This is a genomic window from Terriglobia bacterium (genome assembly GCA_020072845.1).
GTDB lineage: Bacteria > Acidobacteriota > Terriglobia > Terriglobales > Acidobacteriaceae > JAIQGF01.
Genome location: JAIQGF010000002.1, coordinates 1 through 115,343, shown reverse-complemented (window position 1 = coordinate 115,343; position 115,343 = coordinate 1). Strand labels below are relative to the sequence as shown.

At 62.5% G+C, this 115,343-nt stretch carries 98 protein-coding genes and 2 tRNA genes (1 of these 100 running past the window's edge); 51 read left to right on the top strand and 49 right to left on the bottom strand.

Annotated features, from left to right (window positions below):
* The 10 genes from LAN70_01880 to LAN70_01835 all read right to left on the bottom strand — a co-directional run.
* On the bottom strand, positions 1-978 hold the 5' portion of the coding sequence (locus tag LAN70_01880; protein MBZ5509896.1) for a N(4)-(beta-N-acetylglucosaminyl)-L-asparaginase. The gene continues 285 nt to the left of window position 1, outside the view; only the first 978 of its 1,263 coding nucleotides appear in the window; the start codon lies at positions 976-978; its stop codon lies off the left edge, out of view.
* A 158-nt stretch (positions 979-1,136) separates the two neighbouring features.
* Entirely contained in the window at positions 1,137-1,436 is a 300-nt protein-coding gene (locus LAN70_01875) for a type II toxin-antitoxin system RelE/ParE family toxin (GenBank protein MBZ5509895.1), read from the bottom strand.
* Positions 1,426-1,659 carry an addiction module protein gene (locus tag LAN70_01870; protein ID MBZ5509894.1) on the bottom strand — a complete coding sequence of 78 codons (234 nt, stop codon included), beginning with the start codon at positions 1,657-1,659 and terminating at the stop codon, positions 1,426-1,428. The genes LAN70_01875 and LAN70_01870 overlap by 11 nt, the downstream gene beginning before the upstream one ends.
* A gap of 173 nt (positions 1,660-1,832) precedes the next feature.
* Positions 1,833-2,996: a hypothetical protein gene (locus LAN70_01865; protein ID MBZ5509893.1), complete on the bottom strand. Its 1,164-nt coding sequence runs from the start codon at positions 2,994-2,996 to the stop codon at positions 1,833-1,835.
* A gap of 32 nt (positions 2,997-3,028) precedes the next feature.
* On the bottom strand, positions 3,029-4,075 hold the full coding sequence (locus LAN70_01860; GenBank protein MBZ5509892.1) for a hypothetical protein: 1,047 nt from the start codon (positions 4,073-4,075) through the stop codon (positions 3,029-3,031).
* Positions 4,076-4,443: 368 nt separating this feature from the next.
* Positions 4,444-5,574, bottom strand: coding sequence for an aminofutalosine synthase MqnE (mqnE, locus tag LAN70_01855; protein MBZ5509891.1), 1,131 nt, complete (start codon positions 5,572-5,574; stop codon positions 4,444-4,446).
* A 139-nt stretch (positions 5,575-5,713) separates the two neighbouring features.
* Positions 5,714-6,568 (bottom strand): putative 4-hydroxybenzoate polyprenyltransferase, encoded by an 855-nt coding sequence (gene ubiA / locus LAN70_01850; protein ID MBZ5509890.1) that lies wholly within the window; start codon positions 6,566-6,568, stop codon positions 5,714-5,716.
* Between the two features lie 20 nt (positions 6,569-6,588).
* Positions 6,589-10,608 (bottom strand): translocation/assembly module TamB domain-containing protein, encoded by a 4,020-nt coding sequence (locus tag LAN70_01845; GenBank protein MBZ5509889.1) that lies wholly within the window; start codon positions 10,606-10,608, stop codon positions 6,589-6,591.
* Positions 10,605-11,339, bottom strand: a complete 735-nt coding sequence (locus LAN70_01840; GenBank protein ID MBZ5509888.1) for a SurA N-terminal domain-containing protein — start codon at positions 11,337-11,339, stop codon at positions 10,605-10,607. Before LAN70_01840 ends, LAN70_01845 begins: the two co-directional genes overlap by 4 nt.
* Complete coding sequence (locus tag LAN70_01835; protein MBZ5509887.1) at positions 11,339-14,443, bottom strand: BamA/TamA family outer membrane protein; 3,105 nt, start codon at positions 14,441-14,443, stop codon at positions 11,339-11,341. Before LAN70_01835 ends, LAN70_01840 begins: the two co-directional genes overlap by 1 nt.
* A 148-nt stretch (positions 14,444-14,591) precedes the next feature.
* Here LAN70_01835 and LAN70_01830 point away from each other — a divergent pair, with 148 nt between their 5' ends.
* Together LAN70_01830 and LAN70_01825 are read left to right on the top strand one after the other, a co-directional pair.
* On the top strand, positions 14,592-15,614 hold the full coding sequence (locus LAN70_01830; GenBank protein MBZ5509886.1) for a ThiF family adenylyltransferase: 1,023 nt from the start codon (positions 14,592-14,594) through the stop codon (positions 15,612-15,614).
* A gap of 108 nt (positions 15,615-15,722) precedes the next feature.
* Positions 15,723-17,180: an MFS transporter gene (locus LAN70_01825; GenBank protein MBZ5509885.1), complete on the top strand. Its 1,458-nt coding sequence runs from the start codon at positions 15,723-15,725 to the stop codon at positions 17,178-17,180.
* Here LAN70_01825 and LAN70_01820 read toward each other — a convergent pair.
* Positions 17,161-17,679, bottom strand: coding sequence for a class IV adenylate cyclase (locus LAN70_01820; GenBank protein MBZ5509884.1), 519 nt, complete (start codon positions 17,677-17,679; stop codon positions 17,161-17,163). The two genes, LAN70_01825 and LAN70_01820, sit on opposite strands and share 20 nt — an antisense overlap.
* Positions 17,680-17,936: 257 nt before the next feature.
* On the opposite strand from LAN70_01820, the gene LAN70_01815 reads away from it, so the two are divergent.
* The 5 genes from LAN70_01815 to LAN70_01795 all read left to right on the top strand — a co-directional run bounded on the left by LAN70_01815 (position 17,937) and on the right by LAN70_01795 (position 21,495).
* Positions 17,937-18,542, top strand: coding sequence for a sigma-70 family RNA polymerase sigma factor (locus LAN70_01815; GenBank protein ID MBZ5509883.1), 606 nt, complete (start codon positions 17,937-17,939; stop codon positions 18,540-18,542).
* Positions 18,543-18,588: 46 nt separating this feature from the next.
* Positions 18,589-19,215 (top strand): anti-sigma factor, encoded by a 627-nt coding sequence (locus LAN70_01810; protein ID MBZ5509882.1) that lies wholly within the window; start codon positions 18,589-18,591, stop codon positions 19,213-19,215.
* Between the two features lie 41 nt (positions 19,216-19,256).
* Entirely contained in the window at positions 19,257-20,102 is an 846-nt protein-coding gene (locus tag LAN70_01805) for a DUF4097 family beta strand repeat-containing protein (protein MBZ5509881.1), read from the top strand.
* A 108-nt stretch (positions 20,103-20,210) separates the two neighbouring features.
* Positions 20,211-20,723 (top strand): shikimate kinase, encoded by a 513-nt coding sequence (locus tag LAN70_01800; protein MBZ5509880.1) that lies wholly within the window; start codon positions 20,211-20,213, stop codon positions 20,721-20,723.
* A gap of 37 nt (positions 20,724-20,760) precedes the next feature.
* Positions 20,761-21,495, top strand: coding sequence for a hypothetical protein (locus LAN70_01795; GenBank protein MBZ5509879.1), 735 nt, complete (start codon positions 20,761-20,763; stop codon positions 21,493-21,495).
* Positions 21,496-21,555: 60 nt separating this feature from the next.
* Here the strand turns inward: LAN70_01795 and galT are convergent, their stop codons facing one another.
* Positions 21,556-22,572 carry a galactose-1-phosphate uridylyltransferase gene (gene galT, locus LAN70_01790; protein ID MBZ5509878.1) on the bottom strand — a complete coding sequence of 339 codons (1,017 nt, stop codon included), beginning with the start codon at positions 22,570-22,572 and terminating at the stop codon, positions 21,556-21,558.
* A gap of 156 nt (positions 22,573-22,728) precedes the next feature.
* Between galT and asd the strand changes: the two genes are divergently transcribed.
* The 3 genes from asd (at position 22,729) to dapB (ending at position 26,068) form a co-directional block, all read left to right on the top strand.
* Positions 22,729-23,784, top strand: coding sequence for an aspartate-semialdehyde dehydrogenase (gene asd / locus LAN70_01785; protein MBZ5509877.1), 1,056 nt, complete (start codon positions 22,729-22,731; stop codon positions 23,782-23,784).
* 153 nt (positions 23,785-23,937) lie between these two features.
* The gene (gene lysC, locus LAN70_01780) at positions 23,938-25,317 is read left to right on the top strand and encodes a lysine-sensitive aspartokinase 3 (GenBank protein ID MBZ5509876.1); all 1,380 of its coding nucleotides are present in this window, start codon (positions 23,938-23,940) and stop codon (positions 25,315-25,317) included.
* Positions 25,318-25,384: 67 nt separating this feature from the next.
* Entirely contained in the window at positions 25,385-26,068 is a 684-nt protein-coding gene (dapB, locus tag LAN70_01775) for a 4-hydroxy-tetrahydrodipicolinate reductase (protein ID MBZ5509875.1), read from the top strand.
* Between the two features lie 41 nt (positions 26,069-26,109).
* Here the strand turns inward: dapB and LAN70_01770 are convergent, their stop codons facing one another.
* On the bottom strand, positions 26,110-26,586 hold the full coding sequence (locus tag LAN70_01770) for a type II toxin-antitoxin system VapC family toxin (protein ID MBZ5509874.1): 477 nt from the start codon (positions 26,584-26,586) through the stop codon (positions 26,110-26,112).
* A gap of 275 nt (positions 26,587-26,861) precedes the next feature.
* Here LAN70_01770 and dapA point away from each other — a divergent pair, with 275 nt between their 5' ends.
* The 3 genes from dapA (at position 26,862) to LAN70_01755 (ending at position 30,397) form a co-directional block, all read left to right on the top strand.
* Positions 26,862-27,767 (top strand): 4-hydroxy-tetrahydrodipicolinate synthase, encoded by a 906-nt coding sequence (gene dapA, locus LAN70_01765; GenBank protein MBZ5509873.1) that lies wholly within the window; start codon positions 26,862-26,864, stop codon positions 27,765-27,767.
* Between the two features lie 205 nt (positions 27,768-27,972).
* Complete coding sequence (locus LAN70_01760) at positions 27,973-28,806, top strand: 2,3,4,5-tetrahydropyridine-2,6-dicarboxylate N-succinyltransferase (GenBank protein MBZ5509872.1); 834 nt, start codon at positions 27,973-27,975, stop codon at positions 28,804-28,806.
* A gap of 205 nt (positions 28,807-29,011) precedes the next feature.
* The gene (locus tag LAN70_01755) at positions 29,012-30,397 is read left to right on the top strand and encodes a cation:dicarboxylase symporter family transporter (GenBank protein ID MBZ5509871.1); all 1,386 of its coding nucleotides are present in this window, start codon (positions 29,012-29,014) and stop codon (positions 30,395-30,397) included.
* A gap of 27 nt (positions 30,398-30,424) precedes the next feature.
* On the opposite strand, the gene LAN70_01750 is transcribed toward LAN70_01755, so the two are convergent.
* The 3 genes from LAN70_01750 to ric are packed head-to-tail and all read right to left on the bottom strand — an operon-like array spanning position 30,425 to position 31,659.
* Positions 30,425-30,658, bottom strand: coding sequence for a hypothetical protein (locus tag LAN70_01750; protein ID MBZ5509870.1), 234 nt, complete (start codon positions 30,656-30,658; stop codon positions 30,425-30,427).
* The gene (locus LAN70_01745; protein MBZ5509869.1) at positions 30,655-30,897 is read right to left on the bottom strand and encodes a hypothetical protein; all 243 of its coding nucleotides are present in this window, start codon (positions 30,895-30,897) and stop codon (positions 30,655-30,657) included. Before LAN70_01745 ends, LAN70_01750 begins: the two co-directional genes overlap by 4 nt.
* Before the next feature lie 42 nt (positions 30,898-30,939).
* Positions 30,940-31,659 (bottom strand): iron-sulfur cluster repair di-iron protein, encoded by a 720-nt coding sequence (gene ric / locus LAN70_01740; protein MBZ5509868.1) that lies wholly within the window; start codon positions 31,657-31,659, stop codon positions 30,940-30,942.
* Between the two features lie 153 nt (positions 31,660-31,812).
* On the opposite strand from ric, the gene LAN70_01735 reads away from it, so the two are divergent.
* On the top strand, positions 31,813-32,925 hold the full coding sequence (locus LAN70_01735; protein MBZ5509867.1) for a hypothetical protein: 1,113 nt from the start codon (positions 31,813-31,815) through the stop codon (positions 32,923-32,925).
* Between the two features lie 73 nt (positions 32,926-32,998).
* Here the strand turns inward: LAN70_01735 and LAN70_01730 are convergent, their stop codons facing one another.
* The gene (locus LAN70_01730; protein MBZ5509866.1) at positions 32,999-33,703 is read right to left on the bottom strand and encodes a Crp/Fnr family transcriptional regulator; all 705 of its coding nucleotides are present in this window, start codon (positions 33,701-33,703) and stop codon (positions 32,999-33,001) included.
* An 86-nt stretch (positions 33,704-33,789) separates the two neighbouring features.
* Positions 33,790-34,455, bottom strand: coding sequence for a hypothetical protein (locus tag LAN70_01725; protein ID MBZ5509865.1), 666 nt, complete (start codon positions 34,453-34,455; stop codon positions 33,790-33,792).
* Between the two features lie 518 nt (positions 34,456-34,973).
* Here LAN70_01725 and LAN70_01720 point away from each other — a divergent pair.
* The 5 genes from LAN70_01720 (at position 34,974) to LAN70_01700 (ending at position 37,687) form a co-directional block, all read left to right on the top strand.
* A complete protein-coding gene (locus tag LAN70_01720) occupies positions 34,974-35,558 on the top strand; it encodes a sigma-70 family RNA polymerase sigma factor (GenBank protein ID MBZ5509864.1) in 585 nt (194 codons plus the stop codon).
* The gene (locus tag LAN70_01715) at positions 35,555-36,031 is read left to right on the top strand and encodes a hypothetical protein (GenBank protein MBZ5509863.1); all 477 of its coding nucleotides are present in this window, start codon (positions 35,555-35,557) and stop codon (positions 36,029-36,031) included. Before LAN70_01720 ends, LAN70_01715 begins: the two co-directional genes overlap by 4 nt.
* A 53-nt stretch (positions 36,032-36,084) precedes the next feature.
* The gene (locus LAN70_01710; GenBank protein ID MBZ5509862.1) at positions 36,085-36,621 is read left to right on the top strand and encodes a Spy/CpxP family protein refolding chaperone; all 537 of its coding nucleotides are present in this window, start codon (positions 36,085-36,087) and stop codon (positions 36,619-36,621) included.
* A 291-nt stretch (positions 36,622-36,912) separates the two neighbouring features.
* Positions 36,913-36,987: transfer RNA gene (locus LAN70_01705), tRNA-Val, on the top strand.
* A gap of 316 nt (positions 36,988-37,303) precedes the next feature.
* Positions 37,304-37,687, top strand: coding sequence for a hypothetical protein (locus tag LAN70_01700; protein ID MBZ5509861.1), 384 nt, complete (start codon positions 37,304-37,306; stop codon positions 37,685-37,687).
* A gap of 268 nt (positions 37,688-37,955) precedes the next feature.
* Here the strand turns inward: LAN70_01700 and LAN70_01695 are convergent, their stop codons facing one another.
* The 4 genes from LAN70_01695 to LAN70_01680 form a co-directional block, all read right to left on the bottom strand.
* Positions 37,956-38,612 (bottom strand): hypothetical protein, encoded by a 657-nt coding sequence (locus LAN70_01695; protein MBZ5509860.1) that lies wholly within the window; start codon positions 38,610-38,612, stop codon positions 37,956-37,958.
* A gap of 289 nt (positions 38,613-38,901) precedes the next feature.
* Positions 38,902-39,117, bottom strand: a complete 216-nt coding sequence (locus tag LAN70_01690) for a hypothetical protein (protein MBZ5509859.1) — start codon at positions 39,115-39,117, stop codon at positions 38,902-38,904.
* A 69-nt stretch (positions 39,118-39,186) separates the two neighbouring features.
* Entirely contained in the window at positions 39,187-40,503 is a 1,317-nt protein-coding gene (locus LAN70_01685) for a hypothetical protein (protein ID MBZ5509858.1), read from the bottom strand.
* A gap of 230 nt (positions 40,504-40,733) precedes the next feature.
* On the bottom strand, positions 40,734-41,039 hold the full coding sequence (locus tag LAN70_01680; protein MBZ5509857.1) for a PilZ domain-containing protein: 306 nt from the start codon (positions 41,037-41,039) through the stop codon (positions 40,734-40,736).
* 285 nt (positions 41,040-41,324) lie between these two features.
* Here LAN70_01680 and LAN70_01675 point away from each other — a divergent pair, with 285 nt between their 5' ends.
* The 4 genes from LAN70_01675 to LAN70_01660 all read left to right on the top strand — a co-directional run bounded on the left by LAN70_01675 (position 41,325) and on the right by LAN70_01660 (position 45,639).
* On the top strand, positions 41,325-42,815 hold the full coding sequence (locus tag LAN70_01675) for an anion permease (GenBank protein MBZ5509856.1): 1,491 nt from the start codon (positions 41,325-41,327) through the stop codon (positions 42,813-42,815).
* A 926-nt stretch (positions 42,816-43,741) separates the two neighbouring features.
* Positions 43,742-44,512, top strand: coding sequence for a sigma-70 family RNA polymerase sigma factor (locus LAN70_01670; GenBank protein MBZ5509855.1), 771 nt, complete (start codon positions 43,742-43,744; stop codon positions 44,510-44,512).
* Positions 44,513-44,524: 12 nt separating this feature from the next.
* On the top strand, positions 44,525-44,998 hold the full coding sequence (locus LAN70_01665; GenBank protein MBZ5509854.1) for a hypothetical protein: 474 nt from the start codon (positions 44,525-44,527) through the stop codon (positions 44,996-44,998).
* 14 nt (positions 44,999-45,012) lie between these two features.
* On the top strand, positions 45,013-45,639 hold the full coding sequence (locus tag LAN70_01660; protein ID MBZ5509853.1) for a DUF3106 domain-containing protein: 627 nt from the start codon (positions 45,013-45,015) through the stop codon (positions 45,637-45,639).
* 150 nt (positions 45,640-45,789) lie between these two features.
* On the opposite strand, the gene LAN70_01655 is transcribed toward LAN70_01660, so the two are convergent.
* From LAN70_01655 to LAN70_01645, 3 genes are all read right to left on the bottom strand, one after another.
* The gene (locus LAN70_01655) at positions 45,790-46,401 is read right to left on the bottom strand and encodes a hypothetical protein (GenBank protein MBZ5509852.1); all 612 of its coding nucleotides are present in this window, start codon (positions 46,399-46,401) and stop codon (positions 45,790-45,792) included.
* Between the two features lie 71 nt (positions 46,402-46,472).
* The gene (locus tag LAN70_01650; protein ID MBZ5509851.1) at positions 46,473-47,330 is read right to left on the bottom strand and encodes a transglutaminase-like domain-containing protein; all 858 of its coding nucleotides are present in this window, start codon (positions 47,328-47,330) and stop codon (positions 46,473-46,475) included.
* Positions 47,331-47,396: 66 nt separating this feature from the next.
* Complete coding sequence (locus LAN70_01645; protein ID MBZ5509850.1) at positions 47,397-49,943, bottom strand: protein kinase; 2,547 nt, start codon at positions 49,941-49,943, stop codon at positions 47,397-47,399.
* Positions 49,944-50,151: 208 nt separating this feature from the next.
* Between LAN70_01645 and LAN70_01640 the strand changes: the two genes are divergently transcribed.
* On the top strand, positions 50,152-51,603 hold the full coding sequence (locus LAN70_01640; protein MBZ5509849.1) for an NCS1 family nucleobase:cation symporter-1: 1,452 nt from the start codon (positions 50,152-50,154) through the stop codon (positions 51,601-51,603).
* A 100-nt stretch (positions 51,604-51,703) separates the two neighbouring features.
* Positions 51,704-53,257 (top strand): glycosyltransferase family 39 protein, encoded by a 1,554-nt coding sequence (locus LAN70_01635; protein MBZ5509848.1) that lies wholly within the window; start codon positions 51,704-51,706, stop codon positions 53,255-53,257.
* Between the two features lie 115 nt (positions 53,258-53,372).
* On the opposite strand, the gene LAN70_01630 is transcribed toward LAN70_01635, so the two are convergent.
* The 4 genes from LAN70_01630 to LAN70_01615 all read right to left on the bottom strand — a co-directional run bounded on the left by LAN70_01630 (position 53,373) and on the right by LAN70_01615 (position 56,499).
* On the bottom strand, positions 53,373-53,594 hold the full coding sequence (locus LAN70_01630) for a ribbon-helix-helix domain-containing protein (protein MBZ5509847.1): 222 nt from the start codon (positions 53,592-53,594) through the stop codon (positions 53,373-53,375).
* A gap of 38 nt (positions 53,595-53,632) precedes the next feature.
* A complete protein-coding gene (locus tag LAN70_01625; GenBank protein MBZ5509846.1) occupies positions 53,633-54,547 on the bottom strand; it encodes a proline dehydrogenase family protein in 915 nt (304 codons plus the stop codon).
* A gap of 308 nt (positions 54,548-54,855) precedes the next feature.
* Entirely contained in the window at positions 54,856-55,788 is a 933-nt protein-coding gene (trxB, locus tag LAN70_01620) for a thioredoxin-disulfide reductase (protein ID MBZ5509845.1), read from the bottom strand.
* An 18-nt stretch (positions 55,789-55,806) separates the two neighbouring features.
* Positions 55,807-56,499, bottom strand: coding sequence for a hypothetical protein (locus LAN70_01615; GenBank protein MBZ5509844.1), 693 nt, complete (start codon positions 56,497-56,499; stop codon positions 55,807-55,809).
* A gap of 138 nt (positions 56,500-56,637) precedes the next feature.
* Between LAN70_01615 and LAN70_01610 the strand changes: the two genes are divergently transcribed.
* Complete coding sequence (locus LAN70_01610; protein MBZ5509843.1) at positions 56,638-56,838, top strand: allantoinase; 201 nt, start codon at positions 56,638-56,640, stop codon at positions 56,836-56,838.
* Positions 56,839-56,843: 5 nt separating this feature from the next.
* Here LAN70_01610 and LAN70_01605 read toward each other — a convergent pair whose 3' ends face one another.
* Positions 56,844-57,254 carry a response regulator gene (locus tag LAN70_01605; protein ID MBZ5509842.1) on the bottom strand — a complete coding sequence of 137 codons (411 nt, stop codon included), beginning with the start codon at positions 57,252-57,254 and terminating at the stop codon, positions 56,844-56,846.
* A gap of 183 nt (positions 57,255-57,437) precedes the next feature.
* Here LAN70_01605 and LAN70_01600 point away from each other — a divergent pair, with 183 nt between their 5' ends.
* The gene (locus tag LAN70_01600) at positions 57,438-59,606 is read left to right on the top strand and encodes a PP2C family protein-serine/threonine phosphatase (GenBank protein ID MBZ5509841.1); all 2,169 of its coding nucleotides are present in this window, start codon (positions 57,438-57,440) and stop codon (positions 59,604-59,606) included.
* 124 nt (positions 59,607-59,730) lie between these two features.
* On the opposite strand, the gene LAN70_01595 is transcribed toward LAN70_01600, so the two are convergent.
* The 5 genes from LAN70_01595 to LAN70_01575 all read right to left on the bottom strand — a co-directional run bounded on the left by LAN70_01595 (position 59,731) and on the right by LAN70_01575 (position 64,878).
* Positions 59,731-60,198, bottom strand: coding sequence for a cyclic nucleotide-binding domain-containing protein (locus tag LAN70_01595; GenBank protein ID MBZ5509840.1), 468 nt, complete (start codon positions 60,196-60,198; stop codon positions 59,731-59,733).
* A 219-nt stretch (positions 60,199-60,417) separates the two neighbouring features.
* On the bottom strand, positions 60,418-61,872 hold the full coding sequence (locus LAN70_01590; GenBank protein ID MBZ5509839.1) for a carboxypeptidase-like regulatory domain-containing protein: 1,455 nt from the start codon (positions 61,870-61,872) through the stop codon (positions 60,418-60,420).
* Positions 61,873-62,027: 155 nt separating this feature from the next.
* Entirely contained in the window at positions 62,028-62,318 is a 291-nt protein-coding gene (locus LAN70_01585) for a hypothetical protein (GenBank protein MBZ5509838.1), read from the bottom strand.
* The gene (locus LAN70_01580) at positions 62,315-62,833 is read right to left on the bottom strand and encodes a cytochrome c-type biogenesis protein CcmH (GenBank protein MBZ5509837.1); all 519 of its coding nucleotides are present in this window, start codon (positions 62,831-62,833) and stop codon (positions 62,315-62,317) included. The genes LAN70_01585 and LAN70_01580 overlap by 4 nt, the downstream gene beginning before the upstream one ends.
* Complete coding sequence (locus LAN70_01575; protein MBZ5509836.1) at positions 62,830-64,878, bottom strand: heme lyase CcmF/NrfE family subunit; 2,049 nt, start codon at positions 64,876-64,878, stop codon at positions 62,830-62,832. The genes LAN70_01580 and LAN70_01575 overlap by 4 nt, the downstream gene beginning before the upstream one ends.
* A 248-nt stretch (positions 64,879-65,126) precedes the next feature.
* Between LAN70_01575 and LAN70_01570 the strand changes: the two genes are divergently transcribed.
* On the top strand, positions 65,127-65,555 hold the full coding sequence (locus tag LAN70_01570) for a response regulator (protein ID MBZ5509835.1): 429 nt from the start codon (positions 65,127-65,129) through the stop codon (positions 65,553-65,555).
* A gap of 45 nt (positions 65,556-65,600) precedes the next feature.
* Here the strand turns inward: LAN70_01570 and LAN70_01565 are convergent, their stop codons facing one another.
* The 5 genes from LAN70_01565 to LAN70_01545 all read right to left on the bottom strand — a co-directional run bounded on the left by LAN70_01565 (position 65,601) and on the right by LAN70_01545 (position 73,274).
* Complete coding sequence (locus tag LAN70_01565) at positions 65,601-65,969, bottom strand: response regulator (protein ID MBZ5509834.1); 369 nt, start codon at positions 65,967-65,969, stop codon at positions 65,601-65,603.
* 55 nt (positions 65,970-66,024) lie between these two features.
* Complete coding sequence (locus tag LAN70_01560) at positions 66,025-66,237, bottom strand: DUF2934 domain-containing protein (protein MBZ5509833.1); 213 nt, start codon at positions 66,235-66,237, stop codon at positions 66,025-66,027.
* A 441-nt stretch (positions 66,238-66,678) separates the two neighbouring features.
* Positions 66,679-70,077 (bottom strand): error-prone DNA polymerase, encoded by a 3,399-nt coding sequence (locus tag LAN70_01555; protein ID MBZ5509832.1) that lies wholly within the window; start codon positions 70,075-70,077, stop codon positions 66,679-66,681.
* 103 nt (positions 70,078-70,180) lie between these two features.
* The gene (locus LAN70_01550; GenBank protein ID MBZ5509831.1) at positions 70,181-72,205 is read right to left on the bottom strand and encodes a DNA polymerase Y family protein; all 2,025 of its coding nucleotides are present in this window, start codon (positions 72,203-72,205) and stop codon (positions 70,181-70,183) included.
* A 136-nt stretch (positions 72,206-72,341) separates the two neighbouring features.
* Positions 72,342-73,274 (bottom strand): DNA recombination/repair protein RecA, encoded by a 933-nt coding sequence (locus LAN70_01545; GenBank protein MBZ5509830.1) that lies wholly within the window; start codon positions 73,272-73,274, stop codon positions 72,342-72,344.
* Between the two features lie 452 nt (positions 73,275-73,726).
* On the opposite strand from LAN70_01545, the gene LAN70_01540 reads away from it, so the two are divergent.
* Positions 73,727-73,801: transfer RNA gene (locus LAN70_01540), tRNA-Glu, on the top strand.
* Positions 73,802-74,069: 268 nt separating this feature from the next.
* On the top strand, positions 74,070-76,469 hold the full coding sequence (locus tag LAN70_01535; protein MBZ5509829.1) for a TonB-dependent receptor: 2,400 nt from the start codon (positions 74,070-74,072) through the stop codon (positions 76,467-76,469).
* 38 nt (positions 76,470-76,507) lie between these two features.
* Here LAN70_01535 and LAN70_01530 read toward each other — a convergent pair whose 3' ends face one another.
* Positions 76,508-77,533 (bottom strand): galactose-1-phosphate uridylyltransferase, encoded by a 1,026-nt coding sequence (locus tag LAN70_01530; GenBank protein ID MBZ5509828.1) that lies wholly within the window; start codon positions 77,531-77,533, stop codon positions 76,508-76,510.
* Positions 77,534-78,065: 532 nt separating this feature from the next.
* Between LAN70_01530 and LAN70_01525 the strand changes: the two genes are divergently transcribed.
* Together LAN70_01525 and LAN70_01520 are read left to right on the top strand one after the other, a co-directional pair.
* On the top strand, positions 78,066-78,692 hold the full coding sequence (locus LAN70_01525) for a hemolysin III family protein (GenBank protein ID MBZ5509827.1): 627 nt from the start codon (positions 78,066-78,068) through the stop codon (positions 78,690-78,692).
* Positions 78,693-79,077: 385 nt separating this feature from the next.
* On the top strand, positions 79,078-79,380 hold the full coding sequence (locus LAN70_01520; protein MBZ5509826.1) for a PilZ domain-containing protein: 303 nt from the start codon (positions 79,078-79,080) through the stop codon (positions 79,378-79,380).
* A gap of 91 nt (positions 79,381-79,471) precedes the next feature.
* Here the strand turns inward: LAN70_01520 and ligD are convergent, their stop codons facing one another.
* Positions 79,472-81,934: a DNA ligase D gene (ligD, locus tag LAN70_01515; protein ID MBZ5509825.1), complete on the bottom strand. Its 2,463-nt coding sequence runs from the start codon at positions 81,932-81,934 to the stop codon at positions 79,472-79,474.
* Between the two features lie 75 nt (positions 81,935-82,009).
* On the opposite strand from ligD, the gene LAN70_01510 reads away from it, so the two are divergent.
* From LAN70_01510 to LAN70_01500, 3 genes are read left to right on the top strand one after another with little or no spacing between them, the layout of a single operon-like run.
* Positions 82,010-82,876, top strand: a complete 867-nt coding sequence (locus LAN70_01510) for a Ku protein (GenBank protein MBZ5509824.1) — start codon at positions 82,010-82,012, stop codon at positions 82,874-82,876.
* Between the two features lie 26 nt (positions 82,877-82,902).
* On the top strand, positions 82,903-83,115 hold the full coding sequence (locus LAN70_01505) for a hypothetical protein (protein MBZ5509823.1): 213 nt from the start codon (positions 82,903-82,905) through the stop codon (positions 83,113-83,115).
* A 46-nt stretch (positions 83,116-83,161) separates the two neighbouring features.
* Complete coding sequence (locus LAN70_01500; protein MBZ5509822.1) at positions 83,162-83,542, top strand: EVE domain-containing protein; 381 nt, start codon at positions 83,162-83,164, stop codon at positions 83,540-83,542.
* Between the two features lie 17 nt (positions 83,543-83,559).
* On the opposite strand, the gene LAN70_01495 is transcribed toward LAN70_01500, so the two are convergent.
* Positions 83,560-84,210 (bottom strand): YceH family protein, encoded by a 651-nt coding sequence (locus LAN70_01495; GenBank protein MBZ5509821.1) that lies wholly within the window; start codon positions 84,208-84,210, stop codon positions 83,560-83,562.
* Between the two features lie 177 nt (positions 84,211-84,387).
* Between LAN70_01495 and LAN70_01490 the strand changes: the two genes are divergently transcribed.
* From LAN70_01490 to LAN70_01475, 4 genes are all read left to right on the top strand, one after another.
* Entirely contained in the window at positions 84,388-84,717 is a 330-nt protein-coding gene (locus LAN70_01490; GenBank protein MBZ5509820.1) for a type II toxin-antitoxin system RelE/ParE family toxin, read from the top strand.
* Positions 84,714-85,019 carry a putative addiction module antidote protein gene (locus tag LAN70_01485; GenBank protein MBZ5509819.1) on the top strand — a complete coding sequence of 102 codons (306 nt, stop codon included), beginning with the start codon at positions 84,714-84,716 and terminating at the stop codon, positions 85,017-85,019. Before LAN70_01490 ends, LAN70_01485 begins: the two co-directional genes overlap by 4 nt.
* 202 nt (positions 85,020-85,221) lie before the next feature.
* Complete coding sequence (gene gltB / locus LAN70_01480; protein ID MBZ5509818.1) at positions 85,222-89,805, top strand: glutamate synthase large subunit; 4,584 nt, start codon at positions 85,222-85,224, stop codon at positions 89,803-89,805.
* The gene (locus LAN70_01475) at positions 89,798-91,219 is read left to right on the top strand and encodes a glutamate synthase subunit beta (protein ID MBZ5509817.1); all 1,422 of its coding nucleotides are present in this window, start codon (positions 89,798-89,800) and stop codon (positions 91,217-91,219) included. Before gltB ends, LAN70_01475 begins: the two co-directional genes overlap by 8 nt.
* A 79-nt stretch (positions 91,220-91,298) precedes the next feature.
* Here the strand turns inward: LAN70_01475 and LAN70_01470 are convergent, their stop codons facing one another.
* Complete coding sequence (locus LAN70_01470) at positions 91,299-91,739, bottom strand: hypothetical protein (GenBank protein MBZ5509816.1); 441 nt, start codon at positions 91,737-91,739, stop codon at positions 91,299-91,301.
* Between LAN70_01470 and LAN70_01465 the strand changes: the two genes are divergently transcribed.
* The 8 genes from LAN70_01465 to LAN70_01430 all read left to right on the top strand — a co-directional run bounded on the left by LAN70_01465 (position 91,725) and on the right by LAN70_01430 (position 100,774).
* A complete protein-coding gene (locus LAN70_01465) occupies positions 91,725-92,639 on the top strand; it encodes a LysR family transcriptional regulator (protein MBZ5509815.1) in 915 nt (304 codons plus the stop codon). The two genes, LAN70_01470 and LAN70_01465, sit on opposite strands and share 15 nt — an antisense overlap.
* Positions 92,640-93,189: 550 nt before the next feature.
* Positions 93,190-94,878 (top strand): dihydroxy-acid dehydratase, encoded by a 1,689-nt coding sequence (ilvD, locus tag LAN70_01460; GenBank protein MBZ5509814.1) that lies wholly within the window; start codon positions 93,190-93,192, stop codon positions 94,876-94,878.
* A gap of 213 nt (positions 94,879-95,091) precedes the next feature.
* Positions 95,092-96,855 (top strand): biosynthetic-type acetolactate synthase large subunit, encoded by a 1,764-nt coding sequence (ilvB, locus tag LAN70_01455; GenBank protein ID MBZ5509813.1) that lies wholly within the window; start codon positions 95,092-95,094, stop codon positions 96,853-96,855.
* A 104-nt stretch (positions 96,856-96,959) separates the two neighbouring features.
* Positions 96,960-97,532 carry an acetolactate synthase small subunit gene (gene ilvN / locus LAN70_01450; GenBank protein MBZ5509812.1) on the top strand — a complete coding sequence of 191 codons (573 nt, stop codon included), beginning with the start codon at positions 96,960-96,962 and terminating at the stop codon, positions 97,530-97,532.
* Positions 97,533-97,777: 245 nt separating this feature from the next.
* Positions 97,778-98,845: a ketol-acid reductoisomerase gene (gene ilvC / locus LAN70_01445; protein ID MBZ5509811.1), complete on the top strand. Its 1,068-nt coding sequence runs from the start codon at positions 97,778-97,780 to the stop codon at positions 98,843-98,845.
* A 12-nt stretch (positions 98,846-98,857) separates the two neighbouring features.
* The gene (locus LAN70_01440; GenBank protein ID MBZ5509810.1) at positions 98,858-99,232 is read left to right on the top strand and encodes a cupin domain-containing protein; all 375 of its coding nucleotides are present in this window, start codon (positions 98,858-98,860) and stop codon (positions 99,230-99,232) included.
* A gap of 19 nt (positions 99,233-99,251) precedes the next feature.
* A complete protein-coding gene (locus tag LAN70_01435; protein MBZ5509809.1) occupies positions 99,252-99,698 on the top strand; it encodes a DUF2007 domain-containing protein in 447 nt (148 codons plus the stop codon).
* A 374-nt stretch (positions 99,699-100,072) separates the two neighbouring features.
* The gene (locus LAN70_01430) at positions 100,073-100,774 is read left to right on the top strand and encodes a hypothetical protein (GenBank protein MBZ5509808.1); all 702 of its coding nucleotides are present in this window, start codon (positions 100,073-100,075) and stop codon (positions 100,772-100,774) included.
* Between the two features lie 207 nt (positions 100,775-100,981).
* Here LAN70_01430 and LAN70_01425 read toward each other — a convergent pair whose 3' ends face one another.
* The 4 genes from LAN70_01425 to LAN70_01410 form a co-directional block, all read right to left on the bottom strand.
* Entirely contained in the window at positions 100,982-101,395 is a 414-nt protein-coding gene (locus LAN70_01425) for a very short patch repair endonuclease (GenBank protein ID MBZ5509807.1), read from the bottom strand.
* 2 nt (positions 101,396-101,397) lie between these two features.
* Positions 101,398-102,816: a hypothetical protein gene (locus LAN70_01420; protein MBZ5509806.1), complete on the bottom strand. Its 1,419-nt coding sequence runs from the start codon at positions 102,814-102,816 to the stop codon at positions 101,398-101,400.
* 62 nt (positions 102,817-102,878) lie between these two features.
* On the bottom strand, positions 102,879-104,027 hold the full coding sequence (locus tag LAN70_01415) for a DNA cytosine methyltransferase (GenBank protein ID MBZ5509805.1): 1,149 nt from the start codon (positions 104,025-104,027) through the stop codon (positions 102,879-102,881).
* A 124-nt stretch (positions 104,028-104,151) separates the two neighbouring features.
* The gene (locus LAN70_01410) at positions 104,152-107,208 is read right to left on the bottom strand and encodes a vitamin B12-dependent ribonucleotide reductase (GenBank protein MBZ5509804.1); all 3,057 of its coding nucleotides are present in this window, start codon (positions 107,206-107,208) and stop codon (positions 104,152-104,154) included.
* 649 nt (positions 107,209-107,857) lie between these two features.
* Between LAN70_01410 and LAN70_01405 the strand changes: the two genes are divergently transcribed.
* Both LAN70_01405 and LAN70_01400 read left to right on the top strand, forming a co-directional pair.
* Positions 107,858-109,234, top strand: coding sequence for an amidohydrolase family protein (locus LAN70_01405; GenBank protein ID MBZ5509803.1), 1,377 nt, complete (start codon positions 107,858-107,860; stop codon positions 109,232-109,234).
* Between the two features lie 401 nt (positions 109,235-109,635).
* The gene (locus LAN70_01400) at positions 109,636-112,515 is read left to right on the top strand and encodes an insulinase family protein (GenBank protein ID MBZ5509802.1); all 2,880 of its coding nucleotides are present in this window, start codon (positions 109,636-109,638) and stop codon (positions 112,513-112,515) included.
* 323 nt (positions 112,516-112,838) lie between these two features.
* On the opposite strand, the gene LAN70_01395 is transcribed toward LAN70_01400, so the two are convergent.
* Positions 112,839-113,486, bottom strand: coding sequence for a superoxide dismutase (locus tag LAN70_01395; GenBank protein ID MBZ5509801.1), 648 nt, complete (start codon positions 113,484-113,486; stop codon positions 112,839-112,841).
* A gap of 412 nt (positions 113,487-113,898) precedes the next feature.
* Between LAN70_01395 and LAN70_01390 the strand changes: the two genes are divergently transcribed.
* Positions 113,899-114,690, top strand: coding sequence for a carboxypeptidase-like regulatory domain-containing protein (locus tag LAN70_01390; GenBank protein ID MBZ5509800.1), 792 nt, complete (start codon positions 113,899-113,901; stop codon positions 114,688-114,690).
* Positions 114,687-115,343 (top strand): glycosyltransferase family 9 protein (locus LAN70_01385; GenBank protein MBZ5509799.1); only part of this gene is annotated, 657 nt, incomplete at its 3' end. The genes LAN70_01390 and LAN70_01385, both read left to right, overlap by 4 nt.

Sequence of the window (115,343 nt, the reverse complement as noted above, 5' to 3'; positions counted from 1 at the left end):
CTCGCGCGGCGACATCCCGTGCCGCATGTTCTCGATCACCGTATGCGCGCCGGCCACGCGGATATTCTCCTCGCCGCTGCCGGTCGCCCCGGCCGAGCCCACATCCTGGTCGGTGTAGGCTCCGGCGCCAATGATGGGCGAGTCTCCGCAGCGGCCGGGAATTTTCCATGACAGGCCGCACGTCGTGGTCATGCCCGACATCTCCCCCTTGGGCGTGACTGCCGAACAATGACACGTGCCGTGTGCCGGGAACAGCACACGATCAATACAGGTCGCCCGCCACGCCGGCGGGATTGCCAGGTCCGCGGCCAGTTCCTCCAGTTCCCTTCTTCGCTTCTCCCACCACGCGGCGCCCGGCGCTGGCGGCGCTGGCACGTCGGGCGGGACTTTGTAACTCGGATCGGACAGGCCCGGCCCCCACCAACTGTCGCGATGACTCTCTTTCCACAGCAGCCAGGCTTTCCGCGAGCGCTCGGTGAGAAGCTCGTCTTTCGGGAAGCCCATGGCCTTGGCGAACCGGTCGGCGCCTTCCCCCACCAGCATGACATGTCCGGTGTGCTGCATCACCGCCTGCGCCAGCAAGGATGGGTTCTTCGTCCAGCGCACTCCGCCCACCGCGCCGGCCCGCCGCGTCGGCCCGTGCATGCAGCAAGAATCCAGTTCGACCACGCCTTCCTCGTTGGGCAGCCCGCCCAGCCCGACCGAGTCGTCGTTGGGGTCGTCTTCCTGCGTCTTGCCGACCGCAATCACCGCATCCAGCGTGTCGCCGCCGTCGAGCAGCATCTGGTAGCCCTTTTCGATCCCGTTCCAACCGTTGCGGCTGGAGATCATCACCGGCTTGCTGGGCGGGCCTCCGACGGCGGACGCCTCGTGCTTTCCTGCGGCGGCGTGGCCGTCTTGCTTCTTGACTTCTTGCGCCTCGAGCGTCAGGCCGAGCGAGGCGAGGGTTGCGGCAGCAAGAAAATTCCGGCGGTCCATGGCGGGCTCCAGTGATGAATTCGAAACGGAACAGGATAGCAAAGCTGTCAGCTATCACCTATTAGGCGTCAACCAGAAGTTTTTCGCACGATTGATCGGTGGTGTTCCGCAGAAAGCTAATTCAACACTGCGGCGCAGAGACACAGAGGGCAAGGCGATTAGAGGCGATCCCGCCAGTACTCCGGTCGTCTGCTGCTGTGGGCAACGGCCCAGATTGTGACTACGGACTGTTGTTCGGAATAGATGATGACAAATGGGAATCGCCAGAGCAGAAACCGCCTGGTGTTGTTCTTTCCGGCCGGCCAGCGTTCCGGGGCTTCACCGATTGTGTCGGCGGCTCGATGCAGTTCCTCGATGAAGTCCAAGGCCGCCTTAGGGCTGCGCTTCTGATACCAAGCCACTGCGCTTTTAACATCGGCGATTGCACCCTGGTGGAACTCAACCCGCTTAGCGCTCATTCACCATGGCCAAGAGCTCGCGATGTAATTGCTCCCAAGGGACGGTCACCGCTGTGCCCGCTTTCAGGTCTTCGATTCTACGAGCAACTTCGTCATCCCAAGCCTCTTGCACAGACTCATCCGTGCCCTCAAGACTGTCGAGCAGGGTATGGGCTAATGCAGCGCGCTCGTCAACAGAGAGAGCGAGCGCCCGTTTCAGGAGATCGGAAATTTCTGGACTCATAGCATTATTCTACCCCGAGCCAAGTGTGCCATAAATGCGCCTTACGGGTAGTGGGTCAGTGTACTCATCGCCTCTGTGGTCTCCCTGGTGAAGCCGGCACGATAGGGTCAAACACAAACCTCGGACAGCGACTGCTGCCCGAGGGCTGAAAGCTGAGAGCTGACAGCTGAGAGCTATCCCGCTTTCTTCCCTTCCGTATTCTGATCTGAACGGAAGCGCAGCACGGCGGCGACTCCGCCCACCACAGCGAGCTCGGGATTATCTGGAATGTGGATGATTTCGATCCCCCTCCGCAGCGCCACGCGCAGCAGCGCGTCGGCAACATCGTCCAGGTGCTCCGTCTTCTGCCCGCAAACCGCGCAGTTTTCCGGCATGTGGCAGTCGAGATGTCCGCAGTTGCGGCACTGGGCGGCGGGGGCGGCAAAATTCCGCGCCAGCAGCAGGGTCTGGATCTCGCCCTTCTCCAGCGACCCCAGCACGCGCCGCAGGCCGGTGGCGCCGCGTCCGTTGCTTTGTGCTCCCCCGATCGCTTCGCGCACCAGGCCGGCGCGGCGCCGCGAGCGGAACTCGTTGTACAAGGCCTCGGCGCTTTCCCGCATCTGGCCGATGCTTGCCGTCGCCGGGTCAATCGCGAAATGCCCCACGAACCGCTGCCGGACATAGGGGTGCAAACAGGGTTCGATTTCCGGCCAGTTCTCCTCACGGCATCCGACCAGGAACCGCTCGTAGCCGCAATCCTGCAATTCGCGCATGCGTTCCGCCAGGCGCTTGTACCAGTGCAGCGCCTCGTTTTCCACGTGACGCTTGGCGTGCCCGGCATCGTAGCCCGCGAATCCGTCGCTGCGGCCGTGGCGCGGCAACTCGTTGGCGAATTTTTCCCGCTCGGTGATTTCGTCCATCCACAGCTCGAAGAAGCGCGCCTTGGTTTTGTCGGCCGCCACGATCAGCAGACGCGGCAGCACGTCGGCGATGGCGGTCAACGGCCGCAGGTGGAAACGCCGGTTGACGAACAGGCGCGAACCCGCCAGCCGGGCCGGCAAATCGTACTCGCGCCAGAAATGCTCTTTGCTGGAGGCGAAGACCGCCTTCGCCCGCCCGCCGTTGCCGTGCAGGCGCTCCGCCATGTCGAGGATCTTTTGCAGGTCCTCGCGCGTGCTGCCGTTCTTGCCGTTCCTTTCCGATTCGCGGAGAGCGTTGCGCACCAGGTCCTTCACCAGGATCAGCTCTTCCCGGTGCGATTTGTCTTTGGGAGTGGACGGTTGATAGTAAAAACTCAGGGCGCCACCTTCCGGGGACTCAAATCCGGCTAGTTCACGAATGTTTTCACGCGTGATCATGCACTACTCCTGAGTGCCAAGGTCTGGCGAATTTAAGCGCTCTTGGAATGCTGCAGAAACCTGTCCTTGAATTGGGCCGGGGCGACCAGGCTTTTGCGCAGGTGCTCGCGCGCGCCCGCAATCGCGGTGCGCACCTCATCCACCGGCCGGCTGGTAATCACGGCAATTTCATCGGGAGTAAATCCCTCAACCGCATAGAGAAGGAAGGCTTCGCGGTCCTCGGGTTTGGCGCCGAGCAGGGCGTACTCCACCAGGGTGATCATTTCGTCGCTGGCGGCCGAAGCCTCCGGCGTGCTGACTCGGACATCGGCAATCAGGTCTTCATTGTTGACCGCTTCGTCCGGCTGATGGAACTGCATCTGGAGTTCGTCCGCGTCGTGCACGTCGGTCTGGCGATAGGCGTGATCGAGCGGCACCTGCGTCACCGGCTCGCCGTTGCGGCTGGCCACCTGGTCGATGGCGCGCCGGGCCAGACGGTACAGCCACGGTTCCAGGCTGACCAGTTCGGGTTTGTCCTCTCCATTGTCGAGCGCGTTGGCGACGGCTTCGTCCACCACCTCTTCCGGCAAGACCTGGTCGCGGCGGATCAGCCCCAGGTTCTCGCGATATCGCAGCTCCCGTTCCACGAAGCGGAACAGCAGCGTGAAATTCGCGTTGATGAACGAGCGCACGTCCTCGCCCGTAATGGTGGGCGGCTGCACCGCCGCCAGCGTCTCCTCGAACGGCACTTGCGGCTGCGGGCGCGTGCTCCCCACCCGCCTGCGGCGCGGCCACTGGTGCGCGTTGCGCAGCATGTCCTTGTGTTTGGTGAGCTGCTCGACCAGTTGCTCGAACGCTGCCTTGATGGCCGCGGTCGGCGTGTGCCCGTTTCCTTTCGCCGCCATCTGGCCCGACGGCAGCCGCAGGTTCAGCGCCACCGAGGGCCCCTCGCGCGCGCTTCTTTCCTCAATGATGGCATGCAGATGCACCAGTTCAGGGCGGAAGAACTGGAGCCGCTTCCTCATTTTTTCGATGTGCTGGTTGAATTCTTTATCGAGGTCGGAAGATTTAGAAACCTTGTAGCTGATGTGGACATTCATGCGGAGCCTCGTACACAGGCTTGAGCACCTGTGAACCCACCGCTATTACCAAAGCAATTTTACACCTGACGCACAAGACGCAAGCAGAGAGTTATTTTTGTCGGCACGAAATGCGGCATAAAACGTGCTGACCGGGAATGGTGCAGTCCCGGAATGAATCGCGAGCAGGGAACTTTTTTCCTTGGCGGCCCTTTCGTCCAATCCAAGACGAAGGCTCCGGCGGCGTTCGCTGATCTCACGATCAAGCGCGGCGCGGAGCTTCTTCGGCTTAAGCTGTTCCCTACCAAAAACATTCTCAAGCGAAAACTGGGATCGCTGTCACAAAAATGCGCCAACTTCGGCCACTCGCAAGTCGCAACTCGCCACAGCTACACCGCCACCGTCACCGATGTCTCCGTCCGCGTCACCGCCCGGTACAAGGTGTCCCGCTCCACCGGCTCGCGGCCCGCTTCCTTGATCAGCCGGATCAACTCCTGCCGGCGCAGGCCCTGCGGAGTGGTGGCCCCGGCATCGTGGTAGATCTTTTCTTCAATCACCGTCCCGTCCAGGTCGTCGGCCCCGAAGCGCTGCGCGATCTGCGCGATCTTTGGCGTCATCATCTGCCAGTACGCCTTGATGTGCGGAAAATTGTCCAGCACCAGCCGCGACACCGCGATGCTCTTGATATCGGCAAAGCCGGTCGTGGTCATCAGGTGCTGCAGCGGCGTGTTGGCCGGGTGGAACGCCAGCGGAATGAAGGTCTGGAATCCGCCGGTCTCCTGCTGCAGCGCGCGCAACCTCAGCAGGTGGTCAACCCGGTCTTCATCGTTTTCGATGTGCCCGTAGAGCATGGTGGCGTTCGATTTCAGGCCGATCTGGTGCGCCAGCCTCGCCGTGTCAATCCACTGCTGGCCGTCGATCTTGTGGTCGCAGATGATGTGCCGCACCCGGTCGGTGAAAATTTCCGCCCCTCCCCCGGGCAGCGAATCCACCCCCGCCGCCTTCAACCTCAGCAGCGTGTCCCGGATGCTCAGCTTGGCGATTTTCGCCAGGAACGCGACCTCCACCATGGTGAACGCCTTCAAGTGCACCGCCGGGAAGCGCTGCTTGAGGCCGGAGATCAGGTCGAGAAAGTACTGGAACGGCAAGTCGGGATGCAGTCCGCCGACAATGTGGAACTCGGTCACGGCATCGCTGTAGCCGGCGCCAGCGGTCTGAAACGCCTCCTCCAGCGCCATGGTGTACGCGCCGGGCGCGTCTTTCTTCCGCCCGAAAGCGCACAGCCGGCACGCGGCCACGCACACGTTGGTCGGATTGATGTGCCGGTTGACGTTGAAATAGGTTTTGTCGCCGTGCATCCGCTCGCGCACGTGATTGGCCAGCCAGCCGACGGCAAGTATGTCGCTGGAGGCGTACAGCGCGAGCGCATCGGCGGCCTCCAGCCGCTGCTGGGCGAGCACTTTTTCGGCAACCGGCCTGAGCCGCGCATCGTCGGTCTGGAATTCGTGCTTGGCAGACATAGAAGATTTCGATGATACAGCAGACCCGCCTGACCTCACACCAGCCGCGGAGCGGCGTCATTCGTTAGCCCACCGCGGCAGCGGTGGGAAAGCTGCAAGAACAAAACTGCGAGCGCCAGCGGCGCGACACTCACCTAAATCACCGCACCAGAAAATTCGCCGTCACGAACCCCAGGAACACCATCGAGATCACGCCGTTCATCGTAAAGAACGCCGCGTTCAGGCGCGACAGGTCGTTGGCCGACACCAGGGAATGTTCGTACGCCAGCAGCAGCCCGACCACGACCACGCCGGCAATCGCGATCGCCCCCAGGCCGAAGACATACACCAGCACCCCAAGCAGCGCCAGGGTCAAGATGTGGAACACGCGCGCAATCCACAGCGAGCGCGCAATCCCGAAGAACCGGGGCACGGAGTGCAGCTCCGACTGGCAGTCGAAGTCATAATCCTGGCAGGCATAGAGCACGTCGAAGCCTCCGCCCCAGAATGTCACCGCCGCGGTGAGGATCAGGATTCGCGGGTCCAGGGATCCGCGCACCGCCACCCAACCCGCCGCCGGCGCCAATCCCATGGCAAATCCCAGCACCACGTGCGACCAGCGCGTGAAGCGCTTGGTGTACGAGTACAGCAGGATTACTCCCAGCGCGACCGGCGACAGAACCAGCGCCATCCGGTTCAATTCCGCCGCCGCCAGCACCAGCAGCAAACTGGACAGCACGACGAACGCGGCCACAAATTGCCGCGATAGCGCGCCCACGGGCAGTGCACGCGTGCGGGTGCGCGGGTTGGCGGCATCGAGGGAATGGTCCGCCAGGCGGTTAAAGCTCATCGCAGCGGCGCGGGCGGAGACCAGCCCGACGGCGATCCACAGCAACTGCCGCCCGCTGGGAATGCCGCGCGCCGCCAGCACCGCGCCGGTCAAGCCGAAGGGGAGGGTGAGGACGGAGTGCTCCCACTTGATCATCTCCAGCGTCGTTCCCAGGCTGCGCAGCATGGCCACGGAGAAATTCTAAACTACCTCCTGCGCCGTTTAATCCTTACATCGAACGACAGCACGCCGTACTGGTCGCGCGTGGCCAAAATCGAGATCTGACGGCTGTAGTTGTATTCCACCTGGATGATCTGCTGTCCCGAGTGCGTCAGGTCGGTCACGTAGGTTACGGTGAACTCTTTGGAAACCTGCTGCTCGATGGTGACGCGCGCATTGGGATCCACTGCCTGGCTGGCGGCCACTTCCGGCGAAATCTTGATGCGGCTTACCCCGAACAGCCGCTGCATCCTCGTGCTCGATGCCGAACTCAGCGCCTGCCCCAGGATCGCCTGCGACGCCGACTCGGTAAAACTCGGGTTGGCCTCCGTCGCCATCACCGCCTCCTCGCGCGTGCGCCCGAAGGCCAGCAGCGCGATGATGTCCGAGGTCGGCAGCGGCGGGTCGGAGCGGTAGGTCGTGCTCAGCCGCTCCAGCGGTCCGTGGAAGCCCAGCGTAATGTCGTAATCGCGCACCCGCGTCGTGGCCTCCACGTCCAGCACGGGCTCGATCCGCACCGGGTTGCGGAAGGACACATCGCCGCGCTCCAGTAGATAATTCGTGCCGTTGAGCGTTACCTGGCCCTCGGTGACGTTCACCCTGCCCAGCAGAACGGGCCGCGTCACCGTGCCCCGGATGTTGAGGTCCACATCGCCGGTCAGGCGCGCCAGCGACGACTGCACCTGCAACTCCGGCGTGGACACCACGTGGACCGCCAGCCGCATGTTGTTGAAGGGCGATTTCGGGTTCGGCGTCTCGGGCGCCTGCCGCGCGCGCGCGATGGCCAGCCCCAGGTCGAATTGCGGCGTCATGCCGAACTTGGTGACCGTCGCCGTGCCCGACAGCGTGGAATTGCTGGTTGTCCCGCTCAGCCGCAGATCGGCATCCAGCACCGTGCTCAATCCCTGCGGGTAGCGCAGCCGGATGTCCTTGCCTTGGGCCGTCAGGTTGAAGGCCGGCGTACCCGAGTAGGTCACAAACCCGCCCAAGGTCAGCGTTCCTCCGCCGCTGGCCGCCGTCAGCGACTGGATCTGCATGCGGTCCTGGTTGAAGACGATGACGCCGTTGATATCGCTGAGCCCGTTCGGAAAATTGATGTTCGCCACCGCGCCGTGGTCGATCCGGGCGCGGCCGAACAGCACCGGCCGGTCCATGTTTCCACGGGCGTTGATGTTGAACTCCACCATGCCGCCGGCACGCAGGTCCGGGTTCCAGACCTGCAACATCTTCATGTGGACGTTGCCCTCGGCGCGCAGGTCGAGTGCCTTGGCGCCCGCCAGTGACACCGTGCCGGTCGCCGACAACCGCGTGTTTTCCTCCCCGGCGAGATGGAACTGCTCCAGCGTCAGCACCTGGTCGGCCACCTTGAAGCGCAGCGGGCCGTCGTTGTGCACCTTGACGTTCTCCATGTCGGCGGAAAACTGACTGATGTCGCCGTTCACCGTGAGCAGCTGCGGCCGCCGCAAAGGTCCCGCCAGCGTGACGGATCCGCTGACCGAGGAATGTCCCGTGATGCGTCCTTGCAGGAACTCGTGCAGCAGCGCGTCCACGTCCAGGCGGGTGAATTTCAGCGCCAGCTCCGCGGGGAAATCGCCTTGCATGCCGACCGTGCCGTCCAACCCAAACTCGGCCGCGGGAAAGTCGCTCCGCGCGGTGATTCGCATCACCCCGGCGCTGGTCACCGCCTTCACGTCCAGGTTCCCCAGCCGCTCGCGGTTCAGCACCACGTCGCGCACGTGGAGATCGGCGTCCACCACCGGCGCTGACGTCGTGCCCGACCCCCGCGCGTCGAAGTTCAGCGTGCCGCCGACGGAAATGCGCGGCCACTGCAGTTGCGGGAACTGCGCCAGGCTGAAATTGCTGCCCTTCAGGTTAAAGCGGAACGCCGTCGTCTTCAGGTTGTAGGCAGCGGTCCCGGTCACGCGTGCCCCGTTGTGCGCGATCAGCACGTTGGCAAGCTGCGCTTCCTGGTTGGCAAATACCACATCGGCGCTGATGTCCTGGTATGGTTCGCCATCCACCATCGCCTTGGCAATGCGCAGGTGCCCCGTACCGAGGGGATCGTCGGCCGTGCCGCTCACCGCGAGCGTTGCCGTGGTCTGCCCGGTGATCGGGTAATCGAACCCGAGGATCGCCTGCAGATCGTGGATCTCGAAATTGTGAATGTCCGCCCGCAACCTGAGCGGCAGCGTGCCGCGGGCCGCGCCTTGATCGAGCCCCAGACTCAGCGTGAAGGAAGCATCCTCGGGGCCGCGGCGCAGGCGAGCGTTGATGAGCGCGAGCTGGCTTGGCGAATACTGCACCTGGGCGGTGAAGGAATCGAATCGCGCCAGCCGCGCCGGTGTGGACGCCCGCTGGCGCGCCGCCGCCGTCAGCGGGATCGGCAAGGTGAAATCCCCGAGCGTCACTTCTCCCGCCAGTTGCGCTGCGGCCAGCGTACCGGTCAAATTGCCGGTAAAGGTCGCGCGGCCGGTGACGCCGTCGGGCAGCCGGTGGGAGGGGCTCAGCGCCGCCAGCAGCGAATTCAGGTCGCGCAGGTCGCCGACCGTCAGCGCCACACGCAGGTTGTTGCTGCGCGCCATGGTGCCGGAGGTTTCCAGCTTCAGCGAACGCGCCGTCGCGCTCAACTGCGTCAGTTCCAGCGCCAGCGTGTCAATCGCGTACGCGCCGCGGATGGTGGCGCTCACCGGAAGCTGCTGCGGGGCCGCCTCCACCGGCGTGACATTCACGTCGACGCGCGCGTGCGCGTGCGCCGGCGAGCCGCGGAAGGTCACCTCCATGGCGCCGCTCGCTGAGCCCACCGGGTTCAGCTTGTCCGCCGGCAACGCGCGGGTCGAGATGGCCGCGGCAATGCGGCCCACCGAAAGCTGCTGCAGCCGCAGGTGCGCCACCGCATCCGCCGCCGGCGACACCAGGCCCGCGCGTGCTCCCGGCTTCAGCATCGACGTCCAGTTTCGAATCTCCGCGCCCCCGGTGACCGTCCCTCCCAGCGCGTGCGCGAACAGGTGCGGAATCGTGAGCGTGTTGTGTTCCGACTTGAATTCCGCGCCGCCGTCGAGGTCGGGAATGCGGATGGCCGGATCGCGGTATTCCAGGTTCTGCACTCGCACCGAGCCCGACGTGGCGAAATCCTCTGCGGTAAAGTTGCCGCTGCCGTTCACCTCCAGCACGCCGCCGCGCATCTGCGCCAGCCGCGTGATGTCGGCAACCTGCGCCAGGTCGAACCGCGATCGGTAATTCAAGGTCAGCCGCGGGTGGCTGAAATCCACCAACTGCCCCGCAACCTCTACCCATGACTTGCCCGTGGTCAGCTTCGCCGATTTCATGACCACCTGGTTTTGCGCCACGCTGAAGCTGGCGGCGACTGCCGAATCAAACGGCTTGTAATCGCCATACGCAAGGTGAATCCCACCCGCACTGAACGTGCCGTCATAGCTCTGCGCGTTGGCCGCGTACGCCAACTCCGCCTGCACGTTGTTGGCGGCCAGATCGAGCGGCACGCGCCGGTCGTTCACCATCAGCACGCCATCGCGCACCTCGACGTGGTCCGCCTGCAAATCGAGTACCGGCTGCATGCCCCGCCCGCTGCTCGCCTGTGCTTTCGGCCTCGGCTGGTTGGTGCTGCCGTCGGCGCCGACCATCAGGTGAATGACCGGCCGGTCGACTTCGAAACTCCGCAGCCCGATTTTTCGCCCGGCGAGTGACAAAATCTTCAACCGGATCGCGACGCGATCGGCATGCACGTAGGGCGCTTCATTCGGCCCTTCCAGCCCGTGAATCGTGACACCGTGAGCGACCAGCGAGAGCTTGCCGAGATTCCAATCAACCTTGCCCATCTCGACGCGTCCGCCGGTCACGCTTTCCAGCCGTTCCACCAGACGCGCGCGCACGAAATCTTGAAACCGCGGGCTGGTGAGATACCACGCCGTTCCGATGACGATCGCCACCACTACCACCCCGGCGATCGCCAGTAACACTCTGCGGCGCGGCTGGACTTGCTCGCTCATCGCGCCTCCATCGGGGTCCCCGTCAAGCGCTGCGGTTGCGCTTGCTGGGGTGGTTGCGTGTTCGGGTCAGCGGCCGGCGGCAGCGCCGATCCGTCAATGCGGATCTCGCCCTGCTGCCGCAAATCGCGCAGCAAGTCCGCCAGCAGCGAATCCAGGATTTGTTGCGAAAGGATTTCCTCGATTTTGGCCGAGACCTCCGCCAGCGGCGCCTGCTTAACGCCTTTTTCCTTCAACTGCGGCAGCAGCGTGTCGTAGTAGTAGGCCTCGATGCTCCGCCGGTCCACGTGCACCGTGGGACGCAGGCGGATTTCCATGAAGCGCAAGATCTCCATCTGGTCGGCAATGCGCTCCTCGATTTCGCTCTGCGTCAATCCGTAGCGGTGCAGCGCCGCCTGCCAGCCCGCATCGCTCGCCGCGCCGGGAATCTGATGGCGAATTTCCTCCAACCGGCTGCGCAACTTGTCTTCCCCGGCCGGCGGCAACTGGATGCTGCGGATCTGCTGCCGCAGCAACTCCTGGTCCACCAGACGGTCCAGCGACGCGCGCGCCGCCTCCGGCGTGAACTGCAGCGGACGCTGGTCGAGAAACGCCTCGCAACGCATCGCGATGTCCCAATCACTCTGCAAAATCGGCTGCCCGTTTACGGTGGCGACGATGCGGTCGACGATCTCGCCCCGCAGCAGCCCGGCGCAGGCCACGCACACCACCGCGATTTGCAGGGCGCGCCGCATCAGAAAGTCTGCCCCACGCTGAAGATGAAATTAAAGTGTCGAAGCTGCTGCCAGTGGAACGGCGCATTGTTGTTCGACTTGTCGGGATACACCGGGAAGGTCGGCGGGTTGAAGTTGTAGCCAAAATCCAGCCGCACCGGCCCGATCGGCGTGCGATAGCGTATTCCCCCGCCGACCGCGTGCGAAATGTAGCTGAAATCGCACTGCTTGGCTGTGCTCTCCTGCTTGCACAGGTCGGGGTGGGGCTGCGACCAGCGCAGCAGGCTGTGCGCCATGTCGTTCGTCGTGGCGAAGACATTGCCCGCGTCGTGGAAAATGACGAACCCCATGTTATTCCCGATCCACGGCAGCGCCACCGTCGGCGTGCGCAGCTCGAAGCTGTTCACCACCATCGCGTTCCCGCCCAGCGGCTCACCCGTCGTCAGGTCGCGCGGTCCCGCCTGGTTGATGGCAAAGCCGCGCACCGAGTTTCCCCCGCCGGCGAAGAACCGCTCCGGCAGCGGCAAGGCGGTGGTATCGCCAAACGGTTCCGCCACTCCCACCCGCAGGTTGCGGGCGAAAACCCACCGCCGCCGGTGAAAAGGATGATACGTCGAGTTCTGACCCAGGAACCGCCCGAATGTAGCTTCCGAGCCGAAGATGCCCGACGCCACCCCGGTATCGAAGGTGTTGTAGTTCCCGTTGTGCGTGTCGATGGGATCGTCCCGGCGGTCGCGGATATAGGTCAGGCTCGGCATGCCCACCCGCACCGGCTGCGAAAATAGCGGTATCAGGCTCGGCGAGATCACCAGGTCGGTCGCGCGTACCCGGCGGTAGGTGAAGCGGTACAGCAAGCTCGTCACCTTGCTGACGATCTGCTCCAGTTGCGTCGAGCCCTCTATGCGCTGCGAGGTGAATGTCCGCACGTCCAGCGAGTTGTCGTAAAACGCGCTCACCGTCAGCCGCAGGTTCTCCGTCGCCATGAACCCGGGCGCGTCGTAGCTCAGCAGCCCGCGCTGTTCCAAGCTGCCGACGTGCGAACTGAAGCTCAGCGTGTGCGCTCGTCCCCCGACGTTGTTCCGCGTCACGTCGAAGATCACGCGCGGGCTCACCCCGGTGGTCCCTTGCGGAAGGTTTCGGGTGCCGAACGCCCCGCTCTGCACCTCGATGCCGAAGCCGTAAGTGAAATTCCACCGCCGGGCTTCTTCGAACTGCAGAAAAATGTCCTTGTACCGCGCCTGCCCATCCGGGTTCTGCACCGCCAGGTTGACCGAGTTGAACACGCCAAGGTCGTAGAGCCGCCGCTGCGTGTCCAGCATTTGCAGCTGGCTCAACGGCTGCATCGGCGCAAGCCGGTATTGCCGCTTCACAATCCCCGGCCTGGTGTAGCGCAGGCCCGAGGCCAGAATGCGGTCCACGAAAACCTGTGACCCTTCCTGGATGGTGTATTCCACCACCTCGCGCGTCGGATCGCCCGGCGCCGGTTTTGCCGACGCGGTAAACACCGCGTCCAGAAAACCGTGATTGAAGTAATGATTCAACACACTGTCCCGGTCCTGCGCCACGTTGGTTTCAGAATAGGGCTGGCCCTCCACCGTGGTGAGTAACGGACGCAGTTGGTCTTCCGTAATCACGCTGTTGCCGCGGATGGTCAGCGACGACACCAGCGTCTGCGGTCCCTCCTCGATCTTGATGAACACGGCCATCCGCCCTTGGCGTCCCTCGTAGTCGTCCCGGAAACCTCCCGTGACTTTGGGCGACTCGAATCCGTTGGTCAGGTACAGATCGCGGATGTTGTCCAGGTCGCGGTTCAGCAACTCCTGGCTGAAGCGTCCGTGGCGCATCAGCACGCTGGCAGGCTGGATCGCCATGCGTTCGCGGATCAGGCCCTCCGAGAAATATTTGTTGCCCTCGATCAAGATGTGCGCCAGTTCGTGCTTCGGGCCTTTCTCGACGGCATAGGCGATGTCGACTTCCTGCGGCTGCTGCGGGTCGCGGCGCTGGCTGACATTCACCTCGGCGTCGAAGTAGCCCTGGGTCTGAAGATAATCGCGCAGATTGCGGCGCCCCTCGTTCAGCAGGTCGTCGTCCACGGCGTGTTCTTCATAGACCGGAACGTAGCGCCGCAGCTTGCGCTTGCTGATCTCGCCGCCGGAGACGCTGATATTGACCACCGGGCCGCGCACGATGCGGAACACGTAATCCAGCGTGTTGTTCTCCTCGTGATAGCGGCGCTCCACCACCGCGATTTGGGCTTCCAGGCGCTCGTTCTTGGAATACTGCTTGCGCAGCCGGGTGAGCGCGCGTGTCACATGCTCCGCGCTCACCGTTGCCCCGGGTCGCAGTTTGGAGATCCGCAGGATCTCGGCATCGCTCAGGCCCGGGCTCCCGGTCACGATCACCTGCCCGATTTTCGCCGCCGGTCCCGGCGTCACGCTGAAATGCAGGTTGATCTGCTGCGACTCCGGGTGGCGCTCCTCGTTCACCGTGACCGCCGACTGGTGATAGCCGTTGTCCACCAACAGGCTCTTGATCCGCTGCATTCCCTGCTCCACCGCGGCCGGCGAGTACAGTTTGCCAAGTTCGAGTTTGGTGGCGTCGCGCAGTTGCGCCGCGCTCGGCCGGCGCGGCGCGCCGGCCACGGTGATCGAGCCGATGAACAGGTTTTCCGTCGCGATGAAGACCAGCGAAAGTTCGTTGCGTGGATTGCGTTGCGCATCCACCTGCACATCGGCGAATCGCCCGGTGGCATACAGGGCGCGCACCGTGCGTCCCAGTTTTTGCCGGTCCAGCGGCTGGTCCAGATTCGGCGCCACCAGTCGCCTCAGGTTTTCCATCACCGGGGGATTGGCCTCGACGCCGCGGAATTCCACCTGCACCACGGGCAATCCCTGCAAGTCGTTCGCCCGGCTCAGCGCCCCCACCGCCGAGGGCGCCGGCGCCTGCGGCGCGGAAGGATTGGCGACCGCCGGCGCGCGCTCCTGCGCTGCCGCGGGAGCCAGGGCCAGAGCCCCGGCCAATACGGCAACGGCCCCGCGCACACAGGGTCCCCAGAACGCGCCGGTTTTGCGCGTTCTGGGGTGCAGGCGCAGCACGAGTTCCCGCGCTTCTCGGATGAATGCCATGCTTGTCGGCAAGCGGCGCCAGCCGGCGCCGCACCTGTCTGGATGCCTTCTTCGATGAGCTTCGGCAACAGCCCCGTTGCACTGCTTTGGCCGGGAGCTCAGCAGTCTCGCCACTTATAATACTTTGTGAACCCCTTCAGGACTGCGAATGTCGTTGACTCCCGAGGAACGCTACTCGCGCCAGGTGCTCTTCCACGGCATCGGCGCCGAAGGACAGCAACGCCTGCGCGCCGCGCACATCGCCATCGTCGGCTGCGGCGCCACCGGATCGGCCGCCGCCGGATTGCTGGCGCGCGCCGGCGTCGGCGCCATCCGCATCATCGACCGCGATTACGTCGAGCCCAGCAATCTCCAGCGCCAGTCGCTGTTCGATGAATCCGACGCCGCCGAATCCTTGCCCAAGGCCATTGCCGCCGCCCGCAAGATTGCCGCTTTCAATACCGAAATCACCGTCGAGCCGCACGTCGCCGACCTTACGCCCGGCAACATCGAGGAGCTTCTCGCCGGCGCGCAACTCATCCTCGACGGCACCGATAATTTCGAGACCCGTTATCTCATCAACGACTACGCCGTGCGCGAGCGCGTGCCCTGGATTTATTCCGCCGCCGTCGGCAGCTACGGCGTCTCCATGAACGTGCTGCCGGGCGAGACCGCCTGCCTGGCGTGCGTTTTTCCCGAATCGCCGCGCGGCAGCTTCGAGACCTGCGACACCGCCGGGATCCTGAATTCGGCAGCGGCCGCCGTCGCCGCCATCGCCGCCACCGAAGCGCTGAAGTTCCTGGTCGGCGCGCGCCCGGCCATGCGCCCCACGCTGCTGTCGTTCGATCTGTGGCGCAACGACCGCTCGGAAATCTCCGTCCAGCGGGCGCGTGAAGATTGCCGCACCTGCGCCGAGCGCGATTTCGTCCACCTCGCCGGCAAGGGTCGGCCGCACATCACCCTCTGCGGCCGCAATTCCGTGCAGATCCACGAGCGCCAGCGCCCCATCGATTTCCACGAAATCGCCCAGCGCCTCGAAGCGCACGGCACCGTGCGCCACAACGAGTTCGTGCTCAAGTTCTGGCACGCGCCCTACGAACTGACTCTCTTCCCCGACGGCCGCGCCATCATCAAGGGCACCACCGACACCGCCATCGCCCGCAGCTTGTACGCGCGTTTCATCGGCTCCTGATTACGCGATCACCCGATGTCCTGGCCTTTTGCCTGACGACTGACGACTGAAGACTGGCGACTCTCTTCTGATATCCTCACGTTTCCCGCGCGAGTTGCAAAACTTCACATGAGCGATTCCGATTCCACAACCGAGCTGACGGCCGCGCAACCGGCGAAACCGCAGCCTTCGCGCTTCTACCGCTGGGCGGTGCTGGCCATCATCAGCCTGGCGATGTTCGGCAACTACTACGTTTACGACTGCATCGCTCCCATCGCCGATCTGCTGGCCAAGCAACTGCACTTCTCCGATTCCAACATCGGCCTGCTGCAGGCCATCTACAGCATTCCCAACGTGTTCATGGTGCTGGTGGGCGGAATCCTGGTCGACCGCCTCGGCCTGCGCAAGTCCACGCTCATCTTCGGCGCGTTGTGCACGCTGGGGGCGGCGGTCACGGTCATGTCGCCGCAATTGCAGGTCATGGCCGCAGGCCGGCTGATTTTTGGGTTGGGCGCGGAATCGCTGATCGTGGCGGTGACCACCGCGGTCGCCAAGTGGTTTCGCGGCAAAGAGCTGAGCTTCGCCTTCGGCATCAACCTGATGATCGCGCGCTTCGGCTCGTGGCTGGCGCAGAATTCGCCCACCTGGGCCAAGGGCGCGTACGTGAGCTGGCGCTCGCCGCTGCTGATCGCGGTCGGCTTCGGAGCGCTGTGCATCATCGCGCCCATCGTTTACTGGGTGATGGAAGTCTATGCCGAGAAGCACTATTCGTTAGGACAGGCGGGCGAGCCCGACAAGGTAGACCTGAAAGAATTTTCCAGAGACTGGAAGCTGCGCGATCCGGTGTGGATCGTGCTCGCCATCGCGCTGATCGCCGTCGCGCTCTATCCCGGGCACGACTGGACTTACTTTTTCTGGGCAGTGGTGAGCGTGGTCGGCGTCCGGCTCTTGATCACCAGCCGCCGGATGTTCGGCATCTCCTATCTGTATATCGTGCTTCTCTGCATCACTTTTTATTCCGCGATTTTTCCCTTCGAGACCTTCGCGATCAAATTTTTCATTGAAGCGCACGGCACCTCGCGCGAACTCGGCGGATTCCTGGTCAGCATCCTGACGCTGTTCACCATGTTCGGCACGCCGGCATTCGGGCTGGTGGCCGACAAGATCGGACGGCGCACGCTGCTGATGATGGCGGGCTCGTTCCTGCTGATTCCCGTGTACCTGATCATGGCCTACACCCACGTCTCGCTCTACGTGCCCATGGCGATGATGGGCGTGGCGTTCTCGCTTGTCCCGGCGATCCTGTGGCCGTCGGTGGCCTACATCGTGCCGCAGGCGAAGCTCGGCACTGCGTACGGCTTGATGACCATGATCCAGAACATCGGGCTGGCGGGTTTTAATCTTTTGATCGGCTGGGCCAACGACCACGCGGGTGCGAGCGCCCAGCATCCTCACGGCTACGCCTTGGGCATGTGGATCTTCTCCGCCCTGGGCGTCTTCGCCGTCTTCTTCTCCTGGCTGCTGCGGCGCAACGAGATGGGCCCCAACTCGCACGGGCTGGAGACGATTACCGCGAAAAGCTCGTAATCATGTCGCTGTACGACTCGGCAACCAGGTCGCTTTCCCGGATGGCGAACTGCTTGACGTAGTCCCTGCATTGTCCGAGTAGCATTCCGCGATCGGAGTGCTCATCGCCCGCCGCTTCGATCTCGACAAAACTTCCCAGTCCCTGCACCGTGTCGATATGAAATTTGACATTCGCGACGTAGTAGATCTCGCGCTGCTTGTCCACCACCGCCATCACGCCCAAGACCTTTGTCAAAATTTCCTTCAGCCCCGAATTCGCTGAGATTGCGTGCAGCAGCACGTCACTCTGCTTGGGCCCGCTCTCATTCTGCCGGTCATAGTAGATGAGCGCGTTTTCGATGTTGCCTTCGCGGAGCTTGAGCCGGCCTGCCGGCACGCGAAAATACGTGTCCACCTGGTGATCGGTGCCGGCAAACCGCGCCGGGTGCGACCGCAATACGTTCCGCACCCGTTCCGGATCGCCACAGCGAGCCTTGATTTCGACATTGATGATGTGCACGAAAATCGCTTCGATCCAATGCCGCACCGCTGAGAAACTTCCGTCGGTTCATGGGCGGTCAGCATACCAACATTTTTCAGGCAACCAAAGTCGCCGTCCTGCTCTCTCTACTTCAGCCGTTTCGCGGCGGCCGCTCAGCGAACGGCACGAGGGGCCGAAGACATTCACCAACCGGCAGCCGAGTGCACTTTTAATCTGGAAGTGATACAACGAACAGCTACTTAGCCGCATCACAAATACGCGGCCTGACAACGGCATTGACACCGCAAAAGAAAACCATTGCGTCCGGGCTCTCCGAGGCAGAGGCGATCGACAGAGCCAGGCAGGGCGACGCGGAAGCGTTTGAAGGGCTGTACGGCCTGCACAAGCGGCGTGTCTATTCGCTGTGCTTGCGCATGACCGGGAATACGGCCGAGGCCGAGGACTTGACCCAGGAGGCATTCCTGCAGCTGTACCGCAAGATCGCCACCTTCCGCGGTGAAAGCGCCTTTTCCACCTGGCTGCACCGGCTGGCGGTCAACGTGGTGCTGATGCGCCTGCGCAAGAAGGGCTTGCCGGAGGTCTCGCTCGAGGAGACCTTGGAGCCGCAGCAGGAGGACGGGCCGAGGAGGGACATCGGGACACGGGACAACGTGCTGACGGGATCGATTGACCGTATCAACCTGGAACGGGCGATTGAACGTTTGCCGCCGGGGTATCGCATTATTTTCGTGCTGCATGATATTGAAGGCTACGAACACAACGAAATTGCCGGGATGTTGGGATGCTCGATCGGCAACAGCAAGTCACAGCTCCACAAGGCGCGCATGAAATTGCGCGACCTCCTCAAGACCAGCAGAGCCGAAAAGGCCGTCAAGCGCTGAGGAGGATCACTGGCAACAGGGGCAGGCGTACGGGGAGGGGATCAACATGACGTGCGCAGAATTTCAAAAGGTTCTGCCTTACATCATCGAAACCGGGGGCAAGGCGGAGGAGGAACGGCACCTGCGCGAATGCCCGATCTGTTCCGACCTGGTGCAGGACCTGAGGTACATTGTCGAGCAAGCCAAGCTGCTGGTGCCGATGGAGGATCCCTCGCCCCGGGTGTGGGAAGGAATCAAGGGATCGCTGGAGCGCGAGGGAATGATCAAGCCGGCCCGCGCGAGGGGGCGCCTTCTAGGACCCATCCCGTGGATGGCCGCATTAGGGGCGATGATTCTGGTTTCATTCGGAACATTTCTGGTGGAGCGCGCACGCCAGCAGCAACTCGGGGCGCAGTTGGAGGAGCCGCCGCCGGCGGTGGGCATGCAGAGCGTTTCCCTGAACACGATCGCGACCGAGCAGGACGATGAACAGTTGCTGCAACATGTGGCGGCAGCGCGTCCGGCGAGCAGCCGGGCCTACGAAAGTAATCTCAAGCAAGTGAACGCTTCCATTGCCGAGGCGAAGAAGACGCTGCAGCACGACCCGGACGATGGCGACGCGCGACAGTTGCTGCACCGGGCTTACCAGCAGAAGGCAATGATGTACGAGATGGCGACGCGTTCGCTGCCATGATCGGAAGGGAACGCCCGCGCTGAGTTGCGGGCGCAATGAGGATGCAGAACACCATACACACAGCGCTGGGTCTGGCAGCGGTGGTGGCGCTCGCGATCCCCGCGGCTGCCGCCGACAAAAAAGAATTTCGCTACAACGTGGCGCCCGGCGCGAGCGTCACCGTGATCAACGACTACGGGCCGGTGCGCGTGCGCGCCTCCCAGGCTCGACAGGTGGTGATGACCGCCACTCCAAGCTCCTCCAAGGTTGAGGTGGTCAGCGCGCAAAACGCCAACCGGGTGGAAGTGCGCACTCATTTTCTGCTGAAGGCCGGCGAAAGCGACGGCCGGGTGGAGTACGACATCCAGGTCCCCGCCGATGCCAACGTGATGGTCCGCACCACCACCGGCCCAGTGCAGGTCCAGGGCGTCAATGGCGATGTCTCGGTGGACGCCGACACCGGGAAGGTGGAGGTCCGCGACAGCAACGGGCACGTGCACGCACGCACCGTCAGCGGGCCGATCACGCTCGCCAACCTGAAAGACAGCTTCGTAGAGGCGACTTCCGTGGGCGGGCAGGTGATGTTGAGCAATGTTGCGGGCAAGAACGTCGCGGTGAACACGACGGGCGGTCCCATCGCCTTTGCGGGCGACTTTGCCGGCGGCGGGCAGTATTCCCTCAGCAGCCATTCCGGAACCATTGACGTGACGTTGCCGGCCAGCGCCTCGGTTGACGTGACCGCGCGCTCGGTGACGGGCAGCGTGGAAAACGATTTTCCGCTCAATCCGCCGGCGCATCCCACCATGGCGCTGGCGCAGGGAAAATCGCTGGCCGGCACTTCGCACTCCGGCGCGTCCGCGGTCCACCTGCGAACTTTCAGTGGTAGAATCCGCGTGAAAAAACAGTAATCGGCAATTAGCTGGTAGCTATCGTCTAGCGGGTGCGTGCGTATGGTCGGAGTGCGGGAACAACGGACGAAATCGAGATCGGGCGGACGCATTGTGCTCGTAGGATTCATGGGCGCGGGAAAAACGACTGTCGGGAAGTTGCTCGCAAAAAAACTGCACTGCATCTTTGTCGATCTGGACGATGAAATTGTCGACGCCGACGGGCGCACAATTCCTGAAATCTTCGAGGAATCCGGCGAAGTTGGCTTCCGCGAGCTCGAACGTTCGACCTTGCATTCATTGATAACGTCGCTCGACGGTCCGGAACCCGAGCGCGTGCTGTCCTGGCGTGGAAAGGCCGGAGCCGTCCTTGCCATCGGCGGAGGTGCGTTCGTTCAACCTGACAACGCCGCGATATTGCGCCAATATGGCTGGACCTCTGTCTTTCTCGACGCGCCCGTGGAAGAACTTTATCGGCGTTGCAGCCCAACGGACGGCCGCCCTCTGGCCTGCGACGAGAACCTATTTCGCCAATTGTACGAAGCGCGGCGCAGCGCTTACATGGCAGCAGAGATGCGTGTCGATACCGGCGGAAAAACCCCGGAGCAGGTTGTGGAAGAGGTTCTAGGTTTTACGCGCTAGGCATTGAGCGGGGGAGCGGATGAGGTTGGCACGAAGGTTGGCACGAAGGTTGGCGCTGCTGTTCATCATGGCGGTCGCTGTGCCTGGTTTTGCGGCGGACAAGAAGCCAGCCGCGCCGGTGGGAAAAATGGTGGACTCGGGTTCGTTCGGCGTGTTTGTCAGCGGCAAGCGCGTCGCCACCGAAACCTTCCAGATTGAGCAGATGCCGGACTCGAGCGTCGTCAAATCGGAGTTCAAGACGGTTGGCGACGCCAGCCATGCGGTACAGACCGCGGAGTTGGTGATCGCCGCCAATGGCGACCTGCGGCGCTACACCTGGAACGAGTCGAGCCCGGGGAAGGCGTCGTCGGTGGTCGAGCCGCAGGACCAGTTCCTGATTCAGCACATCAACACCGGGCCGTCGGACAAGCCGGTCGACCAGCCCTACATCCTGCCGCCGTCCACCGTGATCCTGGACGATTACTTCTTCTCGCAACGCGAAGTGCTGGCGTGGCGTTACCTGGCGGGAAACTGCCGGCCCGATCCGGGCACCGGCGGCTGCAAGCTGCCGCGCGCACAATTCGGCGCGCTGGTCCCGCGGCAGCGCACCTCCATGCTGGTGCACATCGAGTACGTCGGGCGCGAGACGGTCAACGTCCATGGGCAGAAGCGCGAACTCAGCCGCTTCAACCTGCAGAGCGACGGCCTGGATTGGGGCTTGTGGTTGGACGAGGAGTACAAGCTGATCCGCGTGTACATCGCAGCCGATGCGATTGAAGTCGTCAGGGACTAGGCTGCAGCCTTTTGGCCTTGGGCTTTAGGCTTCCGGCTTCAACCTTCAGGCATTGTGCCGTCAGCCGGCCGCGGCGACGGTATCCACCTTGACATTGCGCAGGAACTCGGCGGCGGCCTCCGGCAGCACGGTGTTGATGAACATGCCGGAGCCGAGCTCGAATCCGGCAATCCGCGTCAGGCGGGGAATGACGCTGATGTACCAGTGATAGTAGATGACGCCGGCATTCTCGTGGGGTGCGGTGCGGATGGCGTAATTGAAATCGGGGTTTTGCAGTCCCACGTACAATTTCGCGAGTAGGGACTTCAGCACGGCTGCCAGATCAATGATTTCGGCGGGATTGATGTCGCCGAAACTGGCCATGTGCCGCCGCGGGTAGATGTAGGTGGCAAACGGCGAGTTCGAGGCGAATGGCTCGACCGCGACAAACAATTCGCTGGCCACAACGACGCGCGCCGGCTCTTCCAGGTCCTCCTTCAGAGCTTCACAGAAAATACATTCGCCGAACTCGTCGTAGTGGCGCAGCGCTTCATAGACGCGGCTGCGCACCTGCGAGGAGATGACCGGAGTGCCGATGAGCTGCGCGTGCGGATGCTCCAGGCTGGTGCCGGCGGCAACGCCGTGGTTCTTGAAAATGGTGATGTGGGCAATGCGCGGGTCGGCGCTGACCTCGGTGAAGCGCTGCCGGTAGCAGCGCAGGACTTCCGCGACCTGCTCCACCGGCAAAAGCGCCGTGGTGAGAGCGTGGTCGGGAGTTTCGACGATCACGTCGTGAATGCCGATGCCGTTGAGGCTGCGGCGGGAGCGCTCGATGGTGCGCGTCAGCGGGCCTTCGCGGGAGAGGGCGGCAAACTTGTTGGGGACGACGCGCACTTGCCAGTTTTCATTCGACGGAAACGCCATCACCGCGGGCGGCGCCAGGCGCTCGTTGCCGGGACAGAACGGGCACGTTTCCGAGTAGTGGGGCAGCGGCGGCCGGGGTTCGCGCTGCACACGGAGTTCCTCCGGACGCTTGGCGCGCTCCGTCGCCATGATGACCCACTCCTTGGTGAAGCGGTTCTGGCGTAGCTCGGGCATGTCGTCCTCCTGCCGCGGAACAGCGGAGCATACCACCGCGCGGCGGGAAACGAGCCGCAAGTGCAATTCGTGTAAAATCCGGAATATCCGTTCCGGAAGTTGAGCGCTGGTGTGGGCCGTCCCCGGCCCGCGATGACCGGAAGAGGGCTGCGAACCATGCCATCGAAAATCCCGGTTGGAATTCTGGGCGCGACGGGAGTGGTCGGACAGCGGTTTCTGCAACTGCTGGAGCACCACCCCTGGTTCGAGCCGGCGTGGCTGGCGGCGTCGGACCGGTCCTCGGGACTGCCCTACGAAGAAGCCGTGCGCTGGCGGCTGCGTACACCGATTCCGGCGCGCGTGGCGAAGATGCAGGTCTCGCCGGCGGTGCCCGAAGGAGCGCCGCGCGTGATTTTTGCCGCGCTGGACGCCGACATCGCGCGCGACTTGGAGCCGCGCTTTGCCGCCAACGGCTGCGCGGTGATTACCAATTCCAGCGCGTTGCGCATGCAGGAAGACGTCCCGCTGGTGGTGCCGGAAGTCAACGCGGAGCACGTCAAGCTGGTGCACGCGCAGCGCTGGCGGCAGGACAGCGGTGGCTTTGTCGTGACCAACCCGAATTGCTCCGCCATCGGCCTGGTGATGGCGCTGGCGCCGCTGGAACAGCGCTTTGGCCTGGAGAAGGTGATGGTCGTCACCATGCAGGCGGTCAGCGGCGCAGGCTATCCCGGCGTGGCCTCGCTCGATATTCTCGGCAACGTCATCCCCTACATCGCCAAGGAAGAAGAAAAGATGGTGGAGGAGACGCGCAAACTGCTGGGGCGCGCCCAGGCCACGCGCATCCTTCCCGCCGAGTTCGCCATGAGCGCGCAGTGCAACCGGGTGGCGGTGGAGGACGGGCATATCGAATCGGTGTCGGTGAAATTGAAAAAGGCGGCGCGGGCGGAACAGATGATCGAAGCGTGGCGCAGTTTCCGCGCCGTCCCGCAGGAATTGCGGCTGCCGAACGCGCCCGAGCAGCCGGTGATTTACGACCCCGCGCCCGACCATCCCCAGCCCCGCTTCGACGTGGACCGAGGCGCGGGCATGTCGGTGAGCGTCGGACGCCTGCGCCCCTGCGGCGTGCTCGACTGGAAGTTCACCGTGCTGTCGCACAATACGATCCGCGGCGCGGCTGGCGCGGCCCTGCTCAATGCCGAACTGCTGAAGGCGCAGGGATACCTCGGAAATTAGCTGCCAAGGGCTTTTCACCACAGAGGACACAGAGAACGCTGAGGAAATTGGAGTGAAGCAGTTCGACAAAGGACGCCAACGCATGCAATGGAATCATGCTGCCGTTCCTTTGTGTCCTCTGTGTCCTCTGTGGCTAACCCGCGGGGGCCGCCGATGATCGTGATGAAATTCGGCGGCACCTCGGTGGAGGACGCGGCCGCGATCGATCGCGCGGCGCAGATCGTCTGCCACCGCCTGACCCGCGACCCGGTGGTGGTGGTCAGCGCCATGGCGAAGGTCACCGACCAGTTGGTGGCCATGGGGCGGGCGGCGGGATCGGGCGACCGCGATAGCGCCTTGCAGCTTTCGCGCGCGGTGCGCGAGCGCCACTACAACGCGGCCTCGGAGTTGCTGGGAACCGCGGTCTTTGGAGAACTCCACGGCGAACTCGAGGCCGACTTCGATGCCCTCGACGAGCTGCTGCGCGGCATTGCTGCCGTCGGCGAACTCACGCCGCGCACCACTGACAACGTTCTCTCCTTCGGCGAGCGGCTCTCCAGCAAGCTGGTGACGGCGGCGTTTCGCGCGCGCGGGCTCAGCGCGGTGCTAGTGGACTCGCGCGAGTGCATCGTCACCGACACCAACTACACCCGGGCCGCTCCCCACATGGACGACACGCACGACAACCTGCGCGCCCGGCTGCGTCCGCTGCTGGAAAAGAAACGCGTGCCCGTGATGGGCGGGTTCATCGCCGCCACGCGCGAGGGAGTGACGACGACCATCGGCCGCGGCGGGTCGGATTTTTCCGCGGCGATTGTGGGCGCGGCGCTGGATGCCGAGCGCATCGAAATCTGGACCGATGTGGACGGCATGATGACCACCGACCCGAACCTCTGTCCGGAGGCGCTGCGCATCAAGTCCATCGGCTTTGAAGAGGCGGCGGAGCTGGCGTACTTCGGCGCCAAAGTACTGCATCCGGCCACGCTGCTGCCGGCCATCCAGAAGAACATCCCGGTGCTGGTGTTGAATTCGCGCAACCCGCAAAACGAAGGCACCACCATCACGGCGCGCGCGCCGCATTGCCGCAACGCGTTCAAGGCGATCGCCGCCAAGAAACGGATCACCATCGTGGACGTGGTGGCTGCGCGCATGCTGGGCGCGCACGGATTTCTCAAATCCATCTTCGACGTCTTTGACCGTCACCGCTGCGCCGTGGACGTGGTGGCGACCTCGGAAGTCAGCGTCTCTCTCACGGTGGATTCCAACGAGGCGATTCCGGCGATTGCGGCCGATCTGGAGACGCTGGCGGACGTGAAATATTCCGGGCGCAACGCCATCGTCTGCCTGGTGGGCGAGGCCATTCGCGAGACCGCGGGAGTGGCGGCCAAGGTTTTCAGCGCGCTGGGCGACATCAACGTGCGCATGATTTCGCAGGGCGCGTCGGAGATCAACATCACCTTCGTGATCGACGAAAGCGACGTGCCCGAGGCGGTGCGGCGCCTGCACGGCGTTTTCTTCGCCGACCCGGACCCGGAAGTTTTCGCGCGCGATTAAGAACACGCGTGGCACACGCGCCCTCGCGTGTGCAAACCGCAATGCGATAGTCGCACAGGACGCACACATGAACTTGCTTGTACTAGGACGCGGAAAGACCGGCTCTCTCGTCGCGGAAGTGGCGCGGGAGCGCAAGCACACCGTGCTGGCCTTCGGCAGCATGGAGAATTCCAACGCGCGCCGGCTGACTCCGGCGAACCTGGCCGACATTGACGTCGTGGTGGACTTCACCACGCCGCAAGCCGTGGTGCAGAACATCGCCGCCTGCATTGAGGCACGCGTCAACATGGTGGTTGGCACTACCGGGTGGTACGGCGAAATCCCCCACTTCAAGCTCCTGGTGGAGCACAGCGGCATCGCATTCGTGTATGCCGCAAATTTCTCCATCGGCGTCAACCTGTTTTTCGACATCGCGCAGGCCGCCTCACCGGCCTTGCGCTACGGCTACCAGGGCCGCATACTCGAGAAGCATCACGTGCACAAGAGGGACGCGCCCTCGGGAACCGCGGTGGCCATCCGCAACGTCATTCGTGACGCCGCACGCGCCGAGCTGCCCATCGAATCGGTACGCGAGGGCGAGGTAGTCGGCATGCACCAGGTGACGTTCGAATCGGCGGGCGACACCATCACCCTGGCGCACGATGCCAAGTCGCGCCGCGGTTTTGCCGAGGGTGCGGTGCGCGCCGCCGAGTGGCTGCCGGGCAAACACGGCTTCTACGATTTCAAGGACATTTTCCGCGAATTAGGCTGAGGAAGCTAGGCGCGCGCGAGCCTAACCGAAGGCAACGCAGGTTACTGAATGTTTTTAGGATGGAGCACGGTAAGACCCGGGATTTGTTTGAAGTCATCTTTCTCATCGAACGTCAAAATCTGGGTAATACCGTTGTTTTTCATGATCACGCTGTGAATTATGTCCCCGACTCCAGGGTGATACATGAGAATGCCTTGTTTCACGTGATAAAAAAATTCCGCAAAATCATAGTCTTTTTGTGGACTCACCTCGAGCAATCGAATCTTGATGTTTTGCAATCGCTTCTCGCTAACCAGCTGACTCTCGATTTGCGCGACCTCGCCGCGATCGATGTTCTTTCTTGAAACCAGAATGTTTACCATCTCGGTTATCGCCCACATGGACGTACAAAGCTGAACATCCTTGAGCTCGGCGAAGACGGCGAGGGCGCTCTCGACCATCTTCTTCTTGTTTTCTTCCGCCTTATCCACCGCGTAGTACGCTATTAAAATGTTGCTGTCTAGATAAATACTTTTCATTATTTCTTCTTGGCGCGGAAGCGAACAACTTGCTTTTTGGGGAACGTCTTGATCGCCTTGAAAGAGACTACCTCACCTGACTTGGTCTTGAACTTTACAGTCGCGGGCTTCTTCACGGTCTGCACAGCAACAAATCTGACGTTCCTCTTTGCCATACTTCTATCGTAGCACTGTTGCGTTGCCGGTTTTCAAGGACATTTTCCGCGAATTGCGCTAAAGTTCCCCGTTTACCGGCCCAACATTTAGACTGTGGCGAGCGTTTCACAGGAGCTGTTATGAAGCCTATTTACGGCTGCGGCACCGCGATCGTTACTCCTTTCCAATCCGACGGTTCCATTGACGAGCCCGCCCTGCGCGGCCTGGTCGAGTGGCAGGTCGAAAATGGGATCGACTTCCTCGTCCCCTGCGGCACCACCGGCGAAACGCCCACGCTCTCGCGCGAGGAGTGGCTGCGCGTGATTGAGGTGACCATTGCGGTGGCGCACGGGCGCGTGCCCATCGTCGCCGGCGCCACCTCCAACTGCACCAGCGACGCGGTGGAGAAAGCGAAAACCGTCGCCGCCTTGCCGGGCGTGGACGCGATCCTGACCGCGTCGCCCTACTACAACAAGCCGACGCAGGAGGGCCAGTACCAGCATTTTCACGCCATCGCCGAAGCGGTGGACAAGCCGCTGATCCTGTACAACGTGCCCGGGCGAACCGGCGCGAACCTCGAGCCTGCCACGCTGGCGCGCCTGGCGCAGATTCCGAACATCATCGGCGTGAAGGAAGCCAGCGGAAACATTTCGCAGATTGCCGAGGTGTGCAACGCCGTGCCGGAAGAATTCCTGGTCTTCTCGGGCGACGACGCGGTCACGCTGCCGGTGATTTCCCTGGGTGGCGTGGGCATCATTTCGGTGGCATCGAATGAGATCCCCCGCAAGATGTCGGAGATGACGCGCGCCGCCCTCGGCAACGACTGGAAGAAGGCGCGCGCGCTGCATCGCCGCTACCTGCCGCTGATGCAGGCCAACTTTATCGAGTCGAATCCCATCCCGGTGAAGGCGGTGCTGGCGATGATGGGCAAGATCGAGGAGAACTACCGGTTGCCGCTGACGCGCATGAAGCCGGAAAACCGCGCCAAGCTGGAGAAAATCGTGCAGCATCTCGACCTGCAGAAGATGGCCAGCGTGGCGTCGTAGGAGTCAGCGGTAGAGTTGGAGCGCGCTCGCTCGAGCGTGAAGATCGAAGCGCCCGGGAAATCCCGGGCGTTTTTTTGTGGCCGGTCAAGCGCTGCGAAGCAACATCCTGGGTAATCGCGCCAAAACACCCGATCACCGACGGCCGATAGCCGACAGCCTTCTTACTTCTGCCTTCTTACTTCTGACTTGGTTATACTGCCTCGCCATGGACTCCTTGCAATCCTCGATCGAGCGGCTGTTTTCCCTCGGCGCCGCCGTGGACAAGCAAGACGCCCGCCGCGTCTTTGGCGAGTTTCTGGCGGAGCTGAGCGCCGGACGAATCCGCGCCGCCGAGAAGCGCGACGGCGAGTGGCGGGTCAACGTCTGGGTGAAACAGGGCATCCTGCTGGGGTTCCGGCTGGGCGAGATCGCGGACATGAGCGGCGGCGGCGCCCTGTCGTTCGTGGACAAGGACACCTTTCCGGTGCGGCGGTTCACGCCTGCCGACCGGGTTCGCGTGGTGCCCGGCGGATCCTCGGTGCGCAGCGGCGCCTATGTCGCGCCGGGCGTGATCTGTATGCCGCCGATGTACATCAACGCCGGCGCCTACGTGGACGAAGGCTCGCTGGTGGATTCGCACGCGCTGGTGGGATCGTGCGCACAGGTCGGCAAGCGCGTCCACCTGAGCGCGGCGGCGCAGGTCGGCGGCGTGCTTGAGCCGGTGAATGCCGCGCCGGTGATCATCGAGGACGACGTGCTCGTGGGCGGCAATTGCGGCGTCTACGAAGGCACGCAGGTGCGGCGGCGCGCCGTGCTGGGCGCCGGCACAATCCTGACGCGCTCGACCCCGCTCTACGACGTGGTGCGCGGCGAGGTCTATCGCGCCTCCGGCGCTCAGCCGCTGGTGGTGCCGGAAAATGCCGTCGTCGTGCCGGGCTCGCGCTCGTTGAACCGCGGCAAGGCGATCGAGTGGGGCTTATCCGTTTACGCGCCGGTGATTATCAAGTACCGCGACGAGAAGACCGACGCCAGCGCGGCGCTGGAAGACGCACTGCGATAGCGCAGTTTTCAGTTTCGAGCTTCGAATGTGTCCTTGAGGAGTCTGTGTCGGAGCCTAAGGTGACGAACAAAGTCGTCCGAAACACGCGAATCCAGCCCGCGAAGCGGGCGGAATTCGTTAGCCCACCGCGGCAGCGGTGGGAAGGGGCAAACAAAACTCACGAGCGCCGGCGGCGCGGCACTACTACGGTGGCTTAGACTCATCCATGAAGGCCCGCTCTCTTATTACCGCACTCGCGCTGTTCTTCCTTGCCGCCGTACTTTTTCTCGGCGAGCGCTATGGCGTCTTCCGCGCGCCTGCCAACGCCGCCGCCCTGGTGCGCTGGGCCGCCATTCTCGCGCTGTTCGTCTATGCCATCGCCAAGCGCTCCCTCACCACCTGGATCCTGGTCAGCATGGTGGTGGGCGCCGAAATCGGGCATGACTTCCCTCTCTTCGCAGTGAATCTGAGGATCCTAAGCCTGATTTTCCTGCGCATGATCAAGACCATCATCGCGCCCCTGCTGTTCGCCACGCTGGTGGTGGGCATTGCCGGACATCACGACCTCAAGCAGGTGGGGCGCATGGGGATCAAGGCGCTCATCTATTTCGAAGTCGTGACCACGATTGCTCTCTTCATCGGGCTGGGCGCGATCAACCTGAGCAAGGCCGGCGTGGGCGTGAACGCGCCGCCCGCGCTGCACGCCGAACTACCGCCGGCGGCAAAGCAGTCCGCCACCGACATCATCCTGCACGCCTTTCCGGAGAACATCGCAAAATCCATCGCCGAAGGCCAGGTCCTGCAGATCGTGGTTTTCAGCATCATCTTCGGCATCGCCCTGGCGCTGCTCAACGAGCAGAAGCGGCGCCCGATGCTGACCTTCTGCGAGAGCCTGTCGGAGACGATGTTCAAGTTCACCAACATCGTCATGCTGTTTGCGCCCATCGGCGTGGGGGCGGCGATCGCCAACACCGTCGGCCACATGGGGCTGGGCATCCTGGTGAACCTGTTCAAGCTGCTGGCTACGTTGTATGTGGCGCTGATTATCTTCCTCGTCGGCGTCCTCCTGCCGGTAGCGCTGCTGGCGCGCGTGCCGCTGCGGCGGTTCATCAAAGCGATTGCCGAGCCGGCTTCGATCGCCTTCGCGACCACGTCATCGGAGGCGGCGCTGCCGCGCGCCATGGAAGCCATGGAGGCCATCGGCGTCCCGCGGCAGATCGTCGCCTTCGTCATTCCCACCGGCTACAGCTTCAACCTCGACGGCAGCACGCTCTATCTCTCGCTCGCTTCGGTGTTCGTGGCGCAGGCGGCGGGAATCCACCTCACCTTCGTGCAGCAACTGGTGATGGTGTTCACGCTGATGCTAACCAGCAAAGGAGTCGCCGGTGTGCCACGGGCGTCGCTGGTGATCCTGCTGGGCACGGCGGCCTCGTTTCACCTGCCGGAATGGCCTATTTTTGTGATCCTCGGCATTGACGAGCTGATGGACATGGCGCGCACCTCGGTGAACGTGATCGGCAACTGCCTGGCGACGGTGGTCATCGCGCGCTGGGAGGGCGAATTCGGCAAAGAGCAGCCGTCGGAAACAGTGCAGGCGGCATTGGCGCAATAGTGCAGGCTTCAGGCTTCAGGCTTCGGCTTATTTCGCTTCAGGCTTGGCGAGTTCGATGGAGTGCACGTGCGAGATCCACCCGGTTTCCGGGTTCATCTCGGCGGCGATGCGGTAGCTTTCGCGGCGCGCGACGTAGCCCTGCTTCTCCAGTTCCATGACGCGGGCATGAAACTGGTCGGCATCCCACTCGCGCACGATGACGAGATTGTCCACGCCGCGATTATAGACCGCGGGGCCGCCAGCCGCGCCCTTCATGCTCAATGGGCGTAGCAGAAGTCTCCGGAACCGGCGCAGCCAAAATCATCGCCGAAGCGCGCCGCCACCGTGCCAGCCAGCGCCTTGAGCTCCTTGCGGTAGCGGCGCTGATAGCAGCAATGGCAGTCGTAGACGTAGGGCGAAGCGCAGTTCGCTTCGCCGCGCGGGCAGCCGTAGGATTGGCCACAGGTCGGGCAGGAATGCTCTTGCACGCGAATTACTCCTTGCGATCGCGTCAGCCTCACGCACACCTCCCACTGACGGGCAGATGTGGGGCTGCCAGAATTTCAGTTTGTGCCGGCCTCGGTGGCAATCGCCCGCGGGAACAGGATGTTGTTCTCCAGGTGGATGTGCTGGTGCAGGTCGGCTTCGAATTCCTGCAACGCGCTGTAAAGCGTGCGATAGCTGATGCAGGCATCTTCCGGCGCGGTGAAGCCGTTGCTGGCTTCGCGAATCGAGCGCAACGCGCCGCCGGCGGAGTCGTGTTCCATCATCATCATCTGCACCGGGTTTTTCACCGTGCCGAATGCCGGCCGCCGCGCCGGTTGCCGCGAAGCTACAGTTTTCTCCATCGCGATGATGTACGGGAACAGGATGTTCTCCTCCTTCATCAGGTGCATCGAGAGTTCCTGTCCCAGGCCGGCGAAGGTCTCGCGGATGACGTTCAGCTCAGGATGGTTCTGTCCGTGCACCGAGCAGACTTTGGCCAGGAGCTGTTCCAGGCGCGGCGTCTCTGACTTTACGTAAGCATGGTGCTGGGTGACGATGTGCCCGATCAGCTCCGCCATCGAACCCTTCTGCCAGTCCGCCGTAAGCGAGGTGTTCTCCGCTGGCGATGCCAGCGCGGCCAGCACATCGTCGACGCCCAGGTTGCGCGCGGCGCAGGCCTCTTCCAGCGACTTGCCGCCGCCACAGCAGTAATCAATTCCGAGTTTCTCGAAAACGCGCGTGGCCTGCGGGAATTCAATGGCCAGTTCGCGCACCGTCTTTGCCGTTTCAACGTTCATGCTCTTCTCCGATCCTGTGTGATCTCGATCATGAGAATAGCGACACACAGCGCCGAGGACGATGACTTTTGTCACAGGGACGAAAAGTGAGAGTCTCCTGAATAGAAGCGTGACCTGTAGGGCGGATATCATGGAGCAATGCCAAGGCTATCTTTGGACGAATATGTGCGCCAGCGACAGATCGAGTTGGCCGTGGACCTGGAATTTAAGAAAGCTGTTTATCTAGATGTTAAGTTTTGGATTATCTTGCGTGACGTTGCGGTGGGACGGCGGGCTGGAAGCAATGAAATTCAGTTGCTCCATTCCCTGCGCGAGTGCGTATCAAAGGGGAAAGTGTTTTGCCCCGTGAGCGACAGCACTTTCGCAGAGCTTCTAAAGCAAAATGATCCAATCACGCGTAAGGCAACGGCTAACCTCATTGATGAGTTAAGCCTAGGTGTCACGATTATTCCGTTTGAAATGAGGGTTGGCACAGAATTGGCGCACTTCCTCTACGCAGCAGTGAGTAGTCCCAATGACCTGCACCCGCTTAAACACTTGGTGTGGTCAAAGCAGAGCTATGTATTGGGATATGTCCATCCAACCCTAACTGGGTTGGACGAGGAAGCGCAGGTCGCACTGCAAAAAGAGTTCTTCAACCACATGTGGACGATTCCCATGTCAGAAATAATGCATCGCATCGGCGATGCAACCCCACCAGACTTCTTCACAAGCTTTGGAAAACTCGCCGATGATTTGAATGTGCAGAACACCAAACACGCGAGTGAGGTTCGTAGTTTTGAGCAGGCTTATTTGGTTGAAATTCAGGGTGCTATCGACGTATTCGCGGGAACTGCTGTCGACATCATTCGAAAAATGTTCGAGAAGAGGAGCGGTTACCTGGTGGAACTGAGTACCACCGAGAGATCGGTTCACGAACGCGAAGTGAGAAATCTATTATTCGCAGCATTCAAGCAGAGCAGTACGAAGGATGCCTTACGGACGCTGCATATCCTGGCGTGCATACATGCATTTGTTCGATGGAACAAACCGCAACAACTCAAGGATAACGATTTCTTTGATTTTCGGCATGCCACTGCAGCCCTCGGGTATTGCGATGCATTTTTCACAGAGCGTTCAATGCGAGCGATGATCTCGGCAAATCATATGTCTCTTGATAGACAATATGGATGCTGCGTGGTAGCCGATGTCAACGATGCGATTGACTACCTGGCAAGAGTCGCAAATGAAAGCCCTTCTAGTGGCACTGCGAAAACGAGTTTGTGATACTAAACTCAGGGTTGTCGGCTAACCGGAAGCAATGTGCGCGGGTCCACAAACGGGTGGGACTCGCCCCGCACTACTCGACGGCTCCGAGCTGCTCCTGGAGCGCCGCCAGCTTCGGAATCGTCACCGTGCGGCCGTCCACCTTGATGAGCCCCTCCGCCTGCAGGCGGCTGAGGTTGCGCGACACCAGTTCGCGCACCGTGCCGATGTGCGCTGCCAGTTCCTGGTTGGTGGCCGGCAATGTGACCTGCACTCCCGTGCTCACGCCCCGAGCCTGCTCGCCCGCCAGGCGCACCAGCAGCGAGATCAGACGCGAGCGGACGGTGGTAAAAGACAGCTCTTCAATGATGCCGACCAGCCGGCGCAGGCGGTTGCCGACCACGCGCAGCACCTTCAGCGCGACCTTGGGATGGACCAGGCAGAGGGAATGGAAATCCTGTTTGCTGACGAACAGCAACTGCGCGTTTTCGACGGCCGCGGCGCTGGCAGGATACTTGCCGCCATCGAATACCGGCAGTTCGGCGATGGAGTTGCCAGCCTTCTCGATGGTGAGCACCTGTTCCCGGCCGCCGGTGGAGATCTTGAACAGGCGGACATTGCCGCTCTCGATCACAAACAGCCCCGGGCAGGCGTCGCCCTCGGCGAACACCAGCTCACCGGGAGCGTAGCGGCGCGGGACGGCGCGCTCGGCCAGGAACTTGAGCTCGGTTTCGGAAAGGTCGGCAAACAGCGGCACGTGCCGCAGGACTTCGGCTGCACTCGGATGCATGGTGGGCATTGCCGGGTATTCTACTCGCGTCTGCCGGGACTGCATGGTCGCCGATCGCGCTCCGGCAAACCCAACCCCGGACCGCGGTCGCGCGATTATTGGCCTTCCAATTCGTCCATTGTGTCCGGCGCCCCGTGGCGTCGCAGCAGCGACGGCAGGTTCTGCGAAAACGCGGAGCGCGGGATCACCATGTCGCAACCGGCTTCCATCGCCTTCACCTTGAGGTCGCCCTGCACATGCGAAAGGAACCCGATGATGGTGGTTCCCTTCTTCAGTTCCTTCTTGAGCCGCGGAATGGTGGCCAGCGGCTTGGCGCCCAGGTTGTTGAGGTCGAAGATGATCAGCGACGGCTTGCCGTTCCCGTTCTGCTCCATCCGCTCCAGGATGTCCTTCTCCGTCTTGACGAACTCAACCTTGACGTTGAGCTTGCGCGAGGTCTCCTGGATTTTCGCCAGGAAGAACAGGTCGTCAATAAAGGCGAAGATGCGCGTTGCGGCGTCCTCGTGCTGTTGCGGCAGCGGTTCCGGATCCGGCTGCAGGTACTGGGTGCCGGTGCCGCGCTGCGCATTGTTGCCTTGCAGCGCCGCGCGGTAGCTGTGGTCCATGGGATGGGTGAAAACCCCACCCGGATTGTTGTGCTGCTTTTGTTGGCCTTTGCCGCCCTGGTGTCCACCAGGACGCCCTCCGCCGGGCCCGCGACGGCCGCGACGGCGCCTTCCCTTCCCTCCGTGGCCGGAGGGATGCTTCGGTCCAAAAGTCATGACGCTCTCTTCAGTCCCGCGGGGGAGCGGGATCGTGGTTTACGCTGAGTTGAATCACTCCGTCGGAGACGCCCACTCGGTCACGCATTACCCCGGAATCTCGTATCCCGGATGCGAAGGGAATTCGTGAACCATTCTCGTCCGCCTGGCGCCTGGCACTTCGTTGCGCGCGGACTTCGGTACGGGAGGTACCGTTCGGAGGCCGACCTTGATACTACCTGCCTGCCCTGTGGAAAGGCAAGGCCCGTGCCGCAGGGAGGTGTGCACTTCGGTAACGGGTCCCGCCCCCAGGTCAATAGATGCCTGCCCGTCATTTATGGCTTCACGATTGCGTAATGAATTTCAACGCTACACTAATTCCATGCCCGGCGACGACATCCCCTCCGCCCCGCCCGCTGCCGCCGATCAGCGCCTGCACTGCGGACCCGAGCCGTACTCTCGCTCGAACCAGCCGTTCGTGCATTTTTCCTTCTGCTGGTGTAAACCTCGGGTCTGAAAATCCGTCGATTGAAGTAGCGATGGAACAGAGTCTGGCCACACCGTTGATGGGACCAACGAGCGAAGCCGGAATCGCGGCGCAGCAGTTCGATGATCTTGTGCGCGCCCACCAAGCCCGTATCTACCGCGTGCTGTGGTGTGAACTGCGCGATCGTGATGCCGCCGCCACCCTGACTCAGGAGTGCTTCCTGCGCGCGTACCAGAACCGCGCCAGCTTCCGGGGCAGGTCCAGCGTCGGCACCTGGCTGATCCGCATCGCGCTGAACCTGGCGCTCGATTACCGGCGCAACCGGAGGAGCGGTTTTTGGCGAAGTCTGTTCGGCAGGAACCGAACCGAACTGGATACGGTCGCCGCCTACGCACGCGACCACGCCCCCTCCGCCGAGCGCGGCTTGATCGCGCGCCAGGAGCTGGATGCCGTGATGCGCCTGGTGGCAGCGCTCACCCAACAGCAGCGCACGGTATTCATGCTGCGCTTCGTCGAGGAGCTTAGCCTGGAAGAAATTGCCCAGGTCATGGGCTTGGAGCAAGGAACGGTCAAGACGCATTTGTCCCGCGCGGTCAGCGCGCTGCGCCACCACCACAAGCAGGGGAACGCGAAATGAACCAGCATTTGACCGACGAACAAATTACGGCGTGGCTGGCCGCCAGCCCAGATGCCTCCACCCGCGAGCACCTGCAACATTGCGCCGAGTGCTCCCAGGAAGCCGACCAACTGCAAAGCCTGGTGGCCCGCTTCGGTGAAACCATGCGCCGGGAAGCCGCCGCCACCACCGAACCGCGCCGGGAGCTGCGCCCTCATTTCTCATTTGTATCGCTACGTCAGGCCCTGGCCGGGGTTGCCGCGCTGCTGCTGCTGGCTTCCGCATTGCTGCTGGCTCCGAGCGCCCCGCTGCGGCAGCAGAATTCGCCAACCGCCGCCCTCCAGCAGGACCCCGATGACGTCCTGCTGATGGAAGTCCAATCCGACGTGCAACGCGATGTGCCGCTTGCGCTGGAACCGGCCGTACTCATTGTTACGGAGCGCAACCGGCTCGCCGCGATGCCGATCCCACAGTCTGAAGGAGAAAATCAATGATCGCACGTTTGCTTGCCGCACTACTTCTAATGTCGTCTCTGAGTTTGGCGCAGATGCCCGCTGGTGGCGGCCCTGGGCCAGGAGGGCCGCCGGAAGGGCGGGGACGGATGTCTGGCCCCCGCGCCGGCCGATCGGGCCCGATGGGCCGGTGGTGGAAGAACGCCGACGTTGTGCAGAAGCTGGGACTCACTGACGAGCAGGTGCAGCGCATTGAAAAAATCTTCCAGGACCACCGCTTGCGGCTCATCGATGTTCGCGCCAACCTGGAGCGCGCGGAAGTGACGCTGCAGCCCATGATCGAGAGCGACAGCCCGGACGAGGCCGCGGTCATGAAGCAGATCGACAAGGTCGCCGCTCAACGGGCCGAACTCGAGAAAGCCAACGCCCAGATGTTGTTCGCCATTCGCCGCGTGCTGACACCCGAGCAGTGGAAGAAACTGCAGGCGCTTCAGCCACAAGGCCGCACTCGCATGGGCATCCCTGGCGCACCGCCCATGGGCGGAGGCCGCAGAGGAGGAGGTCCGGGACCGGGCGCCGGTCCAGGTCCAGGCGGTACGCCGCCGGCGGGCGGGAACCCGCCGCAGGACTAGGCGGCAACCACCTTCGCATCCGCCGCAACAACCTTGAGAAACGGGAGGCTCCCGGCCCACCACCCGGGCCGGGTGCGCCGTTTACCGTTGTCGCCAATGCGGTGCTTCGACTTGCGCGCAGTTGAATTGTTCGTGCTGGAGTCGTTAGTCGCTGGTCGTTAGTCGTTCGTGCTGACGGCCATCGACCGTCGACCGTCGACCGTTCAACTGGTCAAGACCGGCTGAGATTTGGTACGCTTTGCTACGGTCATCTGATACCGCAGACCGTAAACCGCAACAAAATTCAGGGTTGGGCGCTTAACTCAGCGGTAGAGTGCCATCTTCACACGGTGGAAGTCACTGGTTCGAATCCAGTAGCGCCCACCATTTCTTCTTCTGCCATCTCCCGGAATGACGCGGCGGTAGTGTCGAGTCGGATTAGGACAGCGCCGGTGTCCGGGCTGGGTTGAGTTTTCGGACATCGCCGCTCGGTGGCGGGGCTGATTTTGCGACCGGGAAATGTGTAGAGCGTCGCCACTTGCGCGCGGGTGAGTGTGACTAAGTGTGACGAATCGCCGCGTTAAGTCGCACACAGCGTGTGAGTTAAATGGGAGAGCGCAGCCTTTTCAGGGCTGGCGTCTGCGGTCGCTTTGGGTGCCCGCGGCCGGCGCGAAAATCGCGGCAGTGGTAGGGGGGAGGGGGTATGCGCTTTTGGACTACGGAGACGTGGAGAACCTACAAAGACGACGAACGTTGGGCAAGGCTAGAGGTCAAGACGTATCGAGAAACCGGGGAAGATTACTTCGACATTTTGGTGGGCAACACTGGTCACAAGGCGCATGCACACATCGGGATATCACTGGACCAACACCTGCTCTTCGCCGAAGATCGAGGGCTCGTTCAGAAATTGGGTCGTAAGATCGAGTCGCAGCAGAAGGGGCTGCTCGAACAGGTGGAATCCATCGTGGACCCGACGAAGCCTGGGGTAAAAGACCTCATTTTGAAAATAAACTTAGATCCCGCTACTGGCTACATAACCGTGCTCGACTTTGGCCTTGCCGAGTCGGGAGTGCATTCGTCGGAGTAGCGTCGTGCGCCGGGGCGGCTCGTCGCGAATTAGCTGGTCAGGTAGACGACGGCGACGATCAGGGCGATGACCACGAGGGCGGCGATTAGGGTTCCCGCCGCCTTGTCCAAGCGCTCGAAGAACTCCAGCATAATGAGCCCCCGGCGCAAATTGTCCTCCGAACATTCTTCAGGGTCAAGTGCTCCGTGCGCGGGACGGCTCGCCGCGAACCTGGCGACCGGCGAGCGCGCCGTCGCGCCGCGTTGCTGGATCGACCGCGCTGCTCGAGCTACGGGAACGGAACGCCGGAGCAGAGGTCGGTATTCGTTTCGTGAACCGGATTGCCGGTGAAGGTGGTTTTGTGGATGCGTCCGGAGACCGAGTCGCTTTCGAGCAGACACTCGGAGTGCCGCACGCTGTTATCGAGCGGATTTGTGTATTGCACTTCGACGTACGCGCGAACAGCGCTGCGTGCGGCGGACGGGACTGGACCAGCAGTTCCGAAAATCGTCGCCGTGATGGCGTCCGTCGCCTCTTCGCTGGGTGCTAGCTCCCTGCGCACTGTTGGGAGCGTGTCTTCGAGTACATCCCCGTTGCCGATCATTCGCATTCGCCACCTGACATTTGTGGCGGGGATCTTGCCCTGATTCCGCATGGTAAAGGTGAAATTGAAGCTTTCACCATGCTCGCCGACGAACATGATGTGAGCGTCGGCGAAGAAGACGAGAGGCTGCATGTCTGCGAGAAACATTTGTTTCGACAGTTCGAATTGTTGCCGTGAAGTTGCAGCCTGCTCGGCGGCGATTCGGATGGCATCGGCGGTGAGCTCTGCTTGTCTTTTAGCGGCGTTGGCGGCTTTTCTGGTTGTGAGCCAGAGGAAGACTGAGGCAATGAGGTAGCCGATGGTGGCAATCGCGCTGACGGCTGTCCAGAATGTCTGAGACATAGCGGAATTGTAAGCGACCGGAACCGGGTGTAGACTGCGCCTTGAAAATCGGAGCGGCTGGTGAGTCACAGCGCGTGGTCTTGGACACCGCGCACTGATTGTTTGACTCACCAGCCGGTGCATCACCTCGGGGCGGTCACGTTTGGAGCGTGGCTGCCCTTCGGTGTTTTAACCATCGGTGAATTCATGCGACATGTAAAGTACTCAGTCGGTCATGACGCACGCGCTGTGCACTCGATTTGGTGCCGCACTGTTTTTGGTGCTTGTTAACGCGGATTCAAACACTTACCTATGGACCGTTTACGAGGCGTACGCGGAAGCTGTGAATTTCCGCAGGTTTTGCACACTTTTCCACAGCAATAATAAAGTTACCTGTGCCTGAAACCTGCATTTTTTCAGGGCATTTGCTTAACGCGGCCAGCAGGAGCACAACTCCTCGCTCCACAGGAGTGCGACCAGCATCAGCAGAGCGAAACCAGCGGCTTGGTAGGATCGTTTCCGGCATCGTGCGGTCTTTCGCACTCGGCGGTGACGGCCACAATGCTGGCGCACCCGGCGCCCCCCCCGCCGCTTCCTATCGCCCGCCCAGGCTCACCAACATGGACATGTCTTTGGGATAGATCACATCGCGTCCGCGGGTGAGGAAATGCGCATACACCGAAAACGCCGCGCCATACATTCCCAGCCCGGTGCTCACCGCCCGGGAGCGCGCGGCAGTGCTGATAATTGTGCCCAGAAACTTGAATCCGGATGCTCCATTCGCGGCGTTACCCCCGGCATCGCCTGAATGATCGCGAACACCGCGGTCGCTATCCCCCATGGAAGAACTGGCGAGCGCCACGGCAATCGCAGTGGTCAGGTATCTTGTGCGAGGTGTCGTGACCTGCGCCCCGCCTTCGCTGTCGAGCGCCAGGTTCTCGCCTTTCGCCACCGCCACGCCTTCCAGGTTCGCCTGGACCTTCTGTTCCAAACCACTGGGCAGCGCGAGTTCATGAAACACGATGCGCAATTGGCCGTTGCGTCCCAGCCGCCGCGCCGAATGCACTTGCAGCACCGATCCTTTCAGCCGGCTTCCCTGCGGCAGGACCAGGTGATCGGAGGCAAACAGCGGCTGCGTGATCACGGCTTCCACCGCATCGCCTTTCTTGGCCGTGGCCGAGCTTAGCGGCGTCACCAATTGCGCATGCACCGCGCTGCCCGACGGCGGCGGCGTGCCCACCTGCGCCAGCGCCTCCGGGGCGACGATTTCGCCGCCGAAATTCAGCGGCTGCTGCAGCTCGGAATTGAAACTGGCTCCCGAATCCAGGTACTGCGGATGGACCGGAAGCTGCGCCACCGCGTAGCGCTCGAGCCGGTGCTTCTTGCCGGGCTCGTGCAGTTGGGCCTTGGCCATCTCCCATTCCTGCCTGACCTGCTGCCGCGCCTGGTTGATCTGGCGGTGTGCCGCGTTCATGGCTGCGGCCGTCTTGCCGTTGTTCTTTTCGTTCGCCGCCACGAATTGCAGCACGCCTTGCGACGCCGGAGAAACCACCGTCTGCAGCGGGATTCGCCGGCCATCCGCCAGCCGCAGCTCGTCAAACTCGATGTGGATCTGGCGTGGCGGCGAAAAACTCCCGTTGGCCGCCGCCATGGTTCGCACCTTTTTCGAGATGTCGCCAATCTCGAAGATCTTCCCCGTGACCTCGCTGCCGGCGGGAATCACCAGTTTGTCGAACGCGTACACCGGCTCCGTAATCTTCCCGTGCACCGGCTGGCCGGCTTTGCGCACCCGCACTTCCTGGTCCAGCGCGACCTTCAATGGCGTACCCACCGGCACCGTCAGTGGGATGGCCATCGGGGGCGTGACCGGCAGGATTTTCGCGGGCTCCTCCGCCACGGCCGGCCGTTGCATCAAGACTTGAGCCCAACCGCACACGCAACAGAAACACGTCAACGCCAGTGCGCAGCTTTGCCAACGCATAAATTGTTCCTTGTTCCTCTCCCGCACGCCCCAGGGTGGAAAGTATAACTCTTTTGCGCGTACCGCGGGCCCCTCCCTTTTGCCGCAGTTATGCTGCGACAAGCAGGACTACCGTGACTTGGTGAAAGAGATTATCGGAAAGAAGGCAGTGGATTGGGAACTCAGGCCTGCGGCAGCGACTGAAACCGGTCAATCGTCGCCGCGACGCCGTGCTGACCGTCAACCATTTCGCTGCGCACAATCTTCCCGTGGCAACAGACCATTTGGCTGTCCGGCAGCCCGAGTTCCTTCGGCAGCATCAGGACAACCTCAATCTCTGAGCCTTCGCGCAGCGCGGCGTCGGTGAAAATAAACAGGCCGCCAAGGCTGACGTCCCTGGTGGTGGCGGCCAGGGTGTGCCCCTCCGCCCTGACGGTCGCCGGAGTAGTCGTTTTATGGCGCTTGTACTTTCGCTTTGTGGTGTTCACGCGCCAAGCCTCTTTGAACACAACTAGGGTAGACCCTGCCCCGCAATGGTGCAATCGAGATTGCGCAATGGCGCGACCAGACTTTTGCTGAAATGGGATTGGACTGGCCTGGAAGTTCCCAAGAAGCGCACCCGCAGGTCTCACTTCACCTTTCCATGTGCGCTGCGTCACCGAGACCCTTTGCCTTTGGTGATATGGCTTAGCCAGGACTAGCCGATGACTGCGCTGGCGCGTCCAGTTTTACCGCACTGATAAGTATGAAAGCCGGCCGGTCGGGAGGTGTGAATGGCCACGTCCGTAACGTCTCCTCCTCGCGTGTCTCCCGCTCAACAACCGGAAACCAAGGCTGGCCCGCCGACGACTCAGGTTATCTTGAAATGGGTGGTGCCGATCGGGCTCGGCGTCGTGCTCCGCCTGATCCCCGCGCCTGCCGGCTTGGCTCCCCTGGCATGGCATTACTTCGCCCTCTTCGCGGCGGTGATTGCGGCCCTGGTGACCGAGCCCCTGCCGGGCGCGGCCGTCGGCTTGATCGGCATCAGCATTGCCGCCGCCTACATGTTGATCGGCAAGACGCCGGCCGAGGCCGTCAGGTGGGCGCTCTCCGGTTTCTCCAACGACACCGTCTGGCTCATCGTGGCCGCCAACATTTTCGCCATCGGCTATGAAGTCACCGGTCTGGGCCGGCGGATCGCGTTGCTGCTGGTCAGGACTCTCGGCAGGAGAACCCTGGGACTCGGCTACGCGATTGCGTTATCGGACCTGATCCTCGCCCCGTTCATGCCGTCGAACACGGCGCGCAGCGGCGGCACTATTTACCCGGTGGTCAAGAACATTCCGCCGCTATACGGATCGCTGCCCGACCAGGAACCGCGCAAGATCGGCTCCTACCTGATGTGGACCGGCTTCGCCACCACGTGCGTCACCAGTTCCATGTTCCTGACCGCCCTGGCGCCCAACTTCCTTGCCCTCGAACTGGTGAAAAAAATCGCTAAAGTAGACATCACCTGGACCGCCTGGCTTCGAGGCTTCCTGCCGGTCGGCATCATCCTCTTTCTCGCCACCCCGCTGCTGACCTACTTCCTGTATCCACCCACGGTCAAGCGTGGCGACGAAGTCATGCGCTGGGCGAAGACGGAGCTGGGGCTGCTGGGTCGAATCTCAAGGAATGAAATCATCATGGCGCTGCTCGCCATCGCCGCCCTGATCGGGTGGATCGGCGGTGCGCGCTGGGTGGCGCCGGTGACGGTTGCCTTCTGTGTCATCTCGGCGATGCTGCTGACCAAGGTGATCAGTTGGACCCAGATCGCCAGCAACAAACAGGCGTGGACGGTGCTGCTCTGGTTTGCGACGCTGGTGGCAATGGCCGACGGGCTGAACAGCGTCGGGTTCCTGAAGTGGTTCGGCGGCCGCGCCACCACCTACCTGTCCCACTTCCCGCCTCTGACAATTATGCTGGTCGTGGTGGCGCTGTTCTTCGTCATCCATTACCTGTTTGCCAGCCTGACCGCCCACACTGCGGCGGTGCTTCCGGTATTTCTGGCGGCGGTGCTGCTGGTCCCGGGTATGCCAATTCGCCAGCTCGCGATGCTGATGTGCTACTCGCTGGGACTGATGGGAATCCTGACACCGTACGCTACCGGGCCGGGTCCGATCTGGTACGCCAGCGGATATCTCCCGGCCAAGGATTTCTGGCGCATGGGATTCCTGACCGGTTTGTTCTTCCTCATCGTGTTGCTGGCGGTCGGCACGCCGTATGTGCTGACGTTCGCGCGCTAGCCGGCATCACTCCCCTTCGCGCTGCCGGCAGGCTTCCAGGCTTGCCGGTGGCGCGTGAGAAAAAATCCCCGTTGGCGGAAAGTGCCGGCGGAGTCTTCGCCAGCCAGTGCTGACTGCGCGCCGGTTGTCAGAACCTGCCCGTTGCCGCGGCGGATATCGAGGGAATGCTTGCCGCTTGGTTGGCTTTGCTTTGCGGTGACGCCAGGACAGCGGCTTCCGTCACTATCGAATGTACTTGATCGTGACCGCGATTCGTAGCAATCTGTGCGCGTGAAACACCAGCACTGCGTCTGCGAGGAAGATCGATCGGACTGGCGACGCGGCCGCTACGAACCTGGCGAGCCGCCTGAGGCAGAAAAAGCGATTGACCGCGACGGCGCCAACCGAAGAGACCTCCGGGCCAAGCCAGTCAGACCGCTCCCACGACCACGAAACTGACGCTACCGGCGCGCCACTCCTCCGCTTCCCAGGTCGTGGTTGACCCCAAAACCCGGCGCACCCCGCGCACCAGTTCAGGCGGCACGGTGGTCGGCGCCGCTGGCTACTTCCCATCGCTCTAGATTTTCAATTTCCGCAAAGGCCACATGACGCGGCGCGTGGCAAGTCGGGCACTCCACGTAGCGGTCTACCGGCGGCGTGCATGGCGGTGCGCCATTGCCGTTGGAGCGGGTGAAGGTGTACACGGGCACACGTGTGCGACAGGCGTCGCATCTGTAACCCAAATGAACTGTACGGATCATGCCGGAATCAACAGGGCCGAACGTGGCGCAGTATACCGCAACCTTGGCAAAAGTAGTAGCGCCACGTCATGCCATCCTTTCGCCACCGCTTCGCCCCCTCCCCAAGCCCGCCCTCCTTCCTGTATCCTTGCAGAACGCCAGATCATGCCCGGGAACCACACGGGCGGATTCCGGCGCCCCGATCTCATGCCTGACTTTGCCCGCAAACCCGGCTCCTCCCGGTCCGGCTCCGGCGCCGCTCCCCAGCCCCCCTCCGACCTGCAACTTTCACCCCGTATAGGGGTTACAACAGGTGTGAGCAGCGTGGCAATCGACCGAGGGTTGCTACCGGGCGGGCGGCGTCACAGCGAAGCTGGCGTGCACCTGGCCGCGCCGGTCAGCTATGAGGCCATGGTGGATGCCGACGTCATGCTTCGCGTCAAGGACGGAGACGACGCGGCCTTCGAATATCTGGTCACCAAGTTCCGCCGCCCCATGCTGAGCTTCATGTACCGCATGGCGCGCAACAGCGCGGTGGCGGAAGAGCTGGTGCAGGAAATTTTCTTGCGCGTGTATCGCTCGCGCGCCACGTATAACGCGGAAGCCAAGTTCAGCACCTGGCTGTACCGCATCGCCACCAACCTGGCGGTAAACCACGCGCGCGATACCAAGTACGAGAGGCCGGAGCTCAGCATCAGCCTCGACGAGCCCGACAGCGACACCGGGCAGACGCTCGATCTCGCCGACGGCACCCCCTCCGCCGAGCAGGCTCTGCTGCGGCGCGAGAGGCTGGCCGCCATCCGGCAGCACGTGCAAAACCTGCCCGAGCGCCAGCGCCTCGCAGTTTTGATGCACAAGTACCAGGGAATGGACTACCGGCAAATTGCCGAAGTCCTCAAGTTAAGCGAGTCGGCGACCAAGTCGCTGCTGTTCCGCGCCTATGAAACGCTGCGCGAGAAACTGAAAGATTTTGTGTAAGGGTGTGGTGTTATGAATTGCAATCAAGTTCGCGAGCATCTGCTGGATCTGATGGTGACCGAGCCCGGTCCCGGCGAGCTGCGGGACCATGTCAAGGCGTGCGCCGCCTGCGCCGCCGAAGTCACGTCCCTGCGGCAGACCATGGCGCTGCTGGACCAGTGGCAAGCGCCGGCCGACACCAGTCCGTATTTCCTCACCCGGTTGCGCGCCCGGGTGCGCGAGGAGCAGGCACGTCCCGCCGGCTGGCTGGGATGGTTTCGCAAGCCCGCTTTCGCGGTCAGCATCATGGTGCTCATGATTGCCAGCATCAGCCTCTTCCAGGGAAGCTGGCAGTTGAAGGATAATGCCGAGAAGCGCGCCGCCGTCTCGCTCAAGCCGGGCACCGCGGTCGGCGATTTGCAGTATCTCGACCGGAACCACGATCTGTTGGTCGATTTTGAACTGCTCGACGATCTGGATGGCGCGCCAAGTACGGCGCAGAATTAAAGTGAGGAAGGAAGTTGGGCCGTAGATTCATCACCGTGATCGCGATGGTTGCTCTGGGCGTGGGCCTTGCCGCCGCTCAGGGTGGCGGTCCCGAGAAGAAGGCCGATAAGAAGGACGCGCCGCCGGTGCACGCGCCCCGCTTCGCCTCTCCCGGACGCCCGCAGGGACCCGTGTTGCACGGCCCCGGCCCGCACATGGGCGACTGGTTTCGCCGTAACGAAACTCTTCCGCCCGACCAGCAATTAAAGAAGTTGGAACAGAATCCGGACTTCCAGAACCTGCCGCCCGACCGCCAGCAGCGCCTGCGCGAACGTCTGCAGAACTTCATCAGTTTGCCGCCGGAGCAAAAAGGCCGCATTCTCCAGCGCATGGAGACCTATGAGCATCTTTCTCCCGAACAGCAACAGCGCGTGCACGATTTGTTCCGGCAATACCGCGGCCTGCCGCAGGATCGTCGTCAGGAACTCAAGCATGCGTTCCAGCAGTTGGAGGGCATGAGCCCGGAGGAACGGCAGAAGGCGCTGAATTCCCCCGAGTATCGCAACAACTTCAACGATCAGGAGCGCGGCCTGCTGCGCGGCATGAGCACCATCGGCATCACGCCCGGCCAAGCCGGCCCGCCGCCGCCTCCTCCGCGCTAATCGGTAGTCACGATCTCAGTCCCACAAGCTGACCCGACAGCATGGATGTGCAGTGCCAATTCGACCCGAGCAGCACAGGCGTCGACCTGCATCCTTGGGCGGACAACGTGAAGCTGACGGTGTGGGTAATCGGCTGATCTTCGAACCAAGTCAGAAACTGCAGTTGCCGTTGCCGCACCGGATTTTCATCCATTCATAGTCGATGTGCGTGCGGTGCAGCGCGGTGCGCACCTTACCTAGGTCCTGCTGCAGGCGCGCGATCCTCAGCCCATTGGTTTGCAGGGTTCGCCGGTTCCAAAGGGCATTGCGTTGCCGTACGATCTGGCTTTCGCGATACTGCTTCGAGTCGGTGGGTATGCGCTCCACCGCTTCCGGAACGTAGCTCTGGTATTGCAGCCGGTTTGTAATTTCCCTGTTTTCGCTGATCGCCGCTTCCAGCAGCGCGTCATGTTTCTCGTACCAGCTTCGAATCTCGCCCTCGGTCTCCTTCGCCGTATGTGACTGCCGATAAACCTCAATCGCTTTGATGATTTCGTCAGCGTTGTCCTGGCCTTCAAACACCACGTCGGGAATCGCCGCCCTCGTGACCGCGAGATTATCGTTGGTTACCAGGACTCTCGATTTCGCGGCGCCGTTCTGCTTATTGTCGCGGGCGACGTCGGCCAGCGACCTCGAGGATGCGCTGTCATCCGGCGTGGCAGGAGGCGCTTGCGCGTTAAGCCACCCGGCGAATAGAAGAATGACGGAGAGGAGATACTTCATCGTACGAATCATACCGCCGCATTGGCTGCATGCCCTGATTACGTAGGTACCTAGAAGGATGCGCAGCCCGACTAGTTCAACCTCGCCAGTGACCGTCGTATCGAAAGCGCCGTGTGGCGGATCTCGTCGGCGTCGGACGCCTCCGGCGACATCTTCAGATATTCTTCCAAATCCTCGATCGCGCCCCTCATCTGTCCGACGCTGTAACGCAGCAGCGCGCGCTGCTTCACGTCTTCCGGCGAACGCGGATAAACCGCGCAGATCAGGTCCACCACTGCCAGCGCCTTGCGGAAATTTCGCGCCCCCATGTACACGTTTTTCAGGTTGTTCAGGATGCGCGTCAGCATCTGCCGGCGGCTCACCGACAGCAGGAACTCCGGCTGCAGCGGCAGTTGTCCGGAATAGATTTCGTCAAGCCGATTTTGGCACTCGCGCGCGCTCACCACCGCGCCGTTGTTGAAGGCGTCAATCAGCGTCTCGCGGCCTTCCACATCGTAGTGCTTCAGCAGGAAATGTCCCGGCATGCCGACCCCGAACAGCGGGAACCCGATCCGCCGCGCCACCTCCATGTACACCAGCGCCAGCGTGATGGGAATACCCAGCTTGCGCTCCAGCACGTCGTTGAGAAACGAATTGCGCGCATCGTAGTAATCCTCGCGGTTGCCGCGGAAACCCTCTTCGCGAAACAGGACCTGGTTGAGCGCGGCGATGGTCTCGCCCGGATCGGCAATCCTGGGCAGCCGCGCCTTCACCCGGTGCGCCAGTGCCTCCAGCCGCCGAAGATACTGCTCGAGGTTGAGGTCCGGATATTCGGTGCGCGCGATGGTCAGCGCCGCCCGATCCAGCGGAATGCGCTCATCCTCGACGTGCTGCCCGACCAGCGAGGCAAACGCTTCGGCGACGGCTCCCGATTTGTCGTCGGCGGACATGAACTCATGGTAGCAAGAAAAACGGAGGGCGTGGGCGGCGGGAACCGTCGTCTCAGATCGCGGTCGTCACTTCAGCCCCTGCACCAGGTACAGGTCCGTAAGCTGCCGGCGATATCCGTAGACATACGTGTTGGCGTCGGGCGTGACCAGGATGGGACCGATGAACTCCACTCCGGCGGGATCCGCGGGGCGGAGTTTTTTCCATAGGCTGCGTTGGCCGGTGGCGACCTCCAGCCGGTAAACCGCCGCCGGCATTTCTGACGTGCCGTAGACGTATAGGAATCGGCCATCCGTACTCCAACTGATGGGCAGCTCTCCGGGAAGGAACCCGGCAATTGGCTGCGGCTCTCCGCCGCTGAGCGGGTACAGATATCCCTTCTGGTCGGGCCCAACCGCGGCTACGAACTTGTCGTCCGGGGAGATCGTATAGGCCAGCGCGTTGGCCCCTTCCGGGGAAATGGGAGTCAGGCCGGCGGTGTTGCTGGTGTGCAGGTAAAGACGCGCGCCGTGACCCGGCTCGTTGCCGGAGAACACAAAGCGCTCGCCATCGTGCAACCAGCGTCCATCCACATGGTTCACGTTGCTCGCCGAAAACGGCTTGGGCTCGCCTGCCTTGGTAGGAAGCAGTACCAGTTGGGTTGGGGCGGTAACCGAGGTTGACAGCGCCCACTGCTTGTCCGGCGACAGGGCAAAGGCGCGGCCCTCGCCCAGCAGAACCGCAGGCGCGCCGTCCGTCGTCCGCACGTACGCGCTGTAGCTGAGACCACCGCCCGCGCCCTCTTCGCGGAACAGCAGCGTCTTGCCGTCCGGCGACAGGTCCGCCGGGTACGACCAGTCAAACCAGGAAAGATCGCGCTCCGAACTCTCTCCCGCACGCAACCCGATCAGGCCGCGCCGCGAATTGTCGCGCGCCAGCAGCACCCGCCCGTCCCGGTAAACATCGTGCAACAGTAGGTCGCCAGGCGCTTGCGCCAGCAGCCGCGGTTTCCCTCCTGACGCATTCACGGCGTACAGCACCTTGTCCAGCCCGGAACCGGCCGCGGTGAACCAGACCTCTCGCCCGTCAGGTCCCCAAGCCAGCCCCTGCGCGGTGTAGAAGTCCTGCGTCAGGATCTTCTTCACGCCGTTGGCATCCACCAGGGCAATTGAGCCGCCGTCATCTCCTTCTAAAGGATGGTCGACAAACGCCACCCGATCGCCACTCGGCGAAATTCGCGGATGGCTGATCCACCCGCCGGTTTCGTAGAGTACCTTCCCCACCGGGTATTCCAGCCGATTGCGGCCCCCGACATCGTGCACGACGGCCAGGCTTTTTCCGTCGGGAGCCCAGTCGGCCCATTGCACGCCGTTCAGAATCTCTCTCGGACCTCCCCCGGACAGGGGAACGCGGGCCAGGATTCCCACGTGGATGTACGACCGCATCTGACGGCTGTTGAGCAGCACCGCCATGTCGCCGGTGGACGACATGGATTGGATCTCGCCGCCGGGCAATTCCAGGTCACGCGATTGCGGGCTCTCCGGGCGAGTCGAAAACAGACTGGTTGGATTGCCCTCCCAGGCGGCGCTGTAAACTACCGTCTGCCCGTCGGGAGCGAACCGGGCCATGCGAATCGTGCCCCGGCGGAACGTCAACTGGTGATACAGCGGCGGCGCCACGGATGCCTGCCGCCGCCCGATCCATGCTCCCGCGAGCGCGCCGCCGGCTAACGCCAAGACCACCACCGCTCCCACCGCCAATCGCTTCGGCGTGCGCTGCTGACGCGGCTGTCCTGCGGGCGCAGGTTCCACCTGCCCCGGAACCACGATTCGAGCCATCCGGGTCGAGTCCAGGTCGCGCTTCAGGCGCTTCAAGTCTGAGCGCAATTCCGCCGCCGACTGGCATCGCAGCTCGCGGTCCTTCTCCACCGCCTTGTTCACCACTTCTTCCAGCTTGGGTGGAAGCTCGGGATTCAACAGCGTTGGCGCGGCCGGCGTTCGATTCAGAATGGCGTCAATCACCACTCCGGAAGTCGCGCCCGAAAACGCCACCTGCCCGGTTGCCATCTCGTACAGCACCAGGCCGAAGGAGAACAGGTCGCTGCGCCCGTCCAACTCTTCGCCGCGGACCTGCTCCGGTGACATGTACGCTACCGTGCCCACCGTGCTGCCGGGACTGGTCAGGTGAGCTTCCGTCGCGGCTGAGCCATCCGCCTGGCCTTGTGTCACCAGTTTCGCCAACCCGAAATCCAGAATCTTCACTTGCCCGCGGCTGGTGACGAAGATGTTGGCCGGCTTGATGTCCCGGTGCACAACCCCGGCGGAGTGGGCCGCCTCCAGCCCGTCCGCGATCTGGATACCCAGATCGAGGAGTTCCCCGACCTTCAGGCGACGGTTTTCGATGTGGTGCTTGAGGGTTTGCCCCGGGAGCAACTCCATGGCGATGAAATGCAGGCCGGCGTCCTCGCCAATCTCGTAGATGGTGCAGATGTGGGGATGATTGAGCGCGGAAGCCGAGCGCGCTTCGCGCTGAAAACGCTCGATGGCCAGCGGATCGCGGGCGAATGCCGAGGGCAGAAACTTGAGCGCGACCTGGCGGCGCAGCCGGGTGTCTTCTGCCTTGTAGACCACCCCCATGCCGCCGCCGCCCAGCTTCTCCAGCACGCGGTAATGGCCTATGGTTGTTCCAACCTCAATCGCGTCCACGTGCGCGAATCTTATTGGCTGAGATGGGTAACCGTCAAATCACGCGCCATCTTTTGCATCCCATGGCCCCCTGGCCAGCATTTGTAGTTATGGTTTTTCGCTCGTCCGGATACAATGCGGCCAACGTGGGGTTTTCACGATGCCTGCCGCAAAGCGCTCCATAGAATCCAGCCCGCTCTATAACAAAGACCTCGCGCCCACCGATCCGACGCGCCGCACCTGGGGCACGTATAACTTTGCCGCCTTGTGGATCTCGATGGCGCACTGCATTCCCACCTACATGCTGGCGTCGGGGCTGATCGGCGCGGGCATGAACTGGAAACAGGCGCTGCTCACCATTCTGCTCGGCAACACCATCGTGCTGGTCCCCATCCTGCTCAACTCGCACCCCGGCACCAAGTACGGCATCCCGTTTCCGGTGTTCGCCCGCGCCGCCTACGGCACCCGCGGGTCGAATCTTCCGGCGCTGATGCGCGCCCTGGTGGCCTGCGGCTGGTTCGGCATCCAGGCCTGGATCGGCGGGCAGGCGTTGAACGTGTTTTTCCGCGCGCTGTGGCCGGGCTGGACGCACGCCATCGCCGGAAACTTCGGCGGCCATACCCCGACCGAATGGATTTCATTCCTGCTGTTCTGGATCCTGAACATTCTGGTGGTTTACCGGGGCATGGACCTGCTGCGCAAGGTGGAGAACTGGGCGGCGCCCTTCGTGCTGATCATGACCGCGGTGCTGGTCTGGTGGGCGCTGACAAATGCGCACGGGCTCGGTCCCATCCTGGCGCACCAGGGAAAATTCGCCGGCTGGCACGAATTCTGGCCGATCTTCGTGCCCTCGTTGACCGCCATGATCGGCTTCTGGGCCACTCTCTCGCTCAACATGCCGGATTTCACCCGCTTCGGCCGCAGCCAGAAGGAGCAGGCGGTAGGACAGGTGATCGCGCTGCCGACCACCATGACGGTGTTTGCCGCCATGGGCGTCGTGATTACCAGCGCCACCGCGATCATCTACGGCTCAGCAATCTGGGACCCGGTCGAGTTGGTGGGAAAATTCACCCGGCCATGGATCGTGGCCATTTCTATGTTCACCGTCGTGGTGGCGACGCTGTCGGTGAACATTGCCGCCAACGTCGTCTCGCCCGCCAACGATTTTGCCAACGTCTTTCCGCGTTTTATCAACTTCCGCCGCGGCGGCGTTCTCACCGGGCTGATCGGCATCGTGATGCAGCCCTGGAAGCTGCTGGCCGACCCTTCGGGCTATATCTTCAAATGGCTGCTCGGTTATTCCGGCGGACTGGGATCTATTGCGGGCGTGCTCATCGCCGATTACTGGCTTGTGCGCCGCAGGCGCCTTGAAGTTGACGATCTCTACCTGCAAGATGGCATCTACGGCGAATGGAACGTGCGCGGAATCGTAGCCACGCTGCTGGGCTGCGCCGCTGCCTGGATCGGCTTGGTAGTGCCGTCGTTGCGCCTGCTCTACGACTACTCGTGGTTTGTCGGCTTCGGTGTGTCCTTCCTGGCCTACTGGCTGCCGGAATTGGCGGGCAAGACCTACAGCGCGGAAGCGGAACCTTCCGAAGGCGCGGCGGATTGAGCACGGTTGATCGCTAGCTGGAAGACGTGTAGATCGCGGACTCGTTGCCGTCGATTGACCGACTGATAACCGACGACCGATAACCGAGAACCACTCAGCCATGTCAAGCAGCGCCGTTACTTCAACCCCAATATCCGCCGAACCCCCGCCGCTTCCCCGCTTCGCAATCGGCGTTGTGATCGGCCTCTGTGCGGCCAAGCTTCTGCTGCATGTTTTCACCAGCGTCCGGCATTACGGTTACTTCCGCGACGAACTCTATTACCTCGACATGGCGCGCCACCTCGATTGGGGCTACGTGGATTGCGCCCCCCTGATCGCCGTGTACGCCAAGGTTGCGCTGCTGATGGGAGGATCGCTGGCGGCGCTGCGCATCCTGCCGGCGCTGGCGGGCACGGCCCTGGTGGCGCTCTCCATCCTGGTCGCGCGCGAATTCGGAGGCGGACGCTACGCCCAGTTCCTCACCGGCTTGGCGGTCCTAATGTGCCCCGGCCTGCTGGTGATGGACAGCCTGCTCACCATGAATGCTTTCGAGCCGCTGTTCTGGATGGGCTGCGTCTTCGTCATCGCGCGCATTCTCCGCACCGGCGATTCGCGCCTGTGGCTGTGGTTCGGCGTCCTGGCCGGCTTGGGACTGGAGAATAAACACTCCACGCTGTTCTTCGGATTCGCCGTCACCCTGGCACTGTTGCTGACGCCGTTGCGGCGTGAGTTTCTTAAGCCCTGGATATGGATTGCCGGCGCCATCGCCATTGCCCTATTCCTGCCCAACCTGATCTGGCAAATCCGGCACCATTTCCCCACGCTGGAAGACTTGGAAAACGTTCGCCGGTCAGGCAAGAACGTTGTCCTCGGACCGGTGGCGTTCACCGTGCAGCAGATCATCGCCACGCACCCAATCCTGTTCCCCGTTTGGCTTGCCGGGCTGGTCTGGCTGCTGCGCGACCAAGGCCGGCGCGTGTTTGGGCTGGCCTTCGTGGTTTTCTTTGTCACTATGGAACTGGCGCACGCCAAGGACTACTACCTTTTCCCGATGTATCCCATGCTCTTCGCCGCCGGCGCGGTGGCGATTGAGCGCTGGTTGTCCGCGCGCGCTGCATGGACCAGGGCCGCGGTGGTCGCGATCATTCTCATCCTTACCTTGCCCACGCTCCCGCTCGCCACATGGATGCTGTCGCCGGAGCATTACATCGCCTACACCCAGGCACTCGGCTTCACTCCGCCCAAGCAGGAGGTGCACCACGCGGGACCGTTGCCGCAGCCGATCGGTGACCAGTTTGGCTGGCCGGAACTGGCGCGCCAAGTCGCCGGCATTTACAACTCGCTGCCGCCGGAAGAGCGCGCAAAAACCGGCATCTACGCAGGGAACTACGGCGAAGCGGGAGCCATTGACCTGTTCGGTCCCCAGTACGGTCTCCCGGGCGCCATCTCGCGTCACCAGAACCACTGGTTCTGGGGTCCGCCCAAGCAGCACTATGACAACTTCATCGTGATCCAGTGGAAGCGCGAAGACGTGCAGGACAGCTGCACATCATTCCAGGAATACGAGCATTACCAGCGCTTCGGCATGGCGGAGGAAAACACTCCCATCTATCTTTGCCGCGGCGCCAAGTCTGACCCGCAGAAGACCTGGTGGCGATGGAAGCACTGGAACTAATTCTGGTTTCAGAAATCGGTTTTTGGGTAGGGCACGGCTTCAGCCGTGCCGCTCGAGACCGCAGAAATAGTGGGCTTTAGCCCCTGAGGGAGATTTTTCCTGGGGCGAGTATGGCTCACGAGATGGCCTTGAACACATCCTCATCGCTCAGATAGCCAAGCGCTTCGGCGAACGGCATGACTTGGCGGCGCAACTGCTCCACGCGAAGGATCGACAGTTGCCGCTTGAGGGCGTCTCGCAGAACGTCGCTTCGGGTGCGCCCCGATTCCCTGCAAACCGTGTCGAGAAGCTTCTCCAGTTCTGGCTCCAGCCGAATCGTGACAGCCGAGGTCTTCATGTCACACGTGTATTACACGGAATAGCGGACGCGCAAGCCTATCCCCGGAAGATGTTTTTCGCAATGAAGAACACGTTCGCCGGGCGCTCCGCCAGCCGCCGCATCAGGTAGGGATACCACTCGGTGCCAAACGGAATATAGACGCGCATGCGCCAGCCTTCGCGCACGATGCGCTCCTGCAGGTCGCGGCGGATGCCGTGGAGCATCTGGAACTCGAAGGAATCGCGCGCGATGTTTTCTTTCTCCGCGAACAGCATCGTCTGCTGGATGATGCGCTCGTCGTGAGTGGCAATGCCGTGGTAGACACCGCTCTTCAACAGCATCTTCGTGAGTTTCAGGTAATTGGCGTCCACCTCGGATTTTTCCTGGTAGGCGATCTCTGGCGGTTCCTTGTACGCGCCCTTGCACAGCCGGATGCGAATCTTGCTGGCGATCAATTTTTCCGCGTCCGCCGCGCTGCGTTTCATGTAGGACTGCAGCACCGCGCCGGTGTGGCCGGGATAATGGCCGTGCAGTTCGTGCACCAAGTCCAGCGTGCGCTGCGTGTAGGGCGAGCCTTCCATGTCCACGCGGACGAAATTGTCGAGCTTTGTGGCATGTTCCACCAGCCCGGAAACCAGTTTTTCGCAGAGCTTGGCGTCCACGTCGAGGCCCATGTGCGTGAGCTTCAGGCTAACGTTCGCCGTCAGGCCGCGCTGGGTGATGAGGTCGAGCAGCCGGTGATAGAGCTGCGCGCTCGCCTCGGCCTCGGCGGCGTTGCTGACGTTCTCGCCGAGATTGTCCACGCTCACCGTCATGCCTTTGGCATTGACCGCCTCGGCGGTGGCGAGCAGATCTTCCACCGTGGTCCCGGCGACGAACCGCCGCGACATCTTCTGTCCGATGGATGAACGTTCAGCGAAGGCGCGCAGGGCGCCGCTGGTGGATAGGCCTATGAACAGTTCCCGTAGCATCCGGCTCCGCAGGCAAACCGATGTTTGTATCACATTGCGGGGGATTGGTCAGTAGGATGTGCATCACGACGGGCTGTGCGGAGTACCGAGTACCGAGCGTTGTGATTCTGCTGCACGCTTTACGTTTCTTTTGAAATCCTTCCCTCAGGGGCTAAAGCCAGCGTCTTGCGGGCTCGGGCGGCACGGCTGAAGCCGTGCCCTTCCCAAGGCGGTTTGTTGAAACCAGTGGTACCTGCTGCGTAGTAGGCGTACTCAGTACTCGGTACTCAGTACTCAGTACTCGGTACTCAGTACTCAGTACTCGGTACTCACTCTCCCCGCGCTTCGAGAAATTTCTCCACTTCCAGCGCCGCCATGCAACCGGTCCCGGCGGCGGTGATCGCCTGCCGGTAGCGCCGGTCCTGGACATCGCCGCAAACAAAGACGCCGGGAACGCGGGTCAAAACGTAATCGCGCGTAATCAGGTATCCGTCCTGGTCCGCGTCGAGCTGGTCGCCGAACATCTTGGCATTCGGAATGTGCCCGATGCCGAGAAACATCGCGCTGGTCGGAAAATCCCACGACTCGCCGCTCTTGACGTTGCGCAGGCGCAGCCCCGTCACCTCTTTTCTCGCAACGTCATAGACGTCGTCCACCACGGTGTTGAGCAGGAACTGGATCTGCGGATGGGCGCGGGCGCGGTCGAGCATGATCTTGCTGGCGCGGAACTGCTCGCGGCGGTGGATGACCGTGACCTTGGTGGCGAAGCGGGTGAGAAACAGCGCCTCTTCCATCGCCGAATCGCCGCCCCCGATAACCACGATTTCCTTGCCGCTGAAGAAAAATCCGTCGCAGGTGGCGCAGGAGCTGACCCCGTGTCCGATCAGCGCCATCTCGCCCGGCAGGCCCAGCCAGCGCGCGGAAGCTCCGCTGGCGATGATCAAGGTCTCGGTGCGCACCACGTCCTTGCCGATCTTCAGCGAAAACGGATCGTTCTTAAGGTCGGCGCTGATCAGGTCGCCGGTCAGGTACTCGGCGCCGAAGCGCGCCGCCTGGCGGCGCATGTTCTCGATCAGTTCCGGACCCTGAATGCCTTCGGGAAATCCGGGAAAATTTTCCACCAGCGTGGTCAGCGACAACTGCCCGCCCGGCTCGTGGCCCTCGATCAGCAGCGGCTTGAGGTTGGCGCGCGCCGCATAAATCGCGGCCGTGAGGCCCGCGCATCCGGACCCGATAATGATCGTCTTCCTGACGTTGTCCATGTTTGTTGGATTACGCTTTCATGGTTTGGATTCGGGAGCACGCCGCCGCCCCATCGGCTTCACGCCGGCGGGACGATGCCCACCGCCCGGACCCCGGCCCAATTCCGACGGCACGATCTGTTTCGCGTCCAGGCGCGCCCGGTAGGCCGCCATGATCTGCGAAGCGGTGCGAAACAGCGGCTCGTACGCCGTCTGGTCTACGTTGCCGCAGCGCGCCAGCACCAGCGACGGCTTGCCAAAGCGCTCAATCCGGATGTGACTCACGGGCGTGTCCGCGGCCAGCACTACCGCCGGGCTGGTGCCGCTGGCGACCTGGTCTTCGAGCGCAACCTGCATCACGTCTTTCGCCTCGCGTGAATAGAACACCGCGGTTTCGAGCGTGTTCTTCGGGTCGTCGCTGTAGGTGAATTGCACTGCCAGCAGCGGCATGGCTTTGGCAAATTCGCGGCGGATGCGCACCCACTCGGAGCCCGAACTATCTTCCGCGGTGGTGTGGCCGCGCGTGATCTCGTAGTCGCGCCCAAAACTGGGACGCTGCGGTACGCGCCCCAGCGCCGCCGTAATTTCTTTTTGCTCGGCCTCGTTCGGCGCGCAGACATTCAGGATGTTGACCCTCATCGGCGGCGCCGGCGGCTGCGCTTTCTTGGGTTGCTCTTGGGCGAAGCCGATCATTCCCCACCCCAGCAGCATCGCGCTTGCAAGTTTCAGCACGGGGGCATTTTAAACCAAGGCTGCAGGCGTCAGGCTTCAGGGTGCATGAGCCCGCCATAAAGCTCACATTAGATCCGGCGTCATCCTGAGTTCGTCTGCGCGCCTGAAGCCCGCAGCCTGAAGCCTATAATTCTCCGCATGGCCAATCTTTGTCTCATCTATGGAATGCGCCTGCTGCCCTCGGAGGACATTGAGGAAATTGACGATGCCCCCATCAAAATGAAGCACGGGCGCACGGCGCGCGTCACCATGCACATTCTTGAGGGCAGCAAGGAAGACATCGAAAAGCAGCTCCGCACCAGCGTCGAAGCATTTTTCGATCTGTATCCGGAAATCTGAGGCGGCTAGGCGCTCTGCTTGCGCGCCAGCCCGCCGATGGTGTCCAGCAGGTCCTTCACTTCGATCGGCTTGGACAGCAGCGTGATGCGCTTTCGCTCCGTCTCCTCGCCCAGCTCGCGGTCGGCATAACCGGTGAGCAGGACGGCCGGAATGCCGGGGTAGCGCGCGCGCGCGAAATCCAGCACCTCCAGACCGCTGCGGCGTCCTTCCAGCGCCAGGTCGCAGACCAGCATGTCAAAGCGTTCTTCCGCAAGCACGACTTTGGCCTCGCGGGCGGTGGCGACACCGATGACTCTGTACCCGCTATGGCGGAGGATCATCGAATAGGTCAGCAGGACGGAAGGTTCGTCGTCCACTACGAGGATGGCAGGCCGCTCGCTCATCGGCAGAAGAATACACCCGGGAATTGTCACCATTGGTGACTCAACTCCGCGTTCCGCTTTCTTGCCTGTGCATATCGGAATTTTTCTGTGCAAAAACGAACCCGCGGCGGCGCCGATTCGTATCATTAGTAGAAAAAGAGTTGCCCTTGGCGCCGCCGGATTCAGCCGGCCGGGCCAGCTATAATTCGTTGGTTCAGCCTTTGAGTATTGACCTTCATGTTTGACGTCGCCCATCGTTATTTGCGCCGCCAGTTTTACCTCTACTGGCCGCGCATGAGCCGCCTGGCCCGGGTCGCGGCGTATTTCGCCGGGCTCGATCTGCTGCTGCTCCTGATCTGGTCCGTGTCGCTGCTGGCCAAGCCGGGAGGCAGTGCCGGCCTGATCGGCTGGATCCGGTTCCTGGCTTACGTGACGATCTGCCTGGGCGCCGTGCTCGGGCTGCGCTGGCTTCGGCGCAAGCTGATGTGGCGGCTGCGCAACCGGCTGATCGTCACCTACGTTTTCATCGGCGTGATCCCGGTCATCCTGCTGCTCACCATCGGCCTGATTACCGCGTACCTGTTTGCCTGGCAGTTCGCCACCTACGTCGCCAGCTCCGACTTGCAAAACGAAGTGACGACACTGGGCGCGCTGAATCACCGTATGGCGCTGCAGACGGCCGAGCGTCTCTCCAAGGGTGCGACCCCGGATGAGGCGCTGCTGCAAGAGGCCAGCGGACTCGAACCCAGCTACCCCGATCGCGAGATCACTGCCTGGTTCCGCGGCAAGGCTTTCACCTTGCGTTCCGGCGCGACGCCGGTGGCGCTGCCCCCCGAAAGCGCGAAGGACGCCAGGAGCCTCGCCCTGGACGGCGGTCGAATCCTGTTGCGCGTGGCCGACACCATTCCCGCGGCCAAGGGCGGCCTGGTGCTCATCTCCAGCGTCCCGGTTGACGAACAACTGCTGGGGAAAGTCGGCGCGCAGCTTGGCGAGGTTTCCCTCGCCATCTTCTCCCCCTCCCAGCCGGCGCAACCTAACGACAAGACCGGTTCCGATCAGGCGCAGGCTGCCCGCCGCCAGAAACAGGGCGGCACCCAACTGACGATTGGCGAGGAGCGCCTGGATCTGAGCCCTGAATCGGTGGCCGGCACGCCCGCGGCAGTGAAAGCCGGCAAGCTGCCGCCGCCCGCCAACCGCTTCGATCGCGAAATCACCGGCGGAAGCCTGCTGCAAGTGCTCGACTGGAAATCCGGCAAGAACCGCACCGCCCTGCTGGCGGTGGTGACCCGGCCGTCGCTGCTCTACGGCCGGCTGTTTCGCACCGTCGGCCAGTCGGCAACGTTTATTCTCGGCGTGCTGGTGGTGATCGTGGTGCTGTTCGGCGTCATCGAACTGCTGGCGCTGATCATCGGCGTGCGTCTCACCCGCACCATCACGCGCTCGGTGGCGGCGCTCTACCGCGCGACGCAGCACGTCAATCGCGGCGAATTCAGCCATCGCATCGAGATCCGCAGCGAAGATCAACTCGCCGCCCTGGAGACCTCGTTCAATTCCATGACGGCATCGCTGGAACGCCTGATGCTGGAACAAAAGGAAAAGCAGCGGCTGGAGAACGAGCTGGTCATCGCGCAGGAAGTGCAGGCGCAGTTGTTCCCGCGACAGTCCGCCGAGGTTCCGGCGCTGGAACTGCACGGCATTTGCCGTCCGGCCCGCACCGTCAGCGGCGATTACTATGATTTTCTGCCGCTGGAGGCCGGCAAGGTGGCGCTGGCGGTGGGCGACGTCAGCGGCAAGGGTATTTCGGCGGCGCTGTTGATGGCCACCATCCACTCCGCGGTTCGCGCCTACACGCTGGAAGCGGCGGTCGTGCCCGCCATGTCGGCGGCGGTGGCCGGCAGCAACCCCGGATACCACGGAACCGCGCTCGCTTACGCCAACGGCGACCTCTCCCCTGCCGCCGTCATGACGCTGCTCAACCGCCAGCTTTTTTACAGCACGCCCACCGAGAAGTACGCGACGTTGTTTTTCAGCACCTACGACGGCCGCAGCCGCTCGCTCAGCTACTGCAACGCCGGACACCTGGCTCCGCTGGTGCTGCACGTGGACGGCATGACTCGCCTGGATGTCGGCGGGACGGTGGTCGGTCTGTTTGACTCCGTCCCCTACGACGAGACCAAGGTCGCGCTCGCGCCCGGCGACATTTTCATCGCCTATAGCGACGGCATCACGGAGCCGGAAAATGATTTTGGGGAATTCGGCGAGCAGCGCCTGGTGGACCTGGTTCGCGAAAACCGGCACCTGCCGCTGGCGCGCATTTCCGACCTGGTTATTTCCGCGGTGCTCGATTGGATCGGCGGCGCCGAGCAGCCCGACGACATCACCCTGGTGCTGGCCAGGCCGAGATAGTTTTGGGTTCTAGGTTTTGGGTTCTAGGTTTTAGCAGGCGATGGTGCCCCACATCTGCCTGCCTTTGGCAGATGTGGGTCGTTTCCTGACGCCCGAAGACTAAAGCCTGAAGACTGAAGACTATTCACGCGTTGGTGCGCCTATTCCGCGTGGCGCGCTTATGGATGACCTTGGGCAATTCCATCAGTTCGCTGCCCAGCATTTGCACCACGTCAAAGCAGAGGTCGCCACGCTGGCGCAGGAACTCCACAACATCAGCCGCCGGGATAAACGCCACCTGCGAGTCGGCGATCAGCTCCGCGGTGAATATGTAGGTGCGGTTCAGGATCGTGCCCACCATTCCGAGGACGTAACCTGCTCCAACGTTGCGGAACGTCACGCTGCGGCCGTTGTCGGCGCGCAGCGACAGGTTCGCCCGGCCCTGCACCAGCAGGTACACGCCGCGCGAGGGCTCGCCCTGGCGGAAGAGAACCGTGCCTCGCGGATGAAACGTGGTGGGAGCCAGAGTTTCAAATCCGGCGCGCAGATCGGGATGGCCGGTGAATGCCTCACTGGATTTTTGACGTAGGTTGGGCTGGCTCTTGCTCGCCATGAACACCTCCGGCGGAAGCCTTGCTTGTACCTCCGGAGGCGACCCGCATGCGGTGACCTTCATCACAGGTGCGGGTGAGGTGGAAAAGGCGCAAGGCTCAAGGCGCAAGGCAGAAACTATGGAGGTGAAGACACGAGTTTGGCGGAATTGTCATTCCGAGCGCAGCGAGGAATCTGCTTTTTTCGCAACTCGCAACTTGCCTGAAACTGAAACTCTCTCTTAGATCGTCGTACTCGTTCCCTTCGCTCTCGCTAACGCCCGTTGCAGAGTCTGGTCGAGCGCTGACTTCGCGTTCTGGTACTCCGCATCGGAGATGCTGCCCTGCTGGCGCTCGACTTCGAGCTGGAACATCTCTTCCTTCAAGCCCTCCAGCAGCATGGCGGAGCGCGGCACGGGCTGCGCGGCCACTTGCGGCACAGCGGTTTGCGGCGCTACGACTTTCGGCGCTGCGACTTTCGGCGCTGCGGCCGCCGCCGGTTGCGGTGAAGGTGCAGGCTGGTTGCGCGTCGCCACCCATCCTCCGCCTGCCGCCAGCAATGCCAGGCAGCCCGCTAAGATCGCCCAACGATATTTGTGGATGGGATCCGGCGTGCCCTCGGGCGTGCCCAGTCCGCCGCCGGGGCGTCCCGCCGCCGCGCCGCCGCCCATCGCGCCACCGGCATCGGCCTCCGGCTGGCCGCCTTGGGCCTGCTGCTGGTCGGCAAGCATGCCCGTTCCCGTCACGCGAAACGTGAGGTCCTTCTCGGGCGTGACCTGCGTCGCCACCTGCAAGTTCGACTGGCCATTCTCATCGTTCACCGTCGAGTACACCCCTTGGGCTTTCGCGCCGAATTCCATGCTCTTCGGCAGCATCACCGCGAAGTGCTCCAGCTTGCCCGCGACCTTCGGCCTCAGGGTTGCCTCGCCCGCGTACGGCAGGTGATACGCCACCTGGAACCGCGTCTCGCCCGGGCGGATCGGAAACACGAAATAAAATTTTCCCTTCACCTTGTCGTCGGGAACCGGCGCCGAGTTCACCGGCATGCCGCCCGGCCCCTGCGCCACCCCCTCGTCAACCTGCGCGCCTTGCGGCAGCATGATCTCGTAGGTGCGGTCGGACATCAGCGCGCGCGGCGGCGACGAGTCGTTCTTCACCGAGATCAGCTCGATCACCTGCAGCGAGTTCTGGTCGGCCTGCACGCGCATCACGCGCACGTTCTCACCCACCCCCTCCAGCTTCTTCGCCGAGTCGTACACCTTCACTTCGGTGGTGGTGGCGCCGGGGCGGATCGGCCCGCCCGCAGGAAAATAATTCACGCCCTGGTGATTCACCCGCACCAGGTGCGGTCCGCCGGAATCGGTGATGTTGAAACTGAACTTGCCTTGTGCGTCGGTCTTGGCGCGCCCCGCTTCCTGCATGCCCTGCGCCAGCATGAGCAGGACGACATCATCGCCCGCCGCCGGCTTGCCGGTGGTCCCATTGGTCACGGTCCCGCTCAAGGTTTCGGCGCGGGCAAGCCCGGCGCAGGTCAAGACCGAAGCGAGCAGGATCGCCATCGCGGCCAGCTTGCGAAAATTGCGCGGTGCGCCGCAGCGCATCATCTTGCGCGCGAAGCAGGAATCATCGTGCATCGCAAAACGGTTCTTCTTGCGCGCGAAGCAGGAATCGGAACGCATTTCAAAACCGTACTTCAAGTCATTCTCCTTACATTGTCGCTGGAATGACGGCTGGTGCCCCCACCCTTATCTCTCCCGCGATACCAGCCCGCGAAGCGGGCGGAATTCGTTAGCCCACCGCGGAAGCGGTGGGATCAGCGGAAGAAAACACGCGAGCGCCGGCGGCGCGGCACTTACCCCATCGCCGGATTCGCGATTCTTCCCTCTTCCAGCGCCTCAATCTCTCCCAGCAGCGCCGCCGCTTCATCTTCCAGCGCGGCGCGCATGGTCTGGTAATCGGCCTCGGGATACTTCCCCGCTTTGTATTCGAAATTCAGGTCGCGCAGGTTCTCGTAGACGGTTTCCTTGCGTTCGCGCAGAAACGTCAGCCGGGTCTTTTCCTCGCCGGGATCCACCTGCGTCGGCAGCGAGAAGATGTAGAAACACAGCGCGAGGGTCATCAGCACGCAGGCGGCAATCATCATAGTTCCGTCTCCTGGTGCACCCGCCGGCGCAGCTCATCCAGCTCGTGCGCATCCACGGTGGCGCCACCCGCGGGAACCACGGCCACGGCCCGCCGTGTATTCCAGGCCTTCACGATCACCACCACCAGCAGCAGGCCGCCGGTCAACGCCACAAACGGCATGATCCACGCCACGCGGTTGAACCCGGTGGTGGTCGGCGCCGCCATCACCGTCGGACCGTACTTCTGCACGAAGGCCTGCAACACCAGATCGTCGCTGTCGCCGCGCTGCAACCCGGCCATCAATTCGTTGCGCATGCCGTCGGAATAGGTGCAGCCGACGTGATTACATTCCAGCAGCACCTGGTTGCAGCCGCAGCGGCACATCAGCTTGTGCCCCAGCTTATCGAATCGCCCGCTGAGATCGTCCCCCGCGCCCATGAAGAGCACCACGACGAAGCACAGAATCGCCAGTGCCGCAAACTTCCGAATCCTACGCTCGGTACTCGGTACTCGGTACTCGGTACTGGCTTTCATCGTCCCGCCCCCACCGGCTCGGCAGCCGCCACCACACGCGCGGGTGCGGTCACGCGCGCCGGCGCCGCGTTGGGCACCAGCGCCACGCCCGTCCCGGCAATCACGATCAGCACCCCAATCCAGATCCACAGCACCAGCGGGTTCAGGTGCGCGCGGATAATCGGCCTGCCCGTGTCGTCATTGAGGCCGCTGTACACCAGGTAGAGGTCTTCCCGAATCGTCGAGCGGTTGGCGACGATGGTCGCCGTCTGCTGGCTCGCCTTGTAGAACCGGCGCTCCGGATACATGGTGGCCACCGGCTTGCCGTCTTTGCTGACGTCGATGATGGCCCACTGGCTGCGGTAATTCGGGTTGTCGTCGTCGGTGTAGGACCGGCACACCAGCGTATAAGGCCCCACCGACATCGACTGGCCGTTGCCCAATTCGTGCTCGACGTCCTTGTTAAACGCCGCGCCGGCGAACCCGATCATGATCACGATCACGCCGAAGTGCACGATGTAGCCGCCGTAGCGCCGGGTGTTGCGCCGCGTCAGTTGCAGCATCCCGGAAGCCAGTGAGCTCGAGGTGTGGCGCGCGATCACCCGCCCGCCGCGCACGAACTCCGAGATCACCGTCGCCGCCACCAGCACCGAGAGCATGATTGTCATCAGCGAGAACAGGTACGACGAGTCCTGCCACGGCCGCATGCCGAAGGGCCCGCCCCACGATGACGGCGTCACTATCAGCAGCACCACCGCGCCCACCGCGATCAGCGCCGGCGCCAGAAAATTCCGCTTCAGGCTCTCCAGCGACGTCTTCCGCCACGCCAGCAGCGGCCCCACCGCGGTCAGCAGCAGCAGCAGCAGGGCGACGGGAATATTGACGCGATTAAAGAACGGCGGCCCGACGGTAATTTTGTGTCCCTGCACCCACTCGCTCAGGATCGGAAACAGCGTTCCCCACAACACGGTGAAGCACGCCACCAGCAGAATCAGGTTGTTGAACAGAAAACTCGACTCGCGCGAGACCAGCGATTCCAGCCGGTGCTCGCTCTTCAGATGCGAGCGGTTCTTGACGAAGAAGAACACGCACACGGCGAACGTCAACGCCAGGAAGCCGACGAACCAATCCCCGATGGACGACTGCGCGAAGGCGTGCACCGAGCTGACCACGCCGCTGCGCGTCAGGAAGGTGCCGAAGATCGAAAGCAGGAAGGTGGCGAAGATCAGCCACATGTTCCACATCTTCAGCATGCCGCGCTTCTCCTGCATCATCACCGAGTGCAGGAACGCGGTGCCGGTCAGCCACGGCATCAGCGACGCGTTTTCCACCGGGTCCCAGCCCCAGTAGCCGCCCCAGCCCAGCACCGCGTACGCCCAGTGCGCGCCCAGGAAAATTCCGCAGGTCAGGAAACCCCACGTCACCATCGTCCAGCGGCGGGTGATGTGGATCCACTTTTCGCCCGGATAGCGCATGATCAGCGCCGCCAGCGCGAAGGCAAAGGGCACAGTGAATCCCACGTAGCCCAGGTACAGCATCGGCGGATGGATCACCATCTCCGGATATTGCAGCAGCGGGTTCAGGCCGTTGCCGTCGGGCGGGATCGCGCCCGCGGTGAGCGCGAACGGCGGCGCCGCGAAGTTCACCAGCAGCAGGAAGAAGACCTGCACCGCCGCGATCACCACCGAGGCGTACGCCACCAGGCGCGTGTCCACCTTGTGCCGCATGCGCAGCACCAGGCCGTAGCTGGCCAGCAGCAGCGACCAGAACAGCAGCGATCCTTCCTGCCCCGACCACAGCGCGGCAAACTTATACGGCGCGCCCAGGTCGCGGTTGCTGTGGTGCAGGATGTAGGCGATGGAGAAATCGTTCTGGAAGGTCGCGACCACCAGTACGGCAGCCGCAATCATGACGGCCGCCCAGACACCAATGCCCGCCCGCCGCGCCGTTTCGCCCAGACGCTCGTACCCCGGTCCGTGACCGAACAGCGCGATTGCGCCCGCCACAAAGCAATAAGCGCCGAGCGCCAGCGCCAGAACCAGCGAGAAACTTCCGAGTAGAGGCATTAGGAGGGACTCACCACCGTAGGGCTATTTTTTCAGAAACCTGCGCGCTCGGCAACTCACCGCCGGTCATCGCCCGCCGGGACAAGCGGCACGACCGCGGCTGTCGGTTCGGCTACCATTTTGGCTCCCGTCCCGCAGCCGGAAAGTCGCGCTTTTTTCCGGGTTCGTACCTGGCTGCACGGGCGCAATTCTGAGTTACGGTTCATGAGCGATGCTTTCTCACTCGCCACTCAGAACTGGGGACTTATATGGCTACCATTCTCGTCATCGAACCGAATGACAACGTCCGCCACCTCATCCACGAGGTCCTGCAGCGCGCCGGCTACCGCGTTGTGGAAGCCGTTGCCATTCGAGAGATCACCGAGCAGATCGTGCTGGAAGAGCCCACGGTCATCATCCTCGATTGCCTGCTCGGGGGGGCGGGTCGTGGACTCGACCTGCTGCGCGAACTGCGCGCCATGCCGCGCACCCGCGACATCCCCGTGGTGGTCACCACCGGCGTGCCCGAACCGGATATTGATGCCCGCCTCCACAACTGCGGCGCATCCGCGTTCCTGCTGAAGCCGTTTGGCCCGCGTGACCTGGTGCAAGCGGTCGCTCTCGCCCTCGCGCTCCGGCCGAAACCCGCGACGGTCGCGGCAGTATCCTGCGGCAGCGAGGAGACCGCGGCGTCCTGAGCGCCGCTTCGGGCTCGCATCCCGGGATTCACAACTCGCCCCGGCTTACGATTCGTCCGGCATGGTATCGCGCACCAGCGCGATCAGTTCGGGCGGCGGGTAGGGTTTTTGCCGGAAAATGACGTCCAGTCCCTCGTACTCGGCTTCCGCTTCCGGCAAGCCGGTAATGACGATGACCGGAACCGATGGCTTGATCTGCCGCAGTTGGCGCACGAATGCGGCGCCGCTGGCGCCCGGCAGGATGTGATCGGTCACGATCACGCCGATGCTCGCGCCCACCGCTTCGCTCCGCAGCAGCGCATGGGCGCTCTCGGCCGTGGTGGCAATGCACACTTCGAAACCCGCGTCGCGCAAGACGGTCTCGCGCACACGAAGTTGCAGCGGGCTGTCGTCAATGAGCAGGACTCTCCGCAATCACCGCGCCGTCTATCGGAATTACTGTGGCCGGCCCGCCACAGCGGAACCGCTGCTAAGCCGAACGCGAATCATGTGACCGCACTTCCGCCTCCGCCTGGAACCAGTCGGTCTGGGCCTGGCCATCCTGGCGGCCGCGCTGCTCGTACAATTCGTAGGCGCGGATCCGGATCGCCGCTTCCAGGTCGAAGGCCGCATTGCCATGGCCGTTCTTGCCGTTCTTTTTCTCGACCGAAGGGGTAGTGTTCGGCTTGACAGGGGGTTGCATCGTCGTCACTTGCGCACGCTTTACTCTGGCCATTTTCTTCGTACTCCTAGGCATTAGAACTAGGACAGAACCCGCGCTTATAGCGGGTTTGACCTCACCATCATCAGTCTCCAATATACCCTGTTCCGCTGTGGATTTCGGCGCGCCGGGGAAAAAAGTTTGGTGAATTTTGTGGTCTCGCACGTCGTCACCGCGCTCCCAACTCACCAGCGGAGAGATCGTCATGCAGGGGCAGCACGATTGATCGCCAGGTCACCCGATCGCCAGGTCACCCGATCGCCGGATGCTCCGTGCAGCACAGTTTCTTCGGGCGGGCGCGAATCCTCCTTTTCGCAATCGACAATCGGCAATCGGCAATCGGCAATGGTTTTGATCGCCCGATCACCCGATCACCCGATCGCCGGATCGCCGGATCGCCGGATTCTCCGTGCCTCCGACTGGTCAATGGAAATCATGTGACCTGGTTTCCGCCTCGGTCACGGGCAGCGGCTGCACGCGCTCGGCCTTCACCGAAATCACGTTGTCCAGGTTCTGCAACACGCCTTCGATCAGCAAAAACTTTTCCCCCACCAGCAGCCGCCGGTTCTGCTCGAATAAATCCGGCGTTACGATGGCGTTGGCGATGCCGGTCTCATCTTCCAGGCTGAGAAAGAGGAAGCCGCGCGCCGTGCCCGGCCGCTGCCGCGCGATCACACATCCGGCGGCGCGCACCCACTGCCCGTTGGGGATCTTCTCCAGTTCGGCGGCGCTGCAGATCCCTTGCGCTTTCAATTCGGCGCGCCGGTACGCCATCGGGTGCGGCCCCACCGTCACGCCGGTGCCGCGAAAATCCGCCACCAGCCGCTCTTCCCGATCCATCGCCTGCAGCGGCGACGCCCCGTCCGGCTCCGGAACTCCCCGCAGCAGCGGCCCCTCACCCCGGCTCGCGCCCGCCACCTGCCACAGCGCATCGCGACGGTGCAGTTTCAGTGGCTGGTGATCAGTGGCTAGTGGCCAGTCAGGAACATTGGAACTGGCCACTGGCCACTGGCCACTGACCACTTGGTTCAACGCTCCAATTGCCGCCAGCGTCTCCAGTTCCGTTCTCCGCAACTCGGGCACGCGCCGCGCCACATCCGTGATCGACTCAAACCGCCGCTGCTGCCGCTCCCGCACCAGCGCCCGCGCCGCCTCCTCCCGCAGCCCGCGCACGTAGCGAAGTCCCAGACGCACAGCATGGTCGACAGTCGACGGTCGGCAGTCGACGGCCATCGACCGTAGACCGTCGACCGTAGACTTCTCCACCGTGCACAGCCAGTCGGACCGGCACACGTCCACCGCTTTCACTTTCAGCCCATGCCGCTGCGCGTCCTTGACGATGGTAGACGGGTGATAGAAGCCCATCGGCTGGTTGTTGAGCAGCGCCGCGGTGAACGCCCCCAGGTAATGCGTCTTCAGATATGCGCTGGCATAGGCCAGCAGCGCAAAGCTCGCCGAGTGCGACTCCGGAAACCCGTACAGCGCGAACGACGTGATCGAGTCAATGATCTGCTCCTGCGCCTCCGGCGCGATCCCGTTGCGCGTCATGCCCGCGCGCAGTTTCACCTCGATGTCCCGCATGCGCCGCTCCGAGCGCTTGAATCCCATGGCGCGCCGCAACTCTTCCGCCTCGCCGCCGCTGAATCCGGCGGTGATCATCGCCATGCGCAGCAATTGCTCCTGGAACAGCGGCACGCCCAGGGTCCGCGCCAGCACCGGTTCCAGCGACGGATGCGGGTACGTCACCTTCTCTCTTCCCTGCCGCCGCTTCAAAAACGGGTTCACCATTTTTCCCACGATCGGCCCCGGCCGGATGATCGCCACCTGCACCACGATGTCGTAAAACTTCTGCGGACGCAGCCGCGGCAGGCACGACATCTGCGCCCGGCTCTCGATCTGGAACATCCCCACCGTGTCCGCCTTTTGCAGCGCCGCGTACACCTCGGGATCGTCCGGCGGCAGATGCGCCAGGTCTTCTTCTTTGCCGTAGTGATCGCGGATGAGCGCGATCGAATCCTCCAGCACCGCCATCATCCCCAGGCCAAGCAAATCCACCTTGATGATCCCCAGGTCGGCACAGTCTTCCTTGTCCCACTGCACCACCACGCGCCCCGGCATCGACGCCGGCTCCAGCGGCACCACCGAATCCAGTTGTCCCTGGCAAATCACCATCCCGCCGGAGTGCTGCCCCAGGTGCCGCGGCAGGTCCTGCACCGCCAGGCACAACTCCAGAAATTTCCGCATGCGCGGATGCCGCAGATCGAAACCGGCGTAGCGGAATTGTTTTTCCAGCGTCTCGTCCGCGTCGTGGTACTCCCACCTTCCCACCAGACCCGAGAGCCGCCCCACCGTGTCTTCGTCGAAGCCGAGCACCTTGCCCATCTCGCGCGCCGCCATGCGCCCGCGATAGGTGATCACGTTGGCCGTCATGGCCGCCCCACGCTCGCCGTAGCGCTGGTAGACATACTGGATCGCGCGTTCGCGCTGCTCGCCCGAGGGCAGATCGAGATCGATGTCCGGCCACTCGCCGCGCTCTTCGCTCAGAAAGCGCTCGAACAGCAAATCCATTCCCACCGGATCCACCGCCGTGATCCCCAGCGAGTAGCACACCGCGCTGTTGGCCGCCGACCCGCGCCCCTGCACCAGGATTCCTTGCTCGCGGCAGAAGCGCACGATGTCCCACACGATCAGGAAATATCCTTCGAGCTGAAGTTTTTCGATCAGCGCCAGCTCGCGCTCCACCTGCCGCCGCGCCCGCGCCCGCAGGTCGCGCGCCGCGCGCCCGTAGCGCCCCTGGAATCCTTCCTGCGTCCGCTGCCGCAGAAACGACATCATCGTCTCGCCCTCGGGTACCGGGTAGCGCGGAAATTGGTAGCCGAGATCGGCGAGCGTGAATTGCAAGCGCGACGAAACTTCCGCCGTGTTGGCGATCGCTTCCGGCAGATCGGCAAAGAGCTTTTCCATCTCCGCCGGCGATTTCACATGACGCTCGCCGTTGCGCGCCAGCAGCCGCCCCGCCGTCGCCAGCGTGCGGTGATGCTTCAGGCAGGTGAAGACATCGAGAATCTGCCGCTCTTCCGCTTTGGCGTGCCGCACGCCGTTGGTCGCCACCAGCGGCAGGCGGAGCGCGCGCGCCACCTCCACGGCGGCGATGTTGCGCGCTTCTTCGTCGCGCAGAAAGTGCCGCTGCAATTCGAGGTAAACATTCTCCCGGCCGAAGATCCGCGCCAGCCGCTCGACCTCGCGCCTCCCTTCCTCCACGCCGCCGCGCCGCAGCGCTTCCGCCAGCGGGCCGTCGTCGCCGCCGGTCAGGCAGATCAAGCCGCGCGCGTGCTCCTGCAAATCCGCTTCCTGCGCCGCGATCACCTCCGCCGGCGCATCCTTCGGCCCGCGTGCTTTCATCCGCGTCACCAACCGGCAGAGGTTCTGGTAGCCCTCGCGGTTGGCAACCAGCAAAGGCAATCGGCTCAATCCACCACGGAGAGACGGAGACACGGAGGATTGGTAATTTGCAATTTGTAATTTGTAATTTCCATTGCCCGCACGGCGGCTTTCACTTTGCAAATTACCAATTACAAATTGCAAATCAGTCTCCGTGTCTCCGTGCCTCCGTGGTGCAAAAGTGATCTCGCCCCCGATGTGTGCCTTCATGCCGGCTTTCTTCATGGCGATGTGAAACCGCGGCGCGCCGTACACGCCATCGCGGTCCGCCAGCGCCATCCCGGGCATGCCGTGCTCGGCGCACACCGCCGCCAACTCCTCGGGCACGCTGGCTCCTTCGAGGAAACTGAACGCCGACGCGGCATGAAGCTCTACGTACATTGGTAATTTGAAATTTGTAATTTGCAATTTTGTCGAGAGTGTTGGTGAAACCAGCAACTTGCGGCGGACGCAAATTGCAAATTACCAATTGCAAATTACAAATTCAGTCATAGCTCCCCTCCACCCACCACTTCCCCCCGATCTCATCGCGATAAACCCGGTACAGCGCCACTCCCTCCTCATTGCGCACCGCCACGTCCCACTCTTCGCGCGACCACGCCTGCTCCGTCCACCATTCGCCTGACGACCGCCACGGGCCCGCGCACCACACCACTTCGCCCCGCATCGTGGGCCGCTCCGCCGATGCCACCTGCGCCGGCTTGCCTTCCCGCACTGTCACCACCGCCGCCAGCGCCGGCCGAAACACCCGCAGCGCGATGATCGGAGAAGCAGTTGTGGCGCGGGCGCCCTCGCCCGCGTGCTGGCCACTGGCCACTGGCCACTGACCACTGGCCACAAACGCTTTCATCCGCCATCCATCCTCCCGATGCGTATCCACCATCTCCGGCGACCCCACCCGTGCTTCTGAACTGCATTGCTGACTTTCGATTGTCGATTCTTGATTTTCCTGGCGCCCGGCGACTGGCGCCTGGCGACTCTCGCGCAATCGACAATCGACAATCGGCAATCGGCAATTCTTTTGCTCTTTTCCCGTTTGCCCCACCACCTTTTTTATTCTCGCGATGGTCAGCTCCAGCCGTTCCGCCTCCGGCGCCTCGGGCACGAACAATCCGCTTTGCGTCTTTCGCGGTTCCGCCGGTTCCGCCCGCAACCACACTTTTGTGACCGGCGCCTGCGGTGGATGCGCCTGCAAATCCAGTTGCAGCAACTTGAGAAAAACCTTCGCGTCGAGCATGGGCACCGGAAGCCGCAGGCATCGGGTCATCTGGTGATCCGGTGATCCGGTGATCTGCGCAGGATTTTCGATCACCCGATCACCCGATCGCCCGATCACCAGATCTTCCGTGCTCGCCTCCAACTCCAGTCTCACCGTCAATTCGTTGGTCGCCAGCGCCCGCGCCGCCAGCCGCGCACACAGCTGCTCCAGCATGCGGTTCAGCAAAAACGCCAGCGGCTCCAATGCATCCACCGGATATTCCAGTTCCGCCGCCTCTTCGAACCGCAGCGGCGGCTCGGCAACAACCAGCGGACGCCGTGTCTGGCCGCGCGCCAGCTTCTGCAACCGCAGCCCCTCCTGGCCCAGCCGCTCCGCCAGCGCCACCTCGGGCAGCGCCGCCAACGCCCGCAGGTTTCGCACTCCCCAACGCTCGAGAGTTTCGAGGAGTTCCAACGCTGCTGGAGCACCGTCGGGCAAGCCTTGTCGTTCTTCAAACCATTTCTGATTGTCGATTGTCGATTGTCGATTTCGTCCGGAACCAATCGGCAATCGACAATCGGCAATCGGCAATGCCTTTCCCCAATTGGTCGCTAGCAAAACTTCGACCGACAGCTCTCCGATTCTCTCCGCCTCTTTGCCTTCCGCGATCACCGTCACGCCCGCCAACCCGCGCGCCGCCAGCACCGCCGTGTCCGCATTCGAGGCCACCGCGACGTTGGCTTCCAGCCCCATCTCCGAACAACGCCGCGCCACATCGCGCGCCATCTTGGCCGGCGGCCCGAAAATCCGCTCCAGGCCCGCCAGGTCGAGCACTACCGTGTCCGCCGCCGTGTCTTCCACCCGCGGCGAAAACCCGCACGCGCAGTCCAGCAGTGCCGCATGCGCCGCCACCTCCCGCTCTCTCGACCTCTCCCGCACCATCCCGCATTTGCGTGTGGCACGGGTCTGTGTGGCACGGGTCTCCGACCCGTGTCTTGACGTTGGCGCGCGCTCGCCCTCGCCCGCGAATCCTTGCCGTTTGCCTCTTTTTCCTTGCTGCTCTTCCTCCCGACTCGCAACTCGCAACTCGGACTCGGCCATCGACCGTCGACCATCGACCATCGACTCTGCCTGCAAGCGCGTCATGCCCGGCTCCACTCCCGCCTGCGCCGCCCGCTCATTGACGGCAACGACGTGCCCCAGCGGCGGCGTGCCCTCCACCACCGCCACCGCCTGCTCGCGCAACTCCGGCTCGGCGCGCACCAGCGCCTCCACGGGAAAATCCGGCACGTAGATGGCGGCAAAAGGCATGGCAAGCTCGATGGGTAATTTGCAATTTGTAATTTGCAATAATTTGCAATTTAAGAATTGTGGCGATGTGCCGAACTTTGCGATCTGCCGCGCTGCTTGCTTCGGCAAATTGCAAATTACAAATTTCAAATATTCCTTATCCCGCCCATGCCGTCCTGCTTTCCCACCGCGCGCCCGCTGACCGCACCGGCTTCTTCCCTTGTGCCGCCGACCGCACCATCTCCGCAGAAATTTCCAGCCCCGACAAAATCCGCGCGTGCGCCGGCTGCTGCATTTCCTGAAGCCTGGAGCCTGAAGCCTGAAGCCTGGCTGATAGCTGAGAGCTGATCGCTGAAAGCTTGCACACCACCGACGCGCACGTCTTGGCGTACGGTTCCTGCTCCACCACCATCAGGACCGTGCGCGTGTTCTCCACCGCGCGTCGAAACCGGAACCACGAGGTCAGCGGCACCCGCCGCGCCGCCGGCGCCGGCACATCGCCCAGGTCCACCACCACCAGTCCGAACCCGCCGCCTTGCAACAGCAAATCCGTCGCCTTCAGCGCCTGCTCCAGCGAGTCCATGGTTGATCGTCGATGGCCCATGGCCGCGGAGCTCCCGGTCTCTGCCATCGGCCAAAGCCTGCCCCGAGCGCAGTCGAGGGGACCATCAGCCATCGACGCTGTTGCCTTTCGCTCCCCACTGGCCACTGGCCACTGACCACTTCTTCCGCAATCGGCAATCGACAATCGACAATCGGCAATGCTTTTCTCCGTGCCTCCGTGTCTCCGTGGTGAGCACCGGACCCAAAGCAATCTGTTTAGATCGACACCTGCCGAAAAAGCCGACTTGGGATCGAAGCTGTCGCTGGCGTCCACCAGCGCGCACACTTCGCCCTGCGCCGTCATCTTCGCCATCACCGCCAGGAGCACGCTGGTTCGTCCCGACGATGCCGGCCCGCAGATCTCGGTCAACCCGCCGCGCGGCAGCCCTCCGGTAAGCGCGTCCAAGGCCTCGATCCCGCTCCGCACCATCGCCGCCGCCGGCCTGTCCGCCAGCCGCGATGCCGCCACCACCGATGGCATCTCCATGCCACTTTCCCGCAGAGCTCCGCCTCGTGAAACCTGAAACGTGAAACGTGAAACCAGCTTCTGTGTGTCAGGGCAGTTCTGGGTGTCAGGGTGCTTCTGTGTATCAGGGCACGACGTATCAGGGCACGACTTCAGTCGTGCCGCGCCATGCCCAAATTCACCGGGCTTTAGCCCCTGAGCTTCGTCACTGGAAACTGGAAACCGGAAACTGGAAACGGCGGCACTCATGGCAGAACCTCGGCTGGCGGAAAGCGTCGGGCAGGAGCTATTTTCGCTTTTTATTCGCCTATAACTGGGATTCTGCTACGCCCCGCCGAGGTTGTCAAGTCCGGTCAAAACCGGCTCTGGAAGCGGGTTTTTGGACACCAGGAACTTGTCTGCCGGCGCCGCCGGACAAAGCTCTCCTGACACATCCCCGGGCTTCTTGGTAAAATCGATGCAGTTTCCGGCGTGGCGCTATCGTCTAGGGGTTAGGACGGAAGATTCTCAATCTTCAAACCCGGGTTCGATTCCCGGTAGCGCTACCAATCCTTCCACTTAGCATTTTTCCCCTGTGTTTTCGCGGCTCCTGGCGACTTCCATCGGTTTTCTTCTTAAGTCTTTTCCCGGTCTTCCAAGTCTTTCTCGTTTTCGCCAGTCATCGACAGTAAGTGGACAGTAAGCCGGAATGGGGAGGGACCATCCTCACCTCAATTCCCTTCAACGGTTGAAATCCGGCGGATCGCAGAAACTCCAGGAAGCCTTCGCGCGTGGTCGAACGATTAAACTACGTATTACGTGCTCCGACTCTCCTCCATGATTGCCTTGCTCCTGCTGGCCGCCTCCGCCGGCGCGCAATCGTCCTCGTTGCTGCTCACCGTCACCGACGAAAACGGCAATGCCGTTCCCGGCGCCATCGCGCAACTGCAAGGCCCCGCCTCACTGCATTGCGAGACCGACCACGCCGGCCGCTGCTCCTTCCGCGCGCCTGCCGGGTCCTATCGCCTCATCATGAATAAGAGTGGCTTCTACACCCTGAGCGCGGACCTCCGCCTCCCCGAAGTCTCGCATCTCGACCTCACCCTGGCGCACGTGCAGGAAGTGAAGGAAAGCGTGGAGGTCGTCGCTTCCACACCGCAGATTGATCCCGCCCAGGTCGCCAATACGCAATCGCTCGACTCGCAGGAGATCATTGACGTCCCCTACTCCACCACGCGCGACATCCGCGAAGCCCTGCCGCTGATTCCCGGCGTCGTCCGCGACTTCTCCGGTCAGGCGCATGTTGCCGGCGGCGCCGCTTACGAAACGCTCGACACCCTCGACGGCTTCAACATCACGCACCCGGTCACCGGCGCGCTCGACCTGCGCTTCAGCTCCGACGCCGTCCGCGCCATTGACGTCCAGGAAAGCCGCTACTCCACCGAGTTCGGCCAGTCATCCGCCGGCGTCATCGGCTTCGCCACCGGCATGGGCGACGACCGCCTCCGCTTCTCCGCCACCAACTTCATCCCCTCGGTGCAGAACAAGAAGGGGCTCGACTTCGACAAGTGGACCCCGCGCGTCACTCTCTCCGGCCCTATCGTCAAAGGCAAGGCCTGGTTCCTGCTCGCTCCCGACGGCGAGTACGACAACAACGTCATCAAGAACCTACCCTCCGGCGCCGACACCAATCCTCTTTGGCGCGTCAGCAATCTCGCCAAGGTGCAGGTCAACCTGACCCAGTCCAACATCCTCAGCGGCAGCTTCCTCATCAATCATCTCCACTCCGACTACGACGGCCTCTCGTTGTTCACGCCCAAAGAGACCACCCTCATCCGGGACGGCGGCGCGTACCTCGCTACCATCAAGGACCAGCACTATTTTTCCAACGGCATGCTTGTTGAAATCGGCGCCGCCGTGAACCAGTACGACGACACCGCGCGCCCGCTCGGCACGCTTCCGTATGTGATCACGCCTGACCTGGCCCACGGCAACTTCTTCGAGAGCACGCGCGGCAACTCCCGCCGCCTCGAAGGCATTGCGAATCTCTATCTCCCGCCCCAACACCTCGCCGGACGCCACGAGATCCGCCTCGGTCTCGACCTCGACCGCCTTGACGACACCCAGCACATCGAGCGCCTCCCCATTTCCATCCTGCGCGCCGACGGCACTCTCTACAGCCGCATCGTCTTCTCCAGCCCGCCCGCGTTTTCGCAGGACAACGTCGAACTCGGCGCCTACCTGCAAGACCGCTGGTCGCCCACCGAACGCCTGCTGGTACAACCCGGCATCCGTTTCGATCGCGACCACTTCGTCGGCCGCACCACGGTCTCGCCGCGCCTCGGCGTCACCTACATGCTCAGCCGCAGCGGCGACACCAAGCTCAGCGCCGGCGTCGGCATCTTTCACGACTCCTCCAACCTGGGAATCGTGACCCAGCCCCTTCAGGGCGAGCGCTTGCAGTACATCTACGACGCCACTGGAACCACTCTGGTCGGCCCGCCGCTGCCCACCACCTTTTCTTTGAACCGCGGCACGCTTCAGGTCCCACGTTTCCTCAACTGGAGCCTCGGCCTGGAGCGCCGCTTACCCGCCGAAATCTTCGTCAACGCGCAATACATGCAGCGCGACGGCTCGCGCGGCTTCGCCTACACGAACCGGTCCACCGTGCCGCTCGTCGGCGACTACCTGCTCACCAACACCCGCCGCGACCACTACCGTGCCTTCCAGATCTCGGCCCGCCGTCACTTCCGAGAAAACCACGAAATCCTGCTCGCCTACACGCGCTCCCGCGCCCGCTCCAATGAAGCCGTGGATTTCACCCTCGATAATCCCGTCCTCAGCCCTCAAGCTTCCGGCGTCCTTCCGTGGGATTCGCCCAACAAGTTCGTCTCCTGGGGATTTCTGCCGTTCCCCTTCACGAAAAAGTGGGACATCGCTTACTCCGCCGACTGGCATACCGGTTTCCCGTTCAGCGTCGTTAATCAGAACCAGGAAATCGTCGGCCCACCCAACTCGCGCCGCTTTCCCGACTACTTCGCGCTCAACCTCTTCCTCGAGCGCCGCTTCACCTTGCGCGGCCTCAACCTCGCGCTGCGCGGCGGCTTCGAGGACCTCACCGGCCGGCGCAATCCCTTCGCCGTCAACAACAACATTGATTCCCCCGACTTCCTCCAGTTCGAAGCCGCCACCGGCCGCGCTTTCACCGCCCGCATCCGCTTCCTGGGAAGGAAGTAAGGACTGGCTGTTCACAACGAAACACGCTGCTTGTCGCCTCAACGCTCCTGGCAAGGCGTAAGGCAACGGGCAGCGATTTCGGGGGGCACGGGGTTATAAAAAAACCACGAAGCCCGTTCGAAGCCGGTCGTGAGGATGATTTGCGGCAGAATCTCGAGATGCCAGTGGAAGTCCTCTTCGATGGTCTCCCAGTATCCCTTTCTGGGGCGCAGGAACGGCCTGTCCTGGAGGGAAAGGTTGTAGGGGGCGCCACCTATTGTCTGGTCCAGTTTCTGCAGAACATCTCGCAGGATGCTCGCCAGCTTTTCAATCTGCGACGGGTCGATCCGGCTGAACGCGCTGCTGTGGAATTGTGGGAAGATGCTCACGGCGAACGGAGTACGTGACGCAAACGGCGCAAACGCGACAAACGCATCGTTTCCCGCGACCACGCGACGGCGATCAGAAATCTCCTGTTGCAGGACGTCGCAGTAGATGCACCGTTCCTTCATGAGGTAGTAGTCGCGAGCCACCATCAGCTTGGTCTTGATGGCGCGCGGAGTCACAGGGAGGGCCATCAGTTGCGAGATCGAATGGGAAATAGTGCGCGCGCCCGCCTCTTCGCCGTGGTTCTTGAAGATCAGCACGTAGCGCATCCGCTGATCCCGCTCCAGGTCAACCATGCGGGCTACCCAGGCCCGGATGACGTCGGCGACTTCGTGAGCTTCCAGTTCATGAAGGCTGCGGTCGTGTCGCGGCGTTTCGGCAATCACCTCGTCTGCGCCCACACCATTCATGAGGTCGTGAAAGCCTTCCGGGCGCCGCCCCAGTTCGCCTTCGATCCGCAAGCGTGGGTGAGCGTTGGGCACTACGCGCACCTGCCAGCCGGGTCCGTTGGGTAGCGAACCCGGCCGCCGGATGGCAAACACCTCCGGCGGCGTGGAAGCTTCGTTGGTTTCGCAGAACGGGCAGAAGGTACGGTCCCTGACGAACTTCTTAAAGCGAAACTCCGAGGGCCGTACAGTATCGGTTTCGGCCATGATGACCCAACCGCCGGAAAAGACATCTTTGCGCATCTGTGACATGTCGGCCCTCCCGGAATGAAGTATCGGCCCGGTTCTGGAAGGAACAAGGCGTCCTGCCGCGAATTATCGGCCTCTGCGGCGGTCGTGCGGGAAACTTTTGGCATTTCTTCCCAGAGTGGGACCGATCTGACACGCATGAGGCTGCACCGCGCTCCGCGCGACCGTCACTGCATAAAGTCAGACAGTGATGTACAAATTCACTGAAATGCCCTGCGCGATACAGCCATGTGCCCGTCCAACGTTCACCCTCTGCGCGAAGTGTCGGGGAAAAATCTGCAGCAATCACGCTGAGGATTGCGATGGGTGTGGGCAGACGTTCTGCTCGATCTGCTTCCGGCAGCACGTTGCGGAGGAAGAAGAAGCCCGCTGAGGGTGCCTGCTCAGGGTTCGAGTCTTGGGGGGGGAACTGGATAGTGTCGCCAGCGCCGGAAATCTCACCGTGATCCGGGGCGCCACCCTCGGCGCACAACAGGGTTTTAAAATTACACAACTAATACATTCGCCGCCACACCACGTGCCTACAATCGGCACGATGGACGAACTCGCCAACGCGCTGACGCACGGCATCGGCCTGCTCCTGGCGCTCGTGGCCGTTCCGGTCCTGATCGTGCTGGCCGCAACGCAGGCCACCGTATGGCACGTCGTCGGCGTCAGCATCTACGGCGCAAGCCTCATCGCGCTCTACACCGCGTCGACAATCTACCATTCGGTGCAGCACCCGCCCGCCAAGCGCATCCTGCGGATCATGGATCATGCCGCCATCTACCTGTTCATCGCAGGCACCTACACGCCGTTCACGCTCGTGAACCTGCGCGGCACATGGGGGTGGACGCTGCTGGGCCTGGTCTGGACGATCGCGCTGTTCGGGGTCGCGTGGAAGCTCGTGCAAGTCGAGCGACACCCGGTAGTTTCGACGATCGTCTACATCGCGATGGGATGGCTGGTGGTGATCGCGGCGCGGCCACTCTTCCGCGCCATTCCGCTCGGCGGCCTTGCGTGGCTGTTGGCCGGAGGACTGGCCTACACGCTGGGCGTCGCCTTCTTCAGCTCGTCGCGCTTCCGCTTCAACCATGCGTTATGGCACCTGTTCGTGCTCGCCGGCAGTGCCTGCCATTACGTCGCGGTCATGCGCTACGTCCTGCCTCACCGCGGCGTGTAAGGCGCACCTCTCCAGTTCGCCACCTGGAGATCAACCACTCGCGAGAACACCTTCTCACCACGAGTCAGAAAATTGCGCCCTCGAAGCCCGGCACGCCTCCACTTGGATGGTCGTCGCCTACTCGCAAACTGGCTCGCTAAATAAGAGAGAGTGCGATTTACCCCAAAGAATCGCCATTCCTGAGGCACGAAAGTCTATATGGTCTGCCCGTTCTATTCTGTCTATACAGGATGGAAGATTCTCAATCTTCAAACCCGGGTTCGATTCCCGGTAGCGCTACCAATCACCTTTGCCAAGCGGTTGCTGGAATGCTGGTATCCCAGTTTGTCAATAGCGGCGGCCGGCCTTTTAAGACCACAATGAAGTGGTGAGCTCCCCGCAAGCCATGGAACTCCGTAAGCACTCGCGCCTGCCACTCTCATTTCCGCTTTTTGCGCGCGGCGTCGATGCCAACGGGAAACAGTTCAAGGAACTCCTGACCGCTCTTAACGTGAGTGCCAATGGAATACTTGTCCTGACTTCCTCCAAGTTCGTTCCCGCTCGCCATCTGCAAATCGATCTGCCCGTAGGAGTCGTTGGTCAAGAGGCTCGGGCGAAAAGCCGCGTAGTCAATGCCGAGGTCGTGCGCACCGAGCAACAGGCCCGCTCTAAGCTCATGGGCTTAAAGTTTAATCGTCCCATCGCCTGAGACCTCTACCTGGGCGAACAGGTAGTGTCCCAAAGTCGCGTTGCTGGCTCCGTGACAGGGCTGGTTTAGGACACGACCGGCGAACAACCTTCTACTTCGCCCCGTGAACCAGTTTTTCCAGCCGTTCCATGGCCGCTTCCAGGCGCTGCGAGTTGGCCAACACGGGCGCGAAAATGTCGCCCAGGTGCTGAAATCGGGCCCGCACATTGGCCAGCGTGAAGTCGAGCGGCGACAGTCCCGGCCGCACTTCGCTCCAGCGCAGCGGCGTAGCCACCGGCGCCTTGTCGTGGGCGCGCAGCACGTACGGCGCTGAAATGGTTTTGCCCCAGGAGATCTGCAGATAATCGAAATACACCCTTCCCTTTTCCCGCTGCGTCACCGTCCGCGGCGTGGTGAACAGTTCCGGGCGCTCCGCGATCACCAGCCGTGCAACGATCTCGGCAAAGGTGCGCACTTGCTCATAACTGTAGGCGGCCGCAATCGGCACGTACACGTGCATGCCATCGCCTCCGGTGGTCTTGGGATAGCCCTCCAACTCCAAATCCGCCAGCTTGAGGCGGACCAGTTGCGCCGCCTCCACAATTCGGTCAAAGCCGCAGTGGTAGGGATCAAGATCAAGCACCATGAAATCCGGGTAGTCCAGCGTTCCCACGCGGCTGAACCACGGGTTCTGGTCAATGCAGCCGAGGTTGGCCAGATACAACAGCGTTGCCTCGTCGTCGCAGATGACATAGTGCTTGGCCGGCGCATCCTTTTCGCTGGCGATTTCCTCCGTACGCAGCCACGCCGGAAACGATGCCGGCGCATCCTTTTGGAAAAAGTAATCGCCCGCGATCCCATTGGGATAGCGCTTGAGCGAGAGCGGCCGTCCGGCCAGATGCGGCACCAGCAGCGACGCCATGTCGTGGTAGTAGTTGATTACGTCGCGCTTGGTGTACGCGTCAGCGGGATAGAACACTTTCTTCAGGTTGGTGAACTTCAGTGTTCGTCCGCCGACCTGAAGCGTCGCTTCCGCCTTGCTCGCCGGCAACAATTTGTCGTCAGCCGACCCACTTGACCGCACAGCCGTGAACTCGCGCACGCAGTCGCGCCCATCCAGGTCGGGACGCAACCCGACGAAAACCGGTGCGCGCAGGTGATTGTCAGCCCCCCAGCCGCTGTAGCGCACCGAGCCTACCAGCTTCGGCGTTACCCAGGTGACCTCGCCAACCTCCGGCGGCAGCGCGAACAGCCTTTTCTTGCTCGCCAGCTTCTCCAGTTGCGAATAGATTTCGGAAAGTGACTTCTCGGTGAATCCCGTACCCACATTTCCCGCCCATGTCAGTGCGTCGTTGTCGTAGTACCCCAGCACCAGCGACGAAAACGGCTTCCGTCTGCCGCTGGTGTATCCGCAAATCACAAACTCCTGTTGGCTGACGAACTTCACCTTCACCCAGGAGCGGCTCCGGCCGGATTCGTACCTGCTGTCGAGCCTCTTGGCCACCACTCCTTCCAGGCCGTGCTCCCGCGCCGCCTGCAACACCTGTTCGCCGCTGCCGGTGAACGACTCCGAAATGCGCACGTATTTCCCCGTCCGCACCACGCTGCGAAGCAATTTCGAGCGTTCGCTCAAGACCACATCGCGCAGGTCGTATCCGTTCAGGTACAACAGATCGAAGGCGACCAGCGACACTGGTGCGCGGTCGCGCGCTTCCCGGGCTACAAACCCGGTGCGCTGCTGCATCAGGCTGAAACTGGGCCGGCCCTCGGCATCGTAGGCAACGATCTCCCCGTCGATGATGGCGGTATCAGCCGAGATCGCTACCTGCTCCAGTTCCGGAAATTGCCGGTTCAGCAAGTGTCCATTGCGCGACTCGATTCGCACCTTGCCCCCGGCCACAAAGCACAGCCCGCGATAGCCGTCCCACTTGATCTCGTAGCCCCATTCACCGCCCTCGGGTACAGCGCTCGCCAGCGTGGCCAGCATCGGTTCAACCCGATCCGGCATCGCCGCCTGCTTGGCCCCTGAAACCAGCGACAAATCCGCGCCGCGGCTGCGCACCGCTTCCAGGTGATCTTCCGCGTCCCAGCCATCCTGCGCCGCGAAATCAGGCTTCTTCAGCAGCAGCCACTCGTTTTTCTTGCTGGTCCTCATCCTTACCAGGGCGAAATTGCCCATGAGCTTGCTGCCGTGCAGTTGAAACTTGAAATCGCCGCGCGCCAGTTGCTGCTCGGCTGTGAGTTCGCCCAGCATTTCAAAGGTGCCGGAATCCCACACGCTCACCACCCCGGCGCCGTAATTGCCCGCCGGGATGGTGCCTTCAAAGTCGCCGTATTCCAGCGGGTGGTCCTCAACTTGTACCGCCAGGCGCTTCTGTTTCGGATCGAGCGTAGGCCCCTTGGGCACGGCCCACGACTTCAGCGCCCCGCCGATTTCCAGGCGCAGGTCATAGTGCAAGCGGCGCGCTTGGTGCCGTTGCACGACGAACCGGCTGGTGCCCGCCACCGTCGCAGCCGGTTCCGGCTCAGGCGTGCGGGCAAAGTCGCGCTTCCGAGAGTAGTCCTTTAGTGTCACGATCGGCTTGGCAATACGCTGATTCTATGATACTTCTATTGTCCCTCTCTTCCTCAACACTCTGCGAGGTGCAGGATGGCAAGCACAGTGTGGAAGGGGCACCTGACGTTTGGATTGGTGTCTCTACCCGTAAAACTCTTTAGTGCGGCCCGCAGCGAAAGTGTCAGCTTCAACCAGCTCCACGCCGCCGATCACTCCCGCGTCAAACAAGTCCTCTTCTGCCAGGCCGAGGACAAGCCGGTCGCCCGCAACGAACTGGTGAAGGGTTACGAATACGAAAAGGACAAGTACGTCGTGGTTGACGAGGACGACATCAAGAAGGCCGCTCCGCCTTCCTCCAAGGCAATGGAGATCCTGGAGTTCGTCAAGAGTGACCAGGTCGATCCCGTGTACTTCGAAAGTTCGTACTACATCGCTCCGGACGACGCCGGCGAAAAGCCCTACGCCTTGCTGTTCGAGGCGCTCCGCCGCTCGGGGTTCGTTGGCATCGCCAGAATCGCGATGCACAACCGCGAGCATATCGTCATTCTGCGTCCCGGCCAGCGCGGCATCCTGCTGCACACCATGTATTACGAAGACGAAGTGCGCAAGATGGAGGAGTTTCGTACTGACACTTCGCTGATCAAGGACAAGGAACTCGAACTGGCGATGACCCTGATCTCATCGCTGGCCGCCGAGTTCGAGCCCGTCAAATACAAAGACTCCTATCGTGAAAACCTGATGGCCATGATCCAGGCCAAGGTGCAGGGCCGCCAGGTAGTCGAGGCGCCCGCCGCCCAGCATCTGGCGCCGGTCATCGACATCATGGAAGCGCTCAAGGCCAGCCTGGCGTTGGGCAAGAAACCGGTGCGCTCCGTTTCCGAAGCGGGGACCGCGTCTGCCGCCGAATCGCGCGCTTCCGATAAGCCGAAGCGCGGCCGCAAAACAGGGTCGGGAGGATAAGTTTCGGTCGGGAGGATAAGTTTCGTATGAGCAACCACGATCACTGGCTGGAACACCAGGGCGGCTGCTACGACCAAATTCCGTCCTGCCAAAAATGCGGCTATGAGTTGTGCGAGCACGGACTTTGTCGCTACTGCGCTGGCTGCGCTCCGTGTGAAGCCGAGGACGAAGCGGAACACGTGAACCGGAAGCCGCCCCTGTCCATCCCGGCGCAGGCGGCACAGCGCAAGACCGGATGAACGATGAAGCCTGAAGACTGACGACTGAAGACTGACGACGTCTTCTATGCACTACCTCCTCAAAACCGAGCCTTCCGAATACTCCTTCGCCGACCTACAGCGCGACCAAGTCACCCTCTGGGACGGGGTCACCAATCCGGTCGCCCTCAAGAACCTGCGCGCCATGCAGCCGGGAGACCACCTGGTCATCTACCACACCGGCGACGAGCGCCGGACGGTGGGCACGGCTTCCGTGGTCAGCGTGGATTTAAAGGATCCCAAGAAGCCGGCGGTAAAGATCAAAGCCGGGCCCGCGTTGGCGACTCCCACTTCGCTGGCGGACATCAAGGCCAACCCCGCGTTTCGCGATTCCCCGCTGCTGAAGCAGGGCAGGCTCTCGGTGGTTCCCCTCACCGAGGCGCAGTACCGCATTCTCATCGGCGCATAGCCGCCAGATTCCCAGACCTATTGGAACTGTTTGCGGAAATCTTCAAACTGCTGTCGCAAGGCAGCAACCTCGGACTTCAGGTTGCCAACTTCGATCTCCAGCCGCGTGATCCGCCCGCCGTCCAACGACGCGCTGGTGACCACCGCCTCGGAGGCGGCTTCCGCGCCCTCCACTTCGCCGCACAGCAGGTGAGCGTACCGGGCCTCCTTGGTGCCGGGCTGCCTGGCAAGCATTTTTACCAGCGAGCCTTCGCGCTGGATCAACCGCTGTAACACGGCCTGCACTTCGGACAGGTCGTTGAATTGAAACATGCGCTCCGTGCGTCCCCGCAACTCGCCGGGAGTCTGCGGGCCACGCAACAGCAGAACGCACAGGATTGCGGTTTCGCCGCGGGGGAGATTGTAGGTCTCTTGCAGCCGGTGCTCATACTTCGACACCCGGCTATCGGCGCTGCTGACCGCGCCCGCCAGCCCTTTTTCATTGAGGCTGTACAAAGCGTCCCGCACCGCGTTTTCGTCCAGGCTCATCACCGGATCGCGGTTGGATTTCTGGTTGCACGCATTGACCAGCGCGTTCAGCGATAGCGGATAGTAATCCGGGGTGGTGATGTCCTTCTCGATCAGAGCGCCCAACACCCGGGCTTCCATGGGATTGAGTACGGGGTTCACGCTGGAGATTATACGGGCTGAGTCCGCTCGCGCTACCAAACCTCCAAGCCGTCACTTCTTGACACCATCATTTACAAATCTGTCCAAATGCTCTCGGAGCATTGCACGCTAGTCCTGCTAACCGGAAACGCTGGTTCGATGTTGCCTTCTTGTGATTTATAAGTTACACTGTCGCATGTGATCGAGATTCGTCGGTATGTCACCCGGACGGGCAAGGACGTAATCGGCGATTGGTTGGCGGGTCTGAATGATGTTCAAGCGCGAGCGCGAATTGCCGCGCGGATTGACCGCCTCTCGCTTGGAAATTTCGGCGACTGCAAGTCTTTGCGTGCGGGGGTATCTGAACTGCGGATCGACTGGGGGCCGGGATACCGGCTTTACTATGCGGCCTTGGGCAGCACTTGCGTGATGCTACTCTGCGGCGGCGACAAGCGGAGACAGTCCTCCGATATAAATCGGGCTATTCAGTACCTCCGTGACTACAAGGAAAGGACTCGCAACCCATGAAACACAAGGCTAGTGTCTCGCACGACGAAGCCATGGTGCGGGAGCTGCGCGCGAACCCGGATTTTGCCGCCGAATACCTGCGAGCGGCGCTGGACGACACAGACGATCCACGCGTGCTCCTGGTTGCCTTGCGCCGGGTGGCCGAAGCCCGAGGCGGAATCGCAAAGGTGGCTAAGGCCGCCGGCATCGAGCGCGAGAGCCTTTACCGGGCTCTGTCGGCACACGGCAATCCTCGGCTCTCTACTCTGGTCGCCGTGACCAAGGCCATGGGCCTGAAACTCACGCTTGAAGCCGGACAATAGCATTTAAAACCCACGACCTCACCGGCGCAGCTTAGTGTCTGAAACTGAAACTGAAACTGAAACTCTCAACTCATCAATTTTCCCAATCCCCCAAAACGAAATTCTGCGTTGTACTTCCCGCCATTTATCGGAGAACTTAGCGTTAGGGCACGCTCGCCGTTTGCCCGAGGCACACGCCTGACTACCTACGGAAGAAGTGCAGATGAACCGACCAGCACCATCCGGTTTGCCGCCGGCGCAAGGACTTTACGATCCGCGCCACGAGCACGATGCCTGCGGCATCGGCTTCGTCGCCAGCATCAAGGGCGTGCGCACCCACGAGATCGTGCGCAAGGGCATCGAGGTTCTGGTCAACCTCACCCATCGCGGCGCCTGCGGTTGCGATCCCGAAACCGGTGACGGCGCCGGCGTCCTCATCCAGATCCCGCACAAGTTTTTCGTTCGCGAATGTCGCCGCCTGAACATCCAGCTCCCCGAGCCCGGCCAGTACGGCGTCGGCATGATCTTCCTCCCCGTCGAGCGCCACGATCGCCTGCGCTGCGAAGGCATCCTGGAGCGCATTGCGCGCGAGGAAGGCCTCACCGTGCTCGGCTGGCGCGATACGCCGGTGGATGGCAGCGTCATCGGCCGCGTCGCCCGCGTCTCCCAGCCTTATATCCAGCAGATTTTTTTCGGCGCCGCCAGCGGCATGGACGAAGCCGCGCTCGAACGCCGTCTTTACATCGTGCGCAAGCGCGCCGAGAGCGAAGTCGCCGCCTCCGACATCGATTCGAAAGAATTCTTCTACGTCCCCTCGCTATCGGCGCGCACCATCGTTTACAAGGGCCTGTTGCTGGCCCCGCAGATTGATCGCTTTTACAAGGAGCTTTCCGATCCCGACGTGCTCAGCGCGCTCTGCCTGGTGCACCAGCGTTTCTCCACCAATACTTTTCCCACCTGGCATCTGGCGCACCCCTACCGCTACATCGCGCACAACGGCGAGATCAACACCCTGCGCGGCAACGTCAACTGGATGCACGCGCGCCAATCGGTGCTGGCATCGCCGCTGTTCGGCGACGACATCAAGAAGCTGTTCCCCGTCATTGCGCCCGGGGGCAGCGACTCCGCCAATCTCGACAACGCGGTTGAGCTTCTGCTCCAGGCCGGGCGCTCGTTGCCGCACGTCATGGCCATGCTCGTGCCCGAAGCGTGGGACGGCAACCCGCACATCAATCCCAGGAAGCGCGCGTTTTACGAGTACCACGCCTCCATCATGGAGCCCTGGGATGGCCCCGCCGCCGTTGCCTTCACCGACGGACGCATGATCGGCGCCACCCTCGATCGCAATGGCCTTCGTCCCGGCCGTTACATTGTCACCGACGATGACCTCGTCATCATGGCCTCGGAAGTGGGCGTGTTGCCCGTCGAGCCGAAGTCCATCAAGCGCAAGGGCCGCCTGCAGCCCGGCAAGATGTTTCTGGTGGACACCGTCGAAGGCCGCATCGTTGACGACAAGGAGATCAAGGAGCGCCTCGCCACTCGCCATCCCTACGCCGAGTGGTTGCAGCAGAACCTGATCCACATCGATCAGCTTCCCGAGCCCATCCGGGTGCAGGGTCCCGACCACGACACCATCCTGCAGCGGCAGCGCGCCTTCGGCTACACCGACGAAGACGTCAAGGCGATTCTCACGCCCATGGCCGTAAACGGCGAGGAGCCCACCGGCTCCATGGGCACCGACACGCCGCTGGCCTGTCTTTCCGACAAGCCGCAGCCGCTCTTCCATTATTTCCGCCAACTGTTCGCGCAGGTCACCAACCCGCCCATCGATTCCATCCGCGAGCAGATGGTCATGTCGCTCATCAGCTACATCGGCAGCGAGAGCAACATCCTCGACGAAAAGCCGGAGAGCTGCCACACCCTGAAGCTGAGCGCGCCCATTCTCTCCAACCGCGACCTGGAAAAACTGCGGCGCGTCTCGCGCGGTGACCTGCTGGCCACCACCCTGCCCATGCTGTTCCGCGTTGAGGAAGATGGCAAAGGTCTGGAGCGCGCGGTCGAGGGCCTCTGCCGGCGCGCCTCGCTGGCGGTGAAGGCCGGTTACACGCTGCTCATCCTCTCCGATCGCGGCGTGGACGAGGAGTACGCGCCCATTCCCAGCCTGCTGGGGCTTACCGCGGTTCACAACCTGCTCGTGCGTGAGGAAACGCGCACCCAGGTCGCGCTCATCATCGAATCCGGCGAGCCGCGCGAGGTCATGCACTTCGCGCTGCTGCTCGGCTACGGCGCCAGCGCGGTCAATCCCTATCTCGCCGTCGAAAGCATCGAAGACCTCGCCCGCCGCGGCTATCTCCCCGATTCCGTCAGCGCCGAACAAGCGGTGAAGAATTTCACCAAGGCGATCAACAAGGGCCTGCTGAAAACCTTCTCCAAGATGGGCATTTCCACCTTGCAGAGCTACCAGGGCGCGCAGGTCTTCGAAGCCATCGGGCTCAACCGCGACATTGTCGAGCGCTATTTCACCGGCACGCCCTCGCGCATCAACGGCATCGGCCTCGACGTGCTCTCTCGCGAAGCCGCCATGAAGCACGAGCATGCCTTCCGCCCCATCACCGATAGCGAGCCCGAACTCACCATCGGCGGCAACTACGCCTATCGTGCCGGCGGCGAGTATCACCTCATCAACCCGACCACCGTCAGCAAGCTGCAGCACGCCGTGCGCTCGGGCAATTACCAGACCTTCAGGGAATTCACCGACGCGATTGACGACCAGAGCCGCAACTTGTGCACCCTGCGCGGCCTGATGCAGTTCAAGAAATCCTCCAAGCCGGTGCCGCTTGAGGAAGTCGAGCCCACGGCCGAGATCGTGAAGCGCTTCACTACCGGCGCCATGTCCTTCGGCTCCATCAGCAAAGAGGCGCACGAGACGCTCGCCATTGCCATGAACCGCATCGGCGCCAAGTCCAACACCGGCGAAGGCGGCGAGGACGAAGGCCGCTTCCCACGTGATCCCGGCGGCGACTGGCGGCGCAGTGCCATCAAGCAGGTGGCGTCGGCGCGTTTCGGTGTCACCACCAACTACCTGGTGAATGCGGATGAGTTGCAGATCAAGATGGCCCAGGGCGCCAAGCCCGGTGAAGGCGGCCAACTGCCCGGGCACAAAGTGGACGACATCGTCGCCCGCCTGCGCTGCTCCATTCCCGGCGTCGCCCTCATCTCGCCGCCGCCGCATCACGACATCTACTCCATCGAAGATCTGGCGCAGTTGATCTATGACCTGAAAAACGTCAACCCGCAGGCGCGCATCGCGGTCAAGCTGGTCGCCGAAGTCGGCGTGGGCACCGTCGCCGCCGGCGTCTCCAAGGCGCATGCCGACGTCGTGCTCATCAGCGGCGACAGCGGCGGCACCGGCGCTTCTCCCATGAGTTCCATGAAGCACGCCGGCGCTCCCTGGGAACTGGGCCTCGCTGAAACCCAGCAGGTGCTGGTGATGAACGACCTCCGCGGGCGCATTCGCGTGCAGACCGACGGCAAGCTCCAGACCGGCCGCGACGTCGCCATCGCCGCCCTGCTTGGCGCCGAAGAATTCGGCTTCGCCACCGCCCCGCTGGTTGCCATGGGCTGCATCATGATGCGCAAGTGCCACCTCAACACCTGTTCGGTCGGCATCGCCACCCAGGACCCCCGGCTGCGCAAGCAGTTCAAGGGTCAGCCCGAACACGTCATCCAGTATTTCTTCTTCGTCGCCGAGCAGGTGCGCGAGCTCATGTCTACCCTCGGCTTCCGCACCATGGAGGAAATGATCGGCCGCGTCGACATGCTGGAGATGAAGCCCGCAGTGAACCACTGGAAGGCGCGCGGGCTGGACTATTCCGCCATTCTCCACAATCCGGAAGTTCCCGCTCGCGTGGCGCGCCGCTGCCTGCAGAAGCAGGACCACGGTTTGCAGCAGGCGCTCGATTATCAGCTCATCGAATCCGCCCGCGACGCGCTCGACAGCCGCGCGCCGGTCGAGATTTCCCTGCCCATCCGCAACGTGCATCGCACCGTCGGCGCCATGCTGAGCGGCGAAATCGCGCGCCGTTACGGTTCCGATGGCCTCCCCGACGACACCATCCAGTGCCGCTTCACCGGCTCCGCCGGGCAGAGCTTTGGCGCGTTTCTCGCCAAAGGCGTCACCCTCACTCTTGAAGGCGATGCCAACGATTACGTCGGCAAGGGCCTCTCCGGCGGCCGCATCGTCATTTATCCGCCGCGCGACTCGCAGTTTGTTCCCGAGGAAAACATCCTTGTCGGCAACGTCGTGCTCTACGGCGCCACCGGCGGCGAGGCTTTCTTCAACGGCATGGCAGGCGAGCGCTTCGCCGTCCGCAATTCCGGCGCTACGGCCGTCGTGGAAGGTGTCGGCGATCACGGCTGCGAGTACATGACCAAGGGCCTGGTCGTCGTCCTCGGTAAATGCGGACGCAATTTTGCCGCCGGCATGAACGGCGGTATCGCCTACGTGCTCGACGAGAAAGGCGATTTCGCCGGCCGCCGCTGCAATCTCGCCGGCGTTGACCTGGAGCCGGTGCTCGACCCCGACGACGCTCGCCTGTTGCGCGCCGTCATCGCCAAACATTGCCACGCTACCGGCAGTCGCAAGGCGAAGGAAGTCCTGGCAAATTTCGCCGAGCTCTTGCCGCGCTTCATCAAGGTTTTCCCGCACGAGTACAAGCGCGTGCTCGGCATCGCGCGCACCGAGCACCCCTACGTCCCCGCGCCAGTCGCCATGCCGGCCACGATCGGGCAGGTGCAGCATGGGTAAGACCACCGGTTTCATGGAGTACGCCCGCGAGCTGCCCGCGCGCCGCCCGGTCATTGAGCGCATCAACGACTGGTTCGAGATTTACCGCGACTTTCCCGAGGAAAAGCTCGCCGTACAGGGCGCGCGCTGCATGGATTGCGGCGTGCCCTTCTGCCACACCGGATGCCCGCTCAACAATCTCATCCCCGACTGGAACGACCTCGTCTATCGCGGCCTGTGGCGCGAGGCGGTCCGCCAGTTGCACTCCACCAACAATTTCCCGGAATTCACCGGACGCATTTGCCCCGCGCCCTGCGAAGCCGCCTGCGTGCTTGGCATCAACCAGCCGCCGGTGACCATCAAGGAAATCGAGAAGAACATCATCGAGCGCGGCTTTCAGGAAGGATGGATTCGTCCGCAGCCGCCGCACTTCCCCACTCGCAAGCGCGTCGCCGTCATCGGCTCCGGACCCGCGGGCCTGGCCGCCGCGCAGCAATTGCGCCGTGCCGGACACGACGTCACCGTTTTCGAAAAGGCCGACCGCATCGGAGGCCTGCTGCGCTACGGCATTCCCGCTTTCAAGCTCGAAAAGCATCTCGTGGACCGCCGCATCGAGCAACTCTCTTCCGAAGGCGTCCAGTTCATGACCCGCGCCCACGTCGGTCAAAACGTCCCGGTCCACGACTTGCGCCGCGACTTCCACGCGCTCCTGCTCTGCGGCGGCGCCGAATCGCCGCGCGACCTGCGCATCCCCGGACGCGAGTTGAAGGGCATTCACTTCGCCATGGAGTTTCTGCCGCAGCAGAACCGCCGCTGTGAAGGCGATGTCCTGCCGCCGCGCGAAGACATCCTCGCTACCGGCAAGCGCGTGGTCATCATCGGCGGCGGCGACACTGGCGCCGACTGCCTCGGCACCGTGCATCGCCAGAAGCCGGTCTCCGTCCACCAGTTTGAACTCTTGCCCATGCCGCCGCAGGAGCGCGCGCCGCAGACCCCCTGGCCGCTGTGGCCCATGCAGCTCCGCACCGAGGGCGCACATGAAGAGGGCGGCGTCCGCGACTGGGGCATCGCCACCACCGCGTTCGGCGGCGACGAGCACGGCAACGTGAAATTCCTGCACGGCGTTCGCGTCGGCCCGCCTCCCGCGTTCGCGCCCATCAGCGGCACCGAATTCACCATGGAAGCCGACCTCGTGCTGCTGGCCATGGGTTTTCTCGGTCCGGTGCGCAACGGAATGCTCGAGCAACTCGGCGTCGATCTCGACCAGCGCGGCAACGTCGCTACCGGCGCCGGCTACATGTCTTCAGTTCCCGGCGTCTTTTCCGCCGGCGACATGCGTCGTGGCCAGTCGCTGGTCGTCTGGGCCATCGCCGAAGGCCGCAAAGCCGCCGCCGCCGTGGACACCTTTCTGCGCAGCCATACTCTGACCCAGTGAATTGAGCCTGCGCAGCAGGCGACAGAAATGTATCAGGGCACGACTTTAGTCGTGCCGAAAACGAGATCCTAAGGTAGTGTCATTCCGAGCTGCGCCGACTGAGCGCAGCGCGGGAGACGCAGCGAGGAACCTGCTGTTCTGCTTTTCCAGCAGCCTCTTTACGCCCGGAATTCACAGCCTGCGCAGCAGGCGTCGGAATGTGTAGCCCACGGCGTAAGCCGTGGGTTGCGCGCAACAACAAAACCAAGCCCGCTTCAGCGGGCGACAGAACCTCGCAAGCCGTGGGCTGCGCTTGTGCCGGTTTCGGCGAAAAATAAATTGGGCCTGAAGCCACTGTAAAAAAGCGCCGGGAGGTGCGGAATTCGTTAGCCCACTGCGGCAGCGGTGGGTCAAAATCCCAACCGGCGCCCGGAGCGCCGGAGGCGCGGCACAAGAACCTGAATAATTCACCGAAATCCGTATTCAACAAAGTTATAATCCGGCCCACCTCGATAAGCAGGCCGTCATGGACTTCGATCAACTCGTCACCTTCATGGAAGTCGCCAAGCTCGGCAACTTCTCTCGCGCCGGGCAGAAGGTGTTCCGCTCGCAGTCGGCGGTGAGCGCGCAAATCCGCCAGCTCGAGATGGAATACGGCGAGAAGCTCCTCGACCGCGCCGGCAAGTCCGTGCGCCTCACCCCCGCCGGCACCGTCCTGTTCGAATACGCCAAGCAGTTGCTCACCCTCCGCCAGGAGTCTCTGCGCGCCGTCGCCGACCAGGGCGCCACCCCGCGCGGCATGCTCGCCATCGGCGCCAACGAGGCCACCTGCCTCTACGTCCTGCCCGACGTCTTCGCCGAATACTCGCGCATGTACCCGCAGGTCCAGATCAACATCTATCGCAACTTCAGCCGCAAGATCCTGGAGCGCTGCGAGGAAGGCTCTCTGGACGTCGGCATCGTCACCCTGCCCGTCAAATCGCCTTGCCTGAAGGTGCAGGTGATTTATCGCGACCGCCTCATGCTCATGGTCGCCGCCACGAGCCCGCTGGCGAAATACGATTCCGTGCCCATCAGCAAGGTCGCCGAGCAGTCGCTCATCTTTCCCAAGACCGGCTACACCCGCCAGGTGCTCGACAAACTTTTCCGCCCCTACCAGGCCACCATGCGCGTCGTCATGGAACTGCCCAGCGTGGGCATGATCAAGGGCTTCGTCGCCGCCGGCCTCGGCGTTTCCATCATCAGCAACAGCTTCGCCGCCAAAGAAGTGCGCGCCGGCGAAGTCAAGCTACTGGCTCTGCAGGACGTTGACCTATGGCGCGAGCTCGGCCTCGTCTACCGCTCCGACCGCACGCTGCCGCGCGCCGCCACCGCCTTCGTCGAGCTCATCCTGAGCCGCGCCCGTCTGCGCCCCAAGTCCAAATCCGCGCCACACGGTTGACTCGCCCGCGCGGTCACTCGGAATCAGCCCGCGCAGCGGGCGGAATTCGTTAGCCCACCGCGGCAGCGGTGGGTAGCCGCGATAAAGTCGGCGAGCGCCAGCGGCGCGGCACCAAGATCGCCCCATAACCCATAAACGAAATTATCGATAATAACAATCGCTTATATTAATCAAAGAATTTCAAGCGTTGACTTATACTTCTTTTCGCGGTATTTTTGCCGCTCAATGCCAGCCCCGCAGGGGCGGCAGACACTGGCCCGGCACAGCCTGCCCTGAGCGAAGTCGAAGGGGGAGTGCCGGGGAGGCCCGTTGAAAGCGGTACGGCTCCCGTAGGGACGGCACGAGAAGAAATCATGACTTGTACCACTCAATCCAATCCGCTGGCCTTCGCTGCACCCGGGGTCCCTCTGCTCCTCATTACGGCGCTCCTCCTTACGAGGAGCGTAGACAGCGGATGACCGGCCAGCGCATTTCGTAGCCGCCGGCCATCATCCAGAAACGATGATGGCCTTCAAGTTTTAGGGCCCTGATATTCGAGGATCGCAAGCACGTGAACAAGCCTCCTCCAGCCGACGGCAGTCTCAAGCGCCACAGCCGCGCCATCACCGACGGCCCCAGCCGCGCGCCCGCCCGCGCCATGCTCAAGGCGGTTGGTTTCGACGACGACAAGCTGCGCCGCCCCATCATCGGCGTCGCCAACACCTGGATCGAGGTCGGTCCCTGCAATTTTCATCTCCGCCATCTCGCGCAGCAGGTGAAGGCCGGCATCTACGCCGCCGGCGGCACCCCCATGGAGTTCAACACCGTCTCCATCTCCGACGGCATCACCATGGGCACCGAGGGCATGCGCGCTTCCCTCGTCAGCCGCGAGGTGATCGCCGACTCCATCGAACTGGTCGCGCGCGGCAATCTCTTCGACGGCCTCGTCGTCCTCGTCGGCTGCGACAAAACCATTCCCGCCGCGGTCATGGCGCTGCTTCGGGTTGACGTTCCCGGCCTCGTGCTCTATGGCGGCTCCATCAGCCCCGGCCATTTCCAGGGACACGACGTCACCATTCAGGACGTCTTCGAAGCCGTGGGCGCCTACGGCCGCGGTGCCATGAGCGAAACCGAACTGTGCGCCCTGGAAAACAGCGCCTGTCCCGGCGCCGGCGCCTGTGGCGGTCAATTCACCGCCAACACCATGGCACTCGTCATCGAGATGCTCGGCATCGCGCCCATGGGCGATTCCAGCGTCCCCGCCGGTCATCCCGACAAGGACGCCGCCGCGCAGCACGCCGGCGAGCTGGTCATGCAACTGGTTCAGCAGGACCTCAAGCCGACGCAGATCATCACCCGCGAGGCGCTGGAAGACGCCATTGCCGCGGTGGCCGCCAGCGGCGGTTCCACCAACGCGGTGTTGCATCTGCTCGCCATTGCCAGCGAAGCCGGTGTCCCGCTCGCGATCGACGACTTCGATCGCATCAGCTCGCGCACGCCTCTGCTCGCCGACCTCAAACCCGGCGGCCGCTTCGTTGCCACCGATCTCTACGAAGCCGGCGGCGTACGCTTGCTCGCCAGCCGTCTCCGCGATGCCGGCGTTCTGCACCCCGAGCGCTCCACGGTCACCGGCAATACGCTCGCCCAAGAGGCTGCCAAGATGATCGAACAGCCCGGACAACAGGTCGTGCGCCCCGCATCGCAGCCGCTGCGCGCTACCGGCGGCCTGGTGATCCTCAAGGGAAATCTCGCGCCCGAAGGCTGCGTGGTCAAAACCGCCGGGCACACCGCCGGGTCGCATCGCGGTCCCGCCCAGGTGTTCGAAAGCGAAGAGGACGCCTTCGCCGCCGTGCAGCAAGGCCGCATCAAGGCCGGCGACGTCGTCGTCATCCGCTACGAAGGTCCGCGCGGCGGCCCCGGCATGCGCGAAATGCTCGCGGTCACCGCCGCGCTGGTCGGCGCCGGCCTGGGAGATTCCGTCGCGCTGCTCACCGACGGCCGTTTCTCCGGCGCCACCCACGGCCTGATGGCCGGCCACGTCGCCCCTGAAGCCGCCTGTGGCGGGCCCATCGCCGCCCTGTGCTCCGGCGACATCATCGAGTTCGATGTTCCCGCGCGCCGCTTGTCGGTGGAACTCAGCGACGCTGAAATCAAGAATAGGCTGGCCTATTGGTCGCCGCCCAAGCCGCGCTTTACCCGCGGCGTCATGGCCAAGTACGCCCGCCAGGTTTCCTCCGCCGCCATCGGCGCAGTCACCTGATGGGAAGGTCACGGCGGAACTTGTCCCGAGCGAAGTCGAGGGAGCCGTGACCGAAGACGTAATGGGAAGGGCACGGCTTTAGCCGTGCCAATCAGGGCCCTTCATTGTTTGTCATTCCGAGCGGGTTTTAACCCGCGAGGAATCTGTTTTCGGCCATCGACCGTCGACCATCGACCGTCGACTTTAAGACTAACGACCAACGACGAGTTTCTTATGAAAATGACCGGTGCAGAAATTCTCTGGGAATGCGTCAGCCGCGAAGGCGTCACCCACGTCTTCGGTTACCCCGGTGGCGCCATCCTGCCCGCCTACGACACGCTCGGCAAGTTCCCCGCCATCCACCACACCCTGGTTCGCCACGAGCAGGGCGCCACCCACATGGCCGACGGCTATGCGCGCGCCAGCGGACGCGTCGGTTGTGCCGTCGCGACCTCCGGCCCCGGCGCCACCAACATGGTCACAGGCATCGCCACCGCCATGATGGATTCCTCGCCCATCGTCTGCATCACCGGCCAGGTCGGTAGCAGGCTTATCGGCTCCGACGCCTTCCAGGAAATTGACATCACCGGCATCACCCTGCCGATCACCAAGCACAACTACCTGGTCACGCGCGCCGATGAGGTTGCCGGCGTGGTGCGCGAGGCCTTCATGATCGCCCGCTCCGGACGTCCCGGCCCGGTGCTGATTGACATCACCAAGGACGCCCAGCAATCCAGTTGCGAATTCACCTGGGAAACCACGGAGACACCCTCGCACCCGCCGCGTCCCGACCGCCGCGCCGCACCCGAGGAGTACCTCCGCGCCCTCGAATTCATCAACTCCGCGCAGCGCCCGCTCATTCTCGCCGGCCACGGCATTCTGCTCTCCGGATCGCTCGACCAAGTCCGTGAGCTGGCGGAAAAGGCCAACATCCCGGTTGCCATGACTCTGCTCGGCATCGGCGCCTTCCCCGCTTCCCATCCGCTGAACCTCGGCATGATGGGCATGCACGGCGAGGCCTGGGTCAACACCGCCATTCAGGAAGCCGACCTGCTGATTGCCCTCGGCATGCGTTTCGACGACCGCGTCACCGGCACTCTGAAAACCTACGCGCCGAACGCGAAAAAGATTCACGTCGAGATCGATCCTGCCGAGGTGAACAAGAACGTTCCGGTTGACGTCTCGCTCATCGGCGACCTGCACGCCGTCTTGCAGGACCTGCTGCCGGGCGTCACGGTTGCCCCACCCTTGTCGCGACAGGGTGGGGATGTTCCTAACGCGAACACGAGTGTCGACCGTTCCCCATGGCTCCATCACATCGCCGCACTCAAGGGCGAGGTTGCCGTCCGCGACATTCAGAACCTTCCCGACAACGGCCATCTCTACGCCGCGCACGTCATCTCCGACCTGTGGCGCGAGACCGGCGGCAAAGCCGTCGTGGTCTCCGACGTCGGACAGCACCAGATGTGGGAAGCGCAGTACTACAAGCACGAAGAGCCGCACACGCTCATCACTTCCGGCGGCCTGGGCACCATGGGCTTCGCCCTTCCCGCCGCCATCGGCGCCAAGTTCGCCCGCCCCGACGAAGAAGTTTGGGTGGTGGTCGGCGACGGCGGATTCCAGATGACCATGTGCGAACTCGCCACCGTCGCCCAGGAAGGGCTCGAACTCAAGGTCGCCATCATCAACAACGGTTACCTCGGCATGGTGCGACAGTGGCAGGAATTTTTCTATGACCGCCGCTATCACGCCACGCCGCTCGTGAATCCCGATTTCGAGAAACTGGCGCAGGCCTTCGGACTGCATGCCATGACTGTTCGCACTCGCTCCGAAGTTATCCCCGCGGTGCAGGCCGCGCGCGCGCATCGCGGGACCGTGGTCTTGAATTTCTGCGTGGAACAGGAAGACTCGGTCTTCCCCATGGTTCCCGCCGGCGCGGCGTTGCACGACATGATCAGACGCCCCAGCCCGCTGGTTGAGGCCGCAACGGATAACTAGATGGGAAGGGCACGGCTTTAGCCGTGCCGGACAAGCGCTTTCTTGTTGTCATTCCGAGGGGCTTTAGCCCCGAGGAATCTGGGTTTTGATCAAGGTAACCAACCATGCTCAATACTTTTGTTGTCTACGTCGAAAACAAGCCTGGGGTCCTCAACCGCGTGGCGTCGCTGTTCCGGCGCCGCAACTTCAACATCGAGTCACTCACCGTCGGCCACACCGAAAACACCGGCATCTCCCGCATGACCATCGTGACCGATACGGATGACTCCTTCCGCGTTGAGGCCAATCTCTACAAGCTGCTCAACGTCATCAGCGTCGAGAACATCACCGCCGCGCCCTCGGTTTGCCGCGAGCTGGCCATGATCAAGGTCGCGGCCACCGCGGAATCGCGCACCCAACTGATGCAGTTGGCCGGCGTGTTCCGCGCGCGCGTGGTGGACGTTGCACCTACCGCCATCGTCATCGAGATCACCGGCACCGAGGACAAGATTGACGGCCTGCTGGACGTGCTCCGCCACTACGGCATTCTCGAGATGGTGCGCACCGGCCGCGTCGCCATGTCCCGCGGCGCCAATGGCAATGGTGCGACGCTGGCGGCATCCGCGGCGGCCGCTGCGGCCGATTCGGGCGCGCCGCTGCTCGACACCGACGACGGCATGATCGCCTTTTCGGTCTAGAAGCAACGTGCTCGACGGCATGATTGCCGCTCGGTTTGGCAGACGTGTGGCGCGGGTCTTCGACCCGCGTGCAGGCCAGCGGAGTCTCCGACCCGCTGGACACCAGCGCCGGAGGCGCGGAATTCGTTAGCCCACCGCGGAAGCGGTGGGTGCAAGTCGAAATAACTGGGCGAGCGCCAGCGGCGCGGCACATTTGCTCGCAACTCGGGACTCGCAACTCGCAACTTTCGTTAGGAGACACCACCATGGCAAAGATCTACTACGACAACTCCGCCGACCTCGCCCTCATTCGCAGCCAGAAGGTCGCGATCCTCGGCTACGGCTCGCAAGGCCACGCCCACGCCCTCAATCTGCGCGACAGCGGCGTTTCCGTGCAGGTCGGCCTTCCGCAAACCAGCCGCTCGCGCGCCAAGGCCGAGAAGCATGATTTCCGCGTCGTTACCCCCGACCGCGCCGCCGCCTGGGCCGACGTCATCATGGTCGTCACCCCCGACACCGGCCAGCCTGCGCTCTATGCCTCCGCCATCGCGCCTCACCTCGCGCGCGGCAAGACGCTCATGTTCGCCCACGGATTCAACATCCACTTCAAGACCATCCAGCCGCCCAGCGACGTTGATGTCACCATGGTCGCGCCCAAAGCGCCCGGCCACCGCGTCCGCGAAGTCTTCACCGAAGGCGGCGGCACACCCGCGCTGCTGGCCATTCACCAAGACGTCAGCGGCCAGGCCAAGCCGCTCACCTTGTCCTACGCCAAGGCGCTGGGCTGCACCCGCGCCGGCGTGCTCGAAACCACATTCAAAGAGGAAACCGAAACCGACCTCTTCGGCGAGCAGACCGTCCTCTGCGGCGGCGTCAGCGCGCTCATCAAGGCCGGCTTCGAGACCCTCGTCCAGGCCGGATACCAGCCCGAGATTGCCTACTTCGAGTGCATGCACGAACTCAAGCTGATCGTGGACCTCATCTACCGCGGCGGCCTCTCCTACATGCGCTACTCGGTGAGCGATACCGCGGAGCACGGTGATTACACCGGCGGCCCGCGCATCATCACCGACGAAACCAGGGCCGCGATGCGCCGCATCCTCGCCGAAATCCAGGACGGCACTTACGCGCGCAAGTGGATCGCCGAAAACGAAGCGGGACGCCCGTGGTTCAACGCCACTCGCCGCCGCGAGCAGGACCAGTTGATCGAGCAGGTGGGCGCGCAGCTCCGCAGCCTGATGCCCTTCCTCGACCCGATTGACGTTCGCGAAGAGACGCGGCAGCCCGAGCCTGTCCCCGCGCCGCCGGCAGCCGGATCCAGCGCCGCCGACTGATTGGGAGAAATCATGAAGCTCTACGATTGGGACCACATCAAGGCCGACCAGATCACGCCCTTGTACAGCCGCAAGGTAGCCTTCGGTGACAATGTCACGGTTGCGCGGCTGGAAGCCAAGAGCGGAGCGGCCACCCGCATCCACTCGCACCAGTATGAAGAAGTGATCGTCGTGCTCAAGGGCAAATGGCGCTTCATTCTGCCCTCCGGCGAAGTGGTGCTGGAGGCCAACCAGATGCTCAAGATTCCTCCCGGCATGGAGCACGGGTCGGAAGTCCTGGAAGACGCGGTGGCGATAGACGTCTGCTCGCCGGCGCGCACCGACTGGCTCAACGGCGACGACCGCGTCCTCCACTACGATCCCGAGCAGTATCTCTGGGCGGTGTGATGGCCGCTATAATCGGCTTATGGACGCGCCAGATCCGCAGCGCGAACGGCAGCGCCTGGCGCAGCTTTACGCCGGCATGAGCGATGGCGAACTGCTGCGCGTCGCCGAGGATCCCAACGCGCTCACCGACGCCGCCCTCGACGCCATGGAAGTCGAAGCCGAGCGCCGCGGCCTGCACCTGGATCTCGATCCGCCCGACAAGCCCACGGTTGTCCCGGCCTTCGGCGAACTCGCCGTCATCCGCAAGTTCCGCGACCTGCACGAGGCCTGGGTGGCCAAGGGCGCGCTCGACGCTGCCGGAATCGAATCCCACCTGCTCGATGAGAACCTTGTCCGCCTCGACTGGTTTTATTCCAACGCCATCGGCGGCGTGCGCCTGTGCGTCCGCGTGGACGACGCCGCACAGGCCTTCCGCGTCCTCAACCAGCCTCCCGACACGCTGCCGCCGGAAGACACTGATCGCTGAGCTTGGGCGGTCGGCGATCGGCCATCGGCTCTCGGCAGAGAAATCCGATAGCTGACGGAGACGTTGTCTCTGGAAACTGGAAACCAGAAACTGGAGACTGGTTTTACTCGGTTCTGGTTTTCTTCTTGGGACGGCGCTTGTGTTTCTTGGGACGCTTCTTGGACATGAGGAAAGTGTACACGAAGGCATTTCGACCGAAGGCGCCGGCATTGGTGATGGGTGATTTGCGATTGGCGATTTCGAGGGGCCAGGGGTTGGCGGATAGTCATTCGCGATTTGTGATTCACGATTGGTAGTTGGGAGCTGGTAGCTGGTGGTTCGCAACGGTCGTCGCAGGCGCAGGCTTTGATGGTGAAGGTGCCTGGGGACGGGCCTTGGCGCTCCATCTCAGCGGCCGTCTCCTCCGCCATGCGCTCGGCTTCCGTTTCCGGGATTTGCAGTACCTCGAGCAATTCCTTCACCAGCGATTTTTCGTTGGCCATGTCGGCGGCGTTGGTGGTCTCCCGCATCTCTTCGCGCAGGCGCTTGAAATTGGAGGCGGCGATCTGCAGGGCGTAGAGGAGCAGCGAGGCTTTCTTGTAGGTGAGGAGGTCGTCGGCGAGAGCGCGCATGACGCGGTTGAGGGCGAGCTGAAGGCTGGCGGCGTCCTCGACGATGGGGAGGATGAATTCGCGGCGGATGGGGGCGACGGCCTGGTGGAAGCGGCAGAGGTCGCGTCCACTGAGAGCGGGCTGGCCGCAGGTTTGGCCGGAGAGCAGCGTGTGGCGGCAGCGCGGCGGCTGGTGCTTGGCGTCGAATTGGGTGGCGTTTACTTCTTGATCAGGGTGCATGGGACCCGGTACTCCGTTCATAATGGAATCAATGAGTTAGGCCCGAGATCACGGGGGAAGGCTGCGGGCTCCAGGCGGCAGGCTTCAGGCGGGTTCTCGGTTGTCGGTTGGCGGTTATCGGTAGTCGGTGATCGGAGTGTGGGGCAGGAAACGGTGGGAAGTTTCGAAAGGGGCGGGAGCGAAGAGACGAATAGGGCGTCCGTAGGCAAGTTTCTCCTCCGTCGCCCCCTGGCAAGAACAGGGTAGCGCAGGTGGGGTGAGGGAGTCTGTGACGTCAAGGGGCTTTTTGCAGATTTGTTGGGGGCGATTCCCGGAATGGGAAGGAGAAAATAGCTCATTACCGAGGCACGGAGACACAGGGGGGAAACGGATATCCCCAGGCTTCGCCAAGACCGGGCGAAGGGGTGGGCCAGCCGCCGGAGATAGGCGAAAACTAGAGCGCGTGGTTAAAGCTCACGCCCGGAGTGCCCGGATTATTTTCGTAATGCACGCCTCGAAGTCTTTCTTAATCTGGTGCTCCCAAACGCGCACCACTCTCCAGCCACGACGCTGAAGTTTTCGATGATTACTTCGATCACGGAGCCGGTTCCGGGCGATCTTCTCCTGCCAGTACCCACGGGGAAGCTTGTGTCCCCAAACATGGAATCGGTAGCCGTGCCAAAAATCGCCGTCCAAGAACACAGCGACCCTTGAAGAGGGAAACACAATGTCAGGTTTTCCGGGAAAACGAGGATCGTTTTTCCTGAACCTATACCCCAGACTGTGCAACGCGGAACGGACGCGCACCTCCATTTTCGTGTCCTTACTTCGGACCTGTGACATCAAGAAACTGCGCTGCGCCTTAGTCACGGGGGAATTCCACGCCATCGTTACGCAAACAGTTCGGCGGATAGTGGATCGTGCGTGCGATTAACCAATCGGCCTTCGCGAAGGCAAATCAGGTCCATATCAATATGCCTGGTAATGAACGGGACGCTCCAGTGATTATCGCTTATGTTGCCAGTTACAGCTATCGCTCTCCGTCTCTGTGCCTGCCGCTGTAGGGACCGAAGATAATCGTAGTGCCAGACTTGGCCGATAGCTAGCCGGATTTTGCGGACAAGATTTCGGGAGTTGACGCTCTTTACTTCAATCAAGAATTCAGTGTCCCTGAAATCCACCAGCAGATCTACTGTTGCGGGATCCTCAAAGACCCGGGCCCCCTTCCTGCTGCACGTCGCTCCGATAAGTCGCACCATATTGTCGTGCAACCGATGTGCCCGGTCCACAAGTTCTGAGGAATAAACCGACTCAATCGACGGGGGGCGGTTGTGTCGCGCAGCTCGCTGTTCCGGAAGCTCAAATTGCCTCAGCACAATATGAGTGGGGAGCTCGTCCAGTTGGTCTTCTGCTTCTTCGCCTGCGACGTATTCGTTCGCGCCTTGCTCCGACGGTGTGACTACGGCCGACAATTCGCCCAGGTCGACGCTGCCAAACCACGAGTACCAAGCGTGACGCGCATTTCTGCCATGAGCAGCAAAGTTCCAGAAGCTTTCGGGGAGTACCGCGGCGCGGCAGTAAGCATTAATCGATTCGACGTTCTGTATGGCGAAATCCGAGAGCCGGATTTGTTGCTCCCCTTCCAGACTGAAGACTGCAGTTTGGGCGAGAAATCGAAACCAATCTTGCACGTTGCGGCGTTCACGTTGGTCGAGCCGCGGAGGGGGGCGCCGCCCATTACGCGCCGCGAGAATACCCCGTGCGGCTAAGGTTGATTCGGCGTTTGTCGAGCAGCGTAGGAGATGTCGCTCCGCCTCATCACGTGACAACACTGCCTCCGCACCGGATTCCATGAGGCTCCGCAGGACATCCCACACGAGTACTGCCGGTCGAAGAAGAACGCGCGCTAGGGTTTGTATTCCAGCAAAAGTACGGCCTTGTTGGTATGGCGTAGCGCGTAAAGCAAGCCTCTGGGCCGGAGACACATGGACGTGGTGCCCATTGGGATACTGGAATCGGAGGGCCTGAATTGTGAGAAGCTCAGTGAAGCCGATTGACCCGTCCAGTACCGCCAGGCCAAGCGGCGTAGGGGTTATTCTGGGAGACACCTCCGTGGAAAAAATTAGGGCCATCTCGCTAAGGACCTGCTGATAATCTCGCCAAATGTCCGGCTGACCCGTATCAATCCGAATATTGGGCGGCAGCAGCCTGTTGGCGACGAAATAGTTGTTGATCTCCTGTGCGGGATCCCGGGCCTCGGCGTACGTTGTCGCCGCCCACAACAAGTGATAGAGCAGTTGAGGCGACACAACTCCGGTATGGTGACTCAACCGCCAAGAGTGGCCCGGGAATGGAAGGTCGGGGTACAGCTTTAGCTCCGAGACGCGGAGGAGTATAGGGCCTTACGAATTTCCTTGCCTATTTCATACGCCATAAGCGGCGGAACAGCGTTCCCAATTTGACGATACTGCGCAGTTGCGGTCCCCTGAAAACAATACCAGTCAGGGAAGCTTTGCAACCGAGCCGCTTCTCTGACGGTTATTACTCGATCTTGGGTCGGATGAATGTGCGGGCGACCGCCTCCAGCCGCAGAACCAACGAGAACAGTCCCGGAAGGGCGGCTTGCGTCGATTCGGTCGGTGTGGTCAATCCGGTCCCTCTCGCCCGGTTCTATCTGGCTGTAGCGTTTCCGAACGCGTTCTCCGTGGGGCCGAATACGATGATTCGGCAATCCGTCCACACTCGCCAATGCCCATCCGCTAGGTGTGCCGTTCGAGCCTACGGCTTCCATAAGTTCGTGCGCGCAATATCCTGTCGGCTGTGTTGGGAAAGAGAAGCTCACTTCGTCACGGAATCCAACGAGGACAACCCGTTCGCGAACTTGAGGGATACCAAAAGTGATGGCATTGAGCTTAGTGTAATGAAGGTGGTAGCCCACGCGCTCAGTCGCGTACTCGAGAATGCGGTGCCAATCCTCGCCTTTGTTGACTGACAACAATCCAGGAACATTCTCGAATAAGAAAGCTTTAGGCTTTATTGCAGCTACTAGGTCTAAGTACTTGAGAGCAAGCTTGCCACGCGGGTCGTCGAGAGCTCCTCGGCGTCCGAGTATGCTGAAGGACTGGCATGGTGGGCCCGCAGCAATCAAATCAATTTCGTGTGTTCCGCTGATCTTCAGTAATCGCGCTTTCGTCAATTTTAGTGCATCGTCTGCAATGCCACCGGCACCCGGAATGTTTACCGTAACAGTGTCGACGAACGCCGGAGAGATGTCGCTGCAGACCATTGTCTGGAACCCTGCAAAGCCAAGCCCGACATCTAACCCACCTCCGCCACAGAAAAGGCTGATCAGTTTATATTTGGCGTTCCGGAGCTTATCTCGCGTGAAGTATGTAAGGCGCTGCAGATAGGGATTTGACGCGCAAAGGAAATCGGGTTCCGAATGGGTCGCAGGTGCATCCGGAAAAAGCGTGTAATTGCGCGCACTGCAACCAACGGTCCTAGCCATCGTCGCGGTCATAGTATTAGCGTATTCAGTGTCGCCCGTTTCGCCTAAGTTTCGCCATCAAAATCGTCTATACCGTGGAAGTGGTACCCAGATTTGCAATGCCTTCCCATTCTGGGCACCACCCGCATTCCAGTCCCTAACTGCACCCGCTGGTTGAGCCGCAACTCTGGCAGCGGAAGCAGCTCCCGTTGCGCGTCATGATGGAGCCACAGAACGAACAGGTTGGCGCATCGCCGATGTCCACCAGCTCGCTCAGCAGGTCGGCGGGGTGGGCGGAAACAGTCGACGGTCTACGGTCGACGGTCGACGAAGACGCGCTCGCCTGCGCCACACCTGACACACCGTTCTCCGGCAGCGCGGGTTGGTCGTGTGCGGACGCCCTCATCCCGGGAAAAAGCAACTGCTGCTGGCCGGTGACGAACTTCTGCTCCAGCCAGCGGAAGATGTAGTCCATGACCGAGGTGGCGTAGCCGATGTTCTCGTTGCCGGTCCAGCCCGAGGGCTCGAAGCGGGTGTGCTTGAACTTTTCGCACAGCAGCTTGAGCGGGACGCCGTGCTGCAGCGCCATGGAAATGGCCAGAGCAAAGGAATCCATCAGGCCGCTGACGGTGGAGCCTTCCTTCGCCATGGTGATGAAGATCTCGCCCGGCTGGCCGCTGGGGTAAACGCCGACGGTGATGTAGCCCTCGTGTCCGCCGATGTTGAACTTGTGAGTTAACGAAGCGCGCTCCAGTTGCAGGCGATGGCGGTGGGCCAGCGGAGGTCCGTCGGCATCGCGCTCGTCAATTGGGTGCTCGGGGGAGGGTGCGTTGCTGGTCGCGCTGGAGGGCAAACGCGCGTCGTTAATCGCATTCGAAGGCGAACGCGTTCCATCTTCCTTATCACCTTTGACCACCATGGGCTGCGACTTCTTGCAACCGTCGCGATAGATGGCGACCGCTTTGAGGCCGAGCTTCCAGGCCTGGATGTAGACTTCGGCGATCTCATCCACGGTGGCGGCTTCGGGCAGGTTGACGGTCTTGCTGATGGCGCCGGAGATGAACGGCTGAGTGGCGGCCATCATGCGCAGGTGTCCCATGTAGTGGATGGAGCGGGTGCCCTTGGAGGGCTTGAAGCTGCAATCGAAGACTGCCAGGTGCTCGTCCTTGATGTGGGGCGCGCCTTCGATGGTGCCGGTGGCGTCAATGTAGCTGACGATGGCGCTGACCTGCTCGGGCGCGTAGCCGAGCTTGAACAGCGCCGCCGGGACGGTGTTGTTCACGATCTTGATCAGTCCGCCGCCCACCAGCTTTTTGAACTTCACCAGCGCCAGGTCGGGCTCAATGCCCGTGGTATCGCAATCCATGAGGAAGCCGATCGTGCCGGTCGGGGCTAAAACCGTGACCTGGGAGTTGCGGTAGCCGAACTTTTCGCCGTGGGAGAGCGCTTCGTCCCAGCATTGCTTGCTGGCGTCGACCAGGGACTTAGCCACAGGGGACACAGAGGAAGATGAACCAATGCTGTTGACGGAGGCGCGGTGCATGCGGATGACGTCGAGGAAGGCTTCGCGGTTGAGGTAGAAGCCGGGACAGGCGCCACCGTCGACGGTCGACGGTCGACGGTCGACGGCAAGAGCGGCTTTTGTTTTCTCCGCAGCCGGGTCGAGTGACGGGCAGAATTCGGCGATGCGGGCGGACTGGAGGTAGGCTTCGCCGCACATGATGGCGGTGACGCAGGCGGCGTAGTCGCGTCCGGCTTCGGAGTCGTAGGGCAGGCCGGAGGCCATGAGCAGCGCGCCGAGATTGGCGTAGCCGAGCCCAAGCGGGCGGTAGTCGTGCGAATTGCGCGCGATGGATTCAGTCGGGTAGCCGGAGAAATCGACGAGGATTTCCTGGGCGGTGATCATGATGTCGACGGCGTAGCGGTAGGCTTCGATGTCGAAGGTGCCGTTGGGGGCGAACTTCATGAGATTGAGCGAGGACAGGTTGCAGGCGGAGTCGTCGAGGAACATGTACTCGCTGCAGGGATTGCTGGCGTTGATGCGGGCGGTGTTCTTGGAGGTGTGCCAGCGGTTGACGGTGGTGTCGAACTGCATGCCGGGATCGCCGCAGTGCCAGGTGGCTTCCGCAATCTTGCGCAGGAGATCGCGCGCCTTGTAGGTTTTGTGCGGCGAGGAGTCCTGGACGTTGTGGGTGGTGAAGTCGGCGTCGCGCTCGACGGCGAGCATGAATTCGTCGGTGACGCGGACGGAGTTGTTGGCGTTCTGGAAAAAGATGGAGGAGTAGGCGGACGAATCCGGGTTCGAACCGTCGTAGCCTTCGCGGATGAGCGCGTGGGCCTTTTTCTCTTCCGTCATCTTGCAATCAATGAAGGCGGGGACGTCGGGATGGTCGATGTTGAGGATGACCATCTTGGCAGCGCGGCGGGTCTTGCCGCCGGATTTGATGACGCCGGCGAAGGCGTCGAAGCCGCGCATGAAGCTGAGCGGACCGCTGGCAGTGCCGCCGCCGGACAAGGTTTCATGAGATGCCCGCAGCGGACTCAGGTTGGTGCCGGTGCCGGAGCCCCACTTGAAGAGCATGGCCTCGGTTTTGGCCAGGTTCATGATGGAGTCCATCGAATCCTTCACCGAGTTGATGAAGCAGGCGGAGCACTGCGGGTTGCGGTAGCCGGAGGGCGCGAATTCGACGTTTTGGGTGAGCGGGTTCCAGTGCCAGTTGGAGCCGTCAGCGCTGGGCTCGATGCGATCGCAACCGACGTTGAACCAGACGGGCGAGTTGAACGCGGCCATCTGGCGAAGCAGGATGTGGCAAAGCTCGTCATGGAAGACGGCGGCGTCTTCGTTGGAGCGGAAATAACCGCCGGCGGTGCCCCAGTCGCGGATGGTTTCGGCGACGCGGGAAACGAGCTGGCGGACACCGGTTTCACGCTCGCTGGTCCCGAGACAGCCGTGCAGGTACTTGCTGGCCGCGATGTTGGTGGCGGTCATGGACCAGTCCTTGGGGACCTCGACGTCCTTCTGCTCGAAAATGATATTGCCCTCGGCGTCGGTGATCTGCGCGGTGCGGAGTTCCCATTCCAGAGCGTCGTAGGGCGATATGTCGGGCTGAGTAAAATAGCGGCGGAAAGAGAGGCCCGGGGCTTTCCTGGTCTTGGGGGTCGTGCCGGTGGCGGTGGTGGTTGTGGTGGTGGTTTTTTCGGTGACGTCAGCCATGGGGTTCTCCTTCGCGCGCGGTCCCGTTATCGGTTCTCAGTCTTCAGTTTTCGGTTCCCTATTTACCAGGCCCAAAACAGCGTCTCAAGGTCACCTGGGCCGCCGTTTAATGCCGAGTCCGGGAGGGGGTTTTCCTGCCTCTCGGACCCTTTGTGGGATGCCACAGTACGCCTGTATGTTGTGCCTGTCAAGATCACAGCACCATATATTGTAGTTTTTATTCCAATCTGGCCCAAACCGGGAGTGAAATGAAACTTGACTCACGGGACGGTGCTTTGCCGGCTGGGGGCCCTGGCTGGACGAAGTGCGGTAAGTGGAATTTAGGGCGTTTTGGGGGCGAGAACAAGACCGAAAAGTGGTGCATTGGGAGTGCATCCAGCGAGGCGCGCGGGGGGCGACTTGGGACCGGATTTGCGGGAGATTTCCACAGAAGAGGGGGTAGTGGTTAGTGGCTGGTGACCAGTCAGGTAGAATGCACGGCGAAATAGAGGAGACAAAAGCATTGCCGATTGCCGATTGTCGATTGCCGATTGCCGGCAGTTGCGTGAGGAAGCGTCATGGCTCGGGTGATACTGGCAATGCAGGGATCCTTCGACTCGGGCGTTCGCTCTCGCTCAGGATGACAGGCGTAATAAGAATGGGAGGAAACATGAGGCACAGGTACACAGCGGTTGCAATCATTCTGGTGGGGATGCTGCTGGCGTGCGGGCCGAAGAAGCCGTTTGCGCAGGCGAAACCGTCGGCGGTCGACGGTCGACGGTCGACGACGGTGCTGCGGTGCGGCGCGCTGCTCGATGTGAAGAGCGGTCAGGTTCGGCGAAATGTGCCGATCCTAATTAAGGGCAACAAGATCGACCAGATCGGACTAGGCACTGGGGAATCAGGCTCTAGCGGAATTCCGGTGTTCGGAAAAGACTCGGAGGGCGCAGAGACAATTGACTTGTCGCAAATGACGTGCCTGCCGGGGCTGATTGATACGCACACGCACGTGCTGTTGCAGGGAGACATCACGGCGGAAGATTACGACGTGCAGTTGCTGAAGCAGTCGAACCCGTACCGGGCGATCGTGGGAGCGGCAACGGCGGGCAATGCGCTGAATTACGGGTTCACCACGTTGCGCGACCTGGAGACTGAGGGCGCGGGATATTCCGACGTGGATATCAAGAAGGCGATCAACAACGGCATCGTGCCCGGTCCGCGGATGCAGGTGGTGACGCGGGCGCTGAATGTGACCGGGGCGTATCCGCTGCAGGGATACAACTGGGAAATCCAGGTGCCGCACGGAGTGCAGTTCTGCGATGGGGCGGACGACTGCCGCAAGGCGGTGCGGGAGCAGATATCGCACGGGGCGGACTGGATCAAGGTCTATAGCGACCGCTCCTACTACCTGGAGGGGAATGTCCTGAAAGACGTGCCGACGTTCACCCTGGATGAGCTGCGGGCAATCGTGGATGAGGCGCACCGGCAGCGGCGGAAGGTAGCGTCGCACGCAACCGCGATGTTTGGGGTGCACAACTCGGTGGAGGCGGGAGTGGATTCGATCGAGCACGGAGACTACATCGCGCCGGACGACATGAAGACGATGGTGGCCAAGGGAATCTGGTTCGTGCCAACGCTGTTCGTGGGCGAGTACGTGGCGGAAGGGCGTGCGAAGGCGGGCGCGCCGGTGTGGCTGGACATGATAAAGGTGTCGGAGGATACGTTCCGGCGGGCGCTGCAGGCCGGAGTGAAGATCGCGTTCGGCTCCGATGCGGGCGGGTTTGACTGGAACATCAATCCGGCCAAGGAGTTCGGGCTGCGGGTGAAGTACGGGCAGACGCCGGCGCAGGCGATCAGGTCGGCCACCGTGGATGCGGCAGCGCTGATGGGAATGCCGGATGTGGGGACGATTGAGCCGGGAAAGCTGGCGGACATTGTGGCGGTGCCGGGGGATCCGACTTCTGACATCACGCTGCTGGAGAAGGTGCAGTTTGTGATGAAAGATGGGGTGGTGGTGAAGCAATCGGGTGATCGGGTGATCCGGTGATCGGGTGATCTGGACCGAAAACCACTGCTGATTGTCGATTGGCGATTGTCGATTTCAGGCGCGATTCATCCCAGAAAAATTTGACGCGGGTGAAGAAAATTGTGATGGCTGGTTACGAAATGGAACCGGCACGGTCTAAGAATGCGTATGTGAGGGGGAGAGGGTACGTGTGCCCGGGGCGCGTGTGTGACCGGCGGAGGCCGCAAGGCGCTTGTATACTGAGGAATTGTCTGAACAGCAGTGGCGAGCGGGCAGGAAAAGCAGATTCCTTCCCTTCGACTTCGCTCAGGGTCGGAATGACAAAACCGCTCGCAATGACAAAGCGCAAGCAGTGCAGACGCCGCGCTCGCAATGACAAAGCGCAAGCAGTGCAGACAGCAAACATCCAAAGGAGATCTCTCATGAAAACAGTGGGACGGGCGTGGAAGTTCGTTCTGGCAGTCGTGATGCTCGTGGCGATGAGCGCGTCGCCGATGTGGGCGCAGACAGAAAAACCCCACCCGGTTGCCGCAAAGCCTTCAGCGGCAAGGGTGGGACAACCACAGACGACGGCCGCGAGCCAGCAGTTCCCTACCATTAAGTATGAGCAATACAAACTGGCGAACGGACTGCAGGTGATCCTGAGCGAAGATCACCGGCTGCCGCTGGTGGCGGTGGACCTGTGGTACCACGTCGGGCCGGCGAACGAGCGGCCGGGGCGGACGGGATTCGCGCACCTGTTCGAGCACATGATGTTCCAGGGCTCGAAGCACGTGAAGGCGAACGAGCACTTCCGGCTGCTGGAAGGGGCGGGCGCGACCGACATCAACGGGACGACGGATTTCGACCGCACCAATTACTTCGAGACGCTGCCGGCCAACCAGCTCGAACTGGGGTTGTGGCTGGAGAGCGACCGCATGGGATGGCTGATCGACAACCTGACCGGGCGGAACCTGGCCAACCAGCGTGACGTGGTGCGCAACGAGCGTCGCGAGGGTGAGAGCCGGCCCTACGACCTGGTGGAGGAAGGCATGTACCACCAGCTCTTCCCCAAGACCCATCCCTATTATGGCGAGGTGATCGGGTCGCACGCCGACATCGAGAGTGCGGAGTTGAACGACGTGCGCGACTTTTTCAAGACCTACTACGCGCCCAATAACGCGAGCGTGGCGATTGTCGGGGACTTCGATCCGAAGACGATCCGAGCGCAGGTGGAGAAATATTTTGGAGCGATCCCGGCGGGACCTCCGGTGCCGAAGATTGACGCGGTAACGCCGCCGATCACCAAAGAACGGCGGGCGGTGATCACCGACAAGGTGCAGTTGCCGCGGGTGTATCTGGCGTGGATTACGGCGCCGTACTTCAAGCCGGGCGATGCCGACCTCGATTTGCTGGCGTTGACGCTGGGCGGAGGAAAATCGAGCCGCCTGTACAAGAAGCTGGTGTACGAAAAGCAGATCGCGCAAGACGTACAGGCGAACCAGCAATCGCTGATGCTGGGGTCGATCTTCCAGATCGAGGCGACGGCCAAGCCGGGAGTAAAGCCGGAAGAACTGGAGAAGGCAATCGAGGAAGAGTTGGCCACGGTACAGAAGGAAGGGATCACGCAAGTGGAGCTGGAACGGGCGCGCAACACCATCGAGACGCGCAAGATCCAGGGCCTGCAGAGGCTGGGCGGGTTCGGCGGCAAGGCCGACATGCTCGACCTGTACAACCACTACCTGGGCGATCCGGGATATCTGCCGAAAGACCTGGCGCGTTATGAAAACGCGACCACGGAATCGGTGAAGAAGCAGGCGGAGACGCTGACGGCGAATTCGCGCGTGGTGGTGTACGGCGTGCCGGGCGAGAAGGTGGTGGAGGACGTGGCGAAGCGTCCGGTGCCGCAGTCGGCGGAAGCGATGCCGGGCGGGCCGGGGAACGATGCGTGGCGGACGACGGCTCCGACGCCGGGGAAGATGTCGGCGCCGCTGCTGCCGGTGCCGACCCAGTTCAAGCTTCCCAATGGAATGCCGGTGTACCTGGTGGAGCAGCACGCGCTGCCGGTGTTGACGGCGCAATTGACGGTGCTGCGCGGGAGCGAGGCCAATCCGCCGGACAAGGCGGGGCTGGCGTCGTTCGCAGCGATGATGCTGAACGAGGGGACGGAAAAACGGACGTCGCCGCAACTGGCGGATGACATCGCGCAGATCGGGGCGACGCTGGCCGCGAATTCGACGGCGGACGCGACCCAGGTGAGCGCTGCAGCGCTGACCAAGAACGCGGACAAGCTGTTCGACATGCTGGCGGACGTGACGATCCATCCGGCGTTTCGTGAGGAAGAGATCGAGCGGGTTCGGAAACGCCGGCTGACCACGCTGATCCAGCAGAACGACCAGCCGCAAGCGGTGGCGCAGCGGGTCCTGCTACACGAGGTGTATGGAGGCAAGAGCCCGTACGGATACCTGGAGACGGGGACGCCGGAGTCCACGAAAGCGACCACGCGCGAGGACATGGTGAAGTTTTACAAGAGTGGCTTCGCGCCGCAAGACTCGGCGCTGGTGGTGGCCGGGGACGTCACGGAAGCACAACTGAAGGCGCTGGCGGAGAAGTATTTCGGCGGATGGACGGGCCAAGCCACGGCATCGCGGGCGCCGCAGGTGGAAAACACGCTGAAGCGGCGGATCGTAATCGTGGACAAACCGAACTCGCCGCAGAGCGCACTGCGGATCGGGCACGTGGGATTGCAGCGCAGCAGCCCGGACTACGCGCCAGTGCTGGTGATGAACGACATCCTGGGCGGCCTGTTCTCCAGCCGGATCAACCTGAACTTGCGCGAGGCGCACGGGTACACGTACGGCGCGTTCTCGTTCTTCCAGTTCCGGCGCGGAACGGGGCCGTTCGTCATCGGAAGCATGATCCGGACGGACGTGACGGCGCCGGCGGTGAAGGAAGTGTTCAATGAGGTGGACAAGATGCGCGCGGGGCAGGTGACGCCGGAAGAGCTGGCGATGGCGAAGGAGTCGAATGTGCGCGGGTTGACCGCGGATTTCGAGACCACAAACCAGACGGCGCGCACCATGTCGAACCTGTTCGTCTACAGTCTGCCGGCGGACTACTACCGCACGCTGCCGGCCAAGATCGAGGGGGTAACGGCAGCGGATGTGCACCGGATGGCGGAAAAGTACGTCTCGCCGGACAAGATGGTGGTGGTGGTGGCCGGAGACCGCGCCAAGATCGAGCCCGATCTGAAGAAGCTGGACCTGGGCACGGTGGAGGCACAGGACACGGAAGGCAAGCCCATCGCGGGAGGACAGCAGTAGTTTCAGTTTCAGTTTCAGTTTCAGTTTCAGTTGCGGCGGGCGACCACCCCAGCACGCGAAAACCGCGCGTGCCGGGGACCCCGGTTCGAGGGCGCCCGCCGCAGCCGCAATTTTGAGCTGATTGAGTTTGGCCCCGGCGAGGGCGCCGGGCCCACAAACCTTTTTTTTCGCAAGGCGCCGGGGACTGCAATCCTCAAGCAGGACTTGTTGTGAGTTCAGAGCGAAAAAGCCCGGCCAATGGAGGCCGGGCTTTTTTCTTCCCCACGTAAAAACCAGTTGGTAGTTGCCAGTTGGCGGCACGACTGAAGTCGTGCCCTGATACATTAGCGGCCTTGCTTGAGGCGGCGGTTGATTTCGTCCCAGTTGACGACGTTCCACCAGGCCTTGAGGTAGTCGGCGCGGCGGTTCTGGTACTTGAGATAGTAGGCGTGCTCCCAGACGTCGTTGCCGAAGACGGGGAAATTGCCGTCCAGTAATGGGCTGTCCTGGTTGGCGGTGCTGAGCAGATCGAATTTGCCGGCGCTGGTGCGCACCAGCCAGGTCCAGCCGCTGCCAAAGCGCTTGACGCCGTTGTCGTTGAACTTCTCCTTGAATGGCTCGAAACCGCCGAACTGGCCGATCACGCCGGCGATGTCGCCGGTGGGATTGCCGCCGCCATTGGGCTTCATCAGCTTCCAGAACATGGAGTGGTTGGCATGGCCACCGCCGTTGTTACGGACCGCGGTGCGGATGTCTTCCGGAATGGAGCCGAGGTTGCGCAGCAGGTCTTCGACCGACTTGGACTTGAGGTCAGGATGCTTGTCGAGGGCGGCGTTGAGGTTGGTGACATACGCGCCGTGGTGCTTGTCGTGGTGGATCTGCATGGTCTGCGCGTCAATGTGGGGCTCAAGCGCAGCGAAGTCGTAGGGGAGAGGGGGCAGTTCGTGAGCAGTCTGCCCTGCACCGGGATTAGGCACACTTCTTAAAGCCATATTTCATCCTCCAACGAGGTTTGAGATGCGCGGGGGAGGCGGGGGATGAAAAAAAGTTTGCGGGGAGAAGGGGCGAACAACATTGATTGATGATTGCCGGTTGACGAGTTTGCCGGGGTCTCGGTAAGCGGAAAACCCGGCGCCACTCCCGCGCAACGCCCCAAGCATGTCACCCACATTGGTGACGGCCCGCACTGCGCGATAGTAGGAACAAACCTAGAATTTTTGGTTCCATGAAAATTGACTGGGGACGGACCGGAAAGCGCAACGCGGCATCACCGCCGCAGCTGGCGTGTAAAGCCGGAAGGGCGACTTGTGCAGGCATTGTCCCGCTCAGGGCAGCAAACCTGTAACCATTTCCGCAGGAGAACAGGCGATGAATAAACTCTGGCGTGCTTTTTCGCGAGGAGAGATGAGAAAAATCTTTGTGTACTCATTCTTGGCGTTTCTAGTTCTTGGCTGCGCCGCTGCATTTGGACAAACCGCCAGCGGAGTCGCTGCTATCTCCGGCGTTGTCCGAGATCCATCGGGCGCGTCGGTACCCAAAGCTAACGTCGTCATTTCCAGTGAGGGACGCGGCGTTATCCGTACCCTCTCCACGAACCAGGCCGGCGTGTTCACGGCGCCTTCCCTGGTTCCCGCTCCCGGGTACAAGGTGACCGTCACAGCCCAGGGCTTTTCGGGTTACGAAGTGAGGAACCTGGAACTAAAGGTGGGGCAGAACCTCGACCTCGAGATTAGGCTGAAAGTAGCGGGGAGGATGGAGAGCATTGAGGTCACGGCGGAAGCGGCGCTGGTGGAAGCTACGAAGACAGATGCTTCCACTGTCGTCAACACCCAGCAAATCCTGGGGCTGCCGATCAACGGGCGGCGCGTAGACAACTTCGTGCTGCTGACTCCCGGAGTTACCAACGACGGAAATTTCGGTTTGTTGACGTTCCGAGGGGTAGCGAACGGGAACACGTTTCTGCTGGACGGGAATGACAACACGGAGGAATTCTTCGTCGAGAACGCCGGGCGCACGCGGGTGATGTCGCAGATTTCGCAGGATGCGGTGCAGCATGTCGTCGAGACGAACCTGGATCTCGTGCGAGCCTGCGGGGTCCCGGCCGAAGCCATCCGGCCTGTCCTGGTCGTCCGGCCGGAGACGCGAGCTCCCGCTGGCTATTCAAGGCGTGGCCGGAGGCGAGCTGTGCCGAAGTGATCGCTCGCCTCATCCAGGGGGCACGGGTGGCCGTCGCGCTGACGAGCGGGCCGGGACCCGCGGAAGTGGAGGTGGCCCGCCGGATCGCTTCCCGGGTGGAAGAGGCGCGAGCCGGGCGACCCATCCTCAACCTCATCGGCCAGACGAGCCTGGCGGACCTGGCGGCTCTCCTGGAGCGCGCGGTACTTTTCCTCGGCGTGGATTCGGCGCCAATGCACATGGCGACGGCCCTGGGAGTCCCCGTGGTCGCCCTCTTCGGGCCCTCGGGGGAGAGGAGCTGGGGACCGTGGGGCGACGGGCATGTGGTGGTCACGAGCCCGTATCTCTGCCGGCCGTGCGGTCAGGACGGCTGCCTCGGGAGCAAGAGGAGCGACTGTCTCGAGGCGCTCTCCGCCCAGACGGTGTGGCAGGCATCATGGACAAAGCGCGTGAACGGCAATGCCGACGCCTCCGAACTCGAGGGCGTGTCGCACACGGGCGCGCGCCAGGCACTGCTCGAACCCGACACCGAAGATAATCTGCAGCGCCTGTTCTACGACCGCGGCTGGACCGACGGGCTCCCCATCGTGCTGCCCACCGAGGAGCGCGTCGAGCGGATGCTCGCCGGCACTAGCCACGCCCGCGACGAAGTGGTCGGCGAAGTCGGCGCGCGC

Excerpts from the sequence above, each read along its gene's own strand:
- LAN70_01875 (MBZ5509895.1), bottom strand. The coding sequence starts at position 1,436 with ATGAGCGCTAAGCGGGTTGAGTTCCACCAGGGTGCAATCGCCGATGTT.
- LAN70_01870 (MBZ5509894.1), bottom strand. The coding sequence starts at position 1,659 with ATGAGTCCAGAAATTTCCGATCTCCTGAAACGGGCGCTCGCTCTCTCT.
- LAN70_01865 (MBZ5509893.1), bottom strand. The coding sequence starts at position 2,996 with ATGATCACGCGTGAAAACATTCGTGAACTAGCCGGATTTGAGTCCCCG.
- LAN70_01860 (MBZ5509892.1), bottom strand. The coding sequence starts at position 4,075 with ATGAATGTCCACATCAGCTACAAGGTTTCTAAATCTTCCGACCTCGAT.
- mqnE (MBZ5509891.1), bottom strand. The coding sequence starts at position 5,574 with ATGTCTGCCAAGCACGAATTCCAGACCGACGATGCGCGGCTCAGGCCG.
- ubiA (MBZ5509890.1), bottom strand. The coding sequence starts at position 6,568 with ATGCTGCGCAGCCTGGGAACGACGCTGGAGATGATCAAGTGGGAGCAC.
- LAN70_01845 (MBZ5509889.1), bottom strand. The coding sequence starts at position 10,608 with ATGAGCGAGCAAGTCCAGCCGCGCCGCAGAGTGTTACTGGCGATCGCC.
- LAN70_01840 (MBZ5509888.1), bottom strand. The coding sequence starts at position 11,339 with ATGCGGCGCGCCCTGCAAATCGCGGTGGTGTGCGTGGCCTGCGCCGGG.
- LAN70_01835 (MBZ5509887.1), bottom strand. The coding sequence starts at position 14,443 with ATGGCATTCATCCGAGAAGCGCGGGAACTCGTGCTGCGCCTGCACCCC.
- LAN70_01830 (MBZ5509886.1), top strand. The coding sequence starts at position 14,592 with ATGTCGTTGACTCCCGAGGAACGCTACTCGCGCCAGGTGCTCTTCCAC.
- LAN70_01825 (MBZ5509885.1), top strand. The coding sequence starts at position 15,723 with ATGAGCGATTCCGATTCCACAACCGAGCTGACGGCCGCGCAACCGGCG.
- LAN70_01810 (MBZ5509882.1), top strand. The coding sequence starts at position 18,589 with ATGACGTGCGCAGAATTTCAAAAGGTTCTGCCTTACATCATCGAAACC.
- LAN70_01805 (MBZ5509881.1), top strand. The coding sequence starts at position 19,257 with ATGCAGAACACCATACACACAGCGCTGGGTCTGGCAGCGGTGGTGGCG.
- LAN70_01800 (MBZ5509880.1), top strand. The coding sequence starts at position 20,211 with ATGGGCGCGGGAAAAACGACTGTCGGGAAGTTGCTCGCAAAAAAACTG.
- galT (MBZ5509878.1), bottom strand. The coding sequence starts at position 22,572 with ATGCCCGAGCTACGCCAGAACCGCTTCACCAAGGAGTGGGTCATCATG.
- asd (MBZ5509877.1), top strand. The coding sequence starts at position 22,729 with ATGCCATCGAAAATCCCGGTTGGAATTCTGGGCGCGACGGGAGTGGTC.
- lysC (MBZ5509876.1), top strand. The coding sequence starts at position 23,938 with ATGATCGTGATGAAATTCGGCGGCACCTCGGTGGAGGACGCGGCCGCG.
- dapB (MBZ5509875.1), top strand. The coding sequence starts at position 25,385 with ATGAACTTGCTTGTACTAGGACGCGGAAAGACCGGCTCTCTCGTCGCG.
- LAN70_01770 (MBZ5509874.1), bottom strand. The coding sequence starts at position 26,586 with ATGAAAAGTATTTATCTAGACAGCAACATTTTAATAGCGTACTACGCG.
- dapA (MBZ5509873.1), top strand. The coding sequence starts at position 26,862 with ATGAAGCCTATTTACGGCTGCGGCACCGCGATCGTTACTCCTTTCCAA.
- LAN70_01760 (MBZ5509872.1), top strand. The coding sequence starts at position 27,973 with ATGGACTCCTTGCAATCCTCGATCGAGCGGCTGTTTTCCCTCGGCGCC.
- LAN70_01755 (MBZ5509871.1), top strand. The coding sequence starts at position 29,012 with ATGAAGGCCCGCTCTCTTATTACCGCACTCGCGCTGTTCTTCCTTGCC.
- ric (MBZ5509868.1), bottom strand. The coding sequence starts at position 31,659 with ATGAACGTTGAAACGGCAAAGACGGTGCGCGAACTGGCCATTGAATTC.
- LAN70_01730 (MBZ5509866.1), bottom strand. The coding sequence starts at position 33,703 with ATGCCCACCATGCATCCGAGTGCAGCCGAAGTCCTGCGGCACGTGCCG.
- LAN70_01725 (MBZ5509865.1), bottom strand. The coding sequence starts at position 34,455 with ATGACTTTTGGACCGAAGCATCCCTCCGGCCACGGAGGGAAGGGAAGG.
- LAN70_01720 (MBZ5509864.1), top strand. The coding sequence starts at position 34,974 with ATGGAACAGAGTCTGGCCACACCGTTGATGGGACCAACGAGCGAAGCC.
- LAN70_01715 (MBZ5509863.1), top strand. The coding sequence starts at position 35,555 with ATGAACCAGCATTTGACCGACGAACAAATTACGGCGTGGCTGGCCGCC.
- LAN70_01710 (MBZ5509862.1), top strand. The coding sequence starts at position 36,085 with ATGCCCGCTGGTGGCGGCCCTGGGCCAGGAGGGCCGCCGGAAGGGCGG.
- LAN70_01700 (MBZ5509861.1), top strand. The coding sequence starts at position 37,304 with ATGCGCTTTTGGACTACGGAGACGTGGAGAACCTACAAAGACGACGAA.
- LAN70_01695 (MBZ5509860.1), bottom strand. The coding sequence starts at position 38,612 with ATGTCTCAGACATTCTGGACAGCCGTCAGCGCGATTGCCACCATCGGC.
- LAN70_01690 (MBZ5509859.1), bottom strand. The coding sequence starts at position 39,117 with ATGCCGGAAACGATCCTACCAAGCCGCTGGTTTCGCTCTGCTGATGCT.
- LAN70_01685 (MBZ5509858.1), bottom strand. The coding sequence starts at position 40,503 with ATGCAACGGCCGGCCGTGGCGGAGGAGCCCGCGAAAATCCTGCCGGTC.
- LAN70_01675 (MBZ5509856.1), top strand. The coding sequence starts at position 41,325 with ATGGCCACGTCCGTAACGTCTCCTCCTCGCGTGTCTCCCGCTCAACAA.
- LAN70_01670 (MBZ5509855.1), top strand. The coding sequence starts at position 43,742 with ATGCCTGACTTTGCCCGCAAACCCGGCTCCTCCCGGTCCGGCTCCGGC.
- LAN70_01665 (MBZ5509854.1), top strand. The coding sequence starts at position 44,525 with ATGAATTGCAATCAAGTTCGCGAGCATCTGCTGGATCTGATGGTGACC.
- LAN70_01655 (MBZ5509852.1), bottom strand. The coding sequence starts at position 46,401 with ATGAAGTATCTCCTCTCCGTCATTCTTCTATTCGCCGGGTGGCTTAAC.
- LAN70_01650 (MBZ5509851.1), bottom strand. The coding sequence starts at position 47,330 with ATGTCCGCCGACGACAAATCGGGAGCCGTCGCCGAAGCGTTTGCCTCG.
- LAN70_01645 (MBZ5509850.1), bottom strand. The coding sequence starts at position 49,943 with ATGGGGGTGGTCTACAAGGCAGAAGACACCCGGCTGCGCCGCCAGGTC.
- LAN70_01640 (MBZ5509849.1), top strand. The coding sequence starts at position 50,152 with ATGCCTGCCGCAAAGCGCTCCATAGAATCCAGCCCGCTCTATAACAAA.
- LAN70_01635 (MBZ5509848.1), top strand. The coding sequence starts at position 51,704 with ATGTCAAGCAGCGCCGTTACTTCAACCCCAATATCCGCCGAACCCCCG.
- LAN70_01630 (MBZ5509847.1), bottom strand. The coding sequence starts at position 53,594 with ATGAAGACCTCGGCTGTCACGATTCGGCTGGAGCCAGAACTGGAGAAG.
- LAN70_01625 (MBZ5509846.1), bottom strand. The coding sequence starts at position 54,547 with ATGCTACGGGAACTGTTCATAGGCCTATCCACCAGCGGCGCCCTGCGC.
- trxB (MBZ5509845.1), bottom strand. The coding sequence starts at position 55,788 with ATGGACAACGTCAGGAAGACGATCATTATCGGGTCCGGATGCGCGGGC.
- LAN70_01610 (MBZ5509843.1), top strand. The coding sequence starts at position 56,638 with ATGGCCAATCTTTGTCTCATCTATGGAATGCGCCTGCTGCCCTCGGAG.
- LAN70_01605 (MBZ5509842.1), bottom strand. The coding sequence starts at position 57,254 with ATGGTGACAATTCCCGGGTGTATTCTTCTGCCGATGAGCGAGCGGCCT.
- LAN70_01600 (MBZ5509841.1), top strand. The coding sequence starts at position 57,438 with ATGTTTGACGTCGCCCATCGTTATTTGCGCCGCCAGTTTTACCTCTAC.
- LAN70_01595 (MBZ5509840.1), bottom strand. The coding sequence starts at position 60,198 with ATGGCGAGCAAGAGCCAGCCCAACCTACGTCAAAAATCCAGTGAGGCA.
- LAN70_01585 (MBZ5509838.1), bottom strand. The coding sequence starts at position 62,318 with ATGATGATTGCCGCCTGCGTGCTGATGACCCTCGCGCTGTGTTTCTAC.
- LAN70_01580 (MBZ5509837.1), bottom strand. The coding sequence starts at position 62,833 with ATGAAAGCCAGTACCGAGTACCGAGTACCGAGTACCGAGCGTAGGATT.
- LAN70_01575 (MBZ5509836.1), bottom strand. The coding sequence starts at position 64,878 with ATGCCTCTACTCGGAAGTTTCTCGCTGGTTCTGGCGCTGGCGCTCGGC.
- LAN70_01570 (MBZ5509835.1), top strand. The coding sequence starts at position 65,127 with ATGGCTACCATTCTCGTCATCGAACCGAATGACAACGTCCGCCACCTC.
- LAN70_01560 (MBZ5509833.1), bottom strand. The coding sequence starts at position 66,237 with ATGCAACCCCCTGTCAAGCCGAACACTACCCCTTCGGTCGAGAAAAAG.
- LAN70_01555 (MBZ5509832.1), bottom strand. The coding sequence starts at position 70,077 with ATGTACGTAGAGCTTCATGCCGCGTCGGCGTTCAGTTTCCTCGAAGGA.
- LAN70_01550 (MBZ5509831.1), bottom strand. The coding sequence starts at position 72,205 with ATGCCTTTTGCCGCCATCTACGTGCCGGATTTTCCCGTGGAGGCGCTG.
- LAN70_01545 (MBZ5509830.1), bottom strand. The coding sequence starts at position 73,274 with ATGGAGATGCCATCGGTGGTGGCGGCATCGCGGCTGGCGGACAGGCCG.
- LAN70_01535 (MBZ5509829.1), top strand. The coding sequence starts at position 74,070 with ATGATTGCCTTGCTCCTGCTGGCCGCCTCCGCCGGCGCGCAATCGTCC.
- LAN70_01530 (MBZ5509828.1), bottom strand. The coding sequence starts at position 77,533 with ATGTCACAGATGCGCAAAGATGTCTTTTCCGGCGGTTGGGTCATCATG.
- LAN70_01525 (MBZ5509827.1), top strand. The coding sequence starts at position 78,066 with ATGGACGAACTCGCCAACGCGCTGACGCACGGCATCGGCCTGCTCCTG.
- LAN70_01520 (MBZ5509826.1), top strand. The coding sequence starts at position 79,078 with ATGGAACTCCGTAAGCACTCGCGCCTGCCACTCTCATTTCCGCTTTTT.
- LAN70_01510 (MBZ5509824.1), top strand. The coding sequence starts at position 82,010 with ATGGCAAGCACAGTGTGGAAGGGGCACCTGACGTTTGGATTGGTGTCT.
- LAN70_01505 (MBZ5509823.1), top strand. The coding sequence starts at position 82,903 with ATGAGCAACCACGATCACTGGCTGGAACACCAGGGCGGCTGCTACGAC.
- LAN70_01500 (MBZ5509822.1), top strand. The coding sequence starts at position 83,162 with ATGCACTACCTCCTCAAAACCGAGCCTTCCGAATACTCCTTCGCCGAC.
- LAN70_01485 (MBZ5509819.1), top strand. The coding sequence starts at position 84,714 with ATGAAACACAAGGCTAGTGTCTCGCACGACGAAGCCATGGTGCGGGAG.
- gltB (MBZ5509818.1), top strand. The coding sequence starts at position 85,222 with ATGAACCGACCAGCACCATCCGGTTTGCCGCCGGCGCAAGGACTTTAC.
- LAN70_01475 (MBZ5509817.1), top strand. The coding sequence starts at position 89,798 with ATGGGTAAGACCACCGGTTTCATGGAGTACGCCCGCGAGCTGCCCGCG.
- LAN70_01465 (MBZ5509815.1), top strand. The coding sequence starts at position 91,725 with ATGGACTTCGATCAACTCGTCACCTTCATGGAAGTCGCCAAGCTCGGC.
- ilvB (MBZ5509813.1), top strand. The coding sequence starts at position 95,092 with ATGAAAATGACCGGTGCAGAAATTCTCTGGGAATGCGTCAGCCGCGAA.
- ilvN (MBZ5509812.1), top strand. The coding sequence starts at position 96,960 with ATGCTCAATACTTTTGTTGTCTACGTCGAAAACAAGCCTGGGGTCCTC.
- ilvC (MBZ5509811.1), top strand. The coding sequence starts at position 97,778 with ATGGCAAAGATCTACTACGACAACTCCGCCGACCTCGCCCTCATTCGC.
- LAN70_01440 (MBZ5509810.1), top strand. The coding sequence starts at position 98,858 with ATGAAGCTCTACGATTGGGACCACATCAAGGCCGACCAGATCACGCCC.
- LAN70_01435 (MBZ5509809.1), top strand. The coding sequence starts at position 99,252 with ATGGACGCGCCAGATCCGCAGCGCGAACGGCAGCGCCTGGCGCAGCTT.
- LAN70_01425 (MBZ5509807.1), bottom strand. The coding sequence starts at position 101,395 with ATGGCGTGGAATTCCCCCGTGACTAAGGCGCAGCGCAGTTTCTTGATG.
- LAN70_01415 (MBZ5509805.1), bottom strand. The coding sequence starts at position 104,027 with ATGACCGCGACGATGGCTAGGACCGTTGGTTGCAGTGCGCGCAATTAC.
- LAN70_01410 (MBZ5509804.1), bottom strand. The coding sequence starts at position 107,208 with ATGGCTGACGTCACCGAAAAAACCACCACCACAACCACCACCGCCACC.
- LAN70_01405 (MBZ5509803.1), top strand. The coding sequence starts at position 107,858 with ATGAGGCACAGGTACACAGCGGTTGCAATCATTCTGGTGGGGATGCTG.
- LAN70_01400 (MBZ5509802.1), top strand. The coding sequence starts at position 109,636 with ATGAAAACAGTGGGACGGGCGTGGAAGTTCGTTCTGGCAGTCGTGATG.
- LAN70_01395 (MBZ5509801.1), bottom strand. The coding sequence starts at position 113,486 with ATGGCTTTAAGAAGTGTGCCTAATCCCGGTGCAGGGCAGACTGCTCAC.
- LAN70_01390 (MBZ5509800.1), top strand. The coding sequence starts at position 113,899 with ATGAGAAAAATCTTTGTGTACTCATTCTTGGCGTTTCTAGTTCTTGGC.